Origin of the sequence: Giesbergeria anulus (genome assembly GCF_900111115.1) — a bacterium.
GTDB classification, from domain to species: Bacteria; Pseudomonadota; Gammaproteobacteria; order Burkholderiales; family Burkholderiaceae_C; genus Simplicispira; species Simplicispira anulus.
The window spans coordinates 56,045-160,896 of sequence record NZ_FOGD01000006.1 but is presented as its reverse complement, the minus strand read 5'-3'; the positions used below and the strand labels follow the sequence as shown (position 1 = coordinate 160,896).

Here is a 104,852-nt window from a genome sequence, read left to right as displayed (position 1 = left end):
CCCTATAACTTTGATGTTCCTTCAAAAGAACCATCAAGGTCTGTTATGCCAAAAAAAGCGCAATCAAAACAAAAAAGCTGATAAGACTCTATGAATTTAGCTGTATTGCCTATAAAGCGATACAGCGCACAGTTTAAGCCTGATGACCATAGCAAGTTGGTACCACTCCTTCCCATCTCGAACAGGACAGTGAAACGACTTTGCGCCGATGATAGTGCGGGTTCCCGTGTGAAAGTAGGTCATCGTCAGGCTAATATTAAAGCATCCCCCTCTGATCCTATCGGTCAGAGGGGGTTTCGCTTTTAGGGCTACAGTGTGGGCTATTCTTTGAATGGCTGGAGCACTTATGCTGAATTTTGATTTTCATAACCCTACCCGTATTGCCTTTGGTCAGGGCCGCATTGCCGATTTGGCGACCTTGGTGCCAGCATCAGCCAAGGTACTGATCTTGGTTGGTGGTAGCAGTGCTGAAAAAACGGGTACTTTAGCCGAGGTGCGCGCTGCCTTGGGTCAGCGCGAACACGCTACCTTTAGCGGCATTGAGCCTAATCCCACCTATGAAACGGCGATGCAGGCCGTGGAGCAAATCCGGGCCGGTGGTTTTGATTTTCTCTTGGCCGTGGGCGGTGGCTCGGTGATTGATGCGGTCAAGTTCATTGCAGCAGCAGTACCGTTTGCTGATGGCGACCCTTGGGCTATTTTGGAGCAGCGTGGGCGCAACATTAGCCGTGCATTAGCGTTTGGCACGGTATTGACTTTGCCCGCCACCGGCTCGGAAATGAACAACGGTGCCGTGATTACCCGCAAAGCCTTGGGAGCGAAGCTGGTTTTTGGCAGCGTGCATTGCTACCCGCTGTTTTCGGTGCTTGATCCCACTAAGACCTATACCCTACCTGCGCAACAGTTGGCCAATGGGGTTGTGGATGCCTTTGTCCATACTGTGGAACAGTATCTGACCTACCCTGTGGAGGCTCGCGTGCAAGACCGCTGGGCTGAAGGGGTGCTGCACACCTTGATCGAAGTGGGGCCACGTCTGTTGTCTGCACCTGAGCCAGTTTATGATGACCGTGCCAATTTGGTCTGGGCTGCCACGATGGCCCTCAATGGCTTGATTGGTGCGGGGGTGCCCCAGGATTGGGCCACGCACATGATTGGTCATGAGCTGACGGCTAAATTCCAGATTGACCATGCCCGCACTTTGGCGATTGTGTTGCCTGCCTTATTGCAGGAATGCCGCCAAGCCAAGCGCGAAAAGCTATTGCAGTATGCCGAACGCATTTGGGGTCTGGGGGCCAGCACTGGTACAGAAGAGCAGCGCATCGACGCTGCCATTGCCTGCACGCGCGACTTCTTTGAGGGTTTGGGCATTGCTACGCGCCTGTCTGCCTATGGTGTTGGTGAGGAGGCTATTGATGGCTTGGTGGCGCAGTTGCAAGCGCACGGTATGGTCAAGCTCGGTGAACGGCGTGCTGTTACCCCAGAGGTGAGTCGGCGCATCTTGCAGGCCGCACTGTAAGCATATGCTGGGGCAGCGTGCAGTTTGCATGCTGCCCGGCTAGACTGTGGGCAACCGAGGAGTTTCTGTATGCAACTGATTGATTCCATCGTGGCCCAAGCCGAGGAGATGGCCGCCTTGCGCCGCGACATCCATGCACATCCTGAATTGTGTTTTGAGGAGTTGCGCACTGCGGAGGTGGTGGCGCAAAAACTGATGCAATGGGGCATCCCTATTCACCGAGGGTTGGGCAAGACAGGTTTGGTGGGCGTGGTGCATGGGCGTGATGGTGGTGCCTGTGGCAGGGCCATAGGCTTGCGCGCCGATATGGATGCCCTGCCTATGCAAGAGCACAACCACTTTGCCCATGCCAGCCGCTATCCCGGCAAGATGCATGCCTGTGGCCATGATGGCCATACGGCCATGCTGCTGGCTGCGGCCCAGCATTTGGCCCAACACCGAGATTTTGATGGTACGGTGTATCTGATTTTTCAGCCTGCCGAGGAGGGGGGCGGTGGTGCCCGTGAAATGGTGCGTGAGGGCCTGTTTACGCTGTTTCCGATGGAAGCGGTGTTTGGTATGCATAACTGGCCGGGAATGCCCGCAGGAACGATGGCTATCAGTCCAGGGCCGGTGATGGCCTCATCGAATGAGTTCAAGATTACTATTCGGGGCAAGGGGGGGCATGCGGCCATGCCACATACAGGCATTGACCCGGTGCCGGTGGCTTGCCAAATGGTGCAGGCATTCCAAACCATCATTAGCCGGAATAAAAAGCCGGTGGACGCGGGCGTCATTTCCGTCACCATGATTCATACTGGTGAGGCGACCAATGTGGTGCCTGATGTGTGTGAATTGCAGGGGACGGTGCGCACCTTTAGCGTAGAGGTGCTGGACATGATTGAGCGCCGTATGCGCCAAGTGGCCGAGCACACCTGTGCCGCCCATGAGGCGAGTTGCACTTTTGAGTTTGAGCGCAACTATCCGCCCACCATCAATGCTGCCGCTGAAGCTGCTTTTGCCCGTACTGTGATGGCTGCCATTGTGGGTGAAGACAAGGTGTTGGTGCAGGAGCCAACGATGGGTGCGGAGGACTTTGCCTTTATGTTGCAAGCCAAACCGGGGGCGTATTGCTTTATTGCCAATGGTGATGGTCAGCACCGAGATATAGACCACGGCGGTGGCCCTTGCACCCTGCACAACCCCAGCTACGATTTTAATGACGGCTTGATTCCGCTGGGGGCGACTTATTGGGTGCGGTTGGCGCAGCAGTGGTTGGCACAGTCGCGCTGAAGGGGCGTTGATTAGGCAGGCTGTGTGCTGTGGGCGTGCAGCAGGCTGTCGATTTGTGCCGCAATTTGGGCTTCAATGCTGGGGGCAAAGGCGCTGAACAAGAAACCCAATTGGGCGGACAGTTCAAACTGGTCAGCGCGCACTTGTAGCGTGCCTTGGATGCCAGAGCGCTCAAAGCGCACGGTGTCTTGCGCATCGCCGCTGATGTAGTGGCAGCGCAGATCGAACTTGCGCTCGGCTTTGGTTGCCCATTGGCGGGCAATGTTGCGGGCTTGGGGCAGGCCAAGCTGGTGATGGCGGTGGATATGAATAGCAGACATAAGGAGCGCGAGTGTACGGCGCAGCTGGCACAAGCAACACAATCGGTCTATGCTGTGCTTGAGCGTTGTTGTTTTTGAAAAGGATTTTTTATGCTGTACAAGTTCAAATCCCGTGCTACTGCCGATCTGATTTTGCTCGAGCCTGATGCCCACCGGATTTTGCACATCATCGGCAAAGACCCTGAGCCCCAAGGTGTGGTTACGCTGGAACAAATGCCTGCTGCCATTGAGGCGCTGCAAGCAGCTATCGCCTTGGATGAGCAACAGTGTGCCCGTGCCCGCGCCACCCACCATGCCACTGGACTGGACGAAGCTGAGGTGGAGCTGCTAGAAAAAAACACGGTTCACCTGCACCAGCGTGGCACGCCTTTTTTGGATATGCTGCGCCGCTCTTTGGCCGAAGAGCATGAGGTGATTTGGGGCCGCTAACCCAAGCAGCAGCCCCAGATTGATGGTGCTTGTGGCGGTTTAGTCGGCGTAGATGTCAGCGGCCTTGATGACGGCACCCCATTTGTCGATTTCAGCCTGCACAAATTTTTTGTGCTCGGCTGGTTCGACTCGCTTGTCGGTCGTGACAACTGCGCCCAGACCTTCTTGTTTCTTGATGAAGTCAGGGTCTTTGAGGGCTGTTTTCAGGGCGGCGTTGATCTTGGCTAGCACATCGGCGGGCGTGCCTTTGGGCGCATAAAGGCCATGCCAGATAGTGACTTGAAAGTCTTTCAGCCCCGATTCAGCCAGCGTGGGCAGCGCCTTAAGCGAAGCTGTTTGTAGGCGCTGGGCGGTGGTGACGGCGTAGGCCTTGACCTTCTGAGCCTCAATCTGGCTAGTGGTGTTGGTGGTTTGGTCGCACAGCAGGTCAATCTGACCACCGACCAAGTCAGTGATGGCGGGCGCGGTGCCTTTATAGGGCACCACCGTCATGTCTACTTTGAGTGCGCTTTGGTACATTAGGCCACATAGGTGGGATGCAGAGCCCAAACCTGCATTGCCGAGGTTGATCTTGCTCTTGTTTTGTGCAATCCAGCTACTCAGCTCTTTGTAGTTGTTGGCGGGCAGGTTGGGGCGGCCAATCAAGGTCATGGGTACATCATTGACGATGCCCAAGTATTCAAAATCATTGGGTACGTTAAATGTCAGCTTGCGGTACAGGGAGGGCATGGTAGCCATGCCGATGTGGTTGAGTAGCAGCGTGTAGCCATCGGGGGTGGCGCGGGCTACCTTGGCGGTGCCAATCGAGCTACCAGCACCGGCGGCGTTATCTACCACGACCGTGGCTCCCAGCGACTTGCGCAGCGCTTCGGCCAAATCACGGGCCACACGATCAGTGGGGCCTCCGGCGGAGAATGGCACTACCAGCGTCACATTTTTGTCTTTTGCCGGAAAATCGGCGGCTTGGGCACCGCTAGTCAAGACCACAGCCGTAGCTACGAGGGTGAGTTTGAACAAAGAAGGCATGGAGAACTCCAAAATACGGTCTCGCGATGATAGAGGCACTGTATGCCTTTGTGTAGCATCTGCGGGTTTGCACCTATCGGTGGGGACAAGCAAGACTTATCTTGATGGAAACGCAGGCAGTGGGGGAGTCTTTGGCATGTTTTACAAATCAATGTAAGGAACAAAATGAATTGGCTTAATCAATTGACGGTAGGTACCAAGCTGGTGGTGGGGTTTATGGTGGTGGCAATTATTGGTGCCATCATCGGTGTGCTGGGTATTGTGGGTACGGGAAAAGTCAATGATTTGGGCAATCTGATGTATGAGCGAGACCTGATTGGTTTGCGCCATGCCGCAGAGGCCAATATCCAACTCATGGCGGCAGCCCGTGCCACTCGCAGTGCCATGTTGGCTACTACCCAAGAGGAGCGTAAAGCATTCACAGATGCTACTTTTCAGTATTTTGAAAAAATTGAAGCAGAACTGAAGCTTTCTGAAAACACATTTTTTACCAGTCAAGGTAAAGCAGCAGTAGCTGAAACGCGGGCAGCGTTGCAAGCGTATAAGGCAGATGCGAGGGTTGCGTTAACCTTATTGCAGGAAGAGCCCTTGGCCGAACCGCGTGGCTCGGTTGAGCATCTGCTTAAGGTGACGGTACCACTGGCCAACAAGGCCGATGACTTGTTGACAGGGCTGATGCAGCGCAAAATTAAAAACGCCGAGCAACTCGATAGCGAAGGCGATGTGCTATATGCCAGTACGCGCCTGTTGATGCTGGTGCTGACGGTGGCTGGCGTGCTGGTGGGTGTGGTGATTGGGGTGTGGATGGCGCGTAACTTACAGCGTCAGCTGGGCGGTGAGCCTGCTGATGTAGCTGCGGCGGCCCGTGCCATTGCTGCGGGTGATTTGAGCACCACCATTGACGACCGCCATGCTGCACCCGGCAGTGTGGTGCGCGCCATGCACGATATGCAAGAATCTTTATGCACGATTGTGGGTACCGTGCGCGCCAGCAGCGACAGTATTGCCACTGGAGCTGGTCAAATTTCTAGTGGTACTGCTGATTTATCCCAACGCACCGAGCAGCAAGCCAGCAACCTAGAGCAGACCGCCGCATCGATGGAGCAGATTGCCAGCACGGTGCAAACCAACGCCGACACGGCCCGACAAGCTACGCAACTTGCTAGCAATGCCAGCCAAACCGCCCACCGTGGCGGTGAAGTCATGGGGCAGGTAGTGACCACCATGGCCGATATCAACGAGGCATCGCGCAAAATTTCTGACATCATCAGCGTGATTGATGGCATTGCCTTTCAGACCAACATCTTGGCGCTCAATGCGGCAGTAGAAGCTGCCCGTGCGGGCGAGCAGGGCCGGGGTTTTGCTGTGGTTGCTTCTGAGGTGCGAAGTTTGGCTGGCCGCAGTGCCGAAGCCGCTAAAGAAATCAAGGCTCTGATTGGTAACAGTGTTAACAAGGTGGAGGTGGGTGGCAAGCTGGTGGATGCGGCGGGCCAGACGATGCAAGACATTGTGCGCGAGGTGCAGCGCGTCACGGATCTGATCTCTGAGATCAGTGCTTCTACAGGTGAGCAGACGTCGGGCATTGGTCAGATTACTGCGGCGGTAGCCCAGCTCGATCAGGTCACGCAGCAAAATGCGGCACTGGTAGAGGAGTCTGCTGCTGCCGCCGAGAGTTTGAATCACCAAGCGCAGCAGTTGGTGCAGGCCGTGGCGGTGTTTAAGCTGGGCCAGCATGAGCGTGCCACGCAAATGCCGGGTGCCCCGCGCCCCGCGCCCACGCCCGCGCCGCGCCAACCCACTTTGCCTCGCAGTAGCACAGCCACTGCTGCACCCGCCAAGGTGGCGCCCCGTCCGGCAGCCCCCAAGGTGGCTCCCTTAGCCCGTCCAGTGGCCCCCGCCTTGGGCCGCAGTACCAGTAAATCCAACGACGACGATTGGGAGCAGTTTTAAGCCTTGCGCACTGCTGCCCGGCTTAGGGTCGGGCAGCGGTGCCACAGGCGTGGCAAAACCGGGCAAAGGCACTCTTGCGGGTGCTGCACTGCCCGCAGTGGTCAAATAAGCCAATGCCGCAGTGGGGGCAAAAGTCGATCTGACCGTCTTTGAGGTCAACCGCACGTTCGCAGCCGGGGCAGATGCCTTTGGCCAGCCGGGTTAGGGCAACGTCGTAACTGAGTTCTTCGCGGCGTTGGGCTTCGGGCTGGGCTTCGGCCAGCTTTTGTTGCTCCAGATAGCGGTTGAGAGCCACGATGGCACAGCGCCCCACCAGCACGGTGATGGCAATGCCGACCACATAACGCACGTAACCACCGTAGCTGGGCATGTAGGGCACCAGTTCGACAAAAAAGGCAAACAGGGCAAAGAAGATAAAGCCCCAGACAAACGGCCAGTAGGTGCTTTGGCGTTTGCGTACAAACAGCCAGCCCGCTAGCGCCAACAGGGGCAGGGTGAGGGCCAGTCGGTAGAGAAAGACGCGCAATTCCACCTTGCGCCGCTGGGCGTTGAGTTGTGTGTAGCCTTCGGTTTCTAGGGTGTGCAATTGTTGCCGCGCTGCGGCGGCGGCTTGGCGAGCATCCAGCGCGGCCTGTTGTTGCGCTTCTACGGCCCGTTGCGCTTGGCGTTCGGTTTGTTTGAGCAGGTCAAGGGCTTGGGTGCGTATCAGCACTTCGGGGTCGTGCGCGGCTTGCTGTGTCACGCTGCGTGTGGCTAGCCAGTGTTGCAAGCTCTCGCGGGTGGTTTGTACCTCGCCACGGGCCTTATGGTGTTGTAACTGTGCCTGCTCCAAGGCGCTTTGCGCCTCTTGCTCGGCTTGTTGTGCTGCCTCTACTTGGCCGCGCAGGGCCTTGGCGGCCTCTTTGTCTAAGAAATCATCGAGTTGCAGCGGGGTTTCTACCTTGGGCAAATCGCCCACCACGGTGCCCCCCAGCCCAATCAGGAAGCTGGCAAACACCAGTGAGACCAGCCACAGGCCCCTGCGGAACCATTTTTCAGAAAGGCGCAGTGCTTTGAGCATGGTGTGTTTCCTTTGTCGGTTTATTTTTCGGCCAATGCCACTGGGGCTTGGGCCAGCTGGGCCCGCTGTAGCCAAGCGAGCACGGAGTCGGCAGTGACGGTCTCGATGCGTCCGGCCAGCCGCTGGCGCGAGGGGTGGTCGTCAAAGGCGATATGGGCTGAGGCGGCGCGTGCGCCCATGCGCCGCCAAGCTCCAATGTGCAAGGTGCTGGGGGTGTAGCCTTTGAACTGTAACCATGCTTGGGCCTGATCGCGGGTGCGGATGCTGTGTGGTTCCATCGCGGCAGCCAGTGTCTCGATAGCCCATTGGTTAGATTGCTGGTAACGCTGCCCCCAGACGTAGCTGACGAGGCTATAGGGCTGGTGTTGCATCAGCGTGGCACGGCCATTGTCTTGCAGCAGGGTGTGCAGGGCTTGCTGTACCGCCGGTGTGGGTATGGCCCAAACGGCCTCATAGCGCCAAAGATCATCCAAGAAAAACTCACCTATCCCTTGGCGGTACAGGGTGCCCACGGCGGTGCCGCAACGGTTGAGTTTGTGAACCACCCGCCAAGCCCCCACAGGGCTGCGGTAGGCCCAGCCCAGATGGGAATAGCGCAGGCCATAGGCGGTTAGATCTTGCCCGGCCCGCCCTAGCAGCACCACTTGGGTGCCATTGCGCGTATGTTCTGCCTCCAGCGCCAGTGCAGTGCGTTGTGCCAACGCCATGCTGCGCGTAATGGTTTGTGCGCTGGGGGGCTGGGCGGGTTTGCAGGGGTGCCCCGCATAGGCTTGGGAGGTGGCGGCCAGTACCAGCATGGCGAGGAGGCTGCTCCGATATAGAGGCATGGCAGCATCAATCCTTATAACGGCTCGTTGTAGAGCAGGGCCTTGCCGATGGCGTTCGGTATAAAGGCCAACACCTCGCCCGCCACCGAGAGGATGACCCCGGTGCCAATTACGCTACAGGCCACCGCCTCTCCTACGGTATGGGCGGAGGCCGTTCCTGCCCGCGCGCTGACTTCAATACTGACCCGTGCGCCGTCGGATGCACGTTCTAGGATGTATACCGTGCCCACGGCGGAGGCTTGCACCGCTTGGATGGTGAGAATGGCACCAGCGATTGAGAGCGCTGCTGGCAGCACCACCGAGGCTTCGGCCAGTGCGACACCCGCAGAGGCGGTGCCAACCACCGAGGCCAGTGGCAACAGCGACAGGGCCACCGAGGCTTCACTCTGTGCTTGGGCCGGGCTGGCCGTCCACAGTAGGCCGCAGAAGCTGGCGGCCAGCAGGCAGCGGGCCAACAGAGGACGCAAAAGAGAGGCTGTGGGCATCATGAACAACTCCTGTAGGGGATGAAAAGGGATGCAGGGCACTCAATCGAGCGGCGTGATGTTGATGGCGGCGGCATCGCGGCGGCCTTGCAGGCGGGCTTCACGCAGATTGGCCTCGTGTTGGTCGCGTAGCATCTTGGCCAGCGTGAAGGCGGTGGTGATGAGGTAGAGCCAGCTCACACCCAAAAAGGCTTTGTAGGTATCGTTGATGTTCATGCCCAGTAAGCCCCAGCCAGTGAGCAGCATAGCTACGGCAAAGCCGCCCCAGACGACAAAGCGCCACAAGGGTGTGTCTCCGGCACTGCCTTGGCGGCTGCCTTCGTTGTCGCGGACAAATTTAGACAGGCCAAACACGGCGGTGAGGCAAAACACATAGCCCATCACCATAAAAGCTTGCTCCAGCGGCTCGCCCGGCAGCCAAGCCAAGCCCACGGCACACAGAAAAACGGCAATGCCGAACGAAATCCAGACCTGCAATTGCCAGGCACGGGAATCACGTTGCACAGAAGGGAGGGGAGAGGGGGCCATGCTGGTCTCCGCGAAGGGGTTGAACATGGCGTGATAGTGCCGCTTTGTGCGGCCAGCGTCGATCAATTTGTGGAGTGGTATTGATCTGCTGCGCAGAAAGTATCTTTAAACGATACTTTTCTGCGGTATTACCGATACAAGGCCGAGACAGCGCTACTGCCTCAGCCAGCCTAGCGGCTCAATCGAGCTTGACGCCAGCGGCCTTGATGATCTCGCCCCAGCGCTTGGCTTCGGCGCGTGCCAGCGTACGGAACTGCTCAGGCGTGCCGGGCAAGGCCTCCATGCCAAAGTCTTGCATCCGCTTGACCACAGCGGGATGGCCCAGTGCCTTGTTCAGATCGGCATTGAGGCGCTGCGTGACGTTGGCAGGCAGCCCCTTAGGGCCAAGAATGCCTTGGAAGGCAAACACCTCAGTATTGGGCACCCCCACCTCAGCCAAAGTGGGCAAATCGGGCAGGGCAGGCACCCGTTTGGCGGTGCCAATGGCCAAGGCACGCACTTTGCCCGATTGGATTACCGGCAGCCCCGCAGCCAGATCAAGGAACATGCACGGCACTTGCCCGGCCATCACGTCTTGCAGTGCTGGTGCAGCGCCCCGGTAGGGGATATGCGTGAGGAAGGTCTTGGTGCGGTTTTTGAACATCTCCATCGCCAGATGGTGGGGCGAACCGTTGCCCGGCGAGGCGTAGTTGATTTTGCCCGGATTGGCGCGCACGTAGTCCAAAAACTCCTTCATGGTTTTGGCTTCGAACGAGGGGTGTACCACCAAGGCCAGCGGAAAACGGCTGATGCCGCCGACATAGGTGAAATCTTTTTCTGGGCTGAATGGCAGCTTGCTAAACAGGTGCTCGTTAAAGGCCAGCACAGCGTTGTCTGCCGACATGATGGTGTAGCCATCGGCCTTGGCCGTGGCGACGGCTTGGGCACCGATGTTGGTAGAGGCTCCGGGGCGGTTGTCCACCACGATTTGCTGGCCTAAGGTTTGGCGCATGGCCTCGGCCACGGTGCGCGCCAGCACATCAGTGCCACCACCGGCAGGATAGGGCACTACCCAGCGGATGAGCTGGTTAGGGAAATCAGCTTGGGCTTGCGCCCAAGGAGTGGCGGTGCTGGCTGCGGTGGCGGCCAAAGCGCTCAATAAGGTTCTACGTTGCATTTTTTGTCTCCTGTAATGATCCAAGAATGGCTGCTGGTGTGTGCAAAGCCCACCGCGCCACAGGTTTTGCCCTAAGTCTCTTGTGGGGCGGCAATCGTGAGTTCTAACGCGCCAAATAGGCTGTGGCCGTCTTTGCCCTTCATGTCGGCGCGTACGGTGTCACCGTAACGCAAAAACGGCGTGCGTGTGCGGCCTTGGTGCAGGGTTTCGATGGCCCGCTTATCGGCAATGCTGCAAGCGCCTTGGGGCCAATCATCGGTTTGGCCTTGGGGGTTGCTGGCTCCCGGATGGCTGACAGCACCACTGCCCAGTATGGCCCCAGCTTGCCACGGACGCGTTTTGCAGCCCTGCGCCAGCAATTGGCCAAAGTGAAAGTGCATGCTGGGGCCGGTATCGCACAGGCCCAGCTTGCGGCCATTGCAGGCCAGTTGCAGCGTCAGGTGTACCCGGCCCTCTTGCCAAGCTGGGCCTAGTTCATCGGGGGTGATGGCCACCGGGCTGCATGCGGTGGCCGGGTGGCTGTGCAGGTGGCCTGCGGCTGTATTGGCCTGCTCTAGCTGGCGCAAGACCACATCGCCCGTGAGCATCAATAAACGAATCGCGCCCAAGGCCTGTGCTGGGGTGCTGCCACGGGGTATATCACCGGTGATGGCGGCCAGCCCGGCTGCTAGGTCAATGCCCATAGCCTCGCTGGGCACCACTACCTCGTCACAAGGGCCCAAAAAAGCCGCGCCGCCGCTACCATCATGAAGCTGTGGCTCTGTATAAAAAGAGGCTGGTAGCGGTTGCTGGCGCAGCTGGTATTGACGCTCTGGTGCCGCCAGATAGGCCGTAGCCTGTACGCACTGGTATGCCCTTGGCAGTGGTGCCATGCACTGGCGTGGATCAAACGCAAAAGCATGGGGTGCTTTGCCGGTATTGAGCTGCACATACAGCGCGTGTAATTGGGGGGCGAGAAAATCCCAGTCGTCTAGCACCTGCTGCAAACGGCTGGCGATACCCGTCGCATAATGGGCTAAGCCCAAGTCGCGGGAGACCACCAGCAATTGCCCGTCGCGGGAGCCGTCCCGGTAGGTGGCGAGCTTCATGACAGGTGCTTTCTGGTGCGCAGGATCACGGGCAAACGAGCGTAAATTACGCTTGGGTAAATTGATCTAACTAAACAAAACATCAAAATTCTATTCCACATGGACAAGGAACGCGCTGGCATCCAATCGGTTGAGGTGGGTTTTGCCCTGCTAGAGGCACTGACCCATTCTCTTGGCCCCTTGATGCTCAAAGAACTGGCCGCAGCTGCCAAGATGAGTGCCGCCAAAGCACACCGTTATTTGGTGAGTTTTCAGCGGTTGGGGTTGGTGGTGCAAGATAGCCGCTCGGCCCATTACGACCTTGGCCCCGCTGCGCTGCGCTTGGGGCTGGCTGCGTTGTCACGGTTGGATGCCGTGCGTTTGGCCCGCGAGCGCCTGCCCGCGCTGATGCAAGAGTTACAGCATACGCTGGCGCTGGCAGTTTGGGGCAACCACGGCCCCACCATTGTGCATTGGGAGCCATCGCCACAGGCAGTGGTGGCCAATTTGCGCTTGGGCGATGTGATGCCGCTGCTGTCTTCGGCCACCGGGCGTTGCTTTGCTGCCTATATGCCCGCTGAAGTGGTAGCCCCTTTGCTCCATGCCGAACTGGCCCAAGCAAGCAAAACACGCCACCCCGATGTTCCCACCAGTGTGCAGGCCGTGCAGGCGTTGTGGCAGGAAGTGCGTGAACGTGGTAGCGCCCGCGTGGTCGATACCCTGCTGCCCAGCATTGGGGCCTTTTGTGCGCCGGTGTTGGATGCCAGCGGCCATTTGGTGCTGGGCATGACCACGCTTGGCTCCATTGCCACTTTTGATCCGGCTTGGGGTGGTGCTATTGAGGCTCCCTTGCGTGCGGCAGCGGTGCGCTTGTCCTATGATTTAGGTTATCGCGGCAAACTATGACTGTTTGGAGCATGTTGCGCCCCTCTGTGCTGCGCCACCCGGTGTTGTGGATCACGGTGGCTGTGCTGCTCGCCCACGCCTTGGTGTTGCAGGCCATGCCCTTGGCTGCCGATACCAAGGCGGCAGCGCCGGTGTTGGTGTTTAACACCCGTACTGTGGCGGCCCCTGCGCCCGCAGCAAAAGCCCCTGCACCAGTTGCTGCTGCGGTGCCAGTGGCGGCACCACCGCAGCGCAAGGGGCATTTGGCCCCACCACGCCCCCCTGATGCCCCCGCGCCGTCAGCATCTGAAGGTCGCGCTTTTCCTGCCACCACTGTAGTGGATACGCCTAAAACCGAGATTGGGCTTTCTTTGGCCGCAGAACCGGCTATCCCGTTGGATTTTCCTCTTTCTACACCGGGATCGGATGCTGCTGCCGGGGTGGTGGTTAGCCCTGTGGCACAGCCTGAACCTGTACGGGCTGTGGCTGTCCTGTCGGGGCAGGGCATCGTGCTCGCGGATGTGGCTACCCGTCCACGCCAGCACAGCAGCCGTGAGACTGCGGGCAGCCACTCAGCCAGTGCGCCCCCTGTGCATATTCCGCCGCCGCAGCGGTTGGAGTTTGAGGTGGTGGGGCAAGCAAAAAAGTTCCATTACCGTGCCAACGCTGAACTGCTCTGGCTGCATGATGGCGCGCATTACCAAGCACGGCAAGAAATCAAAGTTTTGTTTTTGGGTTCACGCACGCAAACCAGCCGGGGTGACATTGCCGCTCACGGCTTGCGCCCACTGCACTTTAGTGACCGGTCGCGCGGTGAACAAACGGCCCAGTTTGACTACGCTCAGGGCTTGATCCACTTTAATGGTGATAACCCGCAGGCCCCGCTGCTGCCCGGCACACAAGACCGGCTGAGTATTTTTATCCAGTTGGGGGCCTTGCTGGCTGCAAACCCAGAGCGCTACACCACCGGCACCCGTATTCAGATTGCCACGGCAGGCGGGCGCAGCGCTAGCCCTTGGGCTTTTCGTATTGAAGGCTCTGAAACGTTAGATTTGCCTGTAGGCAGCTTGCCTGCCCTTAAACTGCAACGCCTGCCCCAAGACGCAAATGACAATGAGCAGCGCTCTGAGTTATGGCTGGCACCCAGCCTAGGCTACTTGCCAGCACGCATCCAACTCACGCAAAACAACGGCGATTTTGTGGACTTGCGCCTGAGTGGCCGCTATCCAGCACAAGCTGCCGAGCTTGCGTCAAAAAACCCTTGAACTGTACGCCGCTGCACTAATCTGAGATAGTAAGAATATGCCCCCTACCGACCCGGAGAACGCCATGCAGATGCTCTACGACTCAGAATCCTTTGTGGTGGTTCATATGCTGGCCGACGCTGTGGAGCCTGCCGTCCTGCCCGGCACTGCTGTGGATAGCGGTGCTGCCCCTGTGCCCCGGCTGGCGCGGCATGGTTTTGAGATTGTAGACAAACGCTCAGGCAAAGAGGTCTATCTAGACGGCTCTTGGGCTGAGATGTTTCAGCAGCAAATTTTGGCTTGGCAGCGCAATACCCCCACCCAAGAAGAAGTAGAAGAAGCCCTAGACCGTTACACAGGCCTTGCACAAAACCCGGTGATCGTGCATTGATGCCGTCGTTGTTGGCATGAGCGCACAAGCTGCGGCTTTGCAGCGCGCGAAGCGCCAAGCGCTGGGTTTGTTGTTGCTGGTGACGGCAGTGTTTATTGTGAGCAGTGTGCTGCCGCGTGGCCTGTGGATGGATGCACTACAAGCTACAGCAGAGGCGGCCATGGTTGGGGCGTTGGCCGATTGGTTTGCGGTGCGGGCACTGTTTCACCGGGTGCCCATTCCACTCATCGGGCGGCACACGGCCATCATTCCGCGCAACAAAGACCGCATTGGCGAGAACCTGGCGACTTTTGTGCGCGACCGTTTTCTTGATCCGGCCTCGCTGGTGGGCCTGCTGCGCCGCCATGATCTGGTTGAGCGTATGGCGCAGTGGCTGTTGTTGCCAGACAACGCCCGCCATTTGAGCCAGCAGGTGGTGCGTATGGTGGCCGCAGCGCTGGAGGTGGTGCAAGATCGGCAGGTAGAGCACTTGATCCGCAAAGCGGCGCGGGCCTTGTTGGGGCGCATGGATTTGAGCCAATCTTTGGCCAAGGTGCTAGAGGCCCTGACCTACCAAGGCCGCCACCAAGCCTTGCTTAATGAGGCACTGGCGCAATTGATGAGCGTGCTACAAAACGCGGATACCCGCAGCCTGATAGCCCGCACCATCGTCCACTGGCTGAAAAAAGAGCACCCGCTCAAAGAAAAAATGTTGCCCACCGACTGGCTCAGTGACCAAGGTGCAGTGATGGTAGCCAATGCGTTGGAAGGGTTGCTGGCCGAAGTAGCACACAACCCACAGCACCAACTGCGCGATAAGTTTGATGCCGCCGTGCAACTGTTTATTACCCGGCTGCAAAATGATCCGGTGTGGGCACAAAAAGGCGAGCAGGTGCGCCGCTACTTGCAAACCAATCCTACCTTGGGCCACTATGTACAAGAACTCTGGCAGGGCTTGCGCACCAGCCTGCAACGTGATTTAGCCAATGAACAATCGGCCCTAGCGCGCCATGTGCGCAGCATGGGTTTGTGGCTGGGCCAAGCGCTGGCGCAAGACGCTGCCCTGCGCCAAGCCCTGAACGAGCGGCTACAGCAATGGGCGCAGGCCCTAGCGCCGGAGGTGTCGCAGTTTGTGGCGCAGCACATCCAAGACACCGTGCAGCGCTGGGATGCCCAAGATATGGCACACCTGATTGAGCTGAACATCGGCAAAGACCTGCAATACATCCGTATCAATGGCACCATCGTTGGCGGCCTGATTGGGCTGGTCTTGTTTGGCCTGTCCCATGCCCCGGCTATTTGGCTGGCGCTGGCAGCGCCATAGATGCCTGCCCGCCCTTAGCGAAAAATCACTGTTTTGTGACCATTGAGCAGCACGCGGTGCTCGCTGTGCCACTTCACTGCCCGTGCCAGCACCTGGCTTTCGGTGTCGCGGCCACGTGCTGTCAGTGTTTCCACGGTGTCCGTATGGTCAGCACGTGTAACATCTTGTTCGATAATCGGGCCTTCGTCCAGATCAGCCGTCACATAATGGGCCGTCGCACCAATCAGCTTGACACCCCGGTCGTGGGCCTGATAGTAGGGTTTGGCTCCTTTGAAGCTGGGCAAAAAGCTGTGGTGAATGTTGATGGCACGGCCTGCCAGCTTGGTACAAAAATCATCCGACAGCACCTGCATGTAGCGTGCGAGCACCACCAGCTCGGCCCCCTCGGCCTGGATGATTTCGTACTGCCGAGCCTCGGCCTGGGCTTTGGTAGCAGCAGTAACTGGAATATGGTGGAAAGGAACGTTGTAGCTGGCGGCAAGTTGGTAGAAGTCGCGGTGGTTGCTGATGATGGCGCGGATATCAATGGGCAACAGCCCCGATTTCCAGCGAAACAGCAAATCGTTAAGGCAGTGGCCTTCGCGGCTGACCAAAAGTGCCGTGGGCATGGGTTGCGCTGTGGCGTGCAGGCCCCAGTGCATTTGGTGCGCTTGGGCAAAGCTGGCCATGTGCTCGGACAAGGTGGCATGGTCATGCTGGGCACAGGCAAACTGCACCCGCATAAAAAACAGGCCAGTGGCAGAGTCGTTGTACTGGGCCGCTTCTTCGATGTTGCCACCGTGCTCGAGCAAAAAGCCCGAAACAGCATGTACTAGCCCCAATCGGTCGGGGCATGAAAGAGTGAGAACGTAGGCTTGGGTCATAGCGACACGATTGTCGCAGCATGGCCCGGTAAACAAGGGCGCAATGGGATGATTGATGAACAAAAGCCGTGAATCTGGAGGCAAAAGAGCAGTGCATGGTCTGCTGCTGTACTTTGCTGTGGGCGCTGGCTGGGTGCTGGGCATCAACCATTTTTTGGTCAGCTGGGCCACTGATCCTGAACAAAGTGCCCTCTACAATATCTTGGCCGACAGTGTGTACGTTTTGGTGACTGGGGGCGTTACTTGGTGGTTGTTGCGGCGCAGCGACCGTGCCCGCACACGCGCTTTTCGGCGCACGGCGCTGATTTTGGACCATGCCCCGGTGGGCATTGTGCGCGCCGATAGCAATGGCCAAATCTTGTGGGCCAACGAGCGCATGTCCGAGTTGACCGGCATGTCTTTAGAAGGGTTGTGTCAGCACCAGTTTCGCGCCGTAGTGCAACCGCCCGATACCCACTGGAGCGAGCGCCAGCGCGAGCGCCTGCTGGCTGGCGAGATTGACCACTACCGGGGCGAGCGCCAGTGCCGTCGGTTTGACACTGGGGCCATCATTCCGGTGGTATGTACGGTCACCTTGGTGCCACGCGCTGCCGCAGAGCCTGCCCACCTAATTTGTGTGGTGCAAGACATCAGTGATGCCCATGCAGCACGGGCTGCCCTAGAGCGCAGTGAAGCCCGCCTGCACTTGGCTTTGGAGGGGAGTGGCAGTGGTCTGTGGGACTGGGATTTGCGTGCCGGTCAGGGTACGGTCTCCCTCAGTTTAGAGCGCCTGTTGCGCTACCAAGGCAGCCATTTTGTGCAAGATTTTCACTTGCGCACCCGCCTGCACCGGCAAGAGCGCAAGCAGGTGCTGGCCGCTGTGCGCTTGGCCATTGCCACGGGCCAGCCGTTTCAGCAAAACCTGCGTTTGCGTTGTTTTGATGGCGTCGAACACCATTTTATGGTGCGTGGTCAACGCCACCTTGACGCCGCAGGTCAGCCTGAGCGCTTTTCCGGCATCCTCACTGATCTGAGTACTGTCCATGCCGCCCAAGAGCGCCAGCGTCTGGCCTCTACTGTGGTGGACAACACCCAAGAGGGGGTGGTGGTCACAGATGCACAAAACCGGATTTTGTCTGTCAATGCAGCTTTTACACGGGTGCTGGGTTATACCGAAGACGAGCTGCTGGGCAAAACCCCACGCGAATTCAAATCAGATCGCCACGACCAAGATTTTTACCAGACCATGTGGAACACCATGCACCGCACGGGCCACTGGCAAGGGGAAATCTGGAATCGACGCAAAAATGGTGAGATCTTTCCAGAGCACATGTCTTTAAGTGCCGTGCGCGATGAGACCGGAAAAATCAGCCATTACGTCTGTATTTTTTCTGACATCTCCGAAGCCAAGGCGCAGCAAGAGCGCCTTGAATACCTTGCCCACCGCGACGCCCTGACCGGCCTGTCCAACCGTGTCTGGTTTGGTCAGCAACTCGAAGGTGCCGTCACGCAAGCCCAAGCCAGCGGCGAGCACCTGGCCGTCTTGCTCATCAACCTCGACCGCTTCAAGGATGTCAACGACAGCTATGGTCACGGCGTGGGCGACAAAGTGCTGCAACATTTGGCGCAGCAAGTGCGTGCCGCCCTGCGCCCCGGCGATTTGCTGGGGCGGTTGGCTGGTGATGAGTTGGCCGTGGTAGCACGTAATATGCGCCATGCCGATGGTGCCGCAGCCGTGGCCCGGCACCTGCTCGCAGCCGTGAGCCAGCCTTGGTACTCCCCACAGGGGTTAGAGGTGGTGGTGGGGGCCAGTGTCGGTATCTGTTTGTTCCCGCAACATGCCAACAGTGCCGAGTTATTGTTGCAAGGTGCCCATGCCGCCGTTTACGGTGCCAAAGCACGGGGCAGGGGTGCTTTGTGCTTTTTTGCCGAAGAGATGACTACTGCCGCCCGCGAGCGCTTAGAGCTAGAGTCGCGCTTGCGCCAAGCGCTGGCCCAAGAGCAATTGCAACTGCACTACCAGCCACAAGCAGACATTGCCACGGGCCGCATCATTGGTGCCGAAGCCTTGCTGCGCTGGAACGATCCGCAAGAAGGTGCCATCTCTCCAGCCCGCTTTATTCCGGTGGCTGAGTCTTCTGGGCTGATCGGGCCATTGGGCGAGTGGGTGTTGCGCCAAGTTTGCCAGCAAGGGCAGCGCTGGTTAGATGCCGGTTTGCCCGCCATCACCTTGGCGGTGAATGTTTCACCCCGGCAGTTTCAGCTCACCGATTTGGTGGCATCTACCCGCACAGCGCTGGCCGAGACGGGTTTTCCGGCCAGCCAATTGGAGCTGGAAATTACCGAAAGTGCCTTGGCTGAACGCTTTGAAGAAGTGCTCAAGGTGCTGGAGGGCTTGCAGGGTTTGGGTTTGCACTTGGCAGTCGATGATTTTGGCACTGGCTACTCTTCCTTGGCCCATCTCAAGCGCTTTCCGATTGACGTGCTCAAAATCGACCAGAGCTTTATCCGTGACATTCCCCACCATTGTGATGACATGGCTATCAGTGCTGCCATCATTGCGATGGGGCACAGCATGGCGCTCAAAGTGCTGGCCGAAGGCGTCGAGACGCAGGAACAACTGGCTTTTCTGGTGGAGCGCGGCTGCGACAGTTACCAAGGCTATTTGCTCAGTCGTCCGCTACCAGCGGCAGACTTTGCCCTGCTGCTGCAAAAGCAGGCTTTGGCCGCTGCGGCAGCGCCAACCACTGCCGACGTGGGTTTTGTTGCAATGGGATAATCCAAGTCTCTTTATTTGTCCGTGGGTCTTGCTGCCCATGTCGGACGGACGTGGCTCGCGCCACGAAAAAAACACGCCCTTCTAGCCTTCTGCCTTCTCAAATGGAGGCCACAACTTTTCAGGATTCCCCATGAAACGCGAAAACCTCGGCCGCGCGCAGGACGTTACGGCTACCCAGCCCATTAGTCTGGACGTGCTCAAGGAAAAATACCTCAAGGCCGGGGAGACCAGCGCCGAAGACCTGTTTCGCCGCGTGGCCCGTTCTTTGGCCAGCGTCGAAAAGCCGGAGCTGCGCGAACAATACGAAGCCCTGTTTTTGGCGAACCTGCACGCTGGTGCCATTGGGGCCGGGCGCATCATGAGTGCAGCGGGCACCGACATCCAAGCCACCCTTATCAATTGCTTTGTCCAGCCAGTGGGCGACTGCATCCAAGGCATGGACGATGAAGGCTTTCCCGGTATTTACGAAGCCCTGCGCGAAGCCGCCGAAACCATGCGCCGGGGCGGTGGTGTCGGCTACGATTTCTCGCGCATCCGCCCGCGTGGTGCAGAAGTCAAGGGCACGCACTCTATGGCGTCTGGCCCGTGCAGCTACATCAATGTTTTTGACCAGTCCTGCTCCACGGTAGAGAGCGCTGGTGCGCGCCGAGGCGCGCAAATGGGTGTGTTGCGTATCGACCACCCCGATGTGTTCGATTTTATTACCGCCAAGCGCACGCCGGGGCGCTGGAACAACTTTAATGTCTCGGTCGGCGTCAGTGATGCCTTTATTGAGGCGGTGCAGAACGACCAGCCTTGGGAGCTGGTACACAAGGCCTCCCCCGGTGTCACGGCGCTGGCCGAAGGTGCTTACCAGCGCGACGATAGCTTGTGGGTTTACCAAACCGTGCAGGCCCGCGATTTGTGGGACACCATCATGAAGTCGGCCTATGACTTTGCCGAGCCGGGCATCTTGTTCTTAGACCACATCAATACCGACAACAACCTGCACTATTGCGAAACCATTGCCGCCACCAACCCGTGCGGTGAGCAGCCCTTGCCGTCTTATGGCTGCTGCGATCTCGGCCCCATCATCCTGACCCATTTTGTGCGCAGCCCGTTTGGCTTTGATGGCGCTCCGAGCTTTGATTTTGATGCCTTTGAGAAGTCGGTGGCTCTGCAAGTGCGGGCGCTGGACAATGTGCTGGACGTGACTTTCTGGCCCCTGCCCCAGCAGCGGGACGAAGCCCACGCCAAGCGGCGCATTGGTGTCGGCTTTACCGGCATGGGTAACACGTTGGCCATGCTGTGCCTGCGCTACGACGCTCCAGAGGGCCGGGCGATGGCAGCGCAAATTGCCGAACGCATGCGCAATGCCGCCTATGCTGCCTCGGTGGCGCTGGCACGCGAAAAAGGCGTGTTTCCCCAGTTCAATGCCGAGGGTTATTTGGCCCCCGGCACCTTTGCCAGCCGCCTGCCCGCCGCGCTGCAAAAAGACATCCGCAAACACGGCATCCGCAACAGCCACTTGCTGTCGATTGCGCCCACCGGCACCGTCAGCTTGGCTTTTGCCGACAACGCCTCTAACGGGATCGAACCGCCGTTTTCTTGGATGTACAAGCGCAAAAAGCGCGAAGCCGACGGCAGCACCTTGGAATATGCGGTAGAAGACCACGCTTGGCGCTTGTACCGCGAGTTGGGCGGTGACGTGAACAAGCTGCCAGAGTATTTTGTCTCGGCGCTAGAGATGTCGGCGGGCGACCACATCGCCATGATGGAGGCAGTGCAGCCCTTTGTGGATACGGCCATTTCCAAAACGGTCAACATTCCCGCTGACTATCCTTACGATGACTTCAAGGGCCTGTACCTGCAAGCATGGCGTGCCCGCCTGAAAGGGTTGGCTACCTATCGTCCGAACAACATCCTGGGTTCGGTGCTAGAGGTACACAGCACCACAGCCCCCACCAGCAGCGGCGCGGCCAGTGCTGCCACTGAGACCAACACCGCTTCGATTGATCCGATGCGCACGGTGATCGAAAGCCGCCCTAAGGGTGCCCTGTCTGCTGTGGCAGAAAAGGTCGAATACTGGACGCAAGAAGGCAAAAAGCGCCTCTATCTGGTGGTGTCGTTCCTGCCTGTGCCCAATGCCGAAGGCACCGGCACGGTAGACCGGGCCATTGAGTTTTTTATGCCCGTAGGCCAGAGCAGCGAATCGCAACAGTGGATGACTTCCAGTATGCGCCTGCTCTCGTTGGCAGCCCGTGGGGGCTTTTTGGAGCGCGCCCTGAGCGATATGCGCAAGGTGGTGTGGGATCGTGGCCCGGTGCGCTTGGGTACACACCAAAAGGCCGATGGCACGCAAGTGCCGATGTGGCACGACTCCGAAGTGGCCGCCGTGGCCTACGCTATCCAGAACATTCTGGCCCGCCGCGCTAAGCTGCGCCAGCAAGGGGCCGCGACTTTGCCCCAAGCCGAACCGGCGGCTTTGGCACCAGCAGCACCGCCGGTGATGGCAGGCAAAAAATGCGGTGAATGCGGTGCCCATGCCGTCATCCGTAAAGATGGCTGTGACTACTGTACCCAGTGTGGCCACCTAGGCACCTGCGGTTAAAAAAACCAAGCGCCCATCAAAAAACCGGCTTAAAGCCGGTTTTTTTGCAAGCCCGGTAGGTTCACCGGGCGGCAAGGTATTTACACCAGCAGGGCGTTGACCCGCTTGACGTAGGCGGCGGGGTCTTCGGGCAGACCACCTTCGGCCAGCAGGGCTTGGTCAAACAGAATGTGCGCCAAGTCGTGGAAATGCACGCTACCGTCGAGCTTCTTCACCAGTGGGTGCTCAGGGTTGACTTCCAGCACTGGCTTGGAATCAGGCGCTTGCTGGCCAGCCTGTTTCAGCATGCGCGCCAGTTGCGTGCTCATACCATCGTCTTGCACCACCAAGCAGGCGGGCGAATCCACCAAGCGCATGGTCACGCGCACGTCTTCGGCCTTGTCTTTCAGGGCTTCTTTGAGCTTGGCTAGCACGGGCTTGAAGGCTTCGGCGGCTTCTTCAGCAGCTTTTTTCTCGGTTTCGTCTTGCAACTTGCCCAGATCGACCGCGCCCTTGGCCACGCTTTGCAGCGGTGTGCCATCAAACTCTTGCAGGTAGTTCAGCGCCCATTCGTCCACACGATCCACCATCAACAAAACTTCAATGCCCTTTTTCTTGAACACTTCGAGTTGTGGGCTGTTTTTGGCGGCAGCCAAGTTGTCAGCGGTGATGTAGTAGATGGCGTCTTGGCCCTCTTTCATGCGCGCCTTGTAGTCGGCCAAGCTGACGCTGGCGGTGTCGCTGCTGGTGCTGGCAAAGCGCAGCAGCTTGGCAATGCGTTCTTTGTTGCCAAAGTCTTCGCCCAGACCTTCTTTGAGCACGGCACCAAATTCGGCGTAGAACTTGCTGTACTTGCCCTCTTTGGCCTTGTCATCGGCATCGACCACGTCGGTCACGCCATCGGCACCTTCGGCGGCGGTGTGCTTATCGTGCTTGGCCAAGTCTTCGAGCATGGACAGCACGCGCTTGGTGCTGCCTTCGCGGATGGCGCGCACATCGCGGCTTTCTTGCAGCAGTTCGCGGCTCACGTTCAGTGGCAGATCAGCCGAGTCGATCACACCTTTCACAAAGCGCAGGTAAGTGGGCAGCAGGGCCTCGGCTTCGTCCATGATAAAGACGCGCTTGACGTAGAGCTTGACGCCTGCCTTTTTGTCGCGGTTCCACAGGTCAAATGGGGCCTTGGCCGGGATGTAGAGCAGTTGCGTGTATTCGGTGTTGCCTTCCACGCGGTTGTGGCTCCACGTCAGCGGCGCTTCAAAATCGTGGCTGATGGCCTTGTAGAACTCGGCGTATTGCTCGTCGGTGACTTCCTTTTTCGGGCGTGTCCATAGGGCGCTGGCCTTGTTCACGGTTTCCCAGTCGCCGGTTTTAACCATGCCGCCGGGTTGGTCGTTCTCGCCCTCTTTCCACTCTTCCTTTTCCATCACGATGGGCAGGCTGATGTGGTCAGAGTATTTGTTGATGATGGATTTGAGTTTCCAAGCGTTCAGGTACTCTTCCGCTTCGGCGCGCAGATGCAAAATCACGCTGGTGCCGCGTTGGGCGCGGGTGATGGCCTCCACCTCAAAATCGCCGGTGCCACCGCTGATCCAGCGCACGCCCTCTTCAGCGGGCACACCAGCCCGGCGCGATTCCACGGTGATTTTGTCGGCCACGATAAAGCCGGAGTAAAAGCCTACGCCAAATTGGCCGATCAGTTGGCCTTGCTCTTTGGCGTCGGCCTTTTTGTCGGCCTCTAGGCGGCTCATAAAGTCTTTGGTGCCGCTCTTGGCAATGGTGCCCAGGTGGTCAATGGCCTCTTGCGCGCTCATGCCGATACCGTTGTCGGTGATGGTCAGCGTTTTGGCGTCTTTGTCAAAAGCCACGCGCACTTCCAGATTGGGCGCGTCTTCGTACAGGGCGTTGTTGTTCAGGGCTTCAAAGCGCAGTTTGTCGCAGGCATCCGAGGCGTTAGAGACCAGCTCGCGCAGAAAAATTTCTTGGTTCGAATACAGCGAGTGTGTGACCAAATGCAACAGTTGGGCCACTTCGGCCTGAAAGTGCAGGGTTTGTTTGCTCATAGGGTTTTTCTCTCAAAGACCAAAATACAACTTGCAGAAACATACGCCCCCGCCTGATAGGCCGGTGGGGTGCGCCAGCAGCGGTGCAGTTGTGGGCGCTGACTGGGGTTTCAAGCCTCAGGGGCGCAAAATATGGCATATCCACCGCACAATAGATGCTATGACCCTGACTGAACTCAAATACATCGTTGCTGTTGCGCGCGAAAAGCACTTCGGCAAGGCAGCAGATGCCTGTTACGTTTCCCAGCCCACGCTGTCGGTAGCTGTGAAAAAACTAGAGGAGGAGCTGGACGTCAAACTGTTCGAGCGCAGCGTGGGCGAAGTGGCCGTCACGCAGCTGGGCGAGGAAATTGTGCGTCAAGCCCAAAGCGTGCTAGAGCAGGCCGCCGCCATCAAAGAGATTGCAAAGCGCGGCAAAGACCCACTGGCCGGTGCTCTCACGCTGGGTGTGATCTACACCATTGGCCCCTACCTACTGCCGGAATTGGTGCGCCGCTCTATTGAGCGCACGTCCCAAATGCCCTTGCTACTGCAAGAGAACTTTACTGTGCGCCTGCTGGAAATGCTGCGCACCGGTGAGATCGACTGTGCTATTTTGGCCGAACCGTTTCCAGACACCGGGCTGGCCATGGCCCCCCTGTACGACGAGCCTTTTATGGCCGCCGTGCCCAGCACCCACCCACTGGCCAGTGTCAAAAGCGTCACTGCCGAAGACTTGCGCAACGAAACCATGCTGCTATTGGGCGCAGGCCACTGCTTTCGTGACCATGTGCTGGAAGTGTGTCCAGAATTTGCACGCTTTTCTAGCAATGCCGAAGGCATTCGCAAGTCGTTTGAAGGCTCCTCGCTCGAAACCATCAAGCACATGGTGGCCGCTGGCATGGGCGTGACGCTGGTGCCTCGCATGTCGGTGCCGCGCGATGCACTGATTAACACCGTGCGCCGACGCAAAAGCGATGAAACCTACATTCGCTATCTGCCTGTGCAAGAGAGCGACGGCAGCGCGCCGCCGATGCGCCGCGTCGTATTGGTGTGGCGGCGCAGTTTTACCCGCTACGAAGCCATTGCCGCCTTGCGCAATGCCATCTACGCGTGCGAGTTGCCCGGCGTGCAGCGGCTGTCCTAATGGCTATTTAGTAAAAACCCCCATTCACACGCTGGCTACGCTACATTGGAAGCCTGTCCTTTTTCAGGAGAAGCATCATGGCTAAAAATCCCAAAACCACTGCCCCGGCCATCCACATTGGCATCAGCGACAAAGACCGCGCTGCCATTGCCCAAGGACTGTCGCATTTATTGGCTGATACCTATACGCTTTACCTGACCACGCACAACTTCCATTGGAACGTGACTGGCCCCATGTTCAATACCCTGCACACCATGTTCATGGTGCAGTACACCGAACTGTGGAATGCCGTCGATCCCATTGCCGAGCGTATCCGCGCCCTGGGCCATCCAGCCCCCGGCTCTTACGCTGAGTTTGGCAAGCTGGCTAGTGTGCCTGATGCCCCCACCAAGCCGCCCAAGGCGCTAGAGATGGTGCGCATTTTGGTTGAGGGCCATGAGGCCGTGGCCCGCACCGCACGGGCTCTGTTTGCAGTGGTGGATAAAGCCAGCGATGAGCCTACGGCAGATTTGCTCACCCAGCGCCTGACCGTGCATGAGCAAACCGCTTGGATGTTGCGCTCGCTGCTGGAAGACTGAGCGATGGCCCGCCGCTCCAGTACTGTGTCTGCCAGCGCAGCACCCACCGAAATCGAGATCAAGCTGGCCCTGCCCGGTGCCGATCCGCAGGCGGTGGCGGCGGCATTGGCTGCCAGTCCGGTGCTGGCGCGGCGCAAGGCGCAGCACCAGACGGTGTTCAGCCAGTATTTTGATACCCCTGACCAAGCGTTGCGCCGTCAGCGCGTCGCTTTGCGTCTGCGCCGCTTGGGCAGCGTAGAGCAGCCGCAGTGGCTCCAAACCCTCAAAACGGCAGGCCAAGGCGATTCCGCCTTGAGCGTGCGCGGCGAGTGGGAAATGCCCGTGCCTGGCCCAGCGCTGGCGCTGGCGCTGCTGCAAGATTCGCCGTGGCCGCACATGGATGCCAATGGCGCCCTGTCGGCGGCTTTGCAGCCTTGTTTTGTCACTGAATTTGAGCGCACCACATGGCTGGTGCGCCAGCGCGATGGTAGCCAGATCGAGGTGGCGCTCGACATTGGCACCATCACAGCTGCTGGCCGCAGTTGGCCGCTGTGTGAGCTAGAGTTGGAATTGCTGGCCGGGCCACCGGTAGCCCTGTTGGCTTTGGCGGGCCGGATTGCGCGCACGGTAGCCGTGTTGCCGCTGGCCGCCAGCAAGGCCGAGCGAGGCTTTGCCTTGCAGCAATCGGCCACCGTGGCCCCCGTGCTGGCTCAGCCACCCAAAATCAGTGATACCGATCCGCTGCGCACTATCGCCCGGCGTGTGCTGGGCGAGGCATTTTTGCAGTTCACGGCCAACCTCTACCGCTTGCAAACCAGCGATGCCCCTGAGCTGATCCACCAAGCGCGGGTCGGCTGGCGGCGTTTTCGCAGTGTATGGCGTATGTTGCGTCCTTTGCTGCCGCGGGTGGAATTGCCACCGCTGCAAGCTCTACGGCCCCTGTTAGACGGCCTAGGGGCCTTGCGCGATTTGGATGTGGCCCGCACCGATACTCTGCCGCCCTTGGCGCAAGCCTATATCCGCTATAGCCAGCACGAGGCAGGGATTGCTGCCGACATCGCCCAGCAGTGGCAGCAGTTGCATACCGCCCTGAGCCAAGCTGCCAGCCAAGAGCGCGCTGCTGTGCGTGCTGCTTTAACACAGCCTGCCGTAGGCGCTGCTTTGCTGGCGCTGTCGCATTGGCTCGAAATGTTAGATGGGCCATTGGCTGCCACGGTGTCCCCCTTGTCGGCTAAAGCGCAAGGGCGTAATATTCAAAGCTTGCGCCGCCGTGCCCTGCGCTTGGCCAAACGGTTGGATTGCACCCTGCACCAGTGCCAGCACGACCACTCCCCTGAGGGCACAGAGCGTCAGCACCAAGTGCGTATTCTGGCCAAGTGTTTGCGCTACAGCGTGCAAGCGTTGGCACCAGTGCTGCCCAAGCGCTTACAACAGCATCATCGCACCGCCCAGCAATTGCAAGAGCGCTTGGGTGCAGCCCGCGATTTGCTCCAAGCATGCCATTTGGTGGCCCGTTGGGGCGGTAGCCCCTTATGGCGGGCCTTTTTGCAGGGTGTGGCCGCAGCGCGGGCGCTGGACGATTTGCCACCGCCCTGATTGGTATCGTTCATGTTTTTGCCCACCCAGAGGCTAGGCCTTGGGAATGGTGGGCATTTCTGTTTCTTTTTATCTGTTGTTCTCCGTTGCCCATGTCCACCGCCAGTCGCAGCCGCCTGTCCCTGTATCTTGACCTCATCCGCTGGAATCGCCCTGCTGGCTGGCTGGTGTTGATCTGGCCCACCCTCAGTGCCCTGTGGCTGGCCGCTGGCGGTTTTCCGGGCTGGCATTTGTTGGCGGTGTTTGTGCTGGGCACCATCCTGATGCGCAGCGCTGGTTGTTGCATCAATGATGTGGCTGACCGGCACTTTGATCGCCATGTCAAGCGCACAGCGCAGCGCCCCATTACCTCAGGCCAAGTATCAGTGCGCGAGGCCATTGCCGTGGGCGTGGTGCTCAGTGTGCTGGCGCTGGCGTTGGTGCTGACCACCAACGTAGCCGCCGTTGCTTGGTCGGTGCCCGCTTTGTTGGTGACGGTGCTTTACCCGTTCACCAAGCGTTTTTTGGCTATGCCCCAAGCGGTTCTTGGCATTGCTTTCAATTTTGGCATTGTGATTGCCTTTGCGGCAGTGCAAAGCAGCGTGCCGGAGTGGGCTTGGCTATTGTGGTTGGGCAATCTGTTTTGGGTGCTGGCTTACGATACTGAATACGCGATGGTAGACCGGGACGACGATCTGAAAATTGGCATCCAAACCTCCGCCATCACCCTAGGCCGTTGGGATGTGGCGGCCATTGTGTTGTTTTATCTGCTCTTTTTGGGCCTGTGGTGGTTGGCATTGCCACCACAGGCTTTGGGCACAGCCTTTGACGTCGCGTTGGCCGTTGCGTTGGCCCAAGTGCTTTGGCATTGGCAGTTGATCCATACCCGTACGCGTGAGGGTTGCTTTCACGCCTTTCGGGTCAACCATTGGCTGGGGTTCACCCTCTTTGTCGGTATTGTCGCCAGCAACCTGATGCGGCCCTGAGGGGCATCATCAATCCCCACAGGCATCGCCCAGTTCGTGGGCGCGTGCCTGTGCTGCGCGCAGGGCAGCGATAAAGTGCCGATCCAACTCGGCACCGCGCATGGATTCCAACGCTGCATAGGTCGTTCCTCCCTTGGATGTCACCCGTTCGCGCAGCACAGCAGGCGACTCGTGCGAGCGCCGTGCCAATTCTGAGGCTCCAGCAAAGGTTGAAATCGCCAGTTGTTCCGACTGTTCTGCGCTCAGGCCCATGTCTACACCGGCCTGTACCATCGCTTCTAAAAAATAAAACACATACGCCGGGCCAGAGCCAGACAGGGCGGTGACAGCATCCAACTGTGCTTCTTCTTGCACCCACAAATGCTCGCCCGTCGAGGCCATCACCAGCTCGACCAACTGCCGCTGTGCTGCTGTCACTGCTGGGCGAGCATACAAACCACTGATGCCCTGACCAATCAATGCTGGAGTGTTGGGCATGGCGCGCACTACCTGCTCACTGCCCAGCCAGCGTGCAATGCTGCTGCTACGGATGCCAGCGGCCACACTCAGATGCAAGGCGTGGCGTGTATGGCCTTCGGTAGCCAAGGCGGCCTCTTTAAAATTTTGTGGCTTGATGGCCCACACCACCACCTCGGCACGTTCTAGCTTGGGGCCTGCACTGGCTTGGGCTACCACACCAAATTGCTGTTGCAGTGCGGCACGGGCCTGCTCCCAAGGCTCGACTACCTCAATCTGGCTGATGGGCAAGCCTTGGTGGATCAGCCCCCCCAAAATGGCACTGGCCATGTTGCCTCCACCAATGAAGGCGATTTCTGGAAAACGAGTAGCAGCGGGTGCGGACATGAAGGAAGTCTCCATCGTTACAGGTAAAGAATCGCATGGTAGCTGCTTGCTCAGCGCAGTTAGCAGTCTTTTTGGTGCAACAAATGCTGCGTAGGCATTGACACCCCGGATTTTTTTTGAAACAATCGCGGGCTTCGCTGTCAAAAAGCGAAGTTTCTGCCCCACAAGAAGCGCTGCAAATGGTTTGCGCCGCTGACGACGGGCCCAAGACTGACTGGCTGGTTGGCAGCGCTTGAGAGTTTCTCTGGGGCTGTTGATCTTGTTGGTGCAAGTTGGGAATATTGAAATGATCCAAACAGAAACCCGGTTAGACGTTGCCGACAATACCGGCGCCAAGTCCGTCCTGTGCATTAAGGTGCTGGGCGGATCCAAGCGTCGCTATGCCAGTGTTGGCGATATCATCAAGGTGAGCATCAAGGAAGCCGCTCCACGTGGCCGCGTCAAAAAAGGCGAGGTTTACAGTGCCGTGGTCGTCCGTACCGCCAAGGGCATCCGCCGTGGCGATGGCTCGCTCGTCAAATTCGATGGCAACGCAGCAGTGTTGCTCAATTCCAAGCTGGAGCCCATCGGCACCCGCATCTTCGGGCCCGTGACGCGTGAACTGCGTACCGAGAAGTTCATGAAGATCGTGTCTCTGGCTCCTGAAGTTCTCTAAGGACGGCGCGATGAACAAGATTCGCAAGGGCGACGAAGTCGTCGTACTCACCGGGCGCGACAAAGGCAAGCGCGGCACCGTAACGCTGCGCGCTGATGACTCCCACCTGGTGGTCGAAGGCATCAACCTGGTCAAAAAGCACGTCAAGCCCAACCCCATGAAGGGTTCGACTGGCGGCATCGTTGACAAGGCCATGCCTATTCACCAGTCCAATGTGGCCATTTTCAATGCCGCCACTGGTAAGGCTGATCGCGTTGGCATCAAGCTGCAAGCAGACGGCAAGCACGTTCGCGTGTTCAAGTCCAGCGGCGCTGAAATCAAGACGGCCTAAGGGGTAAAACATGGCACGACTCCAAAAAATCTACCGCGAAAAGCTCGCTCCCGAACTGATGAAGCAGTTCGGCTACACCTCGCCTATGCAGGTGCCGCGTCTGACCAAGATCACACTCAACATGGGTGTGAGCGAGGCCGTCGCCGACAAGAAGGTCATGGATAACGCCGTGGCCGACCTGACCAAGATCGCTGGCCAAAAGCCTGTGGTCACCAAGGCCAAGAAGGCTATCGCCGGTTTCAAGATCCGCGAAGGCCAAGCCATTGGTTGCATGGTCACTCTGCGCGGCGTGCAGATGTACGAATTCTTGGATCGCTTTGTCACCGTGGCCCTGCCCCGCGTGCGTGACTTCCGGGGTATCTCCGGTCGTGCGTTCGATGGCCGTGGCAACTACAACATCGGCGTCAAAGAACAGATCATCTTCCCTGAAATTGAGTACGACAAGGTCGATGCCCTGCGCGGTCTCAATATCAGCATCACCACAACGGCCAAATCCGACGAAGAGTGCAAGGCACTGCTGACCGGTTTCCGTTTCCCCTTCAAGAACTGAGGCGGCGTATGGCAAAACAAGCTTTGATCCAGCGCGAACTCAAGCGCGATAAACTGGTGGCCAAATACGCCGCCAAGCACGCCGAACTCAAGGCCATCGCCTCTGACGTCAAGCGCAGCGATGAAGAGCGTGATGCAGCCCGTCTGGGTCTGCAAAAGCTCCCACGCAACGCCAACCCCACGCGCCAGCGCAACCGTTGCGAAATCACCGGTCGCCCCCGTGGTACTTTCCGTCAATTCGGCTTGGCTCGCGCCAAGATCCGCGAACTGGCTTTTGCAGGCGACATCCCCGGTGTCACCAAGGCCAGCTGGTAAGCAGGCAGGAGAGATACAACATGAGCATGAGTGATCCCATCGCTGACTTGCTGACCCGCATCCGCAATGCCCAAATGGTTTCCAAAGCCACGGTGAACGTGCCTTCTTCCAAAGTGAAGATCGCCATCACCCAAGTGCTGAAGGACGAGGGTTACATTGACGGTTTCGAGGTCAAGACCGAAGCCGGCAAATCCGAACTCCAAATCGCCCTCAAGTACTACGCTGGCCGTCCGGTCATTGAGCGTATCGAACGCGTCAGCCGTCCCGGCCTGCGCGTGTACAAAGGCCGCGATGCCATCCCCCAGGTCATGAATGGCCTCGGCGTGGCCATTGTCACCACACCCAAGGGCGTGATGACCGACCGCAAGGCGCGTGCTACCGGTGTCGGTGGCGAAGTGCTTTGCTACGTGGCTTAAGCCGTGACATTGAGGAGAAACTGAAATGTCCCGTGTAGCAAAATCGCCGGTCGTCATCCCCGCAGGTGTGGATGTATCGATCAAAGACGACCAAATCAACGTTAAAGGCGCTGGTGGTAGCTTGGCCCTGACCCAGAATGCTCTGGTCAAGATTGTCAGCGCCGACGGCAAGCTCACCTTTGAGCCTGCCAACGCCTCCCGTGAAGCCGACGCCATGAGCGGCACTTTCCGCCAGTTGGTTAACAACATGGTGGTTGGTGTCAGCAAAGGCTTCGAAAAGAAGCTGACTCTGATTGGTGTGGGTTACAAAGCCCAAGCCACTGGCAACAAGCTGAACCTGGCTGTGGGTTACTCCCACCCCGTCAATTTTGACATGCCTGCCGGTATTACCGTGGCTACTCCTACTGCGACTGAAATCGTGATCAAGGGTGCCGACCGTCAGCGCGTAGGTCAAATTGCTGCTGAGATCCGTGCCGTTCGTCCACCTGAGCCCTACAAGGGCAAAGGTATCCGCTATGCGGACGAAACCGTCGCGATCAAAGAGACCAAGAAGAAATAAGGAGCTGCAATATGTTGACCAAGAAAGAGCAGCGTCTTCGTCGTGCCCGCCAGACCCGCATCCGCATTGCACAGCAAGGCATTGCCCGTCTGTCGGTAAACCGTACGAACCTCCATATTTACGCTACCGTGGTTTCCGGCGACGGTACCACAGTGCTGGCCAGCGCTTCCACTGCCGAAGCCGAAGTGCGCACTGCACTGGGTGGTTCTGGCAAGGGTGGCAATGTCACTGCAGCCCAAGTCATCGGCAAGCGCATTGCTGAAAAGGCCAAGGCCGCAGGCGTCGAAAAAGTTGCATTTGATCGCGCAGGGTTCGCCTACCACGGTCGCGTCAAGGCCCTGGCCGACGCAGCCCGTGAAGCAGGTCTGCAGTTCTAAGCGGAACGGAATACAAAATGGCTAAATTTCAACCCCGAGTGCAAGACGAAGGCCGCGACGACGGACTGCGCGAGAAGATGATCGCGGTCAACCGCGTCACCAAAGTGGTCAAGGGCGGTCGTATCCTCGGCTTTGCTGCACTGACCGTGGTCGGTGATGGCGATGGTCGCGTCGGCATGGGCAAGGGTAAATCCAAAGAAGTGCCCGCTGCAGTGCAGAAGGCTATGGAAGAAGCCCGTCGCAACATGGTCAAAGTGTCGTTGAAAAACGGCACCATCCACCATCAAGTGACAGGCCAGCACGGCGCAGCTTCTGTGATGATGGCACCGGCCCCCAAGGGTACCGGTATCATTGCTGGCGGCCCAATGCGTGCTGTGTTCGAAGTGATGGGTATGACCGACATTGTGGCTAAGAGCCACGGTTCGTCCAATCCTTACAACATGGTTCGTGCCACTTTTGATGCGCTCACCAACTCCACCACTCCCGGTGCAGTGGCAGCCAAGCGCGGCAAGTCGGTCGAAGACCTCTTCGTCTGACAGGAGCTTTGACGATGTCTACACAACAAACCGTGAAAATCCAGCTGGTTCGCAGCCCGATTGGCACGAAAGAATCCCACCGCGCCACCGTGCGTGGTCTGGGCCTGCGCAAGCTCAACAGTGTCAGCGAATTGCAAGACACTCCAGAAGTGCGCGGCATGATTAACAAGATCAGTTATCTGGTCAAAATCGTCTGAAAGGTTGATGATGGAACTCAATAGCATCAAGCCCGCAGACGGATCCAAGCACGCCAAGCGTCGCGTCGGTCGGGGCATTGGCTCCGGTCTGGGCAAGACGGCAGGCCGTGGTCACAAGGGTCAAAAATCGCGTTCGGGTGGTTACCACAAGGTCGGTTTTGAAGGCGGTCAAATGCCTTTGCAACGTCGTCTGCCCAAGCGTGGCTTCAAGTCCCTGACTTTGCGCTTCAACGCCGAAATCACACTGAGCGATCTGGCCCGTCTGGGTCTGGCCGAAGTGGATCAATTGGTCCTCAAGCAAGCTGGTCTGATCAATGATCTGACCCGCACGGTCAAAGTGATCCAAAGCGGCGCTATTACTACGGCAGTCAAGCTCAGCGGTGTGCTGGCTACGGCTGGTGCCAAAGCAGCTATTGAAGCTGCTGGTGGCAGCGTAGCCTAACGCTTGCCTGAAGGAAAAAGCTGTGGCTACTAACACTGCTTCCGTGGCAAAAACTGGTAAGTTCGGCGATTTGCGTCGTCGGCTGGTTTTTCTCTTGTTGGCGTTGGTGGTGTACCGGATCGGAGCGCATATTCCTGTTCCTGGTATTGATCCAACCCAGCTACAGCAGCTGTTCAATAGCCAGCAGGGCGGCATCCTGAACCTGTTTAACATGTTCTCGGGTGGTGCCTTGTCCCGCTTCACGGTGTTTGCACTGGGGATCATGCCGTACATCTCGGCGTCGATCATCATGCAGCTGATGGGCTACGCGGTACCTGCCTTCGAACAGATGAAAAAAGAGGGCGAAGCAGGTCGCCGCAAGATCACGCAATATACCCGGTATGGCACCCTAGGCTTGGCCATTTTCCAGTCGCTCGGCATTGCTGTAGCTTTGGAAAGTTCGGCTGGCTTGGTGTTGTCCCCTGGTTTTGGTTTCCGCATGACGGCGGTGGTCAGTTTGACTGCTGGTACCATGTTCCTGATGTGGCTGGGTGAGCAAATCACTGAGCGCGGTTTGGGCAATGGTATTTCCATCCTGATCTTTGCTGGTATTGCAGCCGGTTTGCCCGGTTCAATCGGTGGTTTGCTGGAGTTAGTGCGCACCGGTGCCATGAGCATCATTGCTGCGATCATCATTGTGTTGCTGGTGGCGTTGGTCACCTACTTCGTGGTGTTTGTGGAGCGTGGGCAGCGCAAAATTCTAGTCAACTATGCCCGGCGTCAGGTGGGCAACAAGGTGTATGGTGGTCAGTCTTCGCACTTGCCACTGAAGTTGAACATGGCTGGTGTTATTCCACCCATCTTTGCTTCTTCCATCATTTTGCTGCCGGCAACCATTGTGAACTGGTTCAGTGCGGGTGAGTCCATGCGCTGGCTCAAGGACATCGCAGGTACGCTGACCCCTGGTCAGCCCATCTATGTGATGTTCTATGCCACAGCCATTGTGTTTTTCTGCTTCTTCTATACGGCATTGGTATTTAACAGCCGCGAAACAGCAGACAACCTCAAGAAAAGCGGCGCATTTATTCCTGGTATTCGACCTGGTGAACAAACAGCACGTTACATCGACAAGATTTTGCTGCGCCTGACACTGATCGGTGCTGTCTATATCACCTTTGTTTGCTTGCTGCCGGAATTTCTGATTCTGAAATACAACGTTCCTTTTTACTTCGGTGGCACATCGTTGCTGATTATTGTGGTGGTCACTATGGACTTTATGGCCCAAGTGCAAAACTACCTCATGTCGCAGCAGTATGAGTCTCTGCTGAAAAAAGCCAACTTCAAAGCAGGTTCAGGTATTTGAGTCTTGTGTTTCATACCAAGCTGGTTTGGAAGCGCGAAAAGTTTTAGGAGAATGAAATGAGAGTTTCTGCTTCGGTCAAAAAAATCTGCCGTAATTGCAAAATCATCCGCCGCAAGGGTGTGGTGCGTGTGATTTGCACTGACATGCGCCACAAGCAGCGTCAGGGTTGATGAGAAAAGTATAGAGGACGCATATGGCACGTATCGCTGGTATCAATATTCCGCCACATCAGCATGCTGAAATTGGCTTGACCGCCATTTATGGCATCGGTCGCACACGCGCACGCAAGATTTGCGAAGCTTGTGACATCGCTTACTCCAAAAAGATCAAAGATCTGACGGACGGCGACCTTGAAAAGATTCGCGACCAGATCGCACAGTTCACCATTGAAGGTGATCTGCGCCGTGAAACGACGATGAACATCAAGCGTCTGATGGACATCGGTTGCTATCGGGGATTCCGCCATCGTCGCGGTCTGCCGATGCGTGGTCAGCGCACGCGCACCAACGCCCGCACCCGTAAGGGTCCGCGCAAGGGCGCAGCGGCACTGAAGAAATAAAGAGATTGAAAGATCAATATGGCTAAATCTCCTGCCAACAACGCATCTCAGCGTGTTCGTAAAAAAGTTCGTAAGAACGTTTCGGACGGCATTGCCCACGTGCACGCGTCGTTCAACAACACCATCATCACGATCACCGATCGCCAAGGTAATGCTCTGTCTTGGGCATCCTCTGGTGGCCAAGGCTTCAAGGGTTCACGCAAATCGACTCCCTTTGCTGCTCAGGTCGCTTCGGAAATGGCTGGCCGTGCCGCCATTGAACAAGGTATCAAGAACCTGGACGTCGAGATCAAGGGCCCCGGCCCCGGTCGTGAGTCTTCGGTGCGCGCCTTGGGCGCTTTGGGTATCCGTATCACTTCCATCTCGGACGTGACACCGGTGCCGCACAATGGCTGCCGTCCGCAAAAACGCCGTCGCATCTAATTTATTAAAAGCCCACCGCCGCCTGCGCTGCCTTGCAGCGTTTCAGGCGGCTCCCGCAATGTACTTGCGGCAGATGACATAAAAGGAAGTTCTCGTGGCACGTTACCTCGGCCCCAAGGCCAAACTCTCCCGCCGTGAAGGCACCGACCTGTTCCTCAAGAGCGCACGTCGCTCCATTGCGGACAAGGCCAAGTTTGATTCCAAGCCCGGTCAGCACGGCCGCACCTCCGGTGCCCGTACCTCCGACTTCGGCCTGCAACTGCGCGAAAAGCAGAAGGTCAAGCGCATGTATGGCGTGATGGAAAAGCAATTCCGCCGCTATTTTGCTGCTGCTGATGGCCGTAAGGGCAACACCGGCGCTAACCTGCTGAGCTTGCTCGAATCGCGTTTGGACAATGTGGTCTATCGCATGGGTTTCGGTTCTACCCGCGCTGAAGCACGCCAGTTGGTGTCGCACAAGGCGATCACGGTGAACGGTCAGTCGGTGAACATCCCCTCTTACTTGGTCAAGGCCGGTGATGTGGTGGCAGTGCGTGAAAAGTCGAAGAAGCAAAATCGCATTGTTGAAGCCCTGCAACTGGCCCAACAAGTGGGTTTCCCCGCTTGGGTAGAAGTGAGTTTGGACAAGGCCGAGGGCGTGTTCAAGAAGACTCCGGACCGCGATGAGTTCGGTGCTGACATCAACGAATCTCTGATCGTTGAATTGTATTCGCGCTAATCGCTCTGCGATATAGTTGAAAACCGTACCTGAACCGCGAGGCATCGCGGTTTAGGCGCTTCACCAGCCTTACCGGTGTAACGAGCTGGGGGTATTGAGAGGAAGTCTGCATGCAAACCAATTTGCTGAAACCCAAGGCGATTAATGTCGAGCAACTCGGGCACAACCGTGCCAAGGTAGTGCTCGAACCGTTCGAACGTGGCTATGGCCACACGCTGGGCAACGCCCTGCGGCGCGTTCTACTCTCGTCGATGGTGGGTTATGCAGCGACAGAAGTGACCATTGCTGGGGTGCTGCACGAGTACTCGTCCATTGATGGCGTGCAAGAAGATGTGGTCAACATCCTTCTGAACCTCAAGGGCGTTGTCTTCATGTTGCACAACCGCGATGAAGTGACCCTGAGCCTGCGCAAAGACGGTGAAGGCGTAGTGACGGCGCGCGACATCCAAACGCCGCATGACGTAGAAATCATCAACCCTGACCATGTGATTGCCCATCTGTCGCAAGGCGGCAAGTTGGACATGCAGATCAAGGTAGAAAAAGGCCGTGGCTATGTGCCCGGCACCATGCGCCGCTATGCCGATGAGCCTACCAAGAGCATTGGCCGTATTGTGCTGGATGCCTCTTTCTCTCCGGTCAAGCGTGTCAGCTACACCGTCGAGAGCGCCCGCGTTGAGCAGCGCACCGATCTGGATAAGCTGGTGGTCGAAATCGAAACCAACGGTGCTATCACCGCCGAAGATGCAGTGCGCAAGTCGGCACGTATCTTGGTGGAACAACTGGCGGTGTTTGCCCAACTTGACGGCGGCGAGCTGCCTGGTTTGGGTGAAGTCTCTGGTGGTGGTCGCAGCAGTGCGAGCTTCGATCCGATTCTGTTGCGTCCGGTCGATGAGCTTGAACTCACTGTGCGTTCGGCCAACTGCCTCAAAGCAGAAAACATTTACTACATCGGCGACCTGATCCAGCGTACCGAGAACGAATTGCTCAAGACCCCCAATCTGGGTCGCAAATCGCTCAACGAAATCAAGGAAGTGCTGGCTTCGCGCGGCCTGACCTTGGGCATGAAGCTGGAAAACTGGCCACCGGCTGGTTTGGACAAGCGTTAAGCTGCCGCTATAATTTCGGGCCCCAGCAAGGGGCAGTGCCTCGGGCAGTACCTGATACGGCTGCCCGATTTAATTTGTATCAATAAGGAAAAGCACCATGCGCCACGGAAACGGCCTTCGCAAACTCAACCGCACTTCTTCGCACCGCCTCGCGATGCTGCGCAACATGATGAACTCGCTCATCGAGCATGAGGCCATCAAGACCACCGTGCCCAAGGCCAAAGAACTGCGCCGCGTGGTCGAACCCATGATTACTCTGGCCAAGGTAGACACCGTGGCCAACCGCCGTTTGGCTTTTGACCGCCTGCGTGACCGTGACAGCGTGACCAAGCTGTTCAACGTGCTGGGCCCCCGTTTCAACACCCGTCCCGGTGGTTACACCCGCATCTTGAAGATGGGTTTCCGCGTTGGTGACAATGCGCCTATGGCCTTGGTGGAACTGGTGGAACGCACTGATGTGGCCGCTGCCGAAAATAATTCTTCCGAAGCTGCGTAAAAGCGCTAATAAATCGGGTTATAATTAAAGCGCGCGATGGAGCAGTCTGGTAGCTCGTTGGGCTCATAACCCAAAGGTCGAAGGTTCAAATCCTTCTCGCGCAACCAAATATTTAAAAGTCCATCTTGTGTGGGCTTTTTTTTGTCCAAAAAATACCGAAAGCGTAGCGCGCTGAACCAAAGTCAGCAGGCAACGGTATTGCGCACAGTCATTGCGCGCAGCACCGCTGTGAAGCAGGCGCTGAGATGCAGCGATATTTTTAACGCAAGTGCTGCTGTTTACACCCGGCGCGGCTGCACTTTGCTTGCGGCTAACTTGGCGTTGTGACGGGCGGTATCGATATCGGTAGCACGGGCCAGCGCCACGCCCATGCGGCGCTTGGCAAAGCTTTCGGGTTTGCCAAACAGGCGCAAGTCGGTGCCTGGTACGCGCAGTGCCTCATCTACTCCGTCAAATACGATGCCGCTGGCTTCCATACCACCGTAAATCACGGCGCTGGCACCGGGATTGCGCAGGCTGGCATCTACTGGCAGGCCCAGAATGGCTCGGGCGTGCAATTCAAATTCGCTCTGGTGTTGGGTGCAGAGGGTGACGAGGCCTGTGTCGTGCGGGCGCGGGCTAACTTCGCTGAACCAGACCTGCTCGCCTTGCACAAACAATTCAACGCCAAACAGACCCTGACCGCCCAAATTGTCGGTGACGGTTTTGGCAATGTGGCGCGCTTTTTCTAGCGCAGCGGGGTGCATGGGGTGTGGCTGCCAGCTTTCGACATAGTCGCCACTGACCTGCACATGGCCGATAGGGTCGCAAAAATGGGTTTCTACCTGGCCTTCGGCACCCAAGGCACGTACGGTGAGTTGGGTGATTTCGTAATCAAAATCGATAAACCCTTCGACAATCACGCGGCCGTGGCTGACACGGCCACCGGCCATGGCGTAGTCCCAAGCTTTTTGCACATCTTGTGGGCCGTCGATTTTGCTTTGGCCCTTGCCAGAGCTGCTCATGACCGGCTTGACGACGCAGGGGTAGCCAATACCGCCATCAATGGCAGCCTGCAACTCGGCCAAGGAATCACAAAACTGGTAGGGGCTGGTGGGTAGCCCCAGCGTTTCTGCTGCCAAGCGGCGGATGCCTTCGCGATCCATGGTCAGGCGGGCAGCGCGGGCGGTGGGGATGACGCGCACGACGCCTGCGGCTTCCAACTGCTCCAGCATGGGGGTGGCAATGGCCTCGATTTCGGGTACCACCAGATGGGGTTTTTCGGCCTCAATCAGGGCTTGTAATTGTGCCGGGTCGCTCATGGCGATAGTGCGGGTGTGGTGCGCTACCTGCTGGCCGGGGGCATGGTCGTAGCGGTCTACGGCAATGGTTTCTACGCCCAGCCGTTGCAAGGCGATGAGCACCTCTTTGCCCAGTTCGCCAGAGCCGAGCAGCATCACTTTGGTGGCGTGGGGAGACAGGGGGGTGCCAAGGGTGGTCATGAGAGAGACTTTCCAGAAGAATGGATCCAATAAAACGCAGTGGGCCGCGAGCTCGTAGAGACTTCAACGCACAGCAACTGGCTGCAACTTTAATGCAGAGCGCAAAATGATGGCAGTCCGTCATAGAACTTGGTTATGCTGTATTACCCGCAGCATGGGTGAGAGACACACACTCGCTACGGGCATCGCCTTTGTTCTACTTTGAAGAGGATTTTGTATATGAGTATCACCACTGTCGGCATCATCGGTGCCGGAACTATGGGCAACGGTATTGCACAAGTTTGCGCTGTTGCTGGCATCCATACCATTCTGGTAGACATCTCTGAGGCTGCTGTGCAAAAGGGCTTGGCCACCGTGGCGGGCAGCTTGGATCGTTTGGTGAAAAAGGAAAAGATTAGCGCCGCTGACAAAGACGCTATCTTGGCCCGTATCAAAACCAGCACCAGCTACGATGACCTGAACGCTGCACAACTGGTGATTGAAGCCGCCACCGAAAACCACGACATCAAGGTCAAGATTCTCAAGCAGGTCGATGCGCTGGTGGGGCCTGAAGTCATCATTGCCACCAACACCTCTTCTATTTCCATCACTGAGCTGGCTGCCACTACCAGCCGTGCTGAGAAATTTGTCGGTATGCACTTCTTTAATCCCGTGCCGATGATGGCGCTGGTGGAAGTGATCCGTGGCTTGCAAACTAGCGATGCTACCCACGCTGCGGTGCAAGAGCTGGCCAAGGTGCTGGGCAAGACACCGATTACCGTGAAAAACAACCCCGGTTTTGTCGTGAACCGCGTGTTGATTCCAATGATCAACGAAGCCTTCTTTGTGCTGGCCGAGGGCTTGGCTACGGCGGAAGACATCGACGCTGGTATGAAGCTGGGCTGCGGCCAGCCGATGGGGCCATTGGCGCTGGCTGACCTGATCGGTCTGGATGTTTGCTTGGCGATCATGGAAGTCTTCCTCGAAGGCTTTGGCGACAGCAAATACCGCCCCGCTCCGCTGCTCAAGGAAATGGTGGCTGCAGGCCGTTTGGGCCGCAAGACGGGCCAAGGCGTGTACAAGTACTGAGCGCCCGCTTGCGCTTGCCAATAGGGCTACACCCTGTTGGCTCCTGCCGGAATATACGTGTGTATATTCCGGCTTTTTTATGGCCCAAGGAGCGGCACATTGGTTGCACAATGGCCGTATGAATGCCTCCACCGCTCCTTTGGCCACACACCCTTTTTTCTCCTTGACGCCCGATGTGGTGCTCGATGCGCTGGCTAGCGTGGGCCTGTATGGTGATGGCCGCTTGATGGCGCTGTCTTCCTACGAAAACCGCGTCTACCAAGTCACCCTAGAAGACGGTAGCCGTGTGGTGGCCAAGTTTTATCGCCCTGAGCGTTGGAGCCATGCACAAATTTTGGAAGAACACGCCTTTGCTGCCGAGTTGATGCAGGCTGAGGTGCCCGCCGTCGGGCCGCTGTGTTTAGAGGGCCAAACTTTGCACCAATATGGCGGTTTTGCCTTCTCTGTCAGCCCTTGGCGGGGTGGCCGCCAGCCTGAGCTAGACGATTGGGAGGTGCTGGAGTGGCTGGGGCGTTTTATGGCACGTATCCACAACGTCGGGGCCGTGCGGCCTTTTGTGGCTCGGCCCTCCTTGGATGTGAGCACCTTTGGCACTGAGCCACAACATTGGTTGTTGGCACAAGAGGTGATTCCGTTGGATATGCAGTCAAGCTGGCGCGATGCCTGCGCACAGGCGCTGGCCCTGATAGCCAGCGGTGGCCCGCAAGGCTACCGGTTGCAAGATGCCAGCGTTTTGCGTCTGCATGGCGATTGCCACCCCGGCAACATTTTGTGGACGCCATTGGATGAATATGGGCGTGGTGGCCCGCATTTTGTTGATTTAGACGATGCGCGCATGGGGCCAGCGGTGCAAGATTTGTGGATGCTGCTGTCGGGGGATCGACGCCAGCGCACCGGGCAATTGAGCGCGCTGCTCGATGGCTATGAACAAATGCGCCCCTTTGACCGGCGTGAGCTGGCGCTGATCGAGCCGCTGCGCACGCTGCGCTTGATCCACTACAGTGCTTGGCTGGCGCGGCGCTGGCAAGATCCGATTTTTCCGATCAATTTTCCGTGGTTTGGCAGCAGCGACTATTGGCGCGGCCAAGTGGATATGTTGCACGAACAGATTGAGGCGATGCAGGAAGAACCCTTATCGGCTTAATAGTAATAATCTATAAGGTAGCAAATTGCATTTGCTTTATTTGATTTAGAGAGAAGCGTTTCCACGCTTTACGGGCCTTACGTTCCTAAAATCGAGAACCTGTTTCAACCCCTTCAGGCTTTACTACAGGATCAACACGTACCATCTGGACAGGTCAGATGCTCGCATAGAGCAAGATACGCATTGGGGTCACGGCGGTGAGTGACCTGTGGCCGATGGTCATAGTGGGTGCTGGCGTGGCTGCGGACATGCCCCATCCTGAACACCTGTTGCGTGTTGCTGATGCTGCCCTCTGTTGGGCTAAGGCTCAGGGGCGCAACTGCTGTTGTGCAGGCCCGACGGACTTGGCGTAACACCACAAGCAGTGGCCGCAGTGGCCGCAGTGGATCAGGGCCGCAGCGCGGCCAAGGCTTGGCGCAGCCTTTGCGGGTTGCAATCTGCTCCTGCCAACGCCGCACCTACCTGCAACTGCACCCGCCCCCAAGCAGTATGGGCCGGTTGGTGCAGGGCCAAAGGCACACAGGGCACGTCCAAACCCGCAGCACGGGCTTGCGCCAGCAAGTCTAGGCCGTCTTGTTCGCAGGCCACAGCCAGCAGATCGCCGCCCCGCAGCACCTGTAAGGCAGCGACTTGTGCCTGTTGGTGTGCCAGCGGGTTGTGTGATTCAGGCACGAGGGCAATGGCCTTGGATAGCCGCAGCAACCAGCCCCTGATAGGGTGACGCAACAGCGCAGGCTCGACGACAAAGCAGATGGGCCGGGGGCTGGCTGCCATCAGCAACAAGCGATCAGCAAAACTGGCATGGTTGCACACCAGTACAGCAGCACCGGTGGTGGGCAGGTGTTCATCGCCTGTGACCTTGAAGTGATAAACCAAGCGCGATAGCACCCACGCCATAAAGCGCAGCAGGTATTCTGGCACCAACAAAAAGATATAACCGGCCACCACCGCATTGGCCAAGCCGGTGGCTAAAAAGACTTCGGGCACTGTCCAGCCTGCGCCCAACAAGGCCCCGGCTAGCACCGAGCTGGCAATCATGAACAGGGCATTGAGGATGTTGTTGGCGGCAATGATGCGGGCGCGGTGTGTGGGTTGGCTGCGTATTTGGATCAGCGCGTACATGGGCACGCTGTATAAGCCAGCAAACAGACTGAGCAGCAGCAGGTCAAGCACGACCCGCCAATGGGCAGGTTGGGCGATAAAAGCAGCTACGCCCATTTGTGCTGCGGGCGGCAAGCTGTGCGCGGCGCTATACAAATCCACTGCAAAGACGCTCATGCCAATGGCCCCCAGCGGTACCAGCCCGATCTCGACATGGCGGCGCGACAGCACCTCGCACAGCAGTGAGCCGGTGCCAATACCTACCGAAAACACCACCAGCAGCAGCGAGGCGACATGGGCATCACCATGCAGTACATCGCGGGCAAAGCTAGGAAACTGTGCCAAAAACACCGCGCCAAAGAACCACATCCAACTGATGCCCAGCAAGGAGCGAAACACCACGATGTTGCCGTGCGCCAGCTTGAGGTTGCGCCAAGTCTCGCTAATGGGGTTCCAGTTGATGTGCAAATGCGGGTCGGTGGCAGGGGCGGCTGGAATGAACTGTGCCAGCCCGCGCCCCACCAGTGCCAGCCCCAAGCAGGCCAACGCCACTGTGGTCGGGCCAATGTTGGGCAAAGCTACCAACAGGCCGCCTGCCACATTGCCCAGCAAAATGGCGACAAACGTGCCCATCTCAATCATGCCGTTGCCGCCGGTCAGTTCGCGCTCGCTCAAGGCTTGGGGCAAATAAGCAAACTTGACTGGGCCAAATAGGGTGGAATGCACGCCCATTAAAAAAGTACACCCTAGCAGCACGGCCACACTGCCCGTCATAAAGCCCCAGCCCGCCAGCGCCATGATGGCAATTTCTAGGTTTTTGACAAAGCGGATGATGCGCGTTTTTTCCAACTTGTCGGTGAGCTGGCCTGCGGTGGCTGAGAGCAGCAAAAACGGCAGGATAAATAACGCCCCAATCACCAGCCCAGCCAGCGATGCGGGCAGCCAAGCCACCTGAAGCTGGTAAGTGACCAGCACGGTAAAGGCAAATTTGAACAGATTGTCATTGGCCGCACCAGCAAACTGCGTCCAAAAAAATGGCGCAAACCGGCGCTGGCGCAGCAGGGCAAACTGGTTGGGATGGTCAGGGTGGGGCATGGCAGAAGACTCGCAAGAGGATGGCATCCCAGATTGTGCCCACCTGTTCATACACCAACCACTAGGCCCTGTGCCAGACGCACCCAGTGATACGGGTGGTATCGCTGATTGCTCCCCAGCGCATATGCATATGGGGCCATCAGCATGAGTCATTCTCCACAATCGGCACCCAAAGGCACGGCTTCTACTGCCATGCCATACCTGCCCGATTTCAAGGAAACTGCCATGCACCACCTTCTGCGCGTGATCGCTGCTGCCACTGTGGCCCTCGTCACTACCACTGCTTTGGCCCAGACTGGCCACACCACTGATTGGCCTAGACAACCCGTGACGCTGATCTTGGGGTTTCCTGCTGGCTCTGGCGTTGATGTAGTAGCCCGTGCCGTGCAGGAACCACTGAGTCAGAAATTGGGCCAGCCGGTGGTGATTGACTACAAAGCGGGTGCCGCTGGCAACATTGCCAGTGAATATGTGGCCCGTGCCAAACCCGATGGTTACACGCTGGCGCTGGGCACCGCTGCCACGCATGGCAGCAATGCTGCAATCTATAAGAAGCTTCCCTTTGATGTGGAGACTGACTTTGTGCCCGTAGCGCCGCTGATCGATGTCTCTAATGTTCTGACCATCAACCCGAATGTTGTGAACGTGAAAACGCTTCAGGAGTTTGTTGAGTTGGTCAAGGCCAATCCGGGCAAATACAACTATGCCTCCACCGGCAATGGTGCAGGCACGCATATGGCGTTTGCCGAGTTCAATGCCCGTCTGGGACTCAACATGGTGCATGTGCCCTACAAAGGTGGCCCTGAGGCCATCACTTCTGTGGTGCGTGGTGAAACCTGCTGCATCATGAACCAAGTACAAACTGTGCTGCCGCACTACAAGGCAGGCAAGGTACGCCTGCTGGGCGTGACCACCGCCAAATCCGTGGCTGCAGTTAAAGAGGTAGCGCCGATTGCGGCCAGCCATTTGCCGGGCACGCAGGGCTTTGACAGCTCCATTTGGTTTGGTATCTTCGCGCCCAAGGGCACGGATAACGCTATCGTCCACAAGCTCAATACGGCACTGCGTGAAGTGCTCGAGCAGCCCGATATTCGCCAGCGTTTCGAATCACAGGGCAATACGGTGCGTCTCGAAACCCCCGAACAGTTCCGCCAGACCGTCCATAAGGATCGGACAAAATGGGCGCAGGTTGTTAAGGACGCCAAAATCAGCATCGATTGACCTACTAGCCCGCTCTCGTATGACCTCTTTCACCCCCTTTTTTGATGCTGCTGGTTTAGTGGCACTTGAACAACGTTTACAGCACGACTTGCTGCTGCTCAACTGGTACGCACAGCCTTGGATTAACCCCCGCAGATATGCGGATGCCTCAGTGACCGATGTGCTCATTATTGGTGCAGGCCAAGCAGGATTGGCCGCCCACATGGCCTTGGCCCAACAAGGTATCCGTTCTGTGTTGTTAGACCGCGCTCCGTTGGACTATGAAGGCCCATGGGCGACTACTGCCCGCATGGAAACGCTGCGCTCGCCTAAAGAGCTGACCGGCCCCGCGCTGGGCGTGCCTGCACTGACTTTTCGCGCTTGGTTTGAAGCTCAGTGGGGCCTGCAAGCTTGGGAGGCGCTTGACAAAATACCACGCTTGCAATGGATGGACTACTTGCGCTGGTACCGCCGGGTGACACAAGCCGATGTACGCAACGAACACACGGTGACAGCCATACGACCACGCAGCGACGGGCTGGTGGAAGTGGATGTGCAAGCCTGCGGCCAGACCACTGTCTGGTTTGCACGCCGGGTGGTGTTAGCCACCGGGCGGGATGGACTGGGGGGGCCACAGATTCCTGCTTTTATGCAGGGCGTGGAGCGCAGTCGTTGGGCGCACTCCTCGGATGTGCTGGACTACGAGGCCCTACAGGGCCAGCGCGTTGGTGTGATCGGCATGGGGTCCTCGGCTATGGACAGCGCAGGCACTGCGCTCGAATGTGGGGCCGCCAGCGTCGATTTGATCGCCCGCCGCACCGAAATGCCGCGCATCAATAAGTCTAAGGGGTCGGGTCTACCGGGTCTCACACATGGCCACCACCACTTGCCTGATGCTTGGAAATGGCGTATCCGCCACTACATCAATGCACAGCAGGTGCCTCCGCCGCATGGCAGCACGTTGCGCGTGTCACGCCATCCGAATGCATATTTTCACTTTGGCTGTGCTGTGCAGCATGTCAGCAACGTAGGAAACGGCCTGCATGTGACCACCTCGCAAGGGGTGTTTGCGTTCGACTTTTTGGTATTGGCCACCGGGTTTGCGATTGATTGGGCACAAAAGCCAGAATTTAGCGCCTTTGCACCCCATGTCCGTACTTGGGGAATGCGATACCAACCCCCTGCGGGTGACGAAGATCAGGAACTGACCGACTCGCCAGATTTGGGGCCGGTCTTTGAGTTTCGCGAGGCTACGCCCGGCCATTGCCCAGGGCTGGAGCGCATCCACTGCTTTTGTTATCCAGCGGCACTGTCACACGGCACCGTCTCGGGCGACATTCCGGCCATCAGTGATGGGGCGCGACGCTTAGCCACTGGATTGGCCAGCCTGTTTTACCGCGAAGATGTGGAGTATTACTTTGCCAACTTACAAGCCTATGCCGACCCCGAATTGCATGGAGATGAATGGAGCCCGGCCCACACAGCCAGCCGGGTGTTACCCGGCACCGCGTACACACAATCTTGCGCTTCTGTACTGAATACCAGCCCATGACTCTCTTAGACTCCATCGAGCAACTTATTCCATCCGCCTCCCATGTGCAGGCGGCACGCGCACAACGCGCTAAGGCCATCACAGCTACCCAGACTTGTGAAAATCTCCTGTTGGCCCCCGAACTCTCAGGCAGTGGACTGGACCTGTCGGAGCGTTTGGCTGTGGCCCAGATGGTGGCTATTTCCAGTGGCTTGCCTGCGTTGGCTGCACACTACAGCGCCACATTGCCCAGTACGCCGCCAAGAGACGATGCACGGTGGCAGGTTATCTGCCATTTCACCCAGCTTTTAGCCACACAACCCGCAGCCGCGAACCGCAGTGCTTTGCTGGCCTTGCGCGATGCAGGGCTGTCCACCAGCGACGTGGTGTTGCTGGCACAGCTTATCGGTTTTGCGACCTACCATGCACGCGTATTTGCAGGGGTGGCAGCACTGGCCGCGCTGCATCCAGCACCGACCACGCCTACTCTGATTGCAGCCGCCGATGCCTCTTTCATCCATCCTGCCCACCTGCCAGCGCCGGGCGAGCCTCTGCGCTTGAACGGCTACACCAGCGAGACGCTGGGGTGGGAAGCTTGGCTGCCAGTGCTAGACCCTGCCAGCGCCACGGCAGAGCAGAATGCCGTATTGGATGCCAGCCATCCCAAGGCTCGCACCTCTGACTTTTACCTGCTACTGGCACACCAACCGCAGGTGCTGGCAGCACGCTCGGAAGCTTTCAATGCCATCATGTATGCACCGGGTGGCTTGCCCCGCGCCGAACGCGAACTGGTCACTACGGTAGTTTCACGCATTAATGGTTGCGTCTACTGTGCCTCGGTACATGCCCAGCGTTTTGAGCAATTGGCCAAGCGCAATAACGTGATCGCACAAATCTTTGCTGACCCAGACAGCGCAGGCACTAACGCCCGCGAACGTGCAATGGTTCAGGCCAGTGCCACCCTGACCCGCTCCCCTGGCAATCTGGGTGTGCAGCACCTCTTGCCATTGCGTGCTGCTGGACTTTCCGACCTAGAGATTCTGGACACCATCCATGCCTGTGCCCTTTTTGCTTGGGCCAATCGGCTGATGCTAAACCTCGGTGAGGCCGTATGGCCTGTACCGCAGAACCTATAGGACTGACACGAAGCACTATTGCAGATCAGGGTGGTCTTTATCATGGCCCCATGACTACGACTGCCGACCTCGTTATCGCCCTTAAGCAAGAACTCAAAGCTGCTGGGTTGACCTATGCCGATCTGGCCCAAGCGCTGGGCATGGCCGAGTCCAGCGTCAAGCGGATGTTGGCTAAGGGCGATATGCCGCTGTCGCGCATGGATGCCATCTGCCGTGTGCTCAAGATGGATTTTGCCGATTTGGCCCGGCGTGTGCTGGAGGCCCAGCCGTTGCTGGCCCAACTGAGCCACGCCCAAGAGCAGGCGGTGGTGGCCGACCGCATATTGCTAGTGGTGGCGATTTGTGTGCTCAGCCAATGGACGCTGGAGCAAATCACCAGCAGCTATCGCGTGACGCAGGCGCAGGCCATTGCCGCTTTAGCCCAGCTTGACCGTATTGGCATTATTGAGCTGCGGCCTCTGAACCGCTACCGCCTCAAACTGGCTAAGACTTTCCGCTGGCGGCCCCACGGCCCAGTGATGCAGTATTTTCGGGAACATGCGCTGTTGGACTATTTTGGCGGTGGCTTTGATGGCTCCGGCGAGGGATTGTTGCTGGTGCATGGCAGCATCAGCCGGGCCTTGGCACCGGCCTTTGTGGAGCGCTTGCAACGGGTGGCGCAAGACTTTGCCCAGCAACATCTGGCCGACCAAAAACTGCCCGAAAGCCAGCGCGAGGGTTACACCCTGCTGCTGGCTGCGCGCCGCTGGGAATTTGCTGCTCTTGCAGCCATGCGCCGCTGAGTTGGGTGCTGTGGCAAAGCCTGTGTGGCACTCGGACTCTTGGAGTACGATTCGAAGGCTAGGTATAGTTACAAACAGTGGCGCGCCGATGTCCGGTGCCCCGAACTACCCTTTACAAGGATTGCCCATGTTTCCTGAGTACCGCGAACTGATTACCCAACTCAAACACGTTGACCACCACTTTACCCGTCTGTTTGATGAGCACAACGACCTCGATCACAAGATCAAGGGCATGGAAGCGCGCACCATTCCCGGCACCGATGTCGAAATCGAAAACCTGAAGAAGGAAAAGCTGCACCTGAAGGATCAGCTCTATGTGATCTTGCAAAAGAAGGCGGCTGAAACGGCTTAACTGTTGTGAGAAGCCGGGTCTGTCCACCAGCAGCACCGGTTTCACGCTATAGCCAGGGCACCCTTGTGGTGCCTTTTTTTGTGCTGGCTTAATCGCTGATGTCTGGCGCTTCGGGTGCGGTAAATACCGTGAGTACGGCGGTGTAGCCATACAGGTGCTGGCCTGCGATCTCGCCACCGGCAAAAAAGCCTACCAGCGGCACATCGCCCAGCGCATGGCGCAGCAATTGCAGCTCTGCCCCCGGCGCGCCAAAGTGGTTGCCCCCACGGCCAGAACAACTGACATAAATGGCCCCGGTGATATGCCGCTGGGGTAGCGGGGCCAGATCGGGGGCTAGCTCTTCGCGCACCTCAGTGCAGATACGCACCAAGTCGGCGCGAGCGGCGGCGGCATGGCGTTGGCAAAATTGCAAGCCCATGCCCGGCTGCACTTGGTCGGCCAAGGCGATGCCTCGGCGGATGCCATCTAGCCCGACGATATGGCGCACGCGCACGTCAGCCCCTAAATGGCCGGGGTGTTGCACGGTGGGCAGCGGGTAGCTCTTGGTGGGATCAGTCAGGCCCGCCAACAGGCCCCGCACGCGCTCTACTGCTTGGTGCGGATCGGCTTGTAGCGATACTCCTAGCGTGCGCAACAACACATCCAAGGCCGGCTCGCCATCAAGGGCCAGCACGACGTTGTCTTGGGCAGCAGTGATGTGGTGGCGTGGCCCCACCGGTTGGCAACCTTGGGTGACTTGCGTGATCAGCCCCAGCCCAGCGCCCCACGCTACCCCAGACAGGCCGCCATGAAACACGCCACTGGCCGCGCCTTGCCCGGCCACGGTGCCCGCACCACTGACGGCAAACTGCACCCGTGGCCCCCGGCTGGCAGCCAAGCCACCAAAAACACTGCCGCTGCTGGTGCGTTCGGCCATCTCGGCAATCAAACCGGGCAAATCGGGGGTGTGACCATCGGCATGTACCAATGCGGTGTGCGCCGTAAAGCCACTGCTGCTGCCTGTGCGCGGCAGTGGTGCCACGCCAGAGAACACGCGGTATTGGTCTACCGGCAGCTCTAGCAACATCAGCGCCAGCGCAGGCTCGTCAAAATACTCGGCCCCACTGGCACAAACGCCCACGCCCACGGTGCCGCTCCAGTCGGTCACGGTAGGTAGCTCGGCACTGAAAAAATCCAAAATGGCCTGCGCCTCACTGGCGTAATGGTCGGTGATGTAGAGCAGGCCCAAATTGGGCATGTCGGCATAGCCGGGCAAAGCCATGTAGCCGCGCAGTTGCGCTAGCGCCAAAGAAGCAGCCATGCGCCACTGTGGGTGCGTGGCGTGGCCTGTGGGGCAGAGTTTCATGGGTGGCTCCTCCACAGGCTAGGATAAGCAGCCCAGACGATCAACGGGCCGCCTTGGTGCGCCGGGCGCTAGTTTTGCGTGGTTCGGCATCAGATTCGGCTTCTGCCTCAGCGCCTTGCTCTGGCCCGGCTGGTGTGCTGCTGGCGGCGGCTGGTTTGCGGGGGGTTGGGGTCTTTTTAGCTGGGGTTGCTACTTGGCTGGCCTGCTGCGCGGCTGCGCTGGCCGCAGTGGCTGCTTGCAGGGTGGCTTCTTGTACCGTTTGCACGCTGTGGGCCGCTATATCGGTGGCCTGCTTGAAGGCTTGTGCAGCCAAGTCGGTGGCACCAGCTTTGGTGGCCTCGGTCATGGCGGTGGCGGCAATTTGTTGGAACTGCTGGGTCAGGGCACCCCACCACTGCATCGGGTCGATGACACCGGCGGAGGCGGCACTGGCGTCTGCTGTATCGGCGGCTGGGGCCGGTGCTGGCGCTGGTGCCGCTGCTGGGGCAGCCTTGGGCTTGGCACTGGTATCTGGTGTTTTGATGGTGAAGGCGTTGGCCATGTCGGCCATGCTGAAGTTCATGCCCTTGAGGGTGGACAAGGTCATCTTTTGCACTTCTAGCGCTTGGATGGTGGCACTGAGCGCCCGTGAGTTTTGCTCTAGCCAGAACTGTACCGATTTCAGCTCGCTGATGCGTTTTTCTATCTCTTCGACGCTGATGGTGGGTGCTATCCAGCTCGACATATTGGGTATTTGCGGCGTGCTGTTGTTGGCCCCTTGGGTGAGGTTTTGCAAAAAGTCAAAGCCGGGCAAGAAATTGCCGAAACCGAAAGAAGATGTATCGCTCATGGCCGCTCCGGGGGATTGTCAAAAGGTAGCTACAGCTTAACCCAAGGCAGCCCCGCCAGAGCGCTCCATTTCCTGCCTCAGTGCTGGTGCGCTGCTCCATGCATGGGGGCGTGGCTAGGCATTTTGGCTTGCACCGGCACTTGCAAAGACAGTTGCGATTGCGCGCCTTGCGCATCTTGGAACACCAGCGTGAGGGGCACTTGCGTGCCTTGGGCCAGAGGGGCTTTCAAGTCCATGAGCATGACGTGGTAGCCACCGGGCTTGAGTTCTACGGCTTGGCCCGCAGGCAGGTCTAGCCCGGCGATGGCGCGCATTTTCATGACATCGCCATCCATTTTCATTTCATGGATTTCGGTCACGCCTGCTGCGGCAGACTCTGCGCGCACCAGACGGGTGGCGCTGCTGGCCGTGAGGCGCATAAAGGCTCCGGTGGCCTTTTGTCCGGTGACGCTGGCGCGCGCCCAAGCGTTGTCTGCCACCACGGGGGCGGCAGCCGTTTGGGCATGGGCCGCACTGGCCCACAGGGCAGCGCTGAGAAACAGGGGGGAGGCGATGCGTTGCAACAACATAGGAAGAACCCAAGAAAGAGGCCGCCGCACGTGGCGGCAGCAGAAAAAATGAAAACCCACCTCTATTTTAGGAAGTGGCTTGAAAGCGCCCACAACCCATTAGATTAGCCCTTGCTGCAACAGTTCCTGCAAGCCACTGGCCCGTTGCGTGGGCTGGCGCAAAGCGGCACTGAGCAGCCCCTGCTGTGCCGATACCAGCGTGAAGGCTTGGCGCGCACGGGTAATGCCGGTATAGACCAGTTCGCGGCTTAGCACTGGCCCGGCGTGGGGTGGCAGCACCAGCACAGTGTGCTCAAACTCTGAGCCTTGGCTTTTGTGTACCGTCATGGCAAAGGCTGTTTCGACATGGGCCAAGCGGCCTACCCCCACCGAGCGCAGTTGCGGCCCATCAGCAAAATAGACGCGCAAACTGCCCACACGGCCACTGTGTTGGATGGATGGCAAGGTGATGCCAATATCGCCATTGAACACGCCCAGCACCGGGTCGTTGCGCGTGACCATCACTGGGCGGCCTGGATACCACTCGCCGCGTGCTTGCAACAGCTTGTCTTTGTGCAATTGCTGCTCTATGGCTCGGTTGAGGCCGCTGACACCCCAGTCGCCCTCGCGCACCGTACATAAGATGCGAAAGCGCTCAAACTCGCGCAAGATGCGGCGCACCCAGTCTTCTTGCGCCTGCGTATCGCTAGCAGGGGGGCGTTGGGCCAAGGCTTCGAGGTAGCAGCGATAGCTGGCCCCGGTGCCGTCGCGGCCCCGCACGGCCAAGGGTAAAACTTGCGCGGCATGGTCGGCGTTGATGCGGGCCAAGGCGCGTTGGGCGTCGTGGGCCAACAATTGCCGCGCCGCAGCCACATCACCGCCATTGACGGCCACCGCCAAAGCGCCGATTGCGCCTTCAAACCGATGGCTTTGGCGCAGCATCACGGTGTGTTGCGCCAAAGCGGGCGCGGCGCTGCCAGTGGCGGCCAGATAGGCCGCTGGCAAGGGCTGCCCAGTGGCGTTTAGGGCGTACTGTGCGGTATCCACACTGTAGCGGCCTGCTTGGGCATCGCGGCACAGATCGCCCAGCACGGCCCCGGCTTCGACCGAGGCCAGTTGGTCTTTGTCTCCGAGCAAAATCAGCCGTGCTGTAGTGGGCAACGCTGCCAGCAAGGAGGCCATCATTTCCAGATGCACCATCGAGGCTTCATCGACGATGAGCACATCCACATCCAGCGGACGGCCCGCGTGGTACTGAAACTGGCGCGTATCGGGCCGCGCCCCTAGCAGGGCGTGCAGGGTGCGGGCTGGCCCCATGCGCTGGGTGAGTGCGGTCAAGTCGAGCGTATCGCCCACACGCTCATGCAAACCGGCCAGCGCCGCATCAATCGACTGCTTGAGCCGTGCTGCGGCCTTGCCCGTAGGGGCCGCCAAGGCCACGCGCAGACGCTGGGGCTGCGGATCGATGGCAAACAGCAGCGCCAGCAGACGGGCGGCGGTGTAGGTTTTTCCTGTGCCCGGCCCCCCGGTGATGACCGAGAGCCGCCCGCGCAAGGCGATGGCACAGGCCAGCTTTTGCCAGTTGGGGCGGTGGCTAGGATGGGCAGGCGCATCAAACAGAGCATCTAGCCAGCGCTTGACTGCTGGCATATCCACCGCCAGCGGGGCGGCTGTACGCTCGATTACCTGCTGCACCACCGCCTGCTCGTATGTCCAATAGCGGCGCAGATAGAGCCGGGGAGCTTGCGCGGTGCCGCCCAGCACCAAGGGTTGGCCGCCATCTTGGCCCAGCCCGCTGGCGTCATAGATCACCGGACTGCTGCACAGGGCAGCGCGCCACTCCGCCAAGGTGGGTGGCAAGCTGGCCCAGAGGGCTTGCAGGGCATCAAGTGCTTCGCCCGGCCAGCCCAATACGGCCTCTGGTCGGGTCAGCAGTGGGGCCAGTGGCAAACAGGTATGCCCGCGCCCTTCTAAGTGCGTGAGCAGTGCAGTGGCTACTAGCAAGGCTGGTTCGGCGTGGGCATCGAGGTCTGCCACCCAAGCGGCCAAGGCGCTGTCTAGGCGGCGCAGCCAGCCCCATTCGCTCCACTGGCGCAGGGTTTGGAGCGTTTCTGCCGGGGTGGCCGCTACAGGGAGGGGGGCCGTATCCACGGTCAATGCAACAGACTCAGACATCACAGGCAACTCCGGAAACGGGTTCTTTAAAGCGAGGGGCCAGCATCGCCGAGCAGGGCATCAAATGCCGCCACCAAGGCCGGATCAGCCGCCACCGTGACCACACCCGCTTGCGGCCCATCAATGCCGCGCAAAAACAGGTACAGCGCGCCACCCAGATGCTGCGCGGGTTCATACTGGCTGCCGAGGCGCTGGCGCAGCAGGCGGTGCAATGCCAGCAGGTACAAAGCGGCCTGCACGTCGTAGCGGTGGGTAAGCATGGCGCGCTGTAGCGCTTCTGCATGGTAGGCGCTGGCGTCTGGCCCCAAGTAGTTGGATTTGTAGTCGAGCACCCAATAGCGCCCGTCTTGCTCAAACACCAGATCGGCAAAGCCCATCAACATACCGTGCAAGGTGCGCTCCGGCAGCAGCGCCCGCTCTTGCCCCGGCCATAGATAGTGCTGGCACAGGGCATCGACTTGCACAGCGGGCAACTGCTGGGTGGGCAGCCAAAATTCCATTTCTGGCAGGGTGTGTTCTAGTGCGTCCAAGGCTACCCCCACCCCCGGCAGCACGGTTTGTACGGCAGCACTGAGCCACTGCACCACTGCGTCGGCCTCGTCGGTATAACCGGCGCGCTCACAGCGCTGGCGCAGGCGCTCGGCCAAGGTGGGCTGGGTGGCTAAAGCAAATTGCTCACGCGCCAGCCATTCGAGTTGGTCATGCAAAAAATTGCCCACCACCGGGCCACGGGTAAATTGGTGCCAGACGGCGACCTCATCCGTGGTGCTGGCGGGTGCTGGCAGGCGCGGCGTGGGGGCCACTACCTCTAGGCGCTCATCGTCGGCAGGACGTGGCAGGGGCAGCACCGCGCCCAAGGAGGCTACCGCTGAGGCCCCGCGCACCAACTGCGAGAAGCTACCCACATTCCAGCGCCGGTCAAAATCAGCCCGGTACGTTTGTGCGGGCAGCAGGGGAGCGGGGTTGCTGTGGGCGTGCAGCCGTGTGCAGGGCAGGGCGCGCACATCGTGGCACACCACTGCGTGCAGTGCCAGTGCGGTCTGCCCTTGGGCCAGTGCTTGCAGCGGCCCGGCCCAGTCGGCGGCCTCGCGGGCTTGATCGCCACCCAGCAGCACCCCCAGCGCACTGCGATGGGCCATGCATTTTTGGCTGCTGTGGGGGTCTTTGCTGGCAGCAAAGCCCAGCCACAGCGCATGGCGCGCACGGGTCAGGGCGACGTAGAGCAGGCGCATATCTTCGCGCAGGCGCTCGTGGTCGGCTTGGGCCAACACGGCATCGGTCAGGTCTAAATGCAGGTGGCGCTGGCCGGTGGCCTCATCGGTCAGTGGCACAAAGGAGGTGCCCTTGCGCTCCACCGCCTTGAAGCTATTGGCAAAGGGCAGGCATACCACTGGGTATTCCAAGCCCTTGCTTTTGTGGATGGTGACCACCTTGACCAGATCGGCATCACTTTCTAGGCGCACGATTTGCTCTTCGGAGCCGCTGCGCTGGGAGTCCAGTTGTTCGGCCAGCCAGCGGATCAGTGCTTGCTCGCCTTTCAGCTCGGCGCTGGCGTCTTGCAACAACTCGGCCAGATGCAAAAAATTGGTCAAGCGCCGCTCGCCGCCGGTCTGCGCCAGCCAACGGGCGGGCAAATCCAGCTCGTGCAGGGTTTGGTGCAGCATGGTGAGCACGCCTTGGGTTTGCCAAACGTGGTGCAAGCCGCGCAACTGCTCGGTGCGCTGGTCTAGCGCTTCCTCATCGCTGGCCAGTTGCGCCAGTGCGTGCAGCGACAAACCGATGGTGCCGGTAGCCAGCCCAGCGCGCAGGCGGCGCACATCCAGCGGCGCGGCCACGGCCTGCAACCAGTGCAGCAAATCACCGGCCTCGTCGCTATCGAAGACCGAGTTTTTATCCGACAGATACACCGAGGCCACGCCGCGCCGACGCAGCTCGCGGCGCACGGCTTCGGCCTCGATGCGGTTGCGCACCAGCACGGCAATATCGGCAGGGCGCAGCCGTTGCAGGGGCTGCCCCAGCGTGACAAATCCGGCTTGTGCATCATTGAGCCAGCCGACAATGCGCTCGGCACAGAGCACGGCAAACAGGCGGCGGTGCTCGTGCGCGTTGCGCAGCTCCAAGTCGTGGTGCAAAGCCAAGGCAGGCACGCTGCCGTGGGTGTCTTGGAACTGCTCGGCGCGGCCTTGGGCTTGTACGGCTACAAACGGCAGCGGGTTGTTGGGTGTGGTGGCATGGCGGAACAAAAAGGCCCCAGCACCGGGGCGCTGTTCGGCTTGGGCAAAAAGGTGGTTCACGGCCTCTACCACCGCCTGCGTGGAGCGGTAATTGGTGCCCAAAACGTAGTGGCGTCCGGCGGTGGCTTGGCGTGCGGCCAAATAGCTGTAAATATCGGCCCCGCGAAAGCCGTAGATGGATTGCTTGGGGTCGCCAATCAGCAGCAGGGCGGTGTGGGGGTCGTTGTTTGCGGGGTGGTAAAGCTGGGCAAACAACTGGTATTGCTGTGGCGAGGTGTCTTGAAACTCATCGACCAGCGCCACTGGGTATTGCGTGATGATGCGCTCGCGCAGGCGCACACCGTTTGCGCCCGCCAAGGCTTGGTTCAGGCGCTGCAACATATCGGCAAAGCCAAAGCTGGCTACTTGGCGTTTGAGCTGCGCCATGCGTGTCTGCACTTGGGCACCCGCGTGCAGGCGCAAGGCCACGGCTACCGACGGCAGGGCGTCTAACGCGGCCCACAAGTCAGCCAGTGCCTGAAAATCTTGCGGCAAGGTGATGCTGGGCGCATCGGCTTTGCGTGCTTCTAATACGCCAGCGGGGCTGAGGCGGTGCCGGGCAGCATCCGTCCAATCGAGGGCGTCACTGTCGGGGCTTTGCGCCCAAGCGCTCAAACCGGCCAGCCATTTGGTGTAGTTGCCGGGGGCCAACTTGCGCCGATCCCAAGGGCAGACCTTGGGCGCGGTTTGGTTGTCCAGCCAATCTTGCAGGGCTTGGGCGCGCTCTACCCAACCCGATTTGAGGTGTGCGATGGCCTCATGGCGTTGGTCTAGCTGGCGCTGGAGGTTCTCGGCCAAGCTGCCAGCGCCAGCCTCTGTGGGCAGTTCTTGCGCGCTGAGGCTGCGCATATCTTGCAGCAAGGCATTGACGCTGGGCCAGACTTGCAACACTGCATCCAACAGATCACTGGGCAAGCGATAGCAGTTTTGCCGCCAGTAGTCTTGCACGGCGGCGGTTTGCAGGGCGCTTTCGTCGGCGTCCAGTTCTTCGTCGAAGGGGCAGCCGCTGTCAAAGGCGTGTTCGCGCAGCATACGCTGGCACCACGCATCAATGGTGTGGATGGCGGCATCGTCCATGCCCTCGGCAGCACTGGCTAAGCGCCAAGCGGCGCTGCTGCGCGCCGGGCCATCCGGATAGGCAGCCAGCAGATCGGCCAGGAAATCATCACCCTCGGGCACCAGCGTTTCGCCCCGAAAACACCGGGCCGCCTCTAAGAGGCGTGAGCGGATGCGGTCGGACAGCTCACGCGTCGCGGCGCGGGTAAAGGTCATGACCAAAATATCGGCGGGGCGCAAGGGCTGGGTAAAGCCATTGGGGCCGCCGTGGCCCAGCACCAAGCGCAAGTAGAGGGCGGCAATCGTCCACGTTTTGCCCGTGCCCGCACTGGCCTCAATCAAGCGGCTGCCCCACAGGGGAAACTCTAAAGAATCCAAAGCCATGCTCATGCGCTTGCTCCTGCCAGTTCATCATCGTGCGCTGGATGCTGGACGATGTCTACCGTTTGCACCCAAGCCAGTAGGGGCGCGCACAACTGCTGCGCCAGTCGCGGAAAACGCCCATCGGCTCCCAGTGCCTCAAAATCGGCATAGACGCGGGCCAAACAAGGCTCGGCCACATCGCCCTCGCGCTGATAGTCGCCCTCGTAGCACTTCAGCGCTTCGCCCTCTTTGCCTTGAACCAGCGCCAGCGCTGTCTGCAAGGCCAGCGGTAGGGGTTCTTGCATCCCGGCGTGCCACAGTTGCAGCAAGCGGTGCAAGGTGTCTTGTGCCTGTTCCACCGTCAAGGTGGGCAGATGCAAGGTGGCATCGCGCCCCACCAGCACGGCCCGCACTGGCACGCCACTGGCGGCAGCGGCCAAGCTGCGCACCCAAGGTTGCAGCAGCCTATCGGCACGCGCCACCGGTTTGGCTCCGCCTTGTAATAGCCGCGAAGGGGTCAGTTCTAGCCAGACTGGCCCAGCCTCGCCGCCTTGGCGCAGGCCATCGAGCCAGTCTTCGAGCACGATGGTGGCGCTGTGGGCCTCGGCACTGACCCACCGCAAGGGCAGGCGCTCGGTGGTGTCCGGGTGTTGCGCCTGTGCTGCTTGCCATGCCTGCAACAGCGGCAGCAGGGCTTGGGTGAGTTGCTTTTGCGTGCGCGCAGCAAAGCCGCCCAGCGGCAACTGCCCGGCAGCACGCAGGCGCTCGACCTGCACGGCCACCAAGCGGGCCACACCGTCCGGCGAGGTATCGGGTGCCAGCGCCGCCCCAGTGGGGGGAGCCAAGGCCAGCAGCACTTGCTGCATCACCGTGTGTACCACGCCATACTCTTGCAGACCCGCGAGGCCAAAAGATTCCTCATCGGCCAGTTCTTCATCCCAGTTGTCCCACACCACGCCCAAACGCTCGCGGAAAAAGGTCTTGACCGGGTGGCGCAAAAACGCTGCCAGCTTGGCTACTGTGAGTGGCACTTGCACATCGGGCACCCACGCCACTGGGGCCGGGGTGGCTTCTGTGGACTCTGCCGTGGCATGGGCGGCGCGCCATTCGCGGGCAAAAGTCCACAACGCGGGCTGGCCTTCAAAATAACGGCGGCTAAAGGGTTGTAGCGGGTGCTCGGTGGTGCGCTCGGCCAGTGCGGCGGCCCCCCAACCAGAAGCCAGATAGTCGCGCAACTGCGACACCAGCACCGAGGGCGGCTGCTCGCTGTGGTCGCGCACGCTGCGGCCACTCCAACTGATATACAGCACGCGCCGCGCTGACAGCAGGGCCTCTAGCATGAGCTGGCGGTCGTCGCTTTGGCGGGAGCGATCCCCCGGACGGTGCTGGCCGGGCAAGGCCATCAAATCGAAATCGCTGCGCGGCACGCGGCGCGGATAGTCGCCATCGTTCATGCCCAGCAAGCACACCACCTCAAACGGCACGGCGCGCATGGGCATCAGGGTGCAAAAGGTGACGCCCCCGGCGCGAAAGCGCGCATCCAGTGCCGGTTCGTGCAGGGTATCGAGCCAGCCTTTGCGCGCCACCGACAAGGGGATGGCTTGCGCAAACTGCGCTTGCGTGCAGGCGTCTTGCCAGCGCACCAAGGCTTGTTCTAGTGCAGCCAGCATCTCGCGGTCAGTGTCATCCACCGCTTGCACCATATCGGCCAACAGGGCACGGAAACGCGCCGCCCACTGCGCTGGGGCCGCAGGCTCTAGGGCCTGCACGCGCCACAGCTCTAGGTGGTGCAACAGGCTGGCCAAGGCACCGGCCAATTCCGCCTCTAGCCCGCCCACTTCGGCATAAGGCTCTAGGCCCGCAAAGCTGGTGCTGCCGCTGGCATAGCCCAACAACATACGCTGCAAGCCAAACAAGGCCGAGTTTTGTGCGCCACAGGCGTCTAGGCCCAAATCAGCCCGTTGGGCCGCATTCAAGCCCCAGCGAATACCCGCCCCCGCCATCCACTGCGTCAGGCGGCCTAGGGCGTCTTCGGCAATGTCAAAACGCGCCGCTACCGCTGGCACATCGAGCAAATCGCGCAGCTCACTCAGGCGGCAGCGCTGTTGGGGCAGGCGCAGCAGCCACTCCAGCGCCGTGACCAGCGGGCTTTTAGCCCGTGCGCTCAAATCGGTAATATCAAACGGGATGTAACGTGCATCGTGGCGGCCATATTGACCAAACACCGCCCGAATGGCGGGGGCCATCAGGTCAATATCGGGCACCATCACCACCACATCGCGTGGCTGCAAGGCGGCGTTTTGCCCCGGCGGCTGCGCCAGCAGATGCAGCAGTTGGTCGTGCAAAATTTGCACTTCGCGCAGCGCACTGTGCGCGACATGAAAGACGATAGAGCGATCCGTGGGCTGTAGCGTGCTGGCTGGGTGCTCGGCCAGTGGCAGCAAATCGCGGATGCGGTGCTGCACTTGGGTGAGCAAGGGGGTATCGGGCGTGTCTTCGTCCTCGTCAAACAGATCGACACGTGGCAAAGAAAAGCGTTGCTGCGCCTGCTGGGCGTCATCAAACTCATCCAATTGGCGCACAAAATCGCGCCCTTGGCGGCCCCATGCTGCCAGCAAGGGGTGGGCGTGGGCGTGCATTTGCTCTAGCGGCAGGGCGGCCAAATCGCGTCCGTCACGCAAGGGCTGGCGTCGGCGCTCCATGCGCAGCAACTCGCGCCCGTCAATGGTATCGGCCCAATGGAAGCGGCAGGGGTTGGGAATAGCCAGCAGCACTTGGCTGTGCCCTGCCAAAGCGGCCAACACTTGCAACACCGGCAGCGGCACATGGGTCATGCCAAACAGCACCACACGCCGCGCCACTGGGTGCGCCAGTGCTGGGCCTTGGCCTGGGGGTTGGTGCAGCACGCGCAGCGCCCGCTGGTGGATATGGGGCCGGATAGCACTGCGCTCGCGCTCGGTGAGCGTTGCTAATACGGCCCGCCACAACAGGGGCTGCCAGAGTTGGTCTGGCGGCAAAGCCACATCGGGCCGCCCCGGCGCACCCAGCCTATCGTGGCCCGCGCTCCAGTCGGCCAGCCAATCGGGGCGATAAACTTGGTACTGGTCAAACAAATCGGCCAAGCGGCTAGACAAAGACAGCAAACGATCTGGCTCGCCCGAATGCAGAAAGCGCGCCACCGGCGCAAAGTCGGGCACTTCTAGCAATTCAGGTAGGTGGCGCATCAAACGCCACGTTAAAGGCGTTTTGTCCACCGGCGATTCGGGCGGCACCTGTGCCCAGCCCAGCACCTGCCGGTAGGTGCGCCACAAAAAGCGCGACGGCAGCTCGACACGCGCGGCGGCGCAAATGCCATCGCCACTGGCTTGCAGCATCTTGAACCATTCGGCCATGCCATTGCTTTGCACCAGCACTACTTCTTCTTCTAGCGGTGCCAGAGGGTGCTGGCGCAGCCAAGCAAAAACGGTAGAAGCCAAGGTTTCGGCACGGTTGCCGTGCAGGGCGATCAGGCCGGGCTGAATGTGGGTGCTGCTCAAGGGGTGTCCTCCAGAGGCGACACCATAGCGCAAAACCTAAGCGGCGCTGACTTGGCCTACGGGTTGCTGTGGTGGGCCGCCAGCTTGAACACCGATACCGTTTTGACCAGATCAGAGGCTTGTTGGCGCAGGCTGTTGGCCGCCGAGGCCATCTCTTCAACCAGTGCGGCATTTTGTTGCGTGCTCTGATCCATGTGAATAATGGCCTCGCCCACCTGCTGCACGCCAGCGTTTTGCTCATGGCTGGCGTTGCTGATTTCCTGCATCAGCGAGGCCACTTTCTGGATTTCTTCAATCGCCAATTGCATGGTGTGGCCGGCCTTTTCTACCAGCACGCCCCCTTGCTGAATTTCGCCTACGCTGTGGCTAATCAAGTCTTTGATTTCTTGGGCTGCATGTGCAGAGCGCCCGGCCAGCGCCCGCACTTCACTGGCTACCACGGCAAAACCTCGGCCTTGTTCTCCGGCGCGGGCAGCCTCTACCGCAGCGTTCAAGGCCAAGATATTGGTCTGGAAGGCAATACCATCAATCACCGAGATGATTTCTGCAATGCGGTGGCTGCTGGCCTCAATGCCTTTCATGGTTTGCACCACCTGCTGCACCACTTGGCCGCTGTCAACCACCACTTGGCTGGCACCTTGTGCCAAATGGTTGGCGGTGGCCGAATGGTCGGCATTGACTTTCACGGTGCTTCCCAGCTCTTCCATAGAGGCCGCCGTTTGCTCCAAGGCACTGGCTTGGCTGGCGGTGCGGGTGCTTAAATCTTGGTTGCCTTGGGCGATTTCGGCGCTGGCCAAGGCCACGCTCTCCGAGCCGGTGCGCACCGTAGTCACCACACGGGTCAGGCCCTCGCCAATGCTGTTCATGGCGTGCAGCAAGTCTCCAATTTCATCGTGGCGTGATGCGGTCAGATGCCCCGATAAATCGCCTGCAGCCAAGGTTTGGGCCACGCCACAGGCTTGTTGGATGGGTTGCACAATCATGCGGCGGATAAATACAAACCAAGCCCCAGCCAGCAAAGCCACTGCCAGCAAGCCCAACATGGCAAACCTGAAAATCAGTTGGTGTGCCTGCGCGGTGTATTCTTCTACATAGGTGCTGGCGGCAATCACCCAGTCCCAGTTGGCATGGTGGGCATAGGCAATCAGCTTCCGGCGGGGATGGGTTTCATCGGAGCCTGGATTCATCCAATTGTAATATTGGACTCCATTCTTCTTTTCCAGCATTTCGCGGATAAAAAATTGCCCGTCTGCATCTTGGGTGTCCAGAAGGTTTTTGCCTTCTAGCACCGGATGCACTACCAGTGTGCCCATATTCTTGCCGGGCTTAGAGTCCAAAATATAATAGTAGCCTGAAGCGCCCACCTTGAGTTTCTTAATCGACTCTTTCATGTTGGCAAAGAATTCAGAAAAATCCAGCCCGATAAAAGAAATGCCTAGCACATTACCATTGGCATCTTTAATCGGGTCGTAGCGCGTCATGTAGCGCCGCCCAAACAAGGTGGCAATGCCCATGTACGAGTTGCCACTTTGCACCTTTTGGTAGCCTGGGTGGGTGGTGTCGAGCACGGTGCCTACAGCACGCTCGCCATTTTCGTTTTTGAGTGAGGTGGTCACACGTACAAAATCATTGCCATCTTTCACAAAAACCGTGGCAATAGCACCTGTGCTTTGTGTGAATTTATCAACCACCTGATAATTGAGATTGATAATATTGCCATTGGCACTAAAAATGGGCACCTGCCGATCTTTGATCAGCATTTTTTCTCCAGAAATTTCAAATTTCCCAGAGAAATTCTGGGCAAAACTTTTCCCCAGAAATTCTGCGCGCCGGTACAAATCGGCATCAGTAGCTTCCAAGAAACTAACCATCATGTGGATATGCTGGTTTAGTTCGTCCTCGGCTCTGTGCTCAATGTTTTTTGAAACAAAAAATCCGATCAATCCAATTAACACCGCCAAGACGATAGAGACCAATACAAAGTTAGCAACGGCTAATTTCTGACCTAAACCAAGGGTGTGGTGTTTTTTGAATATAGATGTCATGGATATTTTTTTGTCGTTCAGGTGGTGACAGAACGCCACTTGGCCTGTACATTGCAGTGACCAATTGTAACTTGGTCACGATCAAAGCAATCAAACCGAGCAAACCGATAGATACTCTTGATGCCTATGAACGACAGGACTTCCCGTGCATGCTGGTTAGTAGCCTAGCGTGTGCTGGCGCGCATGGCCTCGGTGATGGCTACGGTTTGCACGCTCACGCTGGTCACACGCGCCAGCAGATCAATCACTTTGTCTTTGTAATCGGCAAAGCGGTAGGTATCAAACTTTTCGCGGATGGTCGGGTCTTTGGGCTTGCGTTCTTTGTATTGGTCTAGCACCCAGTCTAGGGCGCTGCGGTTGCCCAGTTTGTAGCTCCAAGCGGTGGGTGGAATGCCGTGCAAGGTGGTTTCGGTATCGAGGGTGATGGTGCCTGCGGTGGGGTCGGCCTTGAGCTGGGCTTTGGGGGCCAGCCCAGCGGCGCGGGCTTTGGTGTCGGGCTGGTCGGTGCGGGTGAGGGCAAAGGGTGGCACGGCTTCGTAGCCGATGTGCAAGGCCACGAGTTGTGCGCCCCAGTCGGCCCAGCGCCAAAAATCGGTATAGAAGGGGATGCGCGGAAATTCGCGTTTCAGGTTTTGTGCGTATTTTTCGCGGTACGCAGGGTTGTGCAGTACGGCATAGCAGTAGTGGAAGATGTCTTGTTTGCTGATGCTGCGTGCTGCGGAGTCTTGGGCAAGGATAGGGGCGTAATGCTGGTTGAATTGTTCTAGCGCCCAGTCGGTGATGTTGTCGATGCGGTTGCCTATGCCATCAAATTGATAAAATCCAGCGTACTGAATAGCATCTGCTGAAAACATATTTAGGTTTGGTAGTATGCCGGTGCTAATAATCGAAAAAGGCTGCCTATCGCCGATCATGAAACAAATTGTTGGATTTTTGCCGTTGATAGGGAAAAATACATTGCTTTGGCCAGGGCGGTCAATATAAATATTTGAGTTGTAATAATCCAATGAAACAAATGGTCTGTATAAAGTTTTTCCAATTTGTGTCGAATTGAATACTTCAGATTTGTTTGTTTTGCATCTTCGTAGTAGGGTTTCTGACCATTTAATTATTTCATCTGCTGAATTGTATCCAACTCGTTTTTCATAGTGTTGGATGAAGAATTTCATCTTATTTTCCAAGTTTGAAGATGAAAAGTCTGTAACCCAATCATCCCGGTTAGTCGATGCACCAAGTGAGTGCAAAGAAAAAATAGCCCGTTCCCCCGCTGCCGTTTTTGCTGCCTTGGTTTCTTTGCTAGCCAGCGGTAGCAGCATCTCAAAATCGTTATCGGTTAAATTAACCCAGTTGGCATTTTTATCGGGCGTAATTTCTTCCAGTTCCAGCGCCCGCAGCGGCTGGCGGGCCAGCCAAGCCAGTTTGTCGTCGGCGGTTTCCATTTCTGGGCGGCGGCTGTAAAACACACGGGCCGGGCGCTGCTCATGGGCTGGGCGCTGGCGCTTGACAAAAAAGCTAATCGCCACACCCGTTTGGATGCCAAACACATTATGCTTGGTGCCGCTCAGTTTGGGGTTGGCGCGTACATCGCCGCCCAAATCAACCACATAGAGCTCGCTAAACTCCTGCGCTACGGTTTTTCTAAAACCATCAAAGGTGCGCGCATCTATAAAACTGCGGTTGGTCACAAAGGCCAAAATACCATTATCATCCAGCCGGTCGCTGGCCCAGCGGAAAAACCGGGCATACATATCATATAGCTTGGTTTTTTGGGCTGTGCTTTCAGCAATGTAGGTTTCTTTAATGCGCCGGTCAATTTCTTGGTATTCGCGGTTTTTGTTGTTGTCGTTTTCGTTGGCTTGGTTGGCATTGTAAGGCGGGTTGCCAATCACCACGCTAATATGCTTGCTGTTTTGGCGTTGGATGCGCGCCACGTTTTCTTCACTCACGCTGCCAAACATTTCTACCGTGCTGCCCTTGGCTGCGGTATGCTGGCCCACATTGTCTAGCGTATCGACAAAGCACAGGCTAGGAAACTCGGCATAATCACCCGTAATGGCAGCATAGGTGGCCTCAATATTCAAATTGGCTACATAATAAGGCAAAATAGCCACTTCATTGGCATGCAGCTCGTGGGCGTATTTGTGTGCCAGTTTTTTGGGTTGGCCCCTAAAATGCTCTAGCAATTCACAAATATAGGTGCCGGTGCCAGTGGCCGGGTCTAAAATATCTACGCCAGCGTCAATCAGGTGCTTGCTAAAGTATTTTTCACACAGCCAGTCGGCCCCCTCAATCATAAAGCGCACAATTTCATTGGGGGTATATACTACGCCCAGTCGGTCAGCCGCCTTAGTGTTATAAACCTTATAAAAGTTTTCGTAAATCACTTTCAGAAAGGTTTGCTTCTCGCTATGGCTGCCAATTTGCGCAGCAGCAGCGCGGATGGCAGCATAATACGGCTCTAATCCCTTGAGGGTTTGCTTTTTTAGTGCGCCGGTAAAAAATACCGATTCCAGCGCATAAAGTTCACGCGCCACATTGTTGTGCTGGTGAAAATCGCTGTCATCAAACACTTTGGCAAAAATTTCTTCCGTCAAAATGTGCTGAATCAGCATTTCGCGCACATCGGCAGCGCTCAGGCTGGGGTTAATCGCCTCTTGGGCGTGGAGCAAAAACTTTTCTGCCGCCTGCTGAAACCGGGCGTGGCTGCTCTGCGCGGTGTCAATCATGCTGCGCAGGGCTTGCAGCACGGCGGGCAGGTCGTTTTTAAACTGCGCTACGGCGCTGCGAAACCCGGCAATTTCGGGGCGCTCGTAGCCAAAAAACAGCTTGAGCAGTTTTTCTAGTGCGGCGGGGGCGCTCATGTCGCAGCGCAACACCTCTTGCCGGTTTTGCCAGAGTACGGCGGTGATGTCGTCGCTAAACAGAATGTTGTCTTGCGGGTAGCCTTTGGCAAATTTTTTGCTTACCTCTGCGTCTAGCTTGTCGTCGGCGTCTTTGGCCTCCCAGTAGCCCAAAGGCATGCGCAATTCGTGCAGCAAGGCCCCATCGACACTGATGTTGGTTTTGTGCGCTGTTTTGAGCGGGTATTCGGCTAAAAACACCAAGCCTTGCTGCCGCCCCCAAGCCTTGAGCAGGTCTTTAAATGCTTCGCGCACGATGGTTTCGCGCTGGCTGCCACTGACTTTTTTAATCAGGTCAAGCTGGCGCAGGTAGTCGTGGATCAGGTGTTGGCTCATGGGGGCTTTCGGGGCAGCAGGGGCGTGGGGTGGCTCAGGGCAGGTCTTTGTTGGGCAGCGCTTGGGCGCTATCTCTTGGCCCCACGGTGCCAAGGCGGCTCTTGAGCGATTGCGGCTGGCCCGTGAGCAGCGCTGCGTAGTTGGTGGTGTTGGCTAGCACCTTTTTCACATAGTCGCGGGTTTCGGTAAAGGGCACGTTTTCGGCCCAGATGGCAGCGTCGAGCACTGGGCCGTTGCGCCAGTTGCGTGGGCGGCCCGGCCCGGCGTTGTAGGCGGCAGCGGCCATTGGCATGGAGCCAGCAAAATCGTCCAGCGCCAATTTGAGGTAGGCGGTGCCAATGGTGATGTTGGTGTCGCGGTCGTTGATTTGCTCAGGGGTAAAGCCCTGTAGGCCGATTTTTTTGGCTGTCCAACGCGCTGTGGCGGGCATGACCTGCATTAGCCCAGAGGCCCCAACGCCGGAGCGCGCATCCATGATAAAGCGGCTTTCTTGGCGGATCAGGCCATACACATAGGCTGGGTCAAGGCCAATGCCTTGGCTGCGCGCCACCACCGCGCTTTGGAACGGCATGGGGTAGCGCTGGGTATAGTCCATCAGGCTGCGCGTGCGCTCGCTGGTGTTAATGCAGCGGTCCCAGACTTGGCGCTGGCAGGCCAAGTCGGCAGCGGCCAGCAGCTCGCGGTCGCTCATGCCGCCGGGGGTGTGCAGGTTGGTGCTGTAGTTCCACTCGCGGGTGCCTTCGGGGCGCAGGCCGATTTGGATGGCATACAGCGCCCGCTGTAGCCCAGGGTTGGCGCGGGCGGCGGCTTTTTCTTCGGGGGTGAGCGGCTGCGGCGCAGGGGGCAGGGTAATGCTGCGGCCCAGTTCTTCGGTGGCTAATTGCTCATAAAAGCCGCGTGGGCTGGCAATGCTTTCGAGCAAAGTGCGCGCTTGGGTGCGCTCGGCCTCGGAGGGCTTGCTCGCCAGCAGGGCGCGGGCTTTCCAATAGACCCAAGTGCTGTCTTGGCGGGCCTCATCGCTCATGGCGTCAATGGCTTGGCGTACGGTTTTCCACTGGCCGGTGCGCAAGGCGGTGCGGGCTTTCCAGCCCAGCAGATCGTCGTGCAGGTGGGCGTCGCGCTCTACCTTATCAAAATATCCTTGTGCCAGTGGTGATAGCTTGAAGGCCGCTTGTTTGCCAATCACCCCCCACACCCAATGGCGTTCTTCAGGGCTAAGGTGGACGCTCCATTTGTTTTCTAGGATTTCGGCGGCGCTGTCGGGGTTGGTGGTGGCTAGCCGGATCAGCGCCAGCACCACCAGCTCTTGGCGTGGGCGGCCTGCGGCGGTGGCGCGGCTGTGCAGAAACTGGGCTGGTTTTTCGTGCAGGGCATTGATTTGGCCTGCCACCTCTGGGGCCACGATGATGACGGCATTGCGCACGGCACGGGGGCGGTTGGCTTCCATGCTCAGGCGCGCCTCGCGCCAGACGTCTAGCGCGGGCAGTTGGCGCATGGCAAACAACTCACTGGCGGCGTAGGTGCAGCCGTCGTCAGCATCGCGGGCGTTGTGCCAGTGGCGGCGCACTTCGTCGGCAATCGCAGCGGCGGGCTTGTTGTTGCGCAGTAAATCGACCGTCAGGGCGTAGCAGCGCACTTCGCGGTCATCCGACATGCGGTAGTGAGGGTGCTCTTGGGCAAAGCGCGTCCAGTTGCGGCGCTGGCCTAGCAACAACAGCCAATCATTGCGCAAGCGGTCTTCTTGGTAGGTGCCTGCCCAGCGCTGCAAAAAGGCGCTAATGTCGTCGGCACTGGCCTCGTCTAGGCGGGCGCGCAACTCCCAATAGGCAGCCCAAGGCTCCAGCACATGGCCACGGGCGGCGGGCAACAGCAGCGTGAGTTTTTTGCGGTCATTTTTGCGAAAGGCTTGTTGCATCTCGCGCAGTACCTCGTCACCGCTGGCGCTGGCGGGGGCTTGTACTGGCACGCTAGTAGGCAAGGCACTCGCCACCTGGGTAGGTGTGCTCGCCAAAGGCGCGGTGCAGGCCAACAGGGCGGTGGCGGCGAACGGTGTCAGAATCTTGGGCAATTGCATGGAGGAATTATCCGCTGATGGACAAAGTAGCCTTGCGTCGCGCTCTCATTGCCGAGCGCCTGAATCTGCCCAATCGCCTGCAACGTGCCGACTACCTTCAGCAAGTGATGCGTATCTGGTTGCTCGAGCGCACTGATGCGGTGATTGGAGCCTATTGGCCCATCAAGGGCGAGTTTGACCCGTTGCCCGCCTTGCACCGCTGGAAGGAAGATGGTGAGCTGCTGGACGAGCCCCAGCGCCGCCGCATTGGCCTGCCGGTGATTAACAAGCAGCACAAAACGCTAACCTTCCACGTTTGGTACCCCGGCTGCCCGATGGAAGAAGATGCCTACGGCATCCCTAAACCCAAAGACACCGAGCTGATTGTGCCCACGCTGCTGTTTGTGCCCTGTGTGGGTTATGGCCCCGGCGGCTACCGGCTAGGCTATGGCGGTGGCTTTTATGACCGCACGCTGGCCGCCTTGCAGCCGCGCCCAACCACTGTGGGCCTAGGCTATACCAATGCCTATGTCGATGACTTTGAGCCGGAGCCGCACGACCAGCCGCTGGACGCCATCCTCAATGACAACGGGGTGGTGTGGCCGGTATAAAGCCAGCACCGTAGCGCAGGGCGGCGTGGCACGCTCTACACTCGCGCTGATGAAAATTTATATGGTCGGCGGCGCGGTGCGCGACCGCCTGTTGGGCCGCCCGGTCAATGACCACGACTGGGTGGTGGTAGGGGCCACGCCCGAACACATGGTGGCCCAAGGTTTTTTGGCGGTGGGGCGCGATTTTCCGGTGTTTTTGCACCCGCAAACCCGCGAGGAATACGCCTTAGCGCGCACTGAGCGCAAGAGTGGGCGTGGCTACCGGGGCTTTGTGGTGCAAACCTCGCCCGATGTGACGCTGGAAGAAGACCTGTCGCGGCGCGATTTAACCATCAACGCCATTGCCTCGCTCACTGACTCGGTCACGCCAGAGAGTCTGGTAGACCCGTATGGCGGCGTGCAGGACTTGCGCGACAAGGTGCTGCGCCATGTGACGGATGCTTTCCACGATGACCCGGTGCGTATTTTGCGCGTGGCGCGGTTTGCCGCCCGCTTTACCGATTTTTCGGTGGCCCCAGAGACGCTGGTGCTGATGCGCTCGATGGTGGAGCATGGCGAGGCTGACCATTTGGTGCCTGAGCGTGTCTGGCAAGAAATCAGCCGGGGGCTGATGGAGCCGCTACCCTCGCGCATGTTCGAGGTGCTGCGCCAGTGCGGCGCGCTGTGCGTAGTGCTGCCTGAGGTGGATCGTCTGTGGGGTGTGCCCCAGCGCGCTGAGTACCACCCGGAGGTAGATACCGGCGTGCATCTGATGATGGTGCTGGACATGGCGGCGCGCCTGCAAGCGCCGCTCACGGTGCGCTTGGCTTGCCTCATGCACGATTTGGGCAAGGGCACAACGCCTGCCGATATGCTGCCGCGCCATATCGGCCACGAGCAGCGCAGTGCCAAATTGCTCAAAGGGTTGTGTGAGCGCCTGCGCGTGCCCACCGACTGCAAAGAGCTGGCCGACGTCGTGGCCCGCGAGCACGGCAATATCCACCGCAGTGGTGAATTGGGGGCCGTTGCCCTGCTGCGTTTGTTGGAGCGCTGCGATGCCATCCGCAAACCGGCGCGGCTCGATGAGATTTTGCAAGCCTGCGAGTGTGATGCCCGTGGGCGGCTGGGCTTTGAGGAGAGCGCTTATCCCCAGCGTGCACGCCTGAACGCAGCTTTGCACGCTGCTTTGTCGGTAGTGACCGCCGACGTGGCGGCGCTGGCGGCGGCCCGAGGCCAACAGGGCAAGGCGGTGGGCAATGCCATCCAGGCGGCGCGGGTGCAGGCGCTGGCGCAGTGGCTGGGCAGCAGCGCTGTTTAGCCGCGCACCGATTGCACCCAGCGAACAATGTCTGGCGCGCTCAGTGCGCCGGAGATGCGCGCCAACTGCTTCCCGCCCTGAAACAGCACCATTGTTGGGATGCTGCGGATGCCATAGGGGGCGGCCACCTCAGGGTGCGCCTCGGTATCGAGTTTGGCTAGCCGAAAATGGGGTTCCAATTGGCGCGCCGCTTGGGCAAAGGCCGGGGCCATCTGGCGGCAGGGGCCGCACCAAGGGGCCCAAAAATCCACCAGCACCGGCAGATGGCTGCGTTGCACATGGCGGGCAAAGCTGTGCTCGTCCAGCGCCAGCGGCTCGCCCATAAACAAGGGCCGATGGCAACTGCCACAGTCGGGGGCGCTGCCCAGATGGGCAGCCTGCACGCGGTTGGTGGTGTGGCAGTGCGGGCAGACGATATGCAGGGCTTGCGTCATGGCGGAGCTTTCAGGCAGGAGCGAATGCCTTTTTAGATCAGGCCGTGCGCTGCCAAATTCAAGGCGTCTTCACCACCACTTCACGGCCAAACTGAGCAACACACTGAGCAGCACGGTGCTGGCCAGCGGAATAAACCAATCCCGCCCCAACAGCCTAAACGAAAAATCCCCCGGCAGCCGCCCCAGCCCCAGTTTGCGCAACCACGGGGCCAGTCCGTTGATGAGCACCAGCGCCAAAAAAGTAACGATCAGCCAGCGGATCATGGCTTGGCCTAGAGCCGGTGGGTGCGGTCGCCACGGGTAAAGCCGATAGCATCCCAAGGCTGGCCCTTGCACAGCGCCAGCACCTTGAACAACTCGCCCATTTCGTGCTCCATGATGAGTTTGGCCGCCTGTGCGCGTTGCGCCAGTGGCTGCTGATCAAGGCGGGCCGCCAAACCACAGTTAATGAGGAAATGCGCCTGCGTGGTGTAGCCCAGCACGTTCCAGCCCATGCCTTCGGGCAGGGCTTGGTCTTGGGCAGCCAGCGCCATCGCCGTAAAGTTGACGTGGGCGGTGATGTCTTTCAGGCCCACATCCACCAGCGGGTTGTCGTCAGAGCGGTGTGCGCGGTGGCACATCACTGTGCCCATGTAGCGCTGCGGGTGGTAGTACTCACTCTCGCCAAAGCCGTAGTCAATGAAGAAGGCCGCGCCGCGCGTGAGCCTATCCCCCAAGGTGTGGATAAAAGCCTCGGCTTGGGGGTGGATTTCGCTCAGGTAGTCGTGCGGGCCTTCAATCTCTAGTGGCGGACGCAGCGCGGTGGGCTGATCGGCCCAAATGAAGCTGCCATCATCGCCTAGCGCCACGCCGCGTTCATGCCAAACGCCCTCTTGCGCGCCGCCGTGGCGCGCCAGCAGTTGCACCGGCATGGCGTCTAGCACTTCGTTGCCCACAATCACGCCTTCAAACTGTTCAGGCAGGGCATCGATCCAGCGCACCTTGTCTTCGTGGGCTGCCAGCAGTGTTTGTTGGCGTGCGCGCAGGCTGCCCGACAGATCGACAATGGTGTAGCGCTGCACGGCTGCGCCCAGCGTATCGAGCAATTGCAGCGCCAGCGCGCCCGAACCTGCGCCAAACTCCCAGACTTCGTGGGTGCCGGTGCGTTCTAGCGCCTCGGCCACCTGCACGGCCAGTGTTTGGCCGAACAGCGGCGATAGCTCCGGGGCCGTGACAAAATCGCTGCCCGATTGCGGCAATAGGCCAAACTTGGTGCTGTCGTTGGCGTAATAGCCTAAGCCGGGCGTGTACAGCGCCAGCGCCATAAAGCGGTCAAAGCCAATCCAGCCGTCAGCCGAGGCAATAGCCTGCACAATATGCTGATGCAGGGCGGTCGTTAAACTTGGGTATTCTGTGTTCACGGCCTGGATTGTCTCTGAATGTCTGACTCATCCTTCTCTTGCCCCCCAGCCCGTACGGTGCTGGTCACTGGCGCTGCCCGGCGTTTGGGCCGCCAGATTGCCCTGACGCTGGCTGCTGCGGGCTGGCAGGTGGCCGTGCATTACCGCAGTTCGGCCCCACAAGCGCAGGGCACCGTGGCAGCCTGCCAAGCCTTGGGCACAGCCAGCGCCTGCTTTGCCGCCGACTTTGACGACGAAGCCGCTGTGCGCGCCCTGCTGCCGCAAGTGGTGGCGCATTTTGGTGCGGTGGATGCGGTGGTCAACAGTGCCTCGCTGTTTGAGCACGATGACGCCGCCAGCTTTGGCTTTACTGCGCTAGAAAAGCACTTGCGCAGCAACACCGCTACCCCCATCCTGTTGGCCCAAGCCCTGCACCAGCACCTAGAGGCGCGGGCCGCAGCGGGCGAGGCACAAGTGCAGGGGGCGGTGGTCAACTTGTTAGACCAAAAACTTTGGAACCAAAACCCCGATTTTTTCAGCTACACCCTGTCTAAAGCAGCGCTAGAGGCAGCCAACACCATGCTGGCGCTGGCCTTGGCTCCGCGCTTGCGCGTGGTGGGGGTGGCACCGGGCCTGACGCTGACCAGCCCCTTTTTGACGGAAGAAAAATTTCAGCAATTGCACCGTTTAAGCCCGTTGGGGCGCTCGTCCACCCCAGAAGATGTGGCGGCCACAGTGCAGTTTGCGCTAGAAAACCGCTCCATCACCGGCACCACGCTGCTGGTGGATGGCGGCCAGCACCTGATGAAATTTGAGCGCGATTTTTCACTTATGTAACCCGGCGGCGCACGCCCTATTTTTTCTGACCATGTACAACGCCGCAGGCACCCATATCCTGACGCTCATTGGCTTGCGTTTTGACGCCAATTTGGGCATCCTCGACCACGAAAAATCTGCCCCCCAGCCGATCCAAGTGGATGCAGAACTCAACCTAGGCACCCAGCCACTGCGCCCACGCGATGACGATATTGCCCATGTATTGGACTACCGCAAGGTGCGCCAGATCATCATTGATGAATGCACCGCCGAGCACGTCAACCTGCTTGAAAGCCTGATTGGCAAGCTGGCGCACCGCTTGATGCTGCTGCCCGGCGTGTTGGGTGTGCGCGTCAAAATTGCCAAACTCGAAATCTTTGACGACTGCGAAGTCGCCATTCGCGTTGAAACCGGACAGTGGTAAACCCACCAGCCCCCACCATGAAAAAATACCTGCGCCCAGCCGTCTTGTGGACTGCGCTGTTCTGTATCGGTGGGCTGGCCCAAGCAGCCAGCTTTGATTGCGCTGTAGCGCGTTCGGCCAAAGAGAAGATGATTTGCGCCGACCCCCAGTTGTCAGCCCTGGATGAACAACTCGATGCCTCGTACAAAGATGCGTTAGCGCGCTCAGGGGCCAAACCCACCATCCGCCAGTGGCAGCGCGATTGGCTCAAAAACGGCGAGGTCTCTCGCTGCACTGCCGCCGCCTGCCTGACACAGGCCATGAACACCCGCATCCAAATGCTCGACACCGTGGCTAGCAGTGCCACCCCTGCGGCCCGCTGGCATGGCAGCTATGTGCGCTTTGCCAACGGGGTGCGCGATAGCCACTCGGCAGACATCACATTGATCGGCTTGCATGGCAACAAAGTGTTTGCCACTGGCAGTGCTGTTTGGCTGGGGCCGAACGCCGCCCAAGGGCAGGTGCACACGGGTGAGATCGAGGGTGTGGGGCAGATCAAGGCAGGCAAAGCCCTATTCGACTTGGACGGCTGCACTGCCACCATCGCACTCACTGCCACTGGCTTGGTGGTACAGGATGAGTCTGGCTGCGGCGGATTGAACGTCACCTTTATCGGGGATTACCGGAAAAAATGAACCATTCTTTGGACACTGCCGCTTGGACGGCTGAACTGCCTGCTGCCCCCAGCGCCGACAAGGCACTCAAAATTGAACGCGAAACGCACAAGCTCGAAAAGCGCCTGTGCCGCGAAACGGGCAAAGCCATCGTGCAATACAACATGATCGAAGAGGGCGACAAGGTCATGGTGTGTATGTCGGGTGGCAAAGACAGCTTTACGCTGCTCGACATTCTGCTCAAACTCAAGGCGCGCGCGCCCATCCACTTTGACTTGGTGGCCGTCAATTTAGACCAAAAGCAGCCCGGCTTTCCGGAGCATGTGCTGCCCGATTATTTGCGCAGCACCGGCGTGCCGTTCCATATTGAGAACGAAGACACCTACAGCATTGTCAAGCGCGTTATTCCAGAGGGAAAAACGACGTGCAGCCTGTGCAGTCGCCTGCGCCGGGGCATTTTGTACCGGGTGGCCGATGAGCTGGGGGCCACCAAAATTGCCTTGGGCCACCACCGCGACGACATTTTGCAAACGCTGCTGCTGAATATGTTTTTTGGCGGCAAGCTCAAATCTATGCCGCCCAAGCTGGTCAGTGACGATGGCAAGCATGTCGTCATTCGGCCCTTGGCCTTTGTGGCAGAAAAAGACACCACACGCTGGGCCGCGCACCGCAACTTTCCGATTATTCCGTGCAATCTGTGCGGCAGCCAAGAAAACCTGCAACGCAAGCAGGTGGGAGAGATGCTGCGCGATTGGGAGAAGCGCTTTCCGGGCCGGGTGGAGAACATGTTCAATGCCTTGCAGCATGTCGTGCCCAGCCACCTGCTCGATGGTCAGTTGTTTGATTTTGCCAACGCCAAAGCCACCGGCGTGGCCGATGACAACGGCGATAAGGCTTTTGACACCGAAGAGTTTCCCACCCCCTCCAGCCTGCCCGGCGTGCAGGTGGTGCAGATAGGTTAAATAGGTTTAACGCTATGCAAGCGACCCGATTGATTGCCATCCGCCACGGCGAGACGGCTTGGAACATAGATTCGCGCATCCAAGGCCATTTGGATATTCCGCTCAATGACGTCGGCCATTGGCAGGCCCAGCAGGTGGCGCGTGCGCTGGCCGCCGAGCCGATTACGGCTATTTATGCCAGTGATTTGCAACGTGCCCAAGCCACGGCGCAAGCGCTGGCCGACGTGACGGGCGCGCCACTGACGCCAGAGCCGGGCCTGCGCGAACGTTGCTTTGGCGATATGGAAGGCAGCACTTTTGCCGAGGTAGAGGTTAGCCACCCTGAGCAAGCGCGCCGCTGGCGTCAGCGCGATCCGCATTTTGCTGCCGATGGCGGTGAGAGCTTGTTGCAATTGCGCGAGCGCATTGCTGCCACCACCAACCGTTTGGCACAGCAGCATCTGGGCGGATTGGTGGTGCTGGTGGCCCACGGTGGTGTGATGGATATTTTGTATCGCCTTGCCACCGGTCAAGACCTGCAAGCGCCGCGCACTTGGCCGCTGACCAATGCCGCCATCAACCGTCTGCTCTGGACGCCAGAGGGCCTGACGCTGGTGGGCTGGGCGGATGTCCAGCATTTAGATGCCAACAGTACCCGCGATGAATCTACCGTTTGAAAGGTAGTTTTGTCGGTGGGATTAGCGCCGTGTAACTAGATATTATATATTTCATACACAGCATCATCCAGAAAAATATTACTCTGGCCCCATTTTTACTGGAATACGCATTCACTCCAGCTGTTTTGGCTGGTGCAGGGCATCGGTGTTGGGCGTGTAAGACGAGACATGCATCCGCAAAAATTGAGGTTTGCCTAAATGGCTGACTATTGGCGTTTCTCTATGGATGGGGTAGGATGGTGCTATCTTATGCGACTGCTGGCTAGCGTGGGGCAGTCGTCTAATCCTAGTTAAATTCCCTATGGTTAAATAGCCAGCAATAGTTTAAAAGGAAAAGAGATGGCCGGATTTGAAAATACTACCTTGTGGCAAAGTACTTTAGCTAAGCAACTTTCAGATGACCATCGTGAGAAAGATCGGGATTTTCTTAGAGTAAGCTATGAAAGTTTTAGAGCTAACGCTGGGTTACTAGCAGCGGAAATATCCAGAGACCTGCCAGACTATACTGTCCATGATTTGACCCATTTAGACGCTTTATGGGAGATGGCTTCAATTATCTGCGGGAATGATTACAAGCTAACCCCAGCAGAGGCTTTTGTGTTGGGTGGCGCATTCCTAATTCATGATCTCGGTATGGGGTTAGCCGCGTATCCAGAAGGCCTGAATGAATTAAAGCGATCTGTAATTTGGGAAGATACCGTATCTTATTTAGCAAAACGGAATCCTGAAAGTTCGAACGAGTCAATTGAAAAGGAAGCTACGGGAATCGTACTTCGTTCGCTTCATGCCAAACATGCTGAGAAATTGGCACTGATATCTTGGGGAGACGATAAGAATCTTTATTTGATAAATGACCCTGAACTTAGAGAGGCTTACGGGCCAGTTATAGGGTTGATTGCTCATAGTCATTGGTGGAGTTCTGATGAGTTAATAAAAAAGCTTCCGGATTCTTTAGGTGCTTTTGAGCGAATGCCTAATGATTGGGGGGTAGACCCTATAAAGCTTACTTGCATTTTGAGAGTGTCAGATGCAGCACATATTGATACTAGAAGAGCGCCATTATTATTAAAAGCGTTTCGCCAGCCGAACGAATATGCTCAGCAGCATTGGCTATTTCAACAGCGTCTTTATCAACCAAGGCTTGAATCAGAGCGTTTAGTATATACATCAAAGTCATCATTTTCCCCGGATGAATTTAATAGCTGGTGGCTTTGTTTTGATACGTTAAAAATGATTGACAAGGAATTAAGAGATGTCGATTCAATACTTGGTGATAGCCAACGCCCTAGGCTTAAAGCAAAGGGCGTTGCAGCCGTAAATAATATTATCCTCTTATCTCGGTTGATAGGTACAAGCAGTTGGTTACCCGTCGATACCAAAATACATGTTGGTAATGTAGCTAAGTTAGTGAAAAATTTGGGGGGAGAACAGCTATATGGTAAGAATATTATGGTTCCCTTACGAGAGTTAATACAAAATTCTTGTGATGCCGTAAGAGCGAGAAGAACCCTTGAAGGCGAGGATCCTAGCTGGGGTCGAGTTACAGTCAGAATAGGTTCTGACAAATCTGGTACCTTTATAGAAGTAGAAGACAATGGCGTTGGAATGTCTACAACTGTGCTTTCAGGCCCATTCTTAGATTTTGGCACTTCTTTTTGGGGCACCAATTTAATGCATGATGAATTTCCAGGTCTTGAAAGTAAAGGGTTTTCATCTACCGGAAAATATGGGGTTGGTTTTTTCTCTACTTTTATGTGGGGTGAGAAGGTTAGCGTTACAACGAGGAGATTTGAAGATTCTAGGCAAAGTACTAAGGTTCTAGTTTTTCAAAAGGGACTATCAGATAGGCCCTTATTAAGAGACGCTCTGGAAAATGAATATGTTAAAGATGGTGGAACGCGCATTAGAGTATATTTCTCTAGCTCTCAAACATATAGGAAGATTTTTTCAGAAAATTATCACGATAACCTTAGAATAGACCAAATAGTTGAAGACCTTTGTTCATGTCTTGACGTAAGTATCGCCACAGAAGATCTGAATACGGGGGAATCTGGAGTTGTAGTCAGAGCTAATGATTGGAAATCACTTGAAGCTAATGCTTTCTTAAAGCGTGCGTTAGGGAACCGATGTTTCCAGAGTCTAAGTGACGACGATTCATGTATGCTCACTAAGCTTTCTAAGAATATAAGAAATATTGAGAGTAATGGAGAGGTTGTTGGGAGAGGTTTCTTATCGAATATAGGTCAATTTGATCACAGGCGTGATCGAGCAGCGATCAAAGGCACAGTTACGGTTGGTGGCTTTAGAACTAGTAGCTTAACAAACTTAGTAGGTCTATTTGTTGGGGAAACCGTTCGGGCCTCAAGGGATATTGGAGTTCCCTTAGCAAACGGTAAAGAGTTAGCTGGCTGGGCTAGTGAGCAGTCTTCTCTTCTTATAGAAAACACAGATACCGAAAAGCAGCTTGAATGTGCTTCATTTGTAAGATCCTTGGGCGGCAATACACAGGGGTTGTCTATTTGTCGGCATAAGTCGGGAATAATATCATTAATTCAATTTGAAGATATTGTGCGAGAACAGCTAAATGAAATAGTGATAGTTGGTGACTCAGGATTTCATCTTCTGGAAAGAGAGCATGGGAAAATAGTCCTTAAGGATAATGTATTTGTAGCAGATCCAGGGATCACTGGAATTCTTCAGACTCGTATCGAAGATAGTTGGGTAGAGTGGCCTACTAATAGACAATCGGAAAGATTTGATGACTGTACCCTTCAGGGGTTGCTTGTAGAGGCTTTTTCACATGTATGGGGAGTATCTTTGAATTCTGTTATCGCCGCCTCAGACATTTCTACAGATAGAGATAAATATAGTTATATTATTGGTGTAGCTAATGGAAAAGAAATTAAGTGTGATTATGTAGATATTATGCGATTACCTTCTTTCCATTAATTCCGAAAAGACAACTAAATAATAATTTAACAAGTTGCTGCACTCGGATAAATTACTCGCTGCGCTCCTAATTTACCGGTGAGCAAAGCGTTAGCATTCGCCCACGGTAGTTTTATTCCATGCTCGTTAAAAACCAATTTTTACTTTTGCCAGTGTTTCCAAAGTAAGTTTTATCTTTGGTTTTTTGGCTTGGTGTTCTTGGTTTCGTGGTAGCACTGGTCTAGGTTCGCTTTTCCGGCTATGCTGCTGGCTTTGGGTGGCTGCTGTGTGGGCGTGGGTTTTAACTCGGCTACAGGGACTTCCCACTTTGTCAACCGTGGTTCATAGGTTTTCCTTCTGATGAACAGTATTCATATTCATATTCATTGATCACAGACGCACGATGGATTCAGAAGCCACCGCAAAAGGACAGACTGCACATCTACAGGCGGGCTTGTGTCGGCCTATTGGGCCGAGGCCCCAGATACGAACCGCTCAGCAGGACTCCATTCGTTCATCGTGCTTCAAGCACGGCCCAGTTATCGAGTTTGCCTGCTGCCGGTCTGTGCCACCAAACGCACGCTCAGCGCATTGCACACCCGATAAATGGTGTCAAGTTGTCTTTGATGCCATCAAGCCAATCGCTGAACTGTTGGGTTTTTTTGATGGTGTAGATAGCACAATCGTAATCACTTGTTCACAAATTCACAATGCTTACTCTTTTGGTGGCAGGTTTTGGTGCTCATGGAGCTGTCGTAGCTCGCAGTGCGGCCAGAGCGGTATCAAAATCAAACGCTCCCAAGGCGCTGGCTACCTTGTCTAGTACGGGGGCCAAGGCTGTACCGCTGGCTTGTTGTTGCAGCGCTTGCAGTGCCAAATCGGCATCCACATCGTTGTCTTGCAGCAATTGGGCCAGCCGCCCCAGATCCGCCTCTAGGTGGGATAAGTCTGGTACCAGCGCTGGTGCCGGTACCGGGGCTGGTGGGGCCAGCGCCTGCAAGCCTGCCAGCACCGGAGTCAGTTGCTCTTGCACTGGTGCCAGCAAAGCGTGAATGTGGGCTGCGGCAGCCCCTTCGCGGCAGGCTTGCTCTAGCGCTGCTGCGGCAGCCTGCACCCCTTTGGCACCAATATTGCCCGCCGTACCCTTGAGGGTGTGGGCGACACGGGTGGCAGCCTCTGGGTCGGTGCTTTGTTGGGCGGTGGCAAACTGGGCTGCAAAATCTCCCTGACTGTCGCGAAATTTTCCCAACAGTCGGGTGTAGAGGGCGTGGTTGCCCATCGTGGTGGCCAGCCCGGCTTGCACATCAATGCCGGGTAGGGAGGGTAAGGTGTTTGCCCGTACTGCGGGCTGGCTAGGGGGGGCGATGTGGGCCGGATGCTGTGGGTGTATCCACTTGGCAAGGGTGGTAAACATCTCGCCCACATTGAGTGGTTTGGCAATGTGGTCGTTCATGCCTACGGCCAGCACTTTCTCGCGGTCACCGGCCATCGCGTTGGCGGTCATGGCCAAGATCGGAATGGCATTCCATGCCGGGTTTTGGCGGATCTCACGGGTGGCGGTGTAGCCATCCATCACTGGCATTTGGCAGTCCATCAAGATGCCATCAAAACGGCTGTCGTGGGCCAAGGTGTCCAGCGCTTCTTGGCCGTCGTTGGCCAGCACCACTTCCATACCCGCGTTGCGTAGCAGCTCCATCGCCAGTTCTTGGTTCATCTCGTTGTCTTCTACCAGCAGCACGCGGGTGCCTTGCAGTTGGCTCATGGCGTCGCGGTAGCTGTCAGCGCGCACAGCGGCGCGGGTCTCTGGCATTTTGCAGCGGTTCAGAGCATGGCCGATGGCCTCTAGCAGCGAGGAGGAGGTGACGGGCTTGGTCAGCACCGTTTTGAGTTTGGCTCCACGGGCTTGGGCGGCGCTGAGGGCATCTTCGCGGCCATAGGCCGTCACCATGATGATGGTGGGCTGGTGTTGCAGGGGGGCATGTTGAATTTGCAACACGGTTTCTACGCCATCTTGGGCTGGCATTTTCCAGTCCATTAGCACCAAGTTGTAGGGTTGGCCTTGGGTATCGGCCTGCTGCACCAGCGTCCCAGCCTCGTGGCCGCTGGAGGCCGTATCCACGTCAATGCCAAAGCTGTGGGCCATCGTGGAGAGAATTTCGCGTGCCACGGCGTTGTCGTCTGCTACCAGCAAGCGCATACCGTGCAGCTCTTGGGCACTGCACATGCGCCGGGGCATGGGTTCGGCCTGTAGGCCAAAGCGGGCGTTAAAGTGAAAGGTAGAGCCTTGGCCTGCCACGCTTTCAACCCAGATGCGGCCCTGCATCATCTCTACCAGTGTGCGTGAGATGGCTAACCCCAGCCCGGTGCCACCGTAGCGGCGCGTGGTAGAGGCATCAGCCTGCGTAAAGGGCTTAAACAGCTTGTCGCATTGCTCAGGCGTCATGCCAATGCCGGAGTCTTTGATCCAGAAGTGCAACTCTACGGCGTCAGCATCTTGGGCCAGTTTGGCTATGCCCAGCACGATCTCGCCGCTTTGGGTAAATTTAACGGCGTTGTTGCCCAAGTTGATGAGTATCTGCCCCAGCCGCAGCGGGTCGCCGCGCAGGGCGGTGGGTACGTCGGCGGCGGCGTTGAATAGCAACTCCAGCCCTTTTTCTTCGGTTTTCATGCCGATCAGGTGGGCCAGATTGTCCATCACGTCTTCGAGGCGGAAGTCAATCACCTCCATGCTCATCTTGCCCGCTTCGATTTTGGAAAAATCCAAAATGTCGTTGATGATGCCCAGCAGGCTTTCACCAGCGCGATGCACTTTGTCGATGTAATTGCGCTGCTGTTTGTCCAGTGCCGTTTGCAAAGCGAGATGCGACATGCCAATGATGGCGTTCATGGGGGTGCGGATTTCGTGGCTCATGTTGGCCAAAAAATCGCTCTTGGTGCGCGTGGCTTCTTCGGCAATTTCTTTGGCGCGCACAATGGCAGTTTCGGCCACCTTGCGCTCGGTGATGTCGAGTAGCCAGCCCAAAATGCCCTCTTCGCCGTCGTACACAATCGGCATAAAGCTCGTCAGCATGTCGCGCGCTTGGTGATCCTTGTCATACATGCGGATTTCTTGACCATGTACCACCTCGCCACGCTCCAAGGCGGCGCTGATGCGGGTGCGGTCTTGAATATCCACATAAATGTCTTTGGCTGCATCGCCCACGCGGCTGCCAAACATGGCCGTAAATTGCGGATTTGTAAAGCGAAAGCGCCCTTGGGTGCTAAAGGCAATGCCAATCGGGCTGCGATCCAGAATGCTTTGTAGCCGGGCGCGCTCGTCTAGCAGGGCTTGCTCGGCGGCCTTGCGCTGCGTGATGTCACGAAACACCACCACGGTGCCCACCAGCTCCCCGTTTTTGTAGGTGGGCTGGGTGGTGTATTCCACGGCAATCGGGGTGCCGTTTTGGTGCCAGAGCACCTCATCGTCGGTGCTGCGCGACAGGCCATCTTGACTGCTCTGGTACATCGGGCATTGTTCTTGTGGGTAGGCGCTGCCGTCTGGGCGGCTGTGGTGTAGCAAACCGTGCATGAGCTGGCCCAGCAGTTGGGCCTCGGTGTAGCCCAAAATGGTGGTGGTGGCGGCATTGGCAAATGTGAGTCGCCCTTGCAAGTCCAGCCCCACAATCCCATCATTGACTGAGGCCAAAATCAGGCGGCTGTGCTCTTCCAGCGCCGCGAGGCGGTCTTCGGCGGCCTTGCGTTCACTGATGTCGCGCACAGCCATGCACAGGCTGCCGCTGTGCCCACCCACGGCAGGCAGCGCCGATAGCCCCACCTCTACCGGAAAGGGCTTGCCGTTTTGGCGCAAGCCGCTCCATTCTTGCGTGCCGCTGGTCTGTGTGTTGGGCGTGGGGTGGTCGGGTTCGCTATTGGCACGCAACGCGGTGGGCAGCAGCCGCTCTACCGACTGGCCCACCAAAGCGCCACAGGCATAGCCAAACATGGTTTCCAGTGGTGGGTTAGCCAGCACAATGGTGCCGTGGTCGTTAGTGACCAACATGCCATCAGGGGCTGATTCAATAATGCTGCGGTACCATGCTTCGGTGTCGCGCAGGCTGTTTTGCTGGGCTTCTAGCTCTACGGCTTGTTCTTCGAGCGTGGCGGCTTGTTCTTGCAGGGCTTGGGCTTGACGCCGGGTTTCATCCAGCAGTTGGCTGGTGCTCAGGCTGCGCTGCAAAATTTCCAGATTCATGGCTAGCAGCGGCAGCAGGTCATCGAGCAGGGTTTGCTCTTGCGCAGTGATTCGATCAAGTACGGCCAGCTCTAGCACCCCTAGCAGGTGCTGGTTGCGCAGCACCGGCAAGATGAGTACGGCATAGGGCAGGGCATCGCCCAAAGCCGAGCCTGCATGCACATAGTGCGCTGGTGGTGGTTGCAGCAGGATGGGGCTGCGGTTGAGCGCACATTGGCCCAGCAGGTTCTGGCCCAGTGCCACCGTGGCGGGCAACTCCAGTGGCTGGCGGTGGGCGTAGGAGCCAAGCAGGCGCAGTTGTGGGCGGTCTTCTTCGTGCAGGTACAGCACGCCATAGCCCAATTGCACCAGTGGTGCCAGCTCCTGAAACAGGGTGTGCGACAAGGCTTGTAGGTCGCAGGCCGATTGCAGGTTTTGCGCCAGATCGGACAAATGGGTCTTGACCCAGCTTTGCACCTCGCGCTGCTGTGCGCCTTGTTGCAGCACTTGCACCGAGCGGGCCATCGCCCCCACTTCGTTGTCGAGATCGGTGTGCGGTATGGTCACTTGCAGTTGCCCTTGGGCCAATTGCTCTACCGCTTGGCGTACCTGCTCCGTGGGGCGGCGGATGGACACCACCATCACCCAGCCCCACGCGGCTCCCACCACGGTGCCCAGCGCCAGCAGCAGGTAGCTCAAGTGCAGGCCATTGCGGCCCTGTGCCTGCATGTGCTGCATGGTCTGGTGGGCTTGATCCTCTATTTGCTGGGCCACTTCATTGATGGTGGTGATGGCATCGGCACCAAAGCCCTGCATGGCGCTGGAGTTGAACTCGGCAATGGCCTGCTCGGTTTGGCCCTGTTGCAGCAGGGGTATCACCTGTGTTTCTAATTGGCGCAAATACTGCTCATAGCCGCTTTGGAACCGTTGCAGTGATGCCTGTGTGGCGGCGGGCAGCGGCAATTTCTGCAAGGTGTTGATTTGCTGCTCTATTTTTCTGCGTACTTGGGTGATCTGTTGCAGCATGTCTGCCCGCTGCTGCGGGCTGCTGGCTAGCAGGGCTTGGCGCACCACACGCCCCAGCAAAATGGACTGGGCTTGTACCTCTTTGGTGCGCGACAGTCCAATCAGGTCAGTTTCGTAGCTTTGCTGTATTTGTGCGTTGAGCTGCTGCTGGGTGTAGATATTGGATGCAATCAGCACCACCAACAATGCCAGCCAGACGGCAAAGCCCGCTGCCAGTTTAGTGCGCAAAGATTGGCGCTCAAAAAGATGCAGCAGCTGAGACATGGCGGGGGGCTTTCGTGGTGCTAACCCCCTCAGGTGGGGGCAGGGGGTTGCTGCTGCACTTTGCGCGCCAGCTCGGCGTCGCTGTCGGTGTAGCGCTGGGCAATGGCTTGGAATTGGTCGCTCAAGGTGACAAAGGCATCGACCATATCGGGGTCAAAGTGCTGGCCTCGCCCTTGGCAGATGATGGCGATGGCTTGGGCGTGGGGCATGCCTTCTTTGTACACACGGCGGCTAATCAAGGCGTCATACACATCGGCTACCGCCATCAGCCGCGCCGAGATCGGGATGGCATCACCGGCCAAGCCTTGCGGGTAGCCGCTGCCATCCCATTTTTCTTGGTGGCTGTAGGCAATCTCTTTGGCGTAGTGCAAAAAATCGACTTGGATGCCCAACTGGTCTTCAGCGTGCTGGATGGCATCACGCCCAAGCTGGCAGTGGGTTTTCATGATCTCAAACTCCTCAGGCGTTAGGCGTCCCGGTTTGAGCAAGATGCGGTCGGGGATGCCCACTTTGCCTATGTCGTGCAGTGGTGCCGATTTGAACAGCAGATCGATGGTCTCGTCATTGAGGAAATCCCGAAAGCGTGGGTGGCTTTGCAGATGCCGCGCCAACAGCCGCACATAGTGCTGGGTGCGCCGGATGTGGTTGCCGGTGTCGTTGTCGCGGGTTTCTGCTAGCGAGGCCATCGCCAAAATGGTCACATCTTGAATGGCTGCCAGCGCTTGGCCCCGGCGCTTGACTTCGGCCTCTAGGTAGACGTTTTGGTCTTTTAAAAAATCAGCCGCTGCCTTGACTTGCAACTGCGTGGCTACGCGGGCTAGCACTACGGGCGGGTTGACTGGCTTGGTGATGAAGTCCACCGCGCCCATCTCCAGCCCCTTTGTCTCGTCTTCGGTGCCGGTCATGGCGGTTAAAAAGATGATCGGGATGTCGCGCGTGGCGGGCTGCGCCTTGAGCCGCTGGCAGACGTCGTAGCCCGACAGGCCGGGCATCATGATGTCGAGCAAGATCAGATCGGGGGGGTGCTCGCCGCTGGCAATGGCGATGGCTTTTTCGCCATTGTTGGCGGCTACCACGCGGTACAGGCCGCGCAGCAATCCGGCAATCAGGGTTAGATTGTCGGGCATGTCATCGACGACAAGGATGGTGGCTTTGGTGCGGGGGGCTGTTTCGGTCACGGTGCGCTCTCCTAGGCCTGGTGGGGGTGCATCGTAGTGCTTTCAGGCTTCCTGTGGTGGATTGCCATCGCTGGCGATGCGGCCATCAACCAGCTCCACCTGACGGTCACAGCGCGCCGCCAGCCGGGGGTCGTGGGTGACTACGATAAAGGTGGTGCCGCGCTCGGCATGGATGCGCCGCAGCAGGGCAAACACCTCGCTGGAGGAGGCGGTGTCGAGGTTGCCGGTGGGCTCATCGGCCAGCACTAGCGGCGGCTCCATGATAAGGGCGCGGGCAATAGCTACGCGCTGCTGCATGCCGCCAGAGAGCTCATTGGGGCGCTTGTGCAGCGCGTGGCCCAAGCCCACGGCATCCAAGAGGCTGCGGGCGCGCTCCTCTTCGCGGGCGCTAATGTGGCCTTCGGCCATCAAGGCAGGTAGGGTGACGTTCTCTAGCGCTGAAAACGCGGGTAGCAGGTGGTGAAACTGAAAGACAAAGCCCAGCAGGCGGCGTCGGCGCAGGGTGAGTTGGGCATCACTGAGGCCCTGCACGGCCTCTCCGGCCAGTTGGTAGCTGCCGCTGGTCAGGGGTTCGAGCAGCCCCAAAATATTGAGCAGGGTGCTTTTGCCAGAGCCAGAGGGGCCAATCAGGGCGATAAACTCGCCGCGCTGCACTTGCAGGTCAAGGCCGTGCAGCACCTCGGATTCGCTGGGCTGGCCGACGTGGTAGCGCTTGGTCACGCCTTGCAGGGTGATGAGGTTTTGGGCTGCACCAGAGCCGGGCGATGGTGGCAGGGGCACAAGCGTTGTCATAGGCGGATAGCCTGTGCTGGGTCAAGTGCGGCGGCGCGGCGCGCTGGGGCAATGGCGGCCAGCACGCCACAGACGGTAGCAATCAACGCCACCTGCAAGCCGGTGCGGGGCGGCAGGCTAATGACAAACAGTGGCAGGCCATCTGAGCCACGCACAAAATGCGTAAACACCCAAATCAGCGCTACGGCCAAGGCCAGCCCCAGTGCCGAGCCAATGGCACCCAGCACCGCCCCTTGCAGCAAAAATACGCGCAAAATCTGCCCACGGGTAGCACCCATGGCCCGCAAAATGCCGATTTCACGGCCTTTTTGCACCACCGACACCACCAGTACGCTGGCAATGCCCAGCACCACCACGGCCAGCACCACACCCCGGATGATGCTGGTGCTGATCGATTGCGCGTTCAGGGCTGACACCAGTTGGGCGTTGTTCTCTTGCCAGCTCTCAATTTTGTACGGAAACTGGCGGCGTAGCGTATCGGTGATGGCTTGGGCCACCCAAACGTCGTGCAGTGTTATATCGAGGCCCGTGGCACCACCGCGCAGGGCCAGCAGGTTTTGTGCAGCGCGCAGCGGCACGATCACGGTGCGTCGGTTCAGGTCTTTGATGCCCAAATCCACCAGCGCCGTGACGCGCACGGCCTCGCTCAGGCTGCCCGTTTGCACTGTCAGGCGGTCGCCCACGCGCACGCCCAAGTCTTGCGCTAGTTCACGGCCAATGATGGCCTCGCCCGGTGCCAGCCGTGCCGTACCGCTCACCACCTTGCCGCGCAAGCCAATCATGCGGTCGTAGCGTTCTAGCTCGACGCCCATCAGCGCAATCGACTGCACGGCCTCGCCGCGCAGCGCCAGTCCAGAGCCAGACACCATGGGCGAGACCCCGGCTACGCCCGGCCATTGCTCTAGCAGTGGCATCAGCGCTTGCCAGTTGGCCACCGAGCGCAGGCGCTGGGCGCGGGGCTGCACATCGCTCAGGGTGGTGGTGCCGCTTTGGCGGACAGCAGAACGGATCACGACGTCATCGGGGGCACGCACGCTGATGTGGGCTTGCGCTCCCAGCGTTTTGGCCAAGGTGTTGCTTTGCAAGCCATTGATAAGGGCTGAGATATAGGCAATCACCGCCACTCCAGCCGCCACGCCCACCATGATGAGCAGGGTTTGCATTCGGCCCTCGCGCAAAAAGCGCAGAGCGACGCGCAGTTCAAAGCCAAGCCACATCACGGTGCGGCCTCAACGGCCCATGGCGTTGGTCATGGCCGAGCCAGCCTCGCCGCCGGTTTTGCCTGCTGCTGGGCTGCTCGATAGGGCTGTGCCGGGTGTCCAAGCCATAGGCCGGGCCTGTACCCGTTGCCCCGCCTGTAGGCTGGCGCTGTGTAGTACGGTGTCGCCATCGCGCAAGCCGTCGAGCACTTCTACGGCATCGAGCGTGCGCAGGCCTAGGCGCAGCTTGCGCACTTGGGCTTGGCCTTCGTGCAGCACCAGCACCGTGGCTTCGTGGCCCGTGGGTGTGCTGCCGGGGCGCAGGGCCGACAGCGGCAGCGCTAAGGCGCGCTCACGCCGGGCGGTTTCTACCTCCACCGAGAGCGTCATGTCTTCGCGCAGATAGGCCGGGGCCTGTTGCGTTAGCGCCAGTTTGACCTCAATGGCACCGCGCTGCGCATCGACCGCTGGGGCTATCGACAGCACCTGCGCCGCAAAGGGCTGTGCCGGAAAGGCATCGGCCACCACGCTAGCGGGCTGGCCGGGCTGGAGCTGGTCTAAAAAGCGTTCATCCACCTGTGCCACCAGTTGTGTTGGGCCAGCCAGCGCCAGCCGCAGCAGGGCTTTGCCCGCCTGCACGATTTGGCCCGGCTCGACGCTGCGCTGCAACACTTGGGCGGCCAGTGGGGCGCGCAGTTGCGTTTGTTCTAGCCGGGCGTGGGCGCTGGCGGTGGCGGCGCGGGTGGCTTCCCATTGTGCTTGGGCTTGCACGATGTCGCTGCCTGCTTCTGCGTTGGCTTGTAGTTGGGCGTGGGCGCTGGCTTGTTGGGCTTGGGCGACGTCTACAGCGCGGCGCGCCTCGTCGCGTTGGGCTTGGCTGTAGAAGCCTTGGGCCACCAGTTGCTCTGCACGAGCAAGCGCCGCTTGGGCGGTGCGCAAGGTGGCGTCGGTTTGCGCTAGGGCGGCTTGGGTGCTGCTGCGGCCTGTGCTGCGCAGCCCGGCCAAGCGGGCTTGGGCTTGGCGTTCAGCTGCCACGGCTTGGGCTAGGGCGCTGCGCAGTTCATCGCTTTCTAGCTGGATGAGTACGTCGCCTTGGCGCACGGTTTGGCCTTCTTGCACCCGCACCTGTTGTACGCGCCCGGTGATGGTGCTGCCAATGTCCACCCGCGACAGCGTGGCTACCCGTGCTGAAAATTGCAGGGTACGCACCAGCGGCGCAGCTTGCACCTGCACGGCATCGACTTGGGGCGCACGCAGCACGAAGGCGGTAACGAGTCCGGCCCCCAGCAGCAGTGCTGCGGCCAGCACGCCCATAGTGCGCCGCTTCATGGGAGTGTGCCGACAGTTTGCGGCGGCGGGGCCACGCCCAAATGGCGGTAGGCGGCCAACGTAGCCACGCGGCCACGCGGCGTGCGTTGCACATAGCCTTGTTGGATGAGGTACGGTTCAATCACATCTTCGATGGTGCCAGACTCCTCGCCAATGCTGGCGGCAATGTTGTCCAGCCCCACCGGGCCTCCATCAAAGCGATGGATCAGCGCCTCCAGAAACTTGCGATCCATCACGTCAAAGCCCTGCGGATCGACATCGAGCATCGCCAGCGCCCGCTGCGCGATGTCTTGGGTGATGCTGCCGTCGCCTTTGACTTGGGCATAGTCGCGCACACGGCGCAGCAGCCGGTTGGCAATGCGCGGCGTGCCGCGTGAGCGCTGCGCCAGTTCAAAACCACCGGCCTCGTCCATCGGCGTGCCTAGCAAACGCGCACTGCGCGTGACGATCAGCGCCAGCTCTTCGGGGGTGTAAAACTCCAGCCGGGCCACAATGCCAAAGCGGTCGCGCAGCGGGTTGGTGAGCATTCCGGCGCGGGTTGTGGCCCCGATCAACGTAAACGGTTGTAAGTCCAGCTTGATGGAGCGTGCCGCTGGCCCCTCGCCAATCATGATGTCGATTTGATAATCTTCCAGCGCGGGGTAGAGGATTTCTTCCACCACGGGGGATAGGCGGTGGATTTCATCAATAAACAGCACATCGTTGGCCTCTAGGCTGGTCAGCAAGGCTGCGAGGTCTTTGGGTTTTTCTAGCACTGGGCCGCTGGTTTGGCGCAGTTGCACCCCCAGCTCGGTGGCAATGATGTGGCTGAGGGTGGTTTTGCCCAAGCCGGGGGGGCCAAACAGCAGTACATGGTCTAGCGCTTCTTGGCGTTTGCGTGCGGCACCAATAAAAATTTCTAACTGTTCACGCGCCTTGGCTTGGCCGACATACTCTTGCAGCAGCTTGGGGCGCAGTGCGCGCTCAATGGCTTCCTCTTGCGGCGAGGCCGGGGCGGCAGAGACCACGCGCTTGGGCGGTGCAGGGGCAAAATTATCGGTATGGATGGTCACAGCAGTTCCAGCAGGCAGAGCAGGGGCAAACTATAGCCGTCCTGCTGATGGCCATTTTGCCCCGATGGCAGCGCAGCCAAGTTAAAGTGCGTTTCTGCTTGCCCCTGCCTTCTTGCCATGAAAACCGCCCCTGATTCTTTTTTTCCTGCCTTGCGCTACACCCGTCCGGCTTGGGCGGTGCTGGCAGGGCTGGTTTTGTGCTCCCCGGCCTGGGCTGCGGAGCCACCAACTAAGCCCGCCCCCGCCCCCGCGCCAGCAACTCCTGCCCCCTTGCGCCTAAACAACCCGCAAGAGCGTGCCTTGTTGATTGACCGCATCAACGCTGCCTTAGAGCGTACCAACCAAAAATACGCCCAGCCCCGGCGCGCTTCTGCTCGTCGTGGCAAGGCCAATGACGAGCCGCGCTACACCATCCCGACGCTGGCCGTGGAGTTGGGGGCACCACCGGCGCCGGCGCGGCCCCCACGCAAGCGCTCGGCCAAACGACCTCTGGCCGCTGCTGCTGGCGCTGCGGCAGGCGCTGCGGTATTGGCGGCTCCAACCGCAGAGGCTGCCGTGCCCGAATTATTGCCCTTGGCTCCAGCCTCTGTGGCCTCCCCTACGCCTACCCCGGCACCAACACCAACACCAACACCAACACCAACACCAACACCAACACCAACACAGGTGATGCCCGTGGTGCCCGTGATGCCGGTGGAGGTTGTGGTTCCCCCACCGCCGCCAGTCCAGCCCCCGCCAACACCCTTGCAAGAGCCAGAAGCCGCCAGTGCCAGCCGCCGCTATATTGCAGAGCGCGCCGCCGAGCTGGCTGCCGTACAGGCGGTGGCCCCGCCAGCGCCGGTTACTTCGTCTTTATGGGGCAATGCGGGTAATGTGGTCACTACGGTACCTTGGAGCTACGCCGGTGCCACTGGCCCGCAGGCGTGGGGGCAGTTGCATCCCTCGTTTGCCACCTGTGCCAGCGGCCAGCGCCAATCGCCCATTGCCTTGGTCAAACCACCAGAAAAATCGGGGCCTACAGCCTCGTTGCCACTGGGCAATCAGGTGTTTACCGGGGTGCTAGAGCACACAGGCCACTTTTTAGAATTGGACGTGCAAGGTTTAAGCACCTTGAGCTTGCGCGGCATGGAGTGGGAGTTGCAGCGCGTGCAAACGCGCTACCCGGCAGAAGAGCGCATTGGCCCCACCGAGGGCGTGGTGATGGCGGTAGATTTGCTCTACCGTGCCCCCACCAGCCAGTGGGCAGTGGTGTCGGTGCCATTGCGGCTGGGGGCCGCTAACCCGTTTTTGGCCCAGTTGTGGACGCATTTGCCGTTGCACGCGGGCGAGCGTGTGCCCTTGTCGCCGGGCGAGTTGCAGCTTTATGACTTGCTGCCCGCCCAGCGGCACTATTACCAATACTTAGGCTCTCTGACCACGCCCCCCTGCACCGAGGGCGTGTTGCGGCTGGTGCTCAAAACTCCCGGCACGGTGGCACCTGAGCAGCTCCAGCGCCTCATGGCCCTGCTGCCGCCCCATGCCCGGCCACCCCAGCCCCTGTATGGCCGCCCAGTGCTGGTGGGGCCATAAACACGTTCTCAGGTTCAGTCGAGCTTGACACCAATTTTGGTGATGAGCTTGCCCCACTTCTCACGTTCATTGTGCGCGAAGGTGGCCATTTGCTTGGCAGTACCGGGCATAGGCTCTACACCCAGTGCTTGCAGCTTGGCCTTAACCGGGGTAGATCCCAAGGCTCTTTGCAGGGCTTGTGAGAACTGTGCCGTGGCTTCTTTGGAGGTGCCGGTGGGTACTACCAGCCCTTGCCACGCATAGCCTTCAAAACCCTTAACGCCTTGCTCTTGCATGGTCGGCACATCTGGCATGGTGGGCACGCGCTGTGGGCTGGCGACGCCAATCGCCTTGACCTTCTTGCCATTGATGAAAGAATAGGCCGTAGAGCTTTCTACCCACATGGCCGACACTTGGCCGCCAATCACATCTTGGATGGCTGGGGCCGCCCCCTTGTAGGGCACATGGGTCAGTTTGAGGCCGCTTTGCTCACGGAACAACTCGCCCACCAGATGGTGCGGGCTGCCCAGCCCCACCGAGGCCCAGTTCACCCCTTCGGGCTGGCTTTTGGCCCAAGCCATAAATTCTTTCAGGTTGTTGGCGGGCACATTGTTGGACACCACCAAAAACAGTGGAAAGCGCACCAGCAGCCCTACCGGCTGAAAGTCCTTCTCGGCGTTGTAGGCCAGTTTGCTAAACAACGTGGGGTTAGCCGCCAACGTGGCAAAGTCGGCGGTAAACAGGGTGTTGCCGTAATCTTTAGAGCGGGCCACATATTCGGCGGCAATGTTGGTACCGGCACCGGGCTTGTTGGTCACGATGATGCTGCGGTTCAGGCTTTTGCCCATTTCGTCGGCAATGGTGCGGGCCACCACATCCGAACCACCGCCAGCGGCATAGCCCACCACCCATTCAATCGTTTTTTGCTGGGCGCTGGCCGTGAAAGAACCTGCAGCGATGGCCAAGCCGAGCAAAGAGCCGATGAAGTGTTTGCGTTGCATGAAATTTGTCTCCTATTTATTTATTGGTATAGATTAGTGCGTGCTTACGCTTTAGCCGTCAGTATGCACCGGGGCCACCGGGGTAATGGCAGCGCGGCCTGCCATCGAGGCCGATTCGGCCGATGCACTCTGACCACGGGCCAGTTGCAGCGCTTGGGCCAGCACGGCGTTGTCGCCAATGTGGTTGGCCAGCAGCAGCACCAGTCGGGCATTCATGGCATGGCTTTGCGCTGTGGTCAGGCCTTGGTGGGCGGTGAGCAGGGCTTCATAAAAATCGTCGTACGACGACAGGGTAGGCTGGGTATTGAGCATGGCGGCAGACTCCGGATTCAAGATTGGCAAGGGATGGCGGTAGCTGTGGCTTTTGCCAAAGCAGCACGCACGACGGCTTCGGTGGGGTTGCGCCAGCGGGCGCAAACATGCTGGTCTGGGCGGATCAGATAAGCGGTGCCGGGGCGGGCATCCAAGCGCTGGGCGGCCAGCCATTGCACATCCTCAATGTCTTGGCCGATAGACAGCGCCTGCACATGGGGCAGGCCGTGCGCCCAAGTGGGCACCTCGCCAAACACCAGCAGCGTGAAATCCATACCCAACTGGCGCAGCAGCCAACTGGGCTGGCCGTTGCGGCGCACCGGGGCGTCTAGCAGCACTGTGCCGGGCACTTGGGTACCGGCAAAACTATCCACGTCTGGGGTGTTCAAGGTAGAGTGGTGCAGCGTGGCCGGAACCGACAAGCGCCCGCTGTTGACAATGCGCCGTGCAAAAGCGTGGTCGCGGGCCAAGTCCAGCGTGGCGTCGCGGAACAGGCGGCTGATTTCGCTCTTGGGCGTGATGAAGTCGGTGGCGCGGGTCGAGTTGAGCAGGTTCTCGTCGGCGGCATATTCGCGCTCTGGGCCATAGGTGGCCAGCAGTTCCACGCCAGCGCGGCCCTTGAGCACCCAATCGAGCTTCCAAGACAGGTTGTCGGTATCTTGCACACCGCTGTTGGCCCCCCGTGCGCCAAAGGGCGAGACTCCATGCGCGCAGTCACCAGCAAATAACACCCGGCCATGCACAAAGCTGTCCATGCGCAGGCAGGCAAAGGTATACACGCTGGCCCATTCGAGGGTGAACTCGGTGTCTTTACCCAGCAGCGCTTGTACGCGTGGGATGATGTTTTCGGGCTTCTTTTCTTCTTCCGGGTCAGCATCCCAGCCCAATTGGAAGTCGATGCGCCACATACCATCGGGCTGCATGTGCAGCAGCACGCTTTGGCCGGGGTGAAACGGTGGGTCAAACCAGAACCAGCGCTCTGCTGGAAAGTCCGCCTTCATCTTCACATCGGCAATCAAAAAGCGGTCTTGGAAGATGCGGCCCTTGCTCTCTAGGCCCATCAGGCCGCGCATGGTAGAGCGGGCACCATCGCAGGCAATCACCCAGTCGGCATTAATCTGGTAGGGGCCGTCGGGGGTGTCGATGGTCAGCAAGGCACCATCGCCGCGTGGGTCAATGGCCGTGACTTTGTTATCCCAGCGGATTTCAATCTGCGGCAGTTGCAGGCAGCGCTCGACCAAATAGGCTTCGCAGTAATACTGCTGCAAATTGATAAAGGCCGGGCGCTCGTGGCCCTCTTCGGGCAGCATGTCAAATTGGTACACCAGCTCGTCATGGAAGAACACTTTGCCCAAGTTCCACGACACGCCTTTGTCCACCATCGGTTGGCCCACGCCCAGGCGATCCCAGACCTCCAGCGCACGCTTAGAAAAGCACAGCGCCCGCGAGCCAATCGACAAGCGGTGATCGTTGTCCAGCACCACCACCCGGTGGCCGCGTTGGGCCATATCAATGGCCATGCTCAGGCCCACCGGCCCAGCACCAATCACCACAATGGGGTGCTGCACCGGCTGGGCGGCATCCTGATCGGGGGAGCGGGTGTACGGGAACGCAATCGCCTGTACTTCGGCACCGGTGCCGTGGAAAGGATAAGAAGGAGTGGTGGCAGAGGTCATGGTGTGCTGGTGGGCATCAAGGGTGGGGCAAAGCTCCGCCCAGCAGGCGGCGCAGCCAGTGCGCGCCCGTTGGGTGGTGGGGGGTAAAAATCAGTAAAAGCGCAGGGTGCAGCGCTGGGCTAGATCAGCCCTCCAGCGACTGCCACATCGCCACATCGCGCTCGGCTGTCCAGATGCGCGGGTCGGGGTATTGCGTGGCCTCGTCGTAGGCGCGGGTAACGTCAAAGGGCATACAGTGGTTAAAAATCACCCACTGGCCGTATTTGGGTTGCAGCTTGGCAAAGGTGGCTTCGTACACCGTACGCAGGTCTTGACCGGCGGCAGCCCCGGCTTGCACACTCTCGTACAGATCGCTGATAAAGGCACGGGTGCCGGCCAAACCGGCTTGCACTTGTTCAGGCGTTTGCAGTGCTGCGCCCCGGCCCGGCACCAGTTTTTCGGGTTGCAGGGCGGCAATGGCATCCAGCGTTTGCGGCCAGTCTTTAAAGTAGGCATCACCGGCGTAGGGAGTGGCATCAAACTCGACCAAGTCGCCACTGAACAAGATTTTTTCTTGCGGCAGCCAGACCACAGTGTCGCCCTTGGTGTGGCCCCGGCCCAGTTGCAAAATTTGTACTTCGAGCTTGCCCAGCCACAGCGTCATCTTGCCGGTAAAGGTGATGGTGGGCCAAGTCAGGCCTTCGGGCACGCTCTCCACATTTTGGAACAGGCGCGGAAAGCGGCCAATCTCGCTGGCCTTGTCAAACTCGCCACGTTCCACGATCAGGTCGTAGGTGTCTTGGCTGGCAATGATCTGTTCGGGCTGGTAGGCGCTGGCCCCCAGCACGCGCACGGCGTGGTAGTGGCTCAGGGTGACGTACTTGATGGGCTTGTCGGTCACTTCGCGAATCCGGCGGATCACGTCTTGCGCCATCACGGGCGTGGCTTGGGTGTCAATCACCATCACCGCATCGTCGCCAATGATGATGCCGGTGTTGGGGTCGCCCTCGGCGGTGTAGGCGTAGGCGTGGTCGGAGAGCTTGTCAAAGCTGACCTTCTTGATGTCCAGATCGGCGGCAGAGGCAAAGGTTTTGGTGTTCATGGATTTGTAATCAACAAATGAATTTGACAGGATGGAACAATGGTAGTGGATTATTTGTTTTAGTTGAATTCATTTGTTTAGGTAAAAACCCGCGCCCCCAGACTCCAGACACAATCGGGGGTATGGCAATGCACAGCGAACATCCCTTTTCAGAACTCCTCCCAGAAGAAGTGACCCCGCGCACGTCACGCGGTATTCAAAGCGTGGAGGTGGGCGGCCAGTTGCTCAAGGCGCTGGTGCATACCGGACGCCCGATGGCGCTGAAAGACTTGGCGCGTGAGGCGGGCATGACGGCGGCCAAGGCGCACCCCTATTTGGTGAGCTTTGGCAAGTTGGGCCTGATTGAGCAAGACCCCGGCACCGGCCATTACGGTTTAGGCTCGCTGGCGATGCAATTGGGCCTGATTAGCTTGCAACAGAAAGACCCGGTACGCATGGCGATTGCCGAGTTACCGGGGCTGGCGCTGCGCGTCGGGGCCACGGTGGCTATTTCGGTTTGGGGTAACCACGGCCCGACCATCATCCAAGTGGAGCAAGGGCCCGCCGATGTGCATGTGACCATGCGCCACGGCACCACGGCCTCGGTGCGCTACACCGCCAATGGCAAGTTGTTTGCCGCCTTTATGCCCCGCGCTCAAGTGGAGCAGGCGCTGGCCCACGATGGCGACCTTCAAGCGCTGCAAGACCCGTTGTTTGCGCAAGAGTTGATGGCCATTCGCCAGCAGGGCATCAGTACCGTGCGCGAGGGGCTGGTGCGCGGCATAGGTGCCGTGGCCGCGCCTGTGTTTGATGGCTTTGGCCGTTTGGTGCTGTGCCTGACCGCTATTGGCCCGGTAGCGACGTTGGATGTGCGTGTGGAGGGTGCGGCAGCACAGCAGCTGCGTGAAACGGCACAGGCTTTGTCGCGCCGTCTGGGGGCTTCAGGGCCGGGGCCGGTGGGTGAGCTGGTGCCACGTTAGCGCGCCAGTGCGCGCAATGCCAGTTTGATGCCTTCGCTCACGCCCACCTCGGCGGGCAAGGCTTTGAGGGCGGCGGCGGCGTCTTTGTCGTTGTAGCCCAGCGCCAGCAAGGCTTGCAAAATGTCGGCCTGTGCGGGGCTAGAGACCTGCGCCGGTGTGCCTATGTCTGCGCCCAGTTTGCCTTTGAGTTCCAGCAGCAGGCGTTCGGCGGTTTTTTTACCAATGCCCGGTACCTTGACCAGCCGCCCGCTCTCTTGCAAGGTGATGGCTTGGGCCAGATCGGCTACCCCCATGCCGCTCAACACACCCAGCGCCATGCGTGGCCCAATGCCCGACACTTTGATGAGCTGGCGAAAGGCATCACGCTCTGCTGCTGTGGCAAAGCCATAAAGCAATTGCGCATCTTCGCGCACCACCAGATGGGTGAGCAGCGTGACGGCTTCGCCCAAGTGGGGCAACTGATAAAACGTGCTCATGGGCACATCCACCTCATAGCCCACGCCGTGGCAGTCAACCAACACTTGGGGGGGATTTTTTTGGGCGAGGGTGCCTTGGAGGCGTCCGATCATGGGGCGTGGTGCTAGAGGAGAGGGAGGGGCTGCATCATAGCGCTAGGATTTTGAAGATGGCCGTAGCTCCCTCTGGCTGTATCGCCTACGATGCGGATGTTTGTCTGTTCTTTTCTGCCGGAGTGCCACCATGTCTGCTTTGCCCCAAGTTCAAGCAACCTTCTGTGCCGATGACTATTTGGCGTGGGAGGCCACCCAACCTGAGCGCTATGAGTTTGTGGATGGCGAAGTGTTTGCGATGGCGGGTGCCGAAGATCGCTATGTCACAGTGACTGGAAACCTGTATATGGCTTTGCGCCAGCATTTGCGTGGCACGCCTTGCCGCACCTTTATGTCCGATATGAAAGTGCAGGCCGATGCCGCCAGCAGCTATTTTTACCCCGACGTGGTGGTGACGTGTAGCGCTGCCGATGCCGATAGCCGCCAGATCAAGCGCGAGCCGTTGCTGATTATCGAGGTGCTCTCACCTGGCACGGAAGCCTATGACCGGGGTGCAAAATTCCAGCGTTACCGCCAGATATCTAGTTTGGCTGAATATGCATTGGTAGATATTGAGCGCCGCCGGGTAGATGTATTTCGTAAGCTGCCCGATGGATTGTGGGTTTTGCATCCGTTTGATGCTGAAATGCCTGTGATTTTAGCCAGTGTGGATTTAACAATCGATGCTGAAACGCTGTATGCGGAGATTTAAAAACTGAAAGATTGAAAAAATTCAAGGGGGAGCACAGCCCCTAGATTGGGGGTGTCTTGTGAATGCCAAAGCCCTCCATGCGGAGATCTAAGTGCGCTGGAAATTGGAATCTGACCCCATTTCTATCACCTGGCACGGAAGCCTATGACCGGGGTGCGAAGTCCCAGCGTTACCGCAAGATACCCAGTTTGGCTGAATATTCATTGGTAGATATTGAGCGCCGCCGGGTAGATTTATTTCGTAAGCTGCCTGATGGATTGTGAATTTTGCATCTATTTGATGCTGAAATGCCTGTGATTTTAGCCAGTGTGGATTTAATAATTCATAATGAAATTACATATTTAAAACCACCCGAACAGTTGAAATTTGATTCCATGTTTTGGCTTCTGGAAGCTTGCTAAGTAAAGTTACGCGAAATTACTACGAAGCCGGCAAAAACGGAAATGGGATAGCCAGAACAGTAGGCTATAAAAAACCGCCGCACCCCAAAAAAGTGAAGTGGTTGGTGTCGCCAAGTAAATACGAAGCTGTAGTATGGGCTAGAGTAGGCGGCTCTCTGTTGAATGGCGCCCACTACCACAAAAGCCGCCATAAAAAACGCCCCCGGTAAAACCGGAAGGGCGTTTGATAGCGGTCAAGGACCTAGAAAAGTGGGAGCAGCCAAATCAATTGAGCTTAGTTTCTTTTCTTGGTTCCTTTGCTCTTTGTTGGGTTGTATGCTAACCCACGCTATGACTATGAAGCTATCGATATCAGTTTTAGCGGCAGTTAACGCCAACAGTGGCATAGTCAGTCAGGTCTGTAGCCAGTGCATTAGGAGCTACTGCCTGAACACCGCCCATAGGTGTTCCAAGCGCAAAAACAACTGTGTCTTGAGCTGCCCAGCTTTCAGGGTGGCCAAAAGAGAAATTACCCGTGCCTGTTTCGGCACCAGCAGCTAGGTAGCTAGCACCGGGTGGGGCAATAATTACGCTGAGGGACCAAAGACCCATAGGCAAGCCAGTCAGATTTAAATTCCCACCAAAAAGAACTTCAGTTTGAGCACCGGAGCCCAAGTTGTCGCTAGCTGCAAGGAAAGGCTTAACGGTTGCAAAGCCCACTGTAGCTGTGTCCAGAGCAGTGATAGTACCACCACCGGCTACCAAGGAAACGCCACCAGCGACACCAGTGGTTCGCGACACGGCATAGTAACGGGCTGCAGCCGCATCGGTCAGATTTTGAAGAATCACAAACACATCGCCGATTTCCGAGGCATCTTTACCTGCATCGTACTTAACAGCGAAATTGAGCATGTCAATGTTCTGGACATTGGGTGTTACGGCAGTGATTTTGGGCGCGCAAGTAGAGTACTTAATGCCAATGGGCAAAGCCTTATTCTTGGCCGCGGCTTCAGCAGTGGAACCCTTAGGAGCAGTGATGGTGATCTGTGCGTTGTAAGCGTAAGCGGCAAATGCACCAGTGGAAGTCAGGGTGGCAGCAGCCAGCGCCACGGCGCCGAGCAGGGGTTTAAAAAAGCGGGCCATAAAAACTCCTTAAAGAAGAGCAAAAAAATTTATCGTGACGCTCACAGATTGCCACAAACCCATTGTGAAAGCAAGTCAAGGCAATCCGTCGGTGGAAAAGACCAAGAAGCCCCCCACTGATGCTGTTATCGGGCTGAAATGACCGGTTCTTCAATTGAAAACTAGCGTGAGTTTTGCTTTTCCTATAGCTAAAAACTATGGATTGGCGGCGCAGAGCGGCAGGATGGGCTACAGCGCTGCCCTAGACAGATCAGCATCTTGAATCGGGCCTAGGTGGTGTTGGGTGATGCAAAATTTGCACCATCATTAAGTGATGAAAACGATTTACCGCGACGGCGAAATGAAGATTTCGGTGTATGCCGAGTCACGTTCATGTGCGCACCCCAGAGGCTGATTCAGTGGTGGATCTCGCGACCATGACGGAGCTTGTTGGCTGTGTAAACCGCAAGCTACTGGCCAACAGACCATTGATTCCAGCTGAGTGGAACCAACTTAACAGAGACTGAGAATACGCGAAAAATTGCCCCGAATCACCAGCGCCCGTGCATGCGTATCGTCGTCAGTTTTGAAGATGGATGGAACGCAGAGCTTGCCCTTGCCCAATTTGTGGCAGGCTTCAAAAGCCTCAACCCTTTGACCGGCTGGCTTGCGAGCAATCTGGCGATTTGGTACGTGGTTCTGATGCATGGAGGATGCAACATGGGTCTTCTGCCAACAAAGCGGCACAGGTGCTGGGTATGAGTAGGCGCAACATCATCAACTATCGCACCGCCACGCGCCTGATTCCCAAAGTGGTGCAGTTGGCGTGCAAGGCGGTGGATACGGGGGTGCGGGGTACCTTATGAAGCTGATTCGTCTAACCATTGATTCATAAATGTAGTAACATTGCTACATTTCGGGAAAGGGGTGCATCATGGCTGTCATGACTTTATCTAGCCGCGACTTCAACCAAGGCGTGAGCGAGGCCAAGCGGGCGGCCAATGAGGGGCCTGTCTTCATCACCGACCGAGGAAAACCTGCCCATGTGCTGATGAGCATCGAGCTCTATCAACGGTTGACCAGAGGCCGACAAAAGATTGCCGACCTGCTGGCCATGCCCGGCGTGGCAGACATTGAGCTAGATGTGCAGCGTTCCTCAGAGTTGGCCCAAGCTGCGGATTTTTCCTAATGTTTCTACTGGACACTAACGTGGTTTCGGAGCTGCGCAAAATCCGTGCAGGCCGTGCTGATGCCAACGTGGCCCAATGGGCAGACAGTGTGGATGCCGTGGACTTGTACTTGTCCGCTATCACGGTGCAAGAGTTGGAAATGGGGGTGCTACAGGCAGAGCGGCGTGATCCGCTTCAAGGCACTATCTTGCGAACTTGGCTGGAGAGTCATGTTTTACCCAGCTTCTCTGGCCGCATTCTTCCTGTGGATATGGCGGTGGCGCGGTGCAGTGCACGTCTGCATGTGCCCAACCCCTGCCCGGCTATGGACAGTTTGATTGCCGCCACCGCGTTGGTGCATGGCCTGACTATCGTGACGAGAAACGTCGCCGATTTTCAAGCATCTGGCGTCCCCATTATCAATCCTTGGGAATTTCGGATGGTTTGAAGTGGCGGTTTATTTCAACCGATCAAAACGGCGAAATACTGTTAAAAAACCGCCCAAGCCAGCCAATGGCCTGTACTTCAGCTTGAGCGCCACGGCCACGCGATTCAATGCGTACATTGGCTACTTGGGTGGAGGCCACCAAGCTGCCCGGCTGCAAGGAGCGTGGGTCTACCGTGCCCGAAAAGCGCAACACATCCACGTTCTGGTTGACGCCAATTTGTTTTTCACCAGCAATCACCAAATGGCCGTTGGGCAGCACCTCGATCACGTTGGTGGTGATGGAGCCAGTAAAGGTATTGGCGCTTTCGGTGCCGCCTTTGCCAGAGAAGTTGTTGGTTGATTTGGCCGCAACCTTGGTTTGGTTGGTCAGCGTGGTGCTGTTCATGAACGGCAGCGCCGTAATACCACCGGTAATCCCGCCTTCGCGGTCTACGGTAGAGGACGAGGTTTGCTTGGCAGTGATGTTTTCTACGATCTGCACCGTCACGCTATCGCCCACCATGCGGGCACGGCGGTCTTCAAATGCTGGACGGTAGCTCGCACTGTGGAACAACCCACCCGTCACCGGAGCGCTGGCCCGGTGTACCGTGGCCGGAATGGCAGGCATGGCCGTGGGCAGCACATCGACCGGCGGCGGGGGCGACAGGCTGGCGCAGCCTGTCAGCAGCAGTGCCAAGGCGGCACTGGAGCAAAAAACCAAAGGGGTGGCGGTGCGGGGCATTGCGGCTTCTCCAGAACAGGGGGGTGGCAAACGGATGCTTACAGCTGGTTGAGCTTGGCCAGCATCTGATCCGAAGTGGAGATGGCCTTGGAGTTCATTTCGTAGGCGCGCTGGGTTTGGATCATGGTCACCAGCTCTTGCACCACGTTCACATTGGAGGTTTCCAAGTAGCCTTGCTTCATCATGCCCAAGCCATTGGTGCCGGGGGTGCCTTCTTGCGGCTGGCCTGAGGCCGCAGACTCGCGAAACAGGTTTTGTCCCAATGGCTCTAGCCCAGCCGGGTTGATAAAGCTCGACATAGCCAGTTGCCCCATAGGTTGGGGGGCGGTATTGCCCGGCACCAAAGCCGATACCGCACCGCTGGCATCAATGGTGATGCTGGTCGTGCCCGGCGGAATGGTGATGCCATTGGCTACTGGCAGGCCGCTGGAAGTGACCAATCGCCCTTGGGCGTCTAACTGGAACGAGCCATCGCGGGTATAGCCCAAGGTGCCATCGGGCATGGTGACGCTAAAAAAGCCGTTGCCGTTGATGGCTACATCGAGGCTGTTGTTCGATTGTTGCAGGTTGCCTTGGCTAAAGTTGCGGCTGGTGGCTACTGTGCGCACCCCTAGGCCCAAGTGCAGGCCGGTAGGCAACTGGTTTTGCTCGGTGGTGTTGGCACCCACTTGGCGCAGGTTTTGGTAAATCAGGTCTTCAAAAACCGCATTGTTGCGTTTAAAGCCAGTAGTCGAGACGTTGGCCAGATTGTGCGAGATGACGTCCAGCTGGGTCTGCTGGGCTTCCATGCCGGTCTTGGCAATCCACAGGGAGTTAATCATGGCTTTTTCCTTTTAACCGTTCATGCTCAGCAACTGGCTGGCGGTTTTGTCGTTGGTTTCGGCGGTTTGCAGCAGGCGCATTTGTTGTTCAAACTGGCGCGAGGCGGCAATCAAGCCCACCATGCTTTCCACTGCATTGACGTTAGAGCCTTCTGTGGCACCGGCCAACAGGCGGGCGTTGGCATCATTGGGCAGCGGGTTGCCTGAGGCGGGGCGAAACAGCCCGTCGTCACCGCGCTTGAGTGGGTCTTCGGCAGTTGGGCTGGCCAATTTCACGCGGCCAATGGCGGCAGGGGGCTGGTTGCCGGTCTTGGCAGTGATGGTGCCGTCTGAGCCTAGCGATACTTCTGCCCCTTGGGGCACATCGATGGGGCCACCGCCGTCTGACAGTACCGTCAGGCCGGTGCTAGTGACCAGTTGCCCAGTAGGGGTGACTTCAAAGCTGCCGTTGCGGGTGTAGGCTTCGGTGCCATCCAAGCCCTGCACAGCAAACCACGAGTTGCCCACAGCCATCGCATCTAAGTTGCGGCCTGTGCGCTGTACTGGGCCGGGGGTATTGACATGGCCTGAGGTGGCCTCCAGCGCAAACACGCGCGTGCCCGAACCCTCGCCTTGGATGGGCACCGAGCGAAAGGTAGACATCTCGGCCCGAAAGCCCTGGGTAGAGACGTTGGCCAGGTTGTGCGACAGCACCGCCTGCCGGTGGGCGGCAGCGTTTGCGCCGGTCATGGAGGTGTAGATGATGCGATCCATGGCGTTTCTCAGTAATCAGGGCAGACGGGCTCAGGCGATTAACGCAGGTTGACGATGGTGGACAGCACCTGGTCTTGCGTTTTGATGGTTTGGGCGTTGGCTTGGTAGGCGCGCTGGGCGGTCATCATGCCCACCAGCTCGGCGGTCAGATCGACGTTAGAGTCTTCGAGCGCACTCGAGCGCAGGGTGCCAAAGGTGCCGTTACCGGGCTTGCCTAGCATGGAGGCTCCCGATTCAGGGGTTTCTTGCCAGTTGTTGCCACCAATCGGTGTCAGGCCCTGCGGGTTACGAAAGCTAGCCAAGGCCACTTGGGCTTCCTTGCGGGTGACGCCGTTAGAGTAGCTGGCCATGATGGAGCCATCATTGCTGATGTTGATGCTGCTCAGGTTGCCTGCGGTGTAGCCGTCTTGCTTGAGGTTAGAGACAGCAAAGGCATTGCCAAACTGGGTTACCTTGGCGAGATCGAGTTTGAGCTTTAAGGGGCTGGCCGCTCCGTTGGTCAGTTCAATATCGGGCAGGGTGAAGTTGGGGCTGTTGGTGCCGTTGATGGTAGAACTTTCGGTGTTCAGAGTGCCATCGGTATTGAAAAATAGCTGTCCCAGCGAGCCTTCTGCGGGGTCGCCACCGTCTATAGCAGCTTGGGCTGTTGGTAGGTCGTTAAAGACCTCCCAGCCCGGAGGATCCAATTCTGCGTTGCGCAGAAAATACAACTGCACTTGGTGGGGGTTGCCTAGGCTATCAAAGACATCAATTGAGGTGCCATAGGTTGAGGCCGGGGTGGCCGGTACCGCAGGAATGGCGGCGGTCGGTGGCGTTGCCGCAGGATCGGCTGGAACAGCAGCCACCCCAGTGGCATGGCGTGCCCGTGCATCCAAGTTCAACGCGGCAGTAATGCTGGTGCTCTGCTTGGCGGCAATAGGGCTGCCCAGCGGAAAGCTCAGGGGCACCGTGTTCACGCCCGCCACGCCGGTGGCTGGATCGACCTGAAAGCCCATCACCTGCGCACCGCCATTGGTGCGTACATCGCCATTCTTGTCGAGCCGGAAGTTACCAGCACGGGTGTAAGCATCTTGGCCGCTGGGCAATTTGACCTTGAAAAAGCCATTGCCGTTGATAGCCAAATCCATGCTGTTGCCTGTGGCGGTGATATTGCCTTGGCTAAATTGCTGCGCCACGGAGGCCACTTCGACCCCCATGCCGTTGTTTTGGCCGCTGGCTACGCCCATCGATGAGGCGACCATGTCGGCAAATTCAGCACGCGAGCTTTTAAAGCCGGTGGTGTTGGAGTTGGCAATGTTGTGACCAATGACGTCCAGATTGCGGCTGGCGGCATTGAGCCCCGAAAGACCTTGTTGAAAACCCATGGTGTGCTCCTGTAGCCCTGTAGCAAAACAAGTGAAATTAAAGAACGGCCTTCAGGGCCGACTGGGTGGTGCTGCCGCCCCGGGCCAGCTCTAACTGCAAGGCACCATTGCTCAGACTGACCGCAGAGACTTGGTCGATATTTAGGGCCTTACTGGCCACCGCCGTCTTGTCATTGGCCGCCAGCACCTTGAAGTGCAGCGCTCCTTTGCCTTCGTAGCCGGAGGCATCCCAAGCAAAGTTGTGCTGTCCGGCGGGGAGTGCGCCCAGCTCCATCGTGCCCACTTCCTTGTTGCTGGCATCGAGCACTTGCACCTTGACGCTGCTGGCCGAGTCAGCCAGCTCCACCGCACCAAAGCCTTGTTTCGATTCGCTGTTGATCGTAAGCTGGTTGCCCTCTACCAGCACTTGGCGGCCCACCATCGAGGTGCCTTGCATCAGTTGTTGGGAGGCAAACTGGCTGGCCAAACTTTGCACGGTGGTGTTGAGCTTTTCGATGCCGGTCACGGTGTTGATCTGCGCAATCTGCGAGGTCATCTGTGCGTTGTCCAGTGGGTTCATCGGGTCTTGGTTGTTCATTTGCGCTACCAGCAGCTTGAGAAAGCGATCCTGCTCGCCAGTGCTGTTGTTAGCATTGACGCTGCTAGTGCTATTGGTAGCTGTGTTGGCTGCGGTGTTGGCCGTGGTGGAACTGATGGCGGTGCTCATGGCGGTGCGCTTTCTGAAAGAAGGGGGCCGGGCTTATTGGCCCATTTGCAGGGTTTTGAGCAGCAGCGACTTGGCCGTGTTCATGACTTCAACGTTGTTTTGGTACGAGCGCGAGGCCGAGATCATGTTGACCATCTCTTCCACCGCATTGACAT

96 protein-coding genes, 1 tRNA gene and 1 rRNA gene (1 of these 98 cut by a window edge) are annotated in these 104,852 nt (G+C 58.4%); 55 read left to right on the top strand and 43 right to left on the bottom strand.

Annotated elements, in window-relative coordinates; all coding sequences use genetic code 11:
- The first annotated feature begins 138 nt into the window (after positions 1–138).
- The 3 genes from rrf (at position 139) to BMX55_RS10670 (ending at position 2,788) form a co-directional block, all read left to right on the top strand.
- A 5S ribosomal RNA gene (gene rrf, locus BMX55_RS10680) occupies positions 139–251 on the top strand.
- Positions 252–346: 95 nt separating this feature from the next.
- Positions 347–1,516: an iron-containing alcohol dehydrogenase gene (locus BMX55_RS10675; RefSeq protein WP_091457242.1), complete on the top strand. Its 1,170-nt coding sequence runs from the start codon at positions 347–349 to the stop codon at positions 1,514–1,516.
- A 69-nt stretch (positions 1,517–1,585) separates the two neighbouring features.
- Positions 1,586–2,788 carry a M20 aminoacylase family protein gene (locus tag BMX55_RS10670; protein WP_091457238.1) on the top strand — a complete coding sequence of 401 codons (1,203 nt, stop codon included), beginning with the start codon at positions 1,586–1,588 and terminating at the stop codon, positions 2,786–2,788.
- Positions 2,789–2,799: 11 nt separating this feature from the next.
- Here the strand turns inward: BMX55_RS10670 and BMX55_RS10665 are convergent, their stop codons facing one another.
- On the bottom strand, positions 2,800–3,108 hold the full coding sequence (locus BMX55_RS10665) for a polyhydroxyalkanoic acid system family protein (RefSeq protein ID WP_091457235.1): 309 nt from the start codon (positions 3,106–3,108) through the stop codon (positions 2,800–2,802).
- Positions 3,109–3,198: 90 nt separating this feature from the next.
- On the opposite strand from BMX55_RS10665, the gene BMX55_RS10660 reads away from it, so the two are divergent.
- Entirely contained in the window at positions 3,199–3,537 is a 339-nt protein-coding gene (locus BMX55_RS10660) for a DUF1840 domain-containing protein (protein ID WP_091457231.1), read from the top strand.
- A 39-nt stretch (positions 3,538–3,576) separates the two neighbouring features.
- Here the strand turns inward: BMX55_RS10660 and BMX55_RS10655 are convergent, their stop codons facing one another.
- Positions 3,577–4,563, bottom strand: coding sequence for a tripartite tricarboxylate transporter substrate-binding protein (locus tag BMX55_RS10655; protein ID WP_091457227.1), 987 nt, complete (start codon positions 4,561–4,563; stop codon positions 3,577–3,579).
- 165 nt (positions 4,564–4,728) lie between these two features.
- Here BMX55_RS10655 and BMX55_RS16855 point away from each other — a divergent pair, with 165 nt between their 5' ends.
- On the top strand, positions 4,729–6,513 hold the full coding sequence (locus BMX55_RS16855; RefSeq protein WP_091457223.1) for a methyl-accepting chemotaxis protein: 1,785 nt from the start codon (positions 4,729–4,731) through the stop codon (positions 6,511–6,513).
- Between the two features lie 22 nt (positions 6,514–6,535).
- On the opposite strand, the gene BMX55_RS10645 is transcribed toward BMX55_RS16855, so the two are convergent.
- From BMX55_RS10645 to BMX55_RS10620, 6 genes are all read right to left on the bottom strand, one after another.
- On the bottom strand, positions 6,536–7,573 hold the full coding sequence (locus tag BMX55_RS10645; RefSeq protein WP_091457219.1) for a zinc ribbon domain-containing protein: 1,038 nt from the start codon (positions 7,571–7,573) through the stop codon (positions 6,536–6,538).
- Positions 7,574–7,593: 20 nt separating this feature from the next.
- Positions 7,594–8,400 (bottom strand): DUF2145 domain-containing protein, encoded by an 807-nt coding sequence (locus tag BMX55_RS10640; RefSeq protein WP_091457216.1) that lies wholly within the window; start codon positions 8,398–8,400, stop codon positions 7,594–7,596.
- A 14-nt stretch (positions 8,401–8,414) separates the two neighbouring features.
- A complete protein-coding gene (locus BMX55_RS10635; protein WP_091457213.1) occupies positions 8,415–8,888 on the bottom strand; it encodes a hypothetical protein in 474 nt (157 codons plus the stop codon).
- A gap of 39 nt (positions 8,889–8,927) precedes the next feature.
- The gene (locus BMX55_RS10630; protein ID WP_091457308.1) at positions 8,928–9,413 is read right to left on the bottom strand and encodes a YiaA/YiaB family inner membrane protein; all 486 of its coding nucleotides are present in this window, start codon (positions 9,411–9,413) and stop codon (positions 8,928–8,930) included.
- 178 nt (positions 9,414–9,591) lie between these two features.
- On the bottom strand, positions 9,592–10,569 hold the full coding sequence (locus BMX55_RS10625) for a Bug family tripartite tricarboxylate transporter substrate binding protein (protein WP_091457211.1): 978 nt from the start codon (positions 10,567–10,569) through the stop codon (positions 9,592–9,594).
- 71 nt (positions 10,570–10,640) lie between these two features.
- Positions 10,641–11,657 carry a fumarylacetoacetate hydrolase family protein gene (locus BMX55_RS10620; protein ID WP_091457208.1) on the bottom strand — a complete coding sequence of 339 codons (1,017 nt, stop codon included), beginning with the start codon at positions 11,655–11,657 and terminating at the stop codon, positions 10,641–10,643.
- Positions 11,658–11,756: 99 nt separating this feature from the next.
- On the opposite strand from BMX55_RS10620, the gene BMX55_RS10615 reads away from it, so the two are divergent.
- From BMX55_RS10615 to BMX55_RS10600, 4 genes are all read left to right on the top strand, one after another.
- Complete coding sequence (locus BMX55_RS10615; protein ID WP_091457206.1) at positions 11,757–12,542, top strand: IclR family transcriptional regulator; 786 nt, start codon at positions 11,757–11,759, stop codon at positions 12,540–12,542.
- 11 nt (positions 12,543–12,553) lie between these two features.
- Positions 12,554–13,786, top strand: a complete 1,233-nt coding sequence (locus tag BMX55_RS10610) for a DUF3108 domain-containing protein (RefSeq protein WP_245751386.1) — start codon at positions 12,554–12,556, stop codon at positions 13,784–13,786.
- Between the two features lie 64 nt (positions 13,787–13,850).
- On the top strand, positions 13,851–14,156 hold the full coding sequence (locus tag BMX55_RS10605) for a BTH_I0359 family protein (RefSeq protein ID WP_091457303.1): 306 nt from the start codon (positions 13,851–13,853) through the stop codon (positions 14,154–14,156).
- A gap of 16 nt (positions 14,157–14,172) precedes the next feature.
- Positions 14,173–15,459, top strand: a complete 1,287-nt coding sequence (locus BMX55_RS10600; protein ID WP_091457203.1) for a DUF445 domain-containing protein — start codon at positions 14,173–14,175, stop codon at positions 15,457–15,459.
- A 14-nt stretch (positions 15,460–15,473) separates the two neighbouring features.
- Here BMX55_RS10600 and purU read toward each other — a convergent pair whose 3' ends face one another.
- A complete protein-coding gene (gene purU / locus BMX55_RS10595; RefSeq protein WP_091457197.1) occupies positions 15,474–16,322 on the bottom strand; it encodes a formyltetrahydrofolate deformylase in 849 nt (282 codons plus the stop codon).
- 55 nt (positions 16,323–16,377) lie between these two features.
- Here purU and BMX55_RS10590 point away from each other — a divergent pair, with 55 nt between their 5' ends.
- Positions 16,378–19,080 (top strand): sensor domain-containing protein, encoded by a 2,703-nt coding sequence (locus tag BMX55_RS10590; protein WP_091457194.1) that lies wholly within the window; start codon positions 16,378–16,380, stop codon positions 19,078–19,080.
- 130 nt (positions 19,081–19,210) lie between these two features.
- Positions 19,211–21,670 (top strand): adenosylcobalamin-dependent ribonucleoside-diphosphate reductase, encoded by a 2,460-nt coding sequence (locus tag BMX55_RS10585; RefSeq protein WP_091457190.1) that lies wholly within the window; start codon positions 19,211–19,213, stop codon positions 21,668–21,670.
- 80 nt (positions 21,671–21,750) lie between these two features.
- On the opposite strand, the gene htpG is transcribed toward BMX55_RS10585, so the two are convergent.
- On the bottom strand, positions 21,751–23,709 hold the full coding sequence (htpG, locus tag BMX55_RS10580) for a molecular chaperone HtpG (protein ID WP_091457186.1): 1,959 nt from the start codon (positions 23,707–23,709) through the stop codon (positions 21,751–21,753).
- Between the two features lie 160 nt (positions 23,710–23,869).
- Here htpG and BMX55_RS10575 point away from each other — a divergent pair, with 160 nt between their 5' ends.
- The 4 genes from BMX55_RS10575 to ubiA all read left to right on the top strand — a co-directional run bounded on the left by BMX55_RS10575 (position 23,870) and on the right by ubiA (position 27,953).
- A complete protein-coding gene (locus BMX55_RS10575; protein ID WP_091457183.1) occupies positions 23,870–24,835 on the top strand; it encodes a LysR substrate-binding domain-containing protein in 966 nt (321 codons plus the stop codon).
- A 77-nt stretch (positions 24,836–24,912) separates the two neighbouring features.
- Entirely contained in the window at positions 24,913–25,413 is a 501-nt protein-coding gene (locus tag BMX55_RS10570; protein WP_091457180.1) for a Dps family protein, read from the top strand.
- 3 nt (positions 25,414–25,416) lie between these two features.
- Positions 25,417–26,988 carry a CYTH and CHAD domain-containing protein gene (locus tag BMX55_RS10565; protein ID WP_091457178.1) on the top strand — a complete coding sequence of 524 codons (1,572 nt, stop codon included), beginning with the start codon at positions 25,417–25,419 and terminating at the stop codon, positions 26,986–26,988.
- A gap of 92 nt (positions 26,989–27,080) precedes the next feature.
- On the top strand, positions 27,081–27,953 hold the full coding sequence (gene ubiA / locus BMX55_RS10560; RefSeq protein ID WP_091457175.1) for a 4-hydroxybenzoate octaprenyltransferase: 873 nt from the start codon (positions 27,081–27,083) through the stop codon (positions 27,951–27,953).
- Positions 27,954–27,962: 9 nt separating this feature from the next.
- On the opposite strand, the gene proC is transcribed toward ubiA, so the two are convergent.
- On the bottom strand, positions 27,963–28,796 hold the full coding sequence (gene proC, locus BMX55_RS10555) for a pyrroline-5-carboxylate reductase (protein ID WP_245751385.1): 834 nt from the start codon (positions 28,794–28,796) through the stop codon (positions 27,963–27,965).
- A gap of 286 nt (positions 28,797–29,082) precedes the next feature.
- On the opposite strand from proC, the gene rplN reads away from it, so the two are divergent.
- From rplN to BMX55_RS10465, 18 genes are all read left to right on the top strand, one after another.
- Positions 29,083–29,451 (top strand): 50S ribosomal protein L14, encoded by a 369-nt coding sequence (rplN, locus tag BMX55_RS10550; RefSeq protein WP_091457300.1) that lies wholly within the window; start codon positions 29,083–29,085, stop codon positions 29,449–29,451.
- Between the two features lie 10 nt (positions 29,452–29,461).
- Positions 29,462–29,782: a 50S ribosomal protein L24 gene (gene rplX / locus BMX55_RS10545; RefSeq protein WP_091457168.1), complete on the top strand. Its 321-nt coding sequence runs from the start codon at positions 29,462–29,464 to the stop codon at positions 29,780–29,782.
- A 10-nt stretch (positions 29,783–29,792) separates the two neighbouring features.
- A complete protein-coding gene (rplE, locus tag BMX55_RS10540) occupies positions 29,793–30,332 on the top strand; it encodes a 50S ribosomal protein L5 (RefSeq protein ID WP_091457165.1) in 540 nt (179 codons plus the stop codon).
- A gap of 8 nt (positions 30,333–30,340) precedes the next feature.
- Positions 30,341–30,646, top strand: coding sequence for a 30S ribosomal protein S14 (rpsN, locus tag BMX55_RS10535; RefSeq protein WP_091457162.1), 306 nt, complete (start codon positions 30,341–30,343; stop codon positions 30,644–30,646).
- 20 nt (positions 30,647–30,666) lie between these two features.
- Positions 30,667–31,062, top strand: coding sequence for a 30S ribosomal protein S8 (gene rpsH, locus BMX55_RS10530; protein WP_091457160.1), 396 nt, complete (start codon positions 30,667–30,669; stop codon positions 31,060–31,062).
- Positions 31,063–31,087: 25 nt separating this feature from the next.
- Entirely contained in the window at positions 31,088–31,621 is a 534-nt protein-coding gene (gene rplF / locus BMX55_RS10525; RefSeq protein ID WP_091457157.1) for a 50S ribosomal protein L6, read from the top strand.
- A gap of 11 nt (positions 31,622–31,632) precedes the next feature.
- Positions 31,633–31,998, top strand: coding sequence for a 50S ribosomal protein L18 (gene rplR, locus BMX55_RS10520; RefSeq protein WP_091457154.1), 366 nt, complete (start codon positions 31,633–31,635; stop codon positions 31,996–31,998).
- Positions 31,999–32,015: 17 nt separating this feature from the next.
- Complete coding sequence (gene rpsE / locus BMX55_RS10515; RefSeq protein WP_091457151.1) at positions 32,016–32,534, top strand: 30S ribosomal protein S5; 519 nt, start codon at positions 32,016–32,018, stop codon at positions 32,532–32,534.
- A gap of 14 nt (positions 32,535–32,548) precedes the next feature.
- On the top strand, positions 32,549–32,731 hold the full coding sequence (gene rpmD / locus BMX55_RS10510; protein WP_091457148.1) for a 50S ribosomal protein L30: 183 nt from the start codon (positions 32,549–32,551) through the stop codon (positions 32,729–32,731).
- A 10-nt stretch (positions 32,732–32,741) separates the two neighbouring features.
- Complete coding sequence (gene rplO, locus BMX55_RS10505) at positions 32,742–33,173, top strand: 50S ribosomal protein L15 (RefSeq protein WP_091457145.1); 432 nt, start codon at positions 32,742–32,744, stop codon at positions 33,171–33,173.
- Positions 33,174–33,195: 22 nt separating this feature from the next.
- Positions 33,196–34,515 (top strand): preprotein translocase subunit SecY, encoded by a 1,320-nt coding sequence (gene secY, locus BMX55_RS10500; RefSeq protein ID WP_091457143.1) that lies wholly within the window; start codon positions 33,196–33,198, stop codon positions 34,513–34,515.
- 56 nt (positions 34,516–34,571) lie between these two features.
- Complete coding sequence (gene rpmJ, locus BMX55_RS10495) at positions 34,572–34,685, top strand: 50S ribosomal protein L36 (protein WP_011793797.1); 114 nt, start codon at positions 34,572–34,574, stop codon at positions 34,683–34,685.
- Positions 34,686–34,708: 23 nt separating this feature from the next.
- Positions 34,709–35,074, top strand: a complete 366-nt coding sequence (gene rpsM, locus BMX55_RS10490; protein WP_091457140.1) for a 30S ribosomal protein S13 — start codon at positions 34,709–34,711, stop codon at positions 35,072–35,074.
- Positions 35,075–35,092: 18 nt separating this feature from the next.
- The gene (rpsK, locus tag BMX55_RS10485; protein WP_091457136.1) at positions 35,093–35,497 is read left to right on the top strand and encodes a 30S ribosomal protein S11; all 405 of its coding nucleotides are present in this window, start codon (positions 35,093–35,095) and stop codon (positions 35,495–35,497) included.
- A gap of 94 nt (positions 35,498–35,591) precedes the next feature.
- Positions 35,592–36,215 (top strand): 30S ribosomal protein S4, encoded by a 624-nt coding sequence (rpsD, locus tag BMX55_RS10480; protein WP_091457133.1) that lies wholly within the window; start codon positions 35,592–35,594, stop codon positions 36,213–36,215.
- A gap of 110 nt (positions 36,216–36,325) precedes the next feature.
- Complete coding sequence (locus tag BMX55_RS10475; RefSeq protein ID WP_091457131.1) at positions 36,326–37,321, top strand: DNA-directed RNA polymerase subunit alpha; 996 nt, start codon at positions 36,326–36,328, stop codon at positions 37,319–37,321.
- A gap of 97 nt (positions 37,322–37,418) precedes the next feature.
- Positions 37,419–37,817, top strand: a complete 399-nt coding sequence (gene rplQ / locus BMX55_RS10470) for a 50S ribosomal protein L17 (protein ID WP_091457128.1) — start codon at positions 37,419–37,421, stop codon at positions 37,815–37,817.
- Positions 37,818–37,847: 30 nt separating this feature from the next.
- A tRNA-Met gene (locus tag BMX55_RS10465) sits at positions 37,848–37,924 on the top strand.
- Between the two features lie 171 nt (positions 37,925–38,095).
- Here the strand turns inward: BMX55_RS10465 and purT are convergent.
- Entirely contained in the window at positions 38,096–39,298 is a 1,203-nt protein-coding gene (purT, locus tag BMX55_RS10460) for a formate-dependent phosphoribosylglycinamide formyltransferase (RefSeq protein WP_091457125.1), read from the bottom strand.
- Positions 39,299–39,517: 219 nt separating this feature from the next.
- Between purT and BMX55_RS10455 the strand changes: the two genes are divergently transcribed.
- Together BMX55_RS10455 and BMX55_RS10450 are read left to right on the top strand one after the other, a co-directional pair.
- On the top strand, positions 39,518–40,366 hold the full coding sequence (locus BMX55_RS10455; RefSeq protein ID WP_091457121.1) for a 3-hydroxybutyryl-CoA dehydrogenase: 849 nt from the start codon (positions 39,518–39,520) through the stop codon (positions 40,364–40,366).
- A gap of 118 nt (positions 40,367–40,484) precedes the next feature.
- Positions 40,485–41,510: a serine/threonine protein kinase gene (locus BMX55_RS10450; RefSeq protein ID WP_091457297.1), complete on the top strand. Its 1,026-nt coding sequence runs from the start codon at positions 40,485–40,487 to the stop codon at positions 41,508–41,510.
- A gap of 387 nt (positions 41,511–41,897) precedes the next feature.
- Here the strand turns inward: BMX55_RS10450 and BMX55_RS10445 are convergent, their stop codons facing one another.
- Positions 41,898–43,706 carry an MFS transporter gene (locus BMX55_RS10445; protein WP_245751382.1) on the bottom strand — a complete coding sequence of 603 codons (1,809 nt, stop codon included), beginning with the start codon at positions 43,704–43,706 and terminating at the stop codon, positions 41,898–41,900.
- A gap of 225 nt (positions 43,707–43,931) precedes the next feature.
- Between BMX55_RS10445 and BMX55_RS10440 the strand changes: the two genes are divergently transcribed.
- The 5 genes from BMX55_RS10440 (at position 43,932) to BMX55_RS10420 (ending at position 48,707) form a co-directional block, all read left to right on the top strand.
- Positions 43,932–44,927, top strand: a complete 996-nt coding sequence (locus BMX55_RS10440) for a Bug family tripartite tricarboxylate transporter substrate binding protein (protein WP_091457294.1) — start codon at positions 43,932–43,934, stop codon at positions 44,925–44,927.
- A gap of 19 nt (positions 44,928–44,946) precedes the next feature.
- On the top strand, positions 44,947–46,458 hold the full coding sequence (locus BMX55_RS10435; RefSeq protein ID WP_091457114.1) for a SidA/IucD/PvdA family monooxygenase: 1,512 nt from the start codon (positions 44,947–44,949) through the stop codon (positions 46,456–46,458).
- Complete coding sequence (locus BMX55_RS10430; RefSeq protein ID WP_091457111.1) at positions 46,455–47,573, top strand: peroxidase-related enzyme; 1,119 nt, start codon at positions 46,455–46,457, stop codon at positions 47,571–47,573. Before BMX55_RS10435 ends, BMX55_RS10430 begins: the two co-directional genes overlap by 4 nt.
- Positions 47,574–47,623: 50 nt before the next feature.
- Entirely contained in the window at positions 47,624–48,355 is a 732-nt protein-coding gene (locus BMX55_RS10425) for a helix-turn-helix domain-containing protein (RefSeq protein WP_091457108.1), read from the top strand.
- A 127-nt stretch (positions 48,356–48,482) separates the two neighbouring features.
- The gene (locus tag BMX55_RS10420; protein WP_091457104.1) at positions 48,483–48,707 is read left to right on the top strand and encodes an HP1242/YdcH family protein; all 225 of its coding nucleotides are present in this window, start codon (positions 48,483–48,485) and stop codon (positions 48,705–48,707) included.
- 88 nt (positions 48,708–48,795) lie between these two features.
- Here the strand turns inward: BMX55_RS10420 and BMX55_RS10415 are convergent, their stop codons facing one another.
- The 9 genes from BMX55_RS10415 to BMX55_RS10375 form a co-directional block, all read right to left on the bottom strand.
- The gene (locus tag BMX55_RS10415; RefSeq protein WP_091457101.1) at positions 48,796–50,052 is read right to left on the bottom strand and encodes an FIST signal transduction protein; all 1,257 of its coding nucleotides are present in this window, start codon (positions 50,050–50,052) and stop codon (positions 48,796–48,798) included.
- A 40-nt stretch (positions 50,053–50,092) separates the two neighbouring features.
- A complete protein-coding gene (locus tag BMX55_RS10410; RefSeq protein WP_091457096.1) occupies positions 50,093–50,881 on the bottom strand; it encodes a PhaM family polyhydroxyalkanoate granule multifunctional regulatory protein in 789 nt (262 codons plus the stop codon).
- A gap of 77 nt (positions 50,882–50,958) precedes the next feature.
- Positions 50,959–51,450: a copper chaperone PCu(A)C gene (locus tag BMX55_RS10405; RefSeq protein ID WP_091457094.1), complete on the bottom strand. Its 492-nt coding sequence runs from the start codon at positions 51,448–51,450 to the stop codon at positions 50,959–50,961.
- Between the two features lie 99 nt (positions 51,451–51,549).
- A complete protein-coding gene (gene recD / locus BMX55_RS10400; RefSeq protein WP_091457091.1) occupies positions 51,550–53,604 on the bottom strand; it encodes an exodeoxyribonuclease V subunit alpha in 2,055 nt (684 codons plus the stop codon).
- Between the two features lie 26 nt (positions 53,605–53,630).
- On the bottom strand, positions 53,631–57,323 hold the full coding sequence (recB, locus tag BMX55_RS10395; RefSeq protein ID WP_091457088.1) for an exodeoxyribonuclease V subunit beta: 3,693 nt from the start codon (positions 57,321–57,323) through the stop codon (positions 53,631–53,633).
- Positions 57,320–60,832, bottom strand: coding sequence for an exodeoxyribonuclease V subunit gamma (recC, locus tag BMX55_RS10390; protein WP_091457084.1), 3,513 nt, complete (start codon positions 60,830–60,832; stop codon positions 57,320–57,322). Before recC ends, recB begins: the two co-directional genes overlap by 4 nt.
- Positions 60,833–60,888: 56 nt before the next feature.
- Positions 60,889–62,877 (bottom strand): methyl-accepting chemotaxis protein, encoded by a 1,989-nt coding sequence (locus tag BMX55_RS10385; protein WP_091457081.1) that lies wholly within the window; start codon positions 62,875–62,877, stop codon positions 60,889–60,891.
- 164 nt (positions 62,878–63,041) lie between these two features.
- Positions 63,042–66,113, bottom strand: a complete 3,072-nt coding sequence (locus BMX55_RS10380) for a type ISP restriction/modification enzyme (RefSeq protein WP_091457078.1) — start codon at positions 66,111–66,113, stop codon at positions 63,042–63,044.
- Between the two features lie 34 nt (positions 66,114–66,147).
- Positions 66,148–68,187 (bottom strand): lytic transglycosylase domain-containing protein, encoded by a 2,040-nt coding sequence (locus BMX55_RS10375; protein WP_091457074.1) that lies wholly within the window; start codon positions 68,185–68,187, stop codon positions 66,148–66,150.
- Between the two features lie 17 nt (positions 68,188–68,204).
- Here BMX55_RS10375 and BMX55_RS10370 point away from each other — a divergent pair, with 17 nt between their 5' ends.
- Together BMX55_RS10370 and BMX55_RS10365 are read left to right on the top strand one after the other, a co-directional pair.
- Entirely contained in the window at positions 68,205–68,777 is a 573-nt protein-coding gene (locus tag BMX55_RS10370; protein WP_091457072.1) for a 5-formyltetrahydrofolate cyclo-ligase, read from the top strand.
- A gap of 49 nt (positions 68,778–68,826) precedes the next feature.
- On the top strand, positions 68,827–70,074 hold the full coding sequence (locus BMX55_RS10365) for a multifunctional CCA addition/repair protein (RefSeq protein ID WP_091457069.1): 1,248 nt from the start codon (positions 68,827–68,829) through the stop codon (positions 70,072–70,074).
- Here BMX55_RS10365 and trxC read toward each other — a convergent pair.
- The 3 genes from trxC to BMX55_RS10350 form a co-directional block, all read right to left on the bottom strand.
- Positions 70,071–70,508 (bottom strand): thioredoxin TrxC, encoded by a 438-nt coding sequence (gene trxC / locus BMX55_RS10360; RefSeq protein ID WP_091457066.1) that lies wholly within the window; start codon positions 70,506–70,508, stop codon positions 70,071–70,073. The genes BMX55_RS10365 and trxC overlap by 4 nt on opposite strands.
- A gap of 69 nt (positions 70,509–70,577) precedes the next feature.
- Complete coding sequence (locus tag BMX55_RS10355) at positions 70,578–70,772, bottom strand: DUF2905 domain-containing protein (RefSeq protein ID WP_091457064.1); 195 nt, start codon at positions 70,770–70,772, stop codon at positions 70,578–70,580.
- Between the two features lie 8 nt (positions 70,773–70,780).
- Positions 70,781–71,917 (bottom strand): class I SAM-dependent methyltransferase, encoded by a 1,137-nt coding sequence (locus BMX55_RS10350; RefSeq protein WP_245751398.1) that lies wholly within the window; start codon positions 71,915–71,917, stop codon positions 70,781–70,783.
- A 9-nt stretch (positions 71,918–71,926) separates the two neighbouring features.
- On the opposite strand from BMX55_RS10350, the gene BMX55_RS10345 reads away from it, so the two are divergent.
- The 6 genes from BMX55_RS10345 to BMX55_RS10320 all read left to right on the top strand — a co-directional run bounded on the left by BMX55_RS10345 (position 71,927) and on the right by BMX55_RS10320 (position 78,347).
- The gene (locus BMX55_RS10345; protein ID WP_091457061.1) at positions 71,927–72,724 is read left to right on the top strand and encodes an SDR family oxidoreductase; all 798 of its coding nucleotides are present in this window, start codon (positions 71,927–71,929) and stop codon (positions 72,722–72,724) included.
- Between the two features lie 31 nt (positions 72,725–72,755).
- Entirely contained in the window at positions 72,756–73,127 is a 372-nt protein-coding gene (locus tag BMX55_RS10340; RefSeq protein ID WP_091457058.1) for a dihydroneopterin aldolase, read from the top strand.
- Between the two features lie 17 nt (positions 73,128–73,144).
- Positions 73,145–73,801: a lysozyme inhibitor LprI family protein gene (locus BMX55_RS10335; RefSeq protein WP_091457055.1), complete on the top strand. Its 657-nt coding sequence runs from the start codon at positions 73,145–73,147 to the stop codon at positions 73,799–73,801.
- Positions 73,798–74,742, top strand: coding sequence for a tRNA 2-thiocytidine(32) synthetase TtcA (gene ttcA, locus BMX55_RS10330; RefSeq protein ID WP_245751380.1), 945 nt, complete (start codon positions 73,798–73,800; stop codon positions 74,740–74,742). The genes BMX55_RS10335 and ttcA overlap by 4 nt, the downstream gene beginning before the upstream one ends.
- Positions 74,743–74,756: 14 nt before the next feature.
- Complete coding sequence (locus BMX55_RS10325) at positions 74,757–75,398, top strand: histidine phosphatase family protein (RefSeq protein WP_091457049.1); 642 nt, start codon at positions 74,757–74,759, stop codon at positions 75,396–75,398.
- Positions 75,399–75,737: 339 nt separating this feature from the next.
- Positions 75,738–78,347, top strand: coding sequence for an HD domain-containing protein (locus BMX55_RS10320; protein WP_091457045.1), 2,610 nt, complete (start codon positions 75,738–75,740; stop codon positions 78,345–78,347).
- Between the two features lie 721 nt (positions 78,348–79,068).
- On the opposite strand, the gene BMX55_RS10315 is transcribed toward BMX55_RS10320, so the two are convergent.
- The 6 genes from BMX55_RS10315 to ruvB are packed head-to-tail and all read right to left on the bottom strand — an operon-like array spanning position 79,069 to position 89,376.
- A complete protein-coding gene (locus BMX55_RS10315) occupies positions 79,069–83,826 on the bottom strand; it encodes a PAS domain S-box protein (RefSeq protein WP_091457041.1) in 4,758 nt (1,585 codons plus the stop codon).
- A gap of 29 nt (positions 83,827–83,855) precedes the next feature.
- A complete protein-coding gene (locus tag BMX55_RS10310) occupies positions 83,856–85,004 on the bottom strand; it encodes a response regulator (protein ID WP_281242834.1) in 1,149 nt (382 codons plus the stop codon).
- A gap of 42 nt (positions 85,005–85,046) precedes the next feature.
- Positions 85,047–85,796, bottom strand: coding sequence for an ABC transporter ATP-binding protein (locus tag BMX55_RS10305; protein WP_091457038.1), 750 nt, complete (start codon positions 85,794–85,796; stop codon positions 85,047–85,049).
- The gene (locus BMX55_RS10300) at positions 85,793–87,013 is read right to left on the bottom strand and encodes an ABC transporter permease (RefSeq protein WP_091457034.1); all 1,221 of its coding nucleotides are present in this window, start codon (positions 87,011–87,013) and stop codon (positions 85,793–85,795) included. Before BMX55_RS10300 ends, BMX55_RS10305 begins: the two co-directional genes overlap by 4 nt.
- 12 nt (positions 87,014–87,025) lie before the next feature.
- Positions 87,026–88,324 carry an efflux RND transporter periplasmic adaptor subunit gene (locus BMX55_RS10295; RefSeq protein ID WP_091457030.1) on the bottom strand — a complete coding sequence of 433 codons (1,299 nt, stop codon included), beginning with the start codon at positions 88,322–88,324 and terminating at the stop codon, positions 87,026–87,028.
- A complete protein-coding gene (gene ruvB / locus BMX55_RS10290) occupies positions 88,321–89,376 on the bottom strand; it encodes a Holliday junction branch migration DNA helicase RuvB (RefSeq protein ID WP_091457027.1) in 1,056 nt (351 codons plus the stop codon). The genes BMX55_RS10295 and ruvB overlap by 4 nt, the downstream gene beginning before the upstream one ends.
- 117 nt (positions 89,377–89,493) lie before the next feature.
- On the opposite strand from ruvB, the gene BMX55_RS10285 reads away from it, so the two are divergent.
- Entirely contained in the window at positions 89,494–90,945 is a 1,452-nt protein-coding gene (locus tag BMX55_RS10285) for a carbonic anhydrase family protein (protein WP_091457022.1), read from the top strand.
- A 14-nt stretch (positions 90,946–90,959) separates the two neighbouring features.
- Here the strand turns inward: BMX55_RS10285 and BMX55_RS10280 are convergent, their stop codons facing one another.
- The 4 genes from BMX55_RS10280 to BMX55_RS10265 form a co-directional block, all read right to left on the bottom strand.
- Positions 90,960–91,925, bottom strand: coding sequence for a Bug family tripartite tricarboxylate transporter substrate binding protein (locus BMX55_RS10280; protein ID WP_091457020.1), 966 nt, complete (start codon positions 91,923–91,925; stop codon positions 90,960–90,962).
- A gap of 51 nt (positions 91,926–91,976) precedes the next feature.
- Positions 91,977–92,237, bottom strand: coding sequence for a DUF2783 domain-containing protein (locus BMX55_RS10275; RefSeq protein ID WP_091457017.1), 261 nt, complete (start codon positions 92,235–92,237; stop codon positions 91,977–91,979).
- A 17-nt stretch (positions 92,238–92,254) separates the two neighbouring features.
- Complete coding sequence (locus BMX55_RS10270) at positions 92,255–93,913, bottom strand: FAD-dependent oxidoreductase (RefSeq protein ID WP_091457014.1); 1,659 nt, start codon at positions 93,911–93,913, stop codon at positions 92,255–92,257.
- 124 nt (positions 93,914–94,037) lie between these two features.
- Positions 94,038–94,994, bottom strand: coding sequence for an MBL fold metallo-hydrolase (locus tag BMX55_RS10265; RefSeq protein ID WP_091457011.1), 957 nt, complete (start codon positions 94,992–94,994; stop codon positions 94,038–94,040).
- A 122-nt stretch (positions 94,995–95,116) separates the two neighbouring features.
- On the opposite strand from BMX55_RS10265, the gene BMX55_RS10260 reads away from it, so the two are divergent.
- Positions 95,117–95,953, top strand: coding sequence for an IclR family transcriptional regulator (locus BMX55_RS10260; RefSeq protein WP_091457009.1), 837 nt, complete (start codon positions 95,117–95,119; stop codon positions 95,951–95,953).
- On the opposite strand, the gene ruvA is transcribed toward BMX55_RS10260, so the two are convergent.
- Entirely contained in the window at positions 95,950–96,522 is a 573-nt protein-coding gene (gene ruvA, locus BMX55_RS10255; RefSeq protein ID WP_091457007.1) for a Holliday junction branch migration protein RuvA, read from the bottom strand. The two genes, BMX55_RS10260 and ruvA, sit on opposite strands and share 4 nt — an antisense overlap.
- A gap of 130 nt (positions 96,523–96,652) precedes the next feature.
- Between ruvA and BMX55_RS10250 the strand changes: the two genes are divergently transcribed.
- Both BMX55_RS10250 and BMX55_RS10245 read left to right on the top strand, forming a co-directional pair.
- Complete coding sequence (locus BMX55_RS10250; protein ID WP_091457005.1) at positions 96,653–97,213, top strand: Uma2 family endonuclease; 561 nt, start codon at positions 96,653–96,655, stop codon at positions 97,211–97,213.
- A 62-nt stretch (positions 97,214–97,275) separates the two neighbouring features.
- Entirely contained in the window at positions 97,276–97,476 is a 201-nt protein-coding gene (locus BMX55_RS10245; RefSeq protein WP_091457002.1) for a Uma2 family endonuclease, read from the top strand.
- Between the two features lie 495 nt (positions 97,477–97,971).
- Here BMX55_RS10245 and BMX55_RS10240 read toward each other — a convergent pair whose 3' ends face one another.
- A complete protein-coding gene (locus tag BMX55_RS10240; RefSeq protein WP_091456999.1) occupies positions 97,972–98,736 on the bottom strand; it encodes a hypothetical protein in 765 nt (254 codons plus the stop codon).
- Between the two features lie 692 nt (positions 98,737–99,428).
- Between BMX55_RS10240 and BMX55_RS16435 the strand changes: the two genes are divergently transcribed.
- From BMX55_RS16435 to BMX55_RS10230, 3 genes are all read left to right on the top strand, one after another.
- Positions 99,429–99,581, top strand: coding sequence for a hypothetical protein (locus BMX55_RS16435; protein ID WP_177172871.1), 153 nt, complete (start codon positions 99,429–99,431; stop codon positions 99,579–99,581).
- Between the two features lie 68 nt (positions 99,582–99,649).
- Entirely contained in the window at positions 99,650–99,904 is a 255-nt protein-coding gene (locus BMX55_RS10235) for a type II toxin-antitoxin system Phd/YefM family antitoxin (RefSeq protein ID WP_091456995.1), read from the top strand.
- Complete coding sequence (locus BMX55_RS10230) at positions 99,904–100,332, top strand: type II toxin-antitoxin system VapC family toxin (RefSeq protein ID WP_091456991.1); 429 nt, start codon at positions 99,904–99,906, stop codon at positions 100,330–100,332. The genes BMX55_RS10235 and BMX55_RS10230 overlap by 1 nt, the downstream gene beginning before the upstream one ends.
- Positions 100,333–100,354: 22 nt before the next feature.
- Here the strand turns inward: BMX55_RS10230 and BMX55_RS10225 are convergent, their stop codons facing one another.
- The 6 genes in view from BMX55_RS10225 to flgC are tightly spaced (at most 38 nt apart) and all read right to left on the bottom strand, a layout consistent with a single transcriptional unit that may run on beyond the window.
- A complete protein-coding gene (locus tag BMX55_RS10225) occupies positions 100,355–101,053 on the bottom strand; it encodes a flagellar basal body L-ring protein FlgH (protein WP_091456988.1) in 699 nt (232 codons plus the stop codon).
- A 38-nt stretch (positions 101,054–101,091) separates the two neighbouring features.
- The gene (flgG, locus tag BMX55_RS10220; protein WP_091456984.1) at positions 101,092–101,874 is read right to left on the bottom strand and encodes a flagellar basal-body rod protein FlgG; all 783 of its coding nucleotides are present in this window, start codon (positions 101,872–101,874) and stop codon (positions 101,092–101,094) included.
- A 12-nt stretch (positions 101,875–101,886) separates the two neighbouring features.
- On the bottom strand, positions 101,887–102,627 hold the full coding sequence (locus tag BMX55_RS10215; protein ID WP_091456981.1) for a flagellar basal body rod protein FlgF: 741 nt from the start codon (positions 102,625–102,627) through the stop codon (positions 101,887–101,889).
- A gap of 38 nt (positions 102,628–102,665) precedes the next feature.
- The gene (gene flgE, locus BMX55_RS10210; RefSeq protein ID WP_091456978.1) at positions 102,666–103,991 is read right to left on the bottom strand and encodes a flagellar hook protein FlgE; all 1,326 of its coding nucleotides are present in this window, start codon (positions 103,989–103,991) and stop codon (positions 102,666–102,668) included.
- Between the two features lie 37 nt (positions 103,992–104,028).
- Positions 104,029–104,697: a flagellar hook assembly protein FlgD gene (locus tag BMX55_RS10205; protein WP_091456974.1), complete on the bottom strand. Its 669-nt coding sequence runs from the start codon at positions 104,695–104,697 to the stop codon at positions 104,029–104,031.
- Between the two features lie 33 nt (positions 104,698–104,730).
- Positions 104,731–104,852, bottom strand: partial view of a flagellar basal body rod protein FlgC gene (gene flgC, locus BMX55_RS10200; RefSeq protein ID WP_091456972.1) — the final stretch only. It continues 283 nt past the right edge of the window; only the last 122 of its 405 coding nucleotides appear in the window; its start codon lies off the right edge, out of view; it ends in the stop codon at positions 104,731–104,733.

Coding starts and splice junctions, on each gene's coding strand:
- BMX55_RS10675 (WP_091457242.1), top strand. CDS start 347: ATGCTGAATTTTGATTTTCATAACCCTACCCGTATTGCCTTTGGTCAG.
- BMX55_RS10670 (WP_091457238.1), top strand. CDS start 1,586: ATGCAACTGATTGATTCCATCGTGGCCCAAGCCGAGGAGATGGCCGCC.
- BMX55_RS10665 (WP_091457235.1), bottom strand. CDS start 3,108: ATGTCTGCTATTCATATCCACCGCCATCACCAGCTTGGCCTGCCCCAA.
- BMX55_RS10660 (WP_091457231.1), top strand. CDS start 3,199: ATGCTGTACAAGTTCAAATCCCGTGCTACTGCCGATCTGATTTTGCTC.
- BMX55_RS10655 (WP_091457227.1), bottom strand. CDS start 4,563: ATGCCTTCTTTGTTCAAACTCACCCTCGTAGCTACGGCTGTGGTCTTG.
- BMX55_RS16855 (WP_091457223.1), top strand. CDS start 4,729: ATGAATTGGCTTAATCAATTGACGGTAGGTACCAAGCTGGTGGTGGGG.
- BMX55_RS10645 (WP_091457219.1), bottom strand. CDS start 7,573: ATGCTCAAAGCACTGCGCCTTTCTGAAAAATGGTTCCGCAGGGGCCTG.
- BMX55_RS10640 (WP_091457216.1), bottom strand. CDS start 8,400: ATGCCTCTATATCGGAGCAGCCTCCTCGCCATGCTGGTACTGGCCGCC.
- BMX55_RS10635 (WP_091457213.1), bottom strand. CDS start 8,888: ATGATGCCCACAGCCTCTCTTTTGCGTCCTCTGTTGGCCCGCTGCCTG.
- BMX55_RS10630 (WP_091457308.1), bottom strand. CDS start 9,413: ATGGCCCCCTCTCCCCTCCCTTCTGTGCAACGTGATTCCCGTGCCTGG.
- BMX55_RS10625 (WP_091457211.1), bottom strand. CDS start 10,569: ATGCAACGTAGAACCTTATTGAGCGCTTTGGCCGCCACCGCAGCCAGC.
- BMX55_RS10620 (WP_091457208.1), bottom strand. CDS start 11,657: ATGAAGCTCGCCACCTACCGGGACGGCTCCCGCGACGGGCAATTGCTG.
- BMX55_RS10615 (WP_091457206.1), top strand. CDS start 11,757: ATGGACAAGGAACGCGCTGGCATCCAATCGGTTGAGGTGGGTTTTGCC.
- BMX55_RS10610 (WP_245751386.1), top strand. CDS start 12,554: ATGTTGCGCCCCTCTGTGCTGCGCCACCCGGTGTTGTGGATCACGGTG.
- BMX55_RS10605 (WP_091457303.1), top strand. CDS start 13,851: ATGCAGATGCTCTACGACTCAGAATCCTTTGTGGTGGTTCATATGCTG.
- BMX55_RS10600 (WP_091457203.1), top strand. CDS start 14,173: ATGAGCGCACAAGCTGCGGCTTTGCAGCGCGCGAAGCGCCAAGCGCTG.
- purU (WP_091457197.1), bottom strand. CDS start 16,322: ATGACCCAAGCCTACGTTCTCACTCTTTCATGCCCCGACCGATTGGGG.
- BMX55_RS10590 (WP_091457194.1), top strand. CDS start 16,378: ATGAACAAAAGCCGTGAATCTGGAGGCAAAAGAGCAGTGCATGGTCTG.
- BMX55_RS10585 (WP_091457190.1), top strand. CDS start 19,211: ATGAAACGCGAAAACCTCGGCCGCGCGCAGGACGTTACGGCTACCCAG.
- htpG (WP_091457186.1), bottom strand. CDS start 23,709: ATGAGCAAACAAACCCTGCACTTTCAGGCCGAAGTGGCCCAACTGTTG.
- BMX55_RS10575 (WP_091457183.1), top strand. CDS start 23,870: ATGACCCTGACTGAACTCAAATACATCGTTGCTGTTGCGCGCGAAAAG.
- BMX55_RS10570 (WP_091457180.1), top strand. CDS start 24,913: ATGGCTAAAAATCCCAAAACCACTGCCCCGGCCATCCACATTGGCATC.
- BMX55_RS10565 (WP_091457178.1), top strand. CDS start 25,417: ATGGCCCGCCGCTCCAGTACTGTGTCTGCCAGCGCAGCACCCACCGAA.
- ubiA (WP_091457175.1), top strand. CDS start 27,081: ATGTCCACCGCCAGTCGCAGCCGCCTGTCCCTGTATCTTGACCTCATC.
- proC (WP_245751385.1), bottom strand. CDS start 28,796: ATGTCCGCACCCGCTGCTACTCGTTTTCCAGAAATCGCCTTCATTGGT.
- rplN (WP_091457300.1), top strand. CDS start 29,083: ATGATCCAAACAGAAACCCGGTTAGACGTTGCCGACAATACCGGCGCC.
- rplX (WP_091457168.1), top strand. CDS start 29,462: ATGAACAAGATTCGCAAGGGCGACGAAGTCGTCGTACTCACCGGGCGC.
- rplE (WP_091457165.1), top strand. CDS start 29,793: ATGGCACGACTCCAAAAAATCTACCGCGAAAAGCTCGCTCCCGAACTG.
- rpsN (WP_091457162.1), top strand. CDS start 30,341: ATGGCAAAACAAGCTTTGATCCAGCGCGAACTCAAGCGCGATAAACTG.
- rpsH (WP_091457160.1), top strand. CDS start 30,667: ATGAGCATGAGTGATCCCATCGCTGACTTGCTGACCCGCATCCGCAAT.
- rplF (WP_091457157.1), top strand. CDS start 31,088: ATGTCCCGTGTAGCAAAATCGCCGGTCGTCATCCCCGCAGGTGTGGAT.
- rplR (WP_091457154.1), top strand. CDS start 31,633: ATGTTGACCAAGAAAGAGCAGCGTCTTCGTCGTGCCCGCCAGACCCGC.
- rpsE (WP_091457151.1), top strand. CDS start 32,016: ATGGCTAAATTTCAACCCCGAGTGCAAGACGAAGGCCGCGACGACGGA.
- rpmD (WP_091457148.1), top strand. CDS start 32,549: ATGTCTACACAACAAACCGTGAAAATCCAGCTGGTTCGCAGCCCGATT.
- rplO (WP_091457145.1), top strand. CDS start 32,742: ATGGAACTCAATAGCATCAAGCCCGCAGACGGATCCAAGCACGCCAAG.
- rpmJ (WP_011793797.1), top strand. CDS start 34,572: ATGAGAGTTTCTGCTTCGGTCAAAAAAATCTGCCGTAATTGCAAAATC.
- rpsM (WP_091457140.1), top strand. CDS start 34,709: ATGGCACGTATCGCTGGTATCAATATTCCGCCACATCAGCATGCTGAA.
- rpsK (WP_091457136.1), top strand. CDS start 35,093: ATGGCTAAATCTCCTGCCAACAACGCATCTCAGCGTGTTCGTAAAAAA.
- BMX55_RS10475 (WP_091457131.1), top strand. CDS start 36,326: ATGCAAACCAATTTGCTGAAACCCAAGGCGATTAATGTCGAGCAACTC.
- rplQ (WP_091457128.1), top strand. CDS start 37,419: ATGCGCCACGGAAACGGCCTTCGCAAACTCAACCGCACTTCTTCGCAC.
- purT (WP_091457125.1), bottom strand. CDS start 39,298: ATGACCACCCTTGGCACCCCCCTGTCTCCCCACGCCACCAAAGTGATG.
- BMX55_RS10455 (WP_091457121.1), top strand. CDS start 39,518: ATGAGTATCACCACTGTCGGCATCATCGGTGCCGGAACTATGGGCAAC.
- BMX55_RS10450 (WP_091457297.1), top strand. CDS start 40,485: ATGAATGCCTCCACCGCTCCTTTGGCCACACACCCTTTTTTCTCCTTG.
- BMX55_RS10445 (WP_245751382.1), bottom strand. CDS start 43,706: ATGCCCCACCCTGACCATCCCAACCAGTTTGCCCTGCTGCGCCAGCGC.
- BMX55_RS10440 (WP_091457294.1), top strand. CDS start 43,932: ATGCACCACCTTCTGCGCGTGATCGCTGCTGCCACTGTGGCCCTCGTC.
- BMX55_RS10435 (WP_091457114.1), top strand. CDS start 44,947: ATGACCTCTTTCACCCCCTTTTTTGATGCTGCTGGTTTAGTGGCACTT.
- BMX55_RS10430 (WP_091457111.1), top strand. CDS start 46,455: ATGACTCTCTTAGACTCCATCGAGCAACTTATTCCATCCGCCTCCCAT.
- BMX55_RS10425 (WP_091457108.1), top strand. CDS start 47,624: ATGACTACGACTGCCGACCTCGTTATCGCCCTTAAGCAAGAACTCAAA.
- BMX55_RS10420 (WP_091457104.1), top strand. CDS start 48,483: ATGTTTCCTGAGTACCGCGAACTGATTACCCAACTCAAACACGTTGAC.
- BMX55_RS10415 (WP_091457101.1), bottom strand. CDS start 50,052: ATGAAACTCTGCCCCACAGGCCACGCCACGCACCCACAGTGGCGCATG.
- BMX55_RS10410 (WP_091457096.1), bottom strand. CDS start 50,881: ATGAGCGATACATCTTCTTTCGGTTTCGGCAATTTCTTGCCCGGCTTT.
- BMX55_RS10405 (WP_091457094.1), bottom strand. CDS start 51,450: ATGTTGTTGCAACGCATCGCCTCCCCCCTGTTTCTCAGCGCTGCCCTG.
- recD (WP_091457091.1), bottom strand. CDS start 53,604: ATGTCTGAGTCTGTTGCATTGACCGTGGATACGGCCCCCCTCCCTGTA.
- recB (WP_091457088.1), bottom strand. CDS start 57,323: ATGAGCATGGCTTTGGATTCTTTAGAGTTTCCCCTGTGGGGCAGCCGC.
- BMX55_RS10385 (WP_091457081.1), bottom strand. CDS start 62,877: ATGACATCTATATTCAAAAAACACCACACCCTTGGTTTAGGTCAGAAA.
- BMX55_RS10380 (WP_091457078.1), bottom strand. CDS start 66,113: ATGAGCCAACACCTGATCCACGACTACCTGCGCCAGCTTGACCTGATT.
- BMX55_RS10375 (WP_091457074.1), bottom strand. CDS start 68,187: ATGCAATTGCCCAAGATTCTGACACCGTTCGCCGCCACCGCCCTGTTG.
- BMX55_RS10370 (WP_091457072.1), top strand. CDS start 68,205: ATGGACAAAGTAGCCTTGCGTCGCGCTCTCATTGCCGAGCGCCTGAAT.
- BMX55_RS10365 (WP_091457069.1), top strand. CDS start 68,827: ATGAAAATTTATATGGTCGGCGGCGCGGTGCGCGACCGCCTGTTGGGC.
- trxC (WP_091457066.1), bottom strand. CDS start 70,508: ATGACGCAAGCCCTGCATATCGTCTGCCCGCACTGCCACACCACCAAC.
- BMX55_RS10355 (WP_091457064.1), bottom strand. CDS start 70,772: ATGATCCGCTGGCTGATCGTTACTTTTTTGGCGCTGGTGCTCATCAAC.
- BMX55_RS10345 (WP_091457061.1), top strand. CDS start 71,927: ATGTCTGACTCATCCTTCTCTTGCCCCCCAGCCCGTACGGTGCTGGTC.
- BMX55_RS10340 (WP_091457058.1), top strand. CDS start 72,756: ATGTACAACGCCGCAGGCACCCATATCCTGACGCTCATTGGCTTGCGT.
- BMX55_RS10335 (WP_091457055.1), top strand. CDS start 73,145: ATGAAAAAATACCTGCGCCCAGCCGTCTTGTGGACTGCGCTGTTCTGT.
- ttcA (WP_245751380.1), top strand. CDS start 73,798: ATGAACCATTCTTTGGACACTGCCGCTTGGACGGCTGAACTGCCTGCT.
- BMX55_RS10325 (WP_091457049.1), top strand. CDS start 74,757: ATGCAAGCGACCCGATTGATTGCCATCCGCCACGGCGAGACGGCTTGG.
- BMX55_RS10320 (WP_091457045.1), top strand. CDS start 75,738: ATGGCCGGATTTGAAAATACTACCTTGTGGCAAAGTACTTTAGCTAAG.
- BMX55_RS10315 (WP_091457041.1), bottom strand. CDS start 83,826: ATGTCTCAGCTGCTGCATCTTTTTGAGCGCCAATCTTTGCGCACTAAA.
- BMX55_RS10305 (WP_091457038.1), bottom strand. CDS start 85,796: ATGACAACGCTTGTGCCCCTGCCACCATCGCCCGGCTCTGGTGCAGCC.
- BMX55_RS10300 (WP_091457034.1), bottom strand. CDS start 87,013: ATGTGGCTTGGCTTTGAACTGCGCGTCGCTCTGCGCTTTTTGCGCGAG.
- BMX55_RS10295 (WP_091457030.1), bottom strand. CDS start 88,324: ATGAAGCGGCGCACTATGGGCGTGCTGGCCGCAGCACTGCTGCTGGGG.
- BMX55_RS10285 (WP_091457022.1), top strand. CDS start 89,494: ATGAAAACCGCCCCTGATTCTTTTTTTCCTGCCTTGCGCTACACCCGT.
- BMX55_RS10280 (WP_091457020.1), bottom strand. CDS start 91,925: ATGCAACGCAAACACTTCATCGGCTCTTTGCTCGGCTTGGCCATCGCT.
- BMX55_RS10275 (WP_091457017.1), bottom strand. CDS start 92,237: ATGCTCAATACCCAGCCTACCCTGTCGTCGTACGACGATTTTTATGAA.
- BMX55_RS10270 (WP_091457014.1), bottom strand. CDS start 93,913: ATGACCTCTGCCACCACTCCTTCTTATCCTTTCCACGGCACCGGTGCC.
- BMX55_RS10265 (WP_091457011.1), bottom strand. CDS start 94,994: ATGAACACCAAAACCTTTGCCTCTGCCGCCGATCTGGACATCAAGAAG.
- BMX55_RS10260 (WP_091457009.1), top strand. CDS start 95,117: ATGGCAATGCACAGCGAACATCCCTTTTCAGAACTCCTCCCAGAAGAA.
- ruvA (WP_091457007.1), bottom strand. CDS start 96,522: ATGATCGGACGCCTCCAAGGCACCCTCGCCCAAAAAAATCCCCCCCAA.
- BMX55_RS10250 (WP_091457005.1), top strand. CDS start 96,653: ATGTCTGCTTTGCCCCAAGTTCAAGCAACCTTCTGTGCCGATGACTAT.
- BMX55_RS10245 (WP_091457002.1), top strand. CDS start 97,276: ATGCCAAAGCCCTCCATGCGGAGATCTAAGTGCGCTGGAAATTGGAAT.
- BMX55_RS10240 (WP_091456999.1), bottom strand. CDS start 98,736: ATGGCCCGCTTTTTTAAACCCCTGCTCGGCGCCGTGGCGCTGGCTGCT.
- BMX55_RS16435 (WP_177172871.1), top strand. CDS start 99,429: ATGCAACATGGGTCTTCTGCCAACAAAGCGGCACAGGTGCTGGGTATG.
- BMX55_RS10235 (WP_091456995.1), top strand. CDS start 99,650: ATGGCTGTCATGACTTTATCTAGCCGCGACTTCAACCAAGGCGTGAGC.
- BMX55_RS10230 (WP_091456991.1), top strand. CDS start 99,904: ATGTTTCTACTGGACACTAACGTGGTTTCGGAGCTGCGCAAAATCCGT.
- BMX55_RS10225 (WP_091456988.1), bottom strand. CDS start 101,053: ATGCCCCGCACCGCCACCCCTTTGGTTTTTTGCTCCAGTGCCGCCTTG.
- flgG (WP_091456984.1), bottom strand. CDS start 101,874: ATGATTAACTCCCTGTGGATTGCCAAGACCGGCATGGAAGCCCAGCAG.
- BMX55_RS10215 (WP_091456981.1), bottom strand. CDS start 102,627: ATGGATCGCATCATCTACACCTCCATGACCGGCGCAAACGCTGCCGCC.
- flgE (WP_091456978.1), bottom strand. CDS start 103,991: ATGGGTTTTCAACAAGGTCTTTCGGGGCTCAATGCCGCCAGCCGCAAT.
- BMX55_RS10205 (WP_091456974.1), bottom strand. CDS start 104,697: ATGAGCACCGCCATCAGTTCCACCACGGCCAACACCGCAGCCAACACA.